Annotated in this window: 104 protein-coding genes, 1 tRNA gene and 1 pseudogene (2 of these 106 only partly in view); 37 read left to right on the top strand and 69 right to left on the bottom strand. The window is 73.0% G+C overall.

The annotated features are described in order from the left end of the window. The 4 genes in view from AB0E19_RS07110 to AB0E19_RS07095 are tightly spaced (at most 5 nt apart) and all read left to right on the top strand, a layout consistent with a single transcriptional unit that may run on beyond the window. Positions 1-774 carry the 3' portion of a branched-chain amino acid ABC transporter permease gene (locus AB0E19_RS07110; protein ID WP_360600560.1) on the top strand. Its footprint begins 156 nt before the window's first position, so the window shows 774 of its 930 coding nt (coding positions 157-930); its start codon lies off the left edge, out of view; it ends in the stop codon at positions 772-774. 5 nt (positions 775-779) lie between these two features. Then, positions 780-2,627 carry a branched-chain amino acid ABC transporter permease gene (locus tag AB0E19_RS07105; RefSeq protein WP_362174563.1) on the top strand — a complete coding sequence of 616 codons (1,848 nt, stop codon included), beginning with the start codon at positions 780-782 and terminating at the stop codon, positions 2,625-2,627. 3 nt (positions 2,628-2,630) lie between these two features. Further along, positions 2,631-3,647, top strand: coding sequence for an ABC transporter ATP-binding protein (locus AB0E19_RS07100; RefSeq protein WP_362174560.1), 1,017 nt, complete (start codon positions 2,631-2,633; stop codon positions 3,645-3,647). Then, entirely contained in the window at positions 3,644-4,360 is a 717-nt protein-coding gene (locus AB0E19_RS07095) for an ABC transporter ATP-binding protein (RefSeq protein WP_043219280.1), read from the top strand. The genes AB0E19_RS07100 and AB0E19_RS07095 overlap by 4 nt, the downstream gene beginning before the upstream one ends. 69 nt (positions 4,361-4,429) lie before the next feature. Here the strand turns inward: AB0E19_RS07095 and AB0E19_RS07090 are convergent, their stop codons facing one another. After that, positions 4,430-5,083, bottom strand: coding sequence for a response regulator (locus tag AB0E19_RS07090; RefSeq protein WP_362174557.1), 654 nt, complete (start codon positions 5,081-5,083; stop codon positions 4,430-4,432). A 115-nt stretch (positions 5,084-5,198) separates the two neighbouring features. Between AB0E19_RS07090 and AB0E19_RS07085 the strand changes: the two genes are divergently transcribed. Next, positions 5,199-5,271: transfer RNA gene (locus AB0E19_RS07085), tRNA-Leu, on the top strand. Between the two features lie 28 nt (positions 5,272-5,299). Here the strand turns inward: AB0E19_RS07085 and AB0E19_RS07080 are convergent. The 4 genes from AB0E19_RS07080 to AB0E19_RS07065 all read right to left on the bottom strand — a co-directional run bounded on the left by AB0E19_RS07080 (position 5,300) and on the right by AB0E19_RS07065 (position 10,100). Further along, on the bottom strand, positions 5,300-6,025 hold the full coding sequence (locus tag AB0E19_RS07080) for an aspartate/glutamate racemase family protein (protein ID WP_362174554.1): 726 nt from the start codon (positions 6,023-6,025) through the stop codon (positions 5,300-5,302). A 26-nt stretch (positions 6,026-6,051) separates the two neighbouring features. Continuing rightward, complete coding sequence (locus tag AB0E19_RS07075) at positions 6,052-7,545, bottom strand: NCS1 family nucleobase:cation symporter-1 (RefSeq protein ID WP_362174552.1); 1,494 nt, start codon at positions 7,543-7,545, stop codon at positions 6,052-6,054. A 296-nt stretch (positions 7,546-7,841) separates the two neighbouring features. Then, entirely contained in the window at positions 7,842-9,269 is a 1,428-nt protein-coding gene (gene pyk / locus AB0E19_RS07070; RefSeq protein WP_362174549.1) for a pyruvate kinase, read from the bottom strand. Positions 9,270-9,416: 147 nt separating this feature from the next. Further along, positions 9,417-10,100, bottom strand: coding sequence for an SIMPL domain-containing protein (locus tag AB0E19_RS07065; RefSeq protein WP_362174546.1), 684 nt, complete (start codon positions 10,098-10,100; stop codon positions 9,417-9,419). Between the two features lie 146 nt (positions 10,101-10,246). On the opposite strand from AB0E19_RS07065, the gene AB0E19_RS07060 reads away from it, so the two are divergent. Continuing rightward, positions 10,247-12,043, top strand: a complete 1,797-nt coding sequence (locus AB0E19_RS07060) for a 5'-nucleotidase C-terminal domain-containing protein (protein WP_362174543.1) — start codon at positions 10,247-10,249, stop codon at positions 12,041-12,043. 16 nt (positions 12,044-12,059) lie between these two features. Here AB0E19_RS07060 and AB0E19_RS07055 read toward each other — a convergent pair whose 3' ends face one another. The 6 genes from AB0E19_RS07055 to AB0E19_RS07030 all read right to left on the bottom strand — a co-directional run bounded on the left by AB0E19_RS07055 (position 12,060) and on the right by AB0E19_RS07030 (position 19,745). Next, complete coding sequence (locus AB0E19_RS07055; RefSeq protein ID WP_362174540.1) at positions 12,060-13,472, bottom strand: SidA/IucD/PvdA family monooxygenase; 1,413 nt, start codon at positions 13,470-13,472, stop codon at positions 12,060-12,062. Continuing rightward, positions 13,469-14,860, bottom strand: a complete 1,392-nt coding sequence (locus AB0E19_RS07050) for an aminotransferase class V-fold PLP-dependent enzyme (RefSeq protein WP_362174537.1) — start codon at positions 14,858-14,860, stop codon at positions 13,469-13,471. Before AB0E19_RS07050 ends, AB0E19_RS07055 begins: the two co-directional genes overlap by 4 nt. A gap of 102 nt (positions 14,861-14,962) precedes the next feature. Continuing rightward, positions 14,963-17,449 (bottom strand): aminopeptidase N, encoded by a 2,487-nt coding sequence (gene pepN / locus AB0E19_RS07045; RefSeq protein WP_362174534.1) that lies wholly within the window; start codon positions 17,447-17,449, stop codon positions 14,963-14,965. A gap of 81 nt (positions 17,450-17,530) precedes the next feature. Then, a complete protein-coding gene (locus AB0E19_RS07040) occupies positions 17,531-18,520 on the bottom strand; it encodes an asparaginase domain-containing protein (RefSeq protein ID WP_362174530.1) in 990 nt (329 codons plus the stop codon). After that, a complete protein-coding gene (locus AB0E19_RS07035; RefSeq protein WP_362174527.1) occupies positions 18,520-18,846 on the bottom strand; it encodes a chorismate mutase in 327 nt (108 codons plus the stop codon). Before AB0E19_RS07035 ends, AB0E19_RS07040 begins: the two co-directional genes overlap by 1 nt. Positions 18,847-18,857: 11 nt before the next feature. After that, positions 18,858-19,745 carry an AraC family transcriptional regulator gene (locus AB0E19_RS07030; protein ID WP_362174524.1) on the bottom strand — a complete coding sequence of 296 codons (888 nt, stop codon included), beginning with the start codon at positions 19,743-19,745 and terminating at the stop codon, positions 18,858-18,860. Positions 19,746-19,839: 94 nt separating this feature from the next. Here AB0E19_RS07030 and AB0E19_RS07025 point away from each other — a divergent pair, with 94 nt between their 5' ends. After that, positions 19,840-21,591, top strand: coding sequence for a glycoside hydrolase family 35 protein (locus AB0E19_RS07025; RefSeq protein WP_362174521.1), 1,752 nt, complete (start codon positions 19,840-19,842; stop codon positions 21,589-21,591). A gap of 63 nt (positions 21,592-21,654) precedes the next feature. Here the strand turns inward: AB0E19_RS07025 and AB0E19_RS07020 are convergent, their stop codons facing one another. Beyond that, the gene (locus AB0E19_RS07020; RefSeq protein WP_362174518.1) at positions 21,655-22,440 is read right to left on the bottom strand and encodes a serine protease; all 786 of its coding nucleotides are present in this window, start codon (positions 22,438-22,440) and stop codon (positions 21,655-21,657) included. A gap of 193 nt (positions 22,441-22,633) precedes the next feature. On the opposite strand from AB0E19_RS07020, the gene AB0E19_RS07015 reads away from it, so the two are divergent. From AB0E19_RS07015 to AB0E19_RS07000, 4 genes and pseudogenes are all read left to right on the top strand, one after another. Next, entirely contained in the window at positions 22,634-23,539 is a 906-nt protein-coding gene (locus AB0E19_RS07015; RefSeq protein ID WP_362174516.1) for a hypothetical protein, read from the top strand. A gap of 269 nt (positions 23,540-23,808) precedes the next feature. Beyond that, positions 23,809-24,312 (top strand): annotated as a pseudogene (locus AB0E19_RS07010) (methyltransferase domain-containing protein); the annotation flags it as partial. A gap of 52 nt (positions 24,313-24,364) precedes the next feature. Next, complete coding sequence (locus tag AB0E19_RS07005; RefSeq protein ID WP_362174513.1) at positions 24,365-25,834, top strand: ankyrin repeat domain-containing protein; 1,470 nt, start codon at positions 24,365-24,367, stop codon at positions 25,832-25,834. Between the two features lie 202 nt (positions 25,835-26,036). Further along, the gene (locus tag AB0E19_RS07000; protein WP_362174510.1) at positions 26,037-26,936 is read left to right on the top strand and encodes a tyrosine-protein phosphatase; all 900 of its coding nucleotides are present in this window, start codon (positions 26,037-26,039) and stop codon (positions 26,934-26,936) included. A gap of 67 nt (positions 26,937-27,003) precedes the next feature. Here the strand turns inward: AB0E19_RS07000 and AB0E19_RS06995 are convergent, their stop codons facing one another. From AB0E19_RS06995 to AB0E19_RS06980, 4 genes are all read right to left on the bottom strand, one after another. Continuing rightward, the gene (locus tag AB0E19_RS06995; RefSeq protein ID WP_362174507.1) at positions 27,004-27,621 is read right to left on the bottom strand and encodes a TetR/AcrR family transcriptional regulator; all 618 of its coding nucleotides are present in this window, start codon (positions 27,619-27,621) and stop codon (positions 27,004-27,006) included. Positions 27,622-27,680: 59 nt separating this feature from the next. Continuing rightward, positions 27,681-28,193, bottom strand: coding sequence for a pyridoxamine 5'-phosphate oxidase family protein (locus AB0E19_RS06990; protein ID WP_362174503.1), 513 nt, complete (start codon positions 28,191-28,193; stop codon positions 27,681-27,683). 64 nt (positions 28,194-28,257) lie between these two features. Further along, a complete protein-coding gene (locus AB0E19_RS06985; RefSeq protein ID WP_362174500.1) occupies positions 28,258-28,635 on the bottom strand; it encodes a VOC family protein in 378 nt (125 codons plus the stop codon). A gap of 54 nt (positions 28,636-28,689) precedes the next feature. Next, complete coding sequence (locus AB0E19_RS06980; RefSeq protein ID WP_362174497.1) at positions 28,690-29,058, bottom strand: MerR family transcriptional regulator; 369 nt, start codon at positions 29,056-29,058, stop codon at positions 28,690-28,692. Between the two features lie 69 nt (positions 29,059-29,127). On the opposite strand from AB0E19_RS06980, the gene AB0E19_RS06975 reads away from it, so the two are divergent. Beyond that, on the top strand, positions 29,128-30,036 hold the full coding sequence (locus AB0E19_RS06975; protein WP_362174494.1) for an aldo/keto reductase: 909 nt from the start codon (positions 29,128-29,130) through the stop codon (positions 30,034-30,036). Here AB0E19_RS06975 and AB0E19_RS06970 read toward each other — a convergent pair. Beyond that, positions 30,031-30,753 (bottom strand): VWA domain-containing protein, encoded by a 723-nt coding sequence (locus AB0E19_RS06970; protein WP_362174908.1) that lies wholly within the window; start codon positions 30,751-30,753, stop codon positions 30,031-30,033. The genes AB0E19_RS06975 and AB0E19_RS06970 overlap by 6 nt on opposite strands. Next, entirely contained in the window at positions 30,750-31,325 is a 576-nt protein-coding gene (locus AB0E19_RS06965; protein WP_362174491.1) for a PadR family transcriptional regulator, read from the bottom strand. The genes AB0E19_RS06970 and AB0E19_RS06965 overlap by 4 nt, the downstream gene beginning before the upstream one ends. 110 nt (positions 31,326-31,435) lie before the next feature. Here AB0E19_RS06965 and AB0E19_RS06960 point away from each other — a divergent pair, with 110 nt between their 5' ends. After that, entirely contained in the window at positions 31,436-32,575 is a 1,140-nt protein-coding gene (locus AB0E19_RS06960; RefSeq protein ID WP_362174488.1) for an LLM class flavin-dependent oxidoreductase, read from the top strand. 72 nt (positions 32,576-32,647) lie between these two features. On the opposite strand, the gene AB0E19_RS06955 is transcribed toward AB0E19_RS06960, so the two are convergent. From AB0E19_RS06955 to AB0E19_RS06945, 3 genes are all read right to left on the bottom strand, one after another. Then, complete coding sequence (locus AB0E19_RS06955) at positions 32,648-34,108, bottom strand: glutamate synthase subunit beta (RefSeq protein WP_362174485.1); 1,461 nt, start codon at positions 34,106-34,108, stop codon at positions 32,648-32,650. Continuing rightward, on the bottom strand, positions 34,101-38,675 hold the full coding sequence (gene gltB / locus AB0E19_RS06950) for a glutamate synthase large subunit (RefSeq protein WP_362174482.1): 4,575 nt from the start codon (positions 38,673-38,675) through the stop codon (positions 34,101-34,103). The genes AB0E19_RS06955 and gltB overlap by 8 nt, the downstream gene beginning before the upstream one ends. 559 nt (positions 38,676-39,234) lie before the next feature. Beyond that, positions 39,235-39,963 carry a VIT1/CCC1 transporter family protein gene (locus AB0E19_RS06945; RefSeq protein WP_362174479.1) on the bottom strand — a complete coding sequence of 243 codons (729 nt, stop codon included), beginning with the start codon at positions 39,961-39,963 and terminating at the stop codon, positions 39,235-39,237. Positions 39,964-40,241: 278 nt separating this feature from the next. Between AB0E19_RS06945 and AB0E19_RS06940 the strand changes: the two genes are divergently transcribed. From AB0E19_RS06940 to AB0E19_RS06910, 7 genes are all read left to right on the top strand, one after another. Then, positions 40,242-41,234, top strand: coding sequence for an ADP-ribosylglycohydrolase family protein (locus tag AB0E19_RS06940; RefSeq protein ID WP_362174476.1), 993 nt, complete (start codon positions 40,242-40,244; stop codon positions 41,232-41,234). A 392-nt stretch (positions 41,235-41,626) separates the two neighbouring features. Next, positions 41,627-42,964 (top strand): ADP-ribosylglycohydrolase family protein, encoded by a 1,338-nt coding sequence (locus AB0E19_RS06935; RefSeq protein ID WP_362174473.1) that lies wholly within the window; start codon positions 41,627-41,629, stop codon positions 42,962-42,964. Further along, the gene (locus tag AB0E19_RS06930) at positions 42,945-44,096 is read left to right on the top strand and encodes an ADP-ribosylglycohydrolase family protein (protein ID WP_362174470.1); all 1,152 of its coding nucleotides are present in this window, start codon (positions 42,945-42,947) and stop codon (positions 44,094-44,096) included. The genes AB0E19_RS06935 and AB0E19_RS06930 overlap by 20 nt, the downstream gene beginning before the upstream one ends. A 260-nt stretch (positions 44,097-44,356) precedes the next feature. After that, positions 44,357-45,706 carry an ADP-ribosylglycohydrolase family protein gene (locus AB0E19_RS06925; RefSeq protein WP_362174467.1) on the top strand — a complete coding sequence of 450 codons (1,350 nt, stop codon included), beginning with the start codon at positions 44,357-44,359 and terminating at the stop codon, positions 45,704-45,706. Further along, a complete protein-coding gene (rbsK, locus tag AB0E19_RS06920; protein ID WP_362174464.1) occupies positions 45,703-46,623 on the top strand; it encodes a ribokinase in 921 nt (306 codons plus the stop codon). Before AB0E19_RS06925 ends, rbsK begins: the two co-directional genes overlap by 4 nt. Beyond that, positions 46,620-47,825, top strand: a complete 1,206-nt coding sequence (locus tag AB0E19_RS06915) for a CoA transferase (RefSeq protein WP_362174460.1) — start codon at positions 46,620-46,622, stop codon at positions 47,823-47,825. The genes rbsK and AB0E19_RS06915 overlap by 4 nt, the downstream gene beginning before the upstream one ends. Then, positions 47,822-48,655 carry a CoA ester lyase gene (locus AB0E19_RS06910; RefSeq protein ID WP_362174457.1) on the top strand — a complete coding sequence of 278 codons (834 nt, stop codon included), beginning with the start codon at positions 47,822-47,824 and terminating at the stop codon, positions 48,653-48,655. Before AB0E19_RS06915 ends, AB0E19_RS06910 begins: the two co-directional genes overlap by 4 nt. 73 nt (positions 48,656-48,728) lie before the next feature. Here AB0E19_RS06910 and lgt read toward each other — a convergent pair whose 3' ends face one another. From lgt to hisI, 11 genes are all read right to left on the bottom strand, one after another. Continuing rightward, positions 48,729-49,715 carry a prolipoprotein diacylglyceryl transferase gene (gene lgt / locus AB0E19_RS06905; RefSeq protein ID WP_362174454.1) on the bottom strand — a complete coding sequence of 329 codons (987 nt, stop codon included), beginning with the start codon at positions 49,713-49,715 and terminating at the stop codon, positions 48,729-48,731. An 87-nt stretch (positions 49,716-49,802) separates the two neighbouring features. Further along, complete coding sequence (locus AB0E19_RS06900) at positions 49,803-50,624, bottom strand: thioredoxin domain-containing protein (RefSeq protein ID WP_362174451.1); 822 nt, start codon at positions 50,622-50,624, stop codon at positions 49,803-49,805. Positions 50,625-50,701: 77 nt separating this feature from the next. Beyond that, complete coding sequence (gene trpA, locus AB0E19_RS06895; protein WP_362174448.1) at positions 50,702-51,538, bottom strand: tryptophan synthase subunit alpha; 837 nt, start codon at positions 51,536-51,538, stop codon at positions 50,702-50,704. Further along, positions 51,535-52,773, bottom strand: coding sequence for a tryptophan synthase subunit beta (trpB, locus tag AB0E19_RS06890; RefSeq protein WP_362174445.1), 1,239 nt, complete (start codon positions 52,771-52,773; stop codon positions 51,535-51,537). Before trpB ends, trpA begins: the two co-directional genes overlap by 4 nt. Positions 52,774-53,111: 338 nt before the next feature. Then, on the bottom strand, positions 53,112-53,348 hold the full coding sequence (locus AB0E19_RS06885; protein WP_362174930.1) for a hypothetical protein: 237 nt from the start codon (positions 53,346-53,348) through the stop codon (positions 53,112-53,114). Positions 53,349-53,355: 7 nt separating this feature from the next. Beyond that, positions 53,356-54,165 (bottom strand): indole-3-glycerol phosphate synthase TrpC, encoded by an 810-nt coding sequence (gene trpC, locus AB0E19_RS06880; RefSeq protein ID WP_362174442.1) that lies wholly within the window; start codon positions 54,163-54,165, stop codon positions 53,356-53,358. Positions 54,166-54,296: 131 nt separating this feature from the next. Continuing rightward, positions 54,297-54,677: a DUF2752 domain-containing protein gene (locus AB0E19_RS06875; protein ID WP_362174905.1), complete on the bottom strand. Its 381-nt coding sequence runs from the start codon at positions 54,675-54,677 to the stop codon at positions 54,297-54,299. A gap of 207 nt (positions 54,678-54,884) precedes the next feature. Beyond that, positions 54,885-55,139: an HGxxPAAW family protein gene (locus tag AB0E19_RS06870; protein ID WP_362174439.1), complete on the bottom strand. Its 255-nt coding sequence runs from the start codon at positions 55,137-55,139 to the stop codon at positions 54,885-54,887. A 106-nt stretch (positions 55,140-55,245) separates the two neighbouring features. Then, positions 55,246-55,896, bottom strand: a complete 651-nt coding sequence (locus AB0E19_RS06865) for a TIGR02234 family membrane protein (RefSeq protein ID WP_362174436.1) — start codon at positions 55,894-55,896, stop codon at positions 55,246-55,248. 6 nt (positions 55,897-55,902) lie between these two features. Beyond that, positions 55,903-57,402 carry an anthranilate synthase component I gene (locus AB0E19_RS06860; protein ID WP_362174433.1) on the bottom strand — a complete coding sequence of 500 codons (1,500 nt, stop codon included), beginning with the start codon at positions 57,400-57,402 and terminating at the stop codon, positions 55,903-55,905. 11 nt (positions 57,403-57,413) lie between these two features. Continuing rightward, positions 57,414-57,785, bottom strand: coding sequence for a phosphoribosyl-AMP cyclohydrolase (gene hisI, locus AB0E19_RS06855; RefSeq protein ID WP_362174430.1), 372 nt, complete (start codon positions 57,783-57,785; stop codon positions 57,414-57,416). An 84-nt stretch (positions 57,786-57,869) separates the two neighbouring features. Between hisI and AB0E19_RS06850 the strand changes: the two genes are divergently transcribed. Beyond that, positions 57,870-58,505, top strand: a complete 636-nt coding sequence (locus AB0E19_RS06850; RefSeq protein WP_362174427.1) for a TIGR03085 family metal-binding protein — start codon at positions 57,870-57,872, stop codon at positions 58,503-58,505. Here the strand turns inward: AB0E19_RS06850 and AB0E19_RS06845 are convergent. The 10 genes from AB0E19_RS06845 to hisD form a co-directional block, all read right to left on the bottom strand. After that, positions 58,502-59,749, bottom strand: coding sequence for an MFS transporter (locus tag AB0E19_RS06845; RefSeq protein ID WP_362174419.1), 1,248 nt, complete (start codon positions 59,747-59,749; stop codon positions 58,502-58,504). The two genes, AB0E19_RS06850 and AB0E19_RS06845, sit on opposite strands and share 4 nt — an antisense overlap. Continuing rightward, positions 59,746-60,333, bottom strand: a complete 588-nt coding sequence (locus AB0E19_RS06840) for a helix-turn-helix domain-containing protein (protein ID WP_031015339.1) — start codon at positions 60,331-60,333, stop codon at positions 59,746-59,748. Before AB0E19_RS06840 ends, AB0E19_RS06845 begins: the two co-directional genes overlap by 4 nt. A 118-nt stretch (positions 60,334-60,451) precedes the next feature. After that, complete coding sequence (hisF, locus tag AB0E19_RS06835; protein ID WP_362174415.1) at positions 60,452-61,207, bottom strand: imidazole glycerol phosphate synthase subunit HisF; 756 nt, start codon at positions 61,205-61,207, stop codon at positions 60,452-60,454. Beyond that, positions 61,204-61,602 carry a RidA family protein gene (locus tag AB0E19_RS06830; RefSeq protein WP_362174412.1) on the bottom strand — a complete coding sequence of 133 codons (399 nt, stop codon included), beginning with the start codon at positions 61,600-61,602 and terminating at the stop codon, positions 61,204-61,206. The genes hisF and AB0E19_RS06830 overlap by 4 nt, the downstream gene beginning before the upstream one ends. Continuing rightward, entirely contained in the window at positions 61,599-62,327 is a 729-nt protein-coding gene (priA, locus tag AB0E19_RS06825) for a bifunctional 1-(5-phosphoribosyl)-5-((5-phosphoribosylamino)methylideneamino)imidazole-4-carboxamide isomerase/phosphoribosylanthranilate isomerase PriA (RefSeq protein ID WP_360600459.1), read from the bottom strand. The genes AB0E19_RS06830 and priA overlap by 4 nt, the downstream gene beginning before the upstream one ends. Beyond that, positions 62,324-62,971 (bottom strand): imidazole glycerol phosphate synthase subunit HisH, encoded by a 648-nt coding sequence (gene hisH, locus AB0E19_RS06820; RefSeq protein WP_362174408.1) that lies wholly within the window; start codon positions 62,969-62,971, stop codon positions 62,324-62,326. Before hisH ends, priA begins: the two co-directional genes overlap by 4 nt. Continuing rightward, on the bottom strand, positions 62,968-63,132 hold the full coding sequence (locus AB0E19_RS06815; RefSeq protein ID WP_362174405.1) for a hypothetical protein: 165 nt from the start codon (positions 63,130-63,132) through the stop codon (positions 62,968-62,970). Before AB0E19_RS06815 ends, hisH begins: the two co-directional genes overlap by 4 nt. 2 nt (positions 63,133-63,134) lie before the next feature. Beyond that, positions 63,135-63,728, bottom strand: coding sequence for an imidazoleglycerol-phosphate dehydratase HisB (hisB, locus tag AB0E19_RS06810; protein ID WP_362174402.1), 594 nt, complete (start codon positions 63,726-63,728; stop codon positions 63,135-63,137). After that, on the bottom strand, positions 63,725-64,828 hold the full coding sequence (locus AB0E19_RS06805; protein ID WP_362174902.1) for a histidinol-phosphate transaminase: 1,104 nt from the start codon (positions 64,826-64,828) through the stop codon (positions 63,725-63,727). Before AB0E19_RS06805 ends, hisB begins: the two co-directional genes overlap by 4 nt. A 14-nt stretch (positions 64,829-64,842) precedes the next feature. Next, on the bottom strand, positions 64,843-66,204 hold the full coding sequence (gene hisD, locus AB0E19_RS06800; protein ID WP_362174400.1) for a histidinol dehydrogenase: 1,362 nt from the start codon (positions 66,202-66,204) through the stop codon (positions 64,843-64,845). A 215-nt stretch (positions 66,205-66,419) separates the two neighbouring features. Here hisD and AB0E19_RS06795 point away from each other — a divergent pair, with 215 nt between their 5' ends. The 4 genes from AB0E19_RS06795 to ybaK all read left to right on the top strand — a co-directional run bounded on the left by AB0E19_RS06795 (position 66,420) and on the right by ybaK (position 70,504). Then, positions 66,420-68,015: an oxidoreductase gene (locus AB0E19_RS06795; RefSeq protein WP_362174397.1), complete on the top strand. Its 1,596-nt coding sequence runs from the start codon at positions 66,420-66,422 to the stop codon at positions 68,013-68,015. Between the two features lie 157 nt (positions 68,016-68,172). After that, positions 68,173-69,231: a hypothetical protein gene (locus AB0E19_RS06790; protein WP_362174394.1), complete on the top strand. Its 1,059-nt coding sequence runs from the start codon at positions 68,173-68,175 to the stop codon at positions 69,229-69,231. Positions 69,232-69,242: 11 nt separating this feature from the next. Then, positions 69,243-69,980, top strand: a complete 738-nt coding sequence (locus AB0E19_RS06785) for an LON peptidase substrate-binding domain-containing protein (RefSeq protein WP_362174391.1) — start codon at positions 69,243-69,245, stop codon at positions 69,978-69,980. A 26-nt stretch (positions 69,981-70,006) separates the two neighbouring features. After that, a complete protein-coding gene (ybaK, locus tag AB0E19_RS06780; RefSeq protein WP_362174388.1) occupies positions 70,007-70,504 on the top strand; it encodes a Cys-tRNA(Pro) deacylase in 498 nt (165 codons plus the stop codon). A 7-nt stretch (positions 70,505-70,511) separates the two neighbouring features. On the opposite strand, the gene AB0E19_RS06775 is transcribed toward ybaK, so the two are convergent. The 4 genes from AB0E19_RS06775 to AB0E19_RS06760 all read right to left on the bottom strand — a co-directional run bounded on the left by AB0E19_RS06775 (position 70,512) and on the right by AB0E19_RS06760 (position 74,367). Beyond that, the gene (locus AB0E19_RS06775) at positions 70,512-71,123 is read right to left on the bottom strand and encodes a DUF2567 domain-containing protein (RefSeq protein WP_362174385.1); all 612 of its coding nucleotides are present in this window, start codon (positions 71,121-71,123) and stop codon (positions 70,512-70,514) included. A gap of 34 nt (positions 71,124-71,157) precedes the next feature. Beyond that, on the bottom strand, positions 71,158-71,946 hold the full coding sequence (locus AB0E19_RS06770) for an ABC transporter permease (RefSeq protein ID WP_362174899.1): 789 nt from the start codon (positions 71,944-71,946) through the stop codon (positions 71,158-71,160). Between the two features lie 103 nt (positions 71,947-72,049). Beyond that, positions 72,050-73,033, bottom strand: a complete 984-nt coding sequence (locus AB0E19_RS06765; protein ID WP_362174382.1) for an ABC transporter ATP-binding protein — start codon at positions 73,031-73,033, stop codon at positions 72,050-72,052. A gap of 11 nt (positions 73,034-73,044) precedes the next feature. Then, positions 73,045-74,367, bottom strand: a complete 1,323-nt coding sequence (locus AB0E19_RS06760; RefSeq protein ID WP_362174379.1) for an NYN domain-containing protein — start codon at positions 74,365-74,367, stop codon at positions 73,045-73,047. 234 nt (positions 74,368-74,601) lie between these two features. Here AB0E19_RS06760 and AB0E19_RS06755 point away from each other — a divergent pair, with 234 nt between their 5' ends. Beyond that, positions 74,602-74,775 (top strand): hypothetical protein, encoded by a 174-nt coding sequence (locus AB0E19_RS06755; protein WP_362174376.1) that lies wholly within the window; start codon positions 74,602-74,604, stop codon positions 74,773-74,775. A gap of 81 nt (positions 74,776-74,856) precedes the next feature. On the opposite strand, the gene dnaE is transcribed toward AB0E19_RS06755, so the two are convergent. Beyond that, positions 74,857-78,396: a DNA polymerase III subunit alpha gene (dnaE, locus tag AB0E19_RS06750; protein ID WP_362174373.1), complete on the bottom strand. Its 3,540-nt coding sequence runs from the start codon at positions 78,394-78,396 to the stop codon at positions 74,857-74,859. A gap of 193 nt (positions 78,397-78,589) precedes the next feature. Between dnaE and AB0E19_RS06745 the strand changes: the two genes are divergently transcribed. From AB0E19_RS06745 to AB0E19_RS06725, 5 genes are all read left to right on the top strand, one after another. Next, positions 78,590-79,915, top strand: coding sequence for a DUF2252 domain-containing protein (locus tag AB0E19_RS06745; protein WP_362174369.1), 1,326 nt, complete (start codon positions 78,590-78,592; stop codon positions 79,913-79,915). 81 nt (positions 79,916-79,996) lie between these two features. Next, positions 79,997-80,680, top strand: coding sequence for a hypothetical protein (locus tag AB0E19_RS06740; RefSeq protein ID WP_362174366.1), 684 nt, complete (start codon positions 79,997-79,999; stop codon positions 80,678-80,680). Positions 80,681-80,739: 59 nt separating this feature from the next. Beyond that, positions 80,740-81,555, top strand: a complete 816-nt coding sequence (locus AB0E19_RS06735) for a DsbA family protein (protein WP_362174363.1) — start codon at positions 80,740-80,742, stop codon at positions 81,553-81,555. A gap of 142 nt (positions 81,556-81,697) precedes the next feature. Then, the gene (locus AB0E19_RS06730) at positions 81,698-83,347 is read left to right on the top strand and encodes an alkaline phosphatase D family protein (RefSeq protein WP_362174360.1); all 1,650 of its coding nucleotides are present in this window, start codon (positions 81,698-81,700) and stop codon (positions 83,345-83,347) included. 285 nt (positions 83,348-83,632) lie between these two features. Next, a complete protein-coding gene (locus tag AB0E19_RS06725; RefSeq protein ID WP_362174357.1) occupies positions 83,633-84,631 on the top strand; it encodes a zinc metalloprotease in 999 nt (332 codons plus the stop codon). A gap of 57 nt (positions 84,632-84,688) precedes the next feature. On the opposite strand, the gene AB0E19_RS06720 is transcribed toward AB0E19_RS06725, so the two are convergent. Further along, positions 84,689-85,270 carry a dienelactone hydrolase family protein gene (locus AB0E19_RS06720; RefSeq protein ID WP_362174354.1) on the bottom strand — a complete coding sequence of 194 codons (582 nt, stop codon included), beginning with the start codon at positions 85,268-85,270 and terminating at the stop codon, positions 84,689-84,691. A 47-nt stretch (positions 85,271-85,317) separates the two neighbouring features. Beyond that, positions 85,318-86,904 carry a Na+/H+ antiporter gene (locus AB0E19_RS06715; protein ID WP_362174350.1) on the bottom strand — a complete coding sequence of 529 codons (1,587 nt, stop codon included), beginning with the start codon at positions 86,902-86,904 and terminating at the stop codon, positions 85,318-85,320. Between the two features lie 75 nt (positions 86,905-86,979). Between AB0E19_RS06715 and AB0E19_RS06710 the strand changes: the two genes are divergently transcribed. Then, complete coding sequence (locus AB0E19_RS06710; RefSeq protein ID WP_362174347.1) at positions 86,980-87,168, top strand: hypothetical protein; 189 nt, start codon at positions 86,980-86,982, stop codon at positions 87,166-87,168. A gap of 101 nt (positions 87,169-87,269) precedes the next feature. Here the strand turns inward: AB0E19_RS06710 and AB0E19_RS06705 are convergent, their stop codons facing one another. The 4 genes from AB0E19_RS06705 to AB0E19_RS06690 all read right to left on the bottom strand — a co-directional run bounded on the left by AB0E19_RS06705 (position 87,270) and on the right by AB0E19_RS06690 (position 89,852). Beyond that, positions 87,270-87,737: a GNAT family N-acetyltransferase gene (locus AB0E19_RS06705; protein WP_362174344.1), complete on the bottom strand. Its 468-nt coding sequence runs from the start codon at positions 87,735-87,737 to the stop codon at positions 87,270-87,272. Then, positions 87,734-88,675 (bottom strand): RluA family pseudouridine synthase, encoded by a 942-nt coding sequence (locus AB0E19_RS06700; RefSeq protein WP_169085724.1) that lies wholly within the window; start codon positions 88,673-88,675, stop codon positions 87,734-87,736. The genes AB0E19_RS06705 and AB0E19_RS06700 overlap by 4 nt, the downstream gene beginning before the upstream one ends. Positions 88,676-88,718: 43 nt before the next feature. Then, the gene (gene lspA / locus AB0E19_RS06695; protein ID WP_362174341.1) at positions 88,719-89,279 is read right to left on the bottom strand and encodes a signal peptidase II; all 561 of its coding nucleotides are present in this window, start codon (positions 89,277-89,279) and stop codon (positions 88,719-88,721) included. 105 nt (positions 89,280-89,384) lie between these two features. After that, positions 89,385-89,852, bottom strand: a complete 468-nt coding sequence (locus AB0E19_RS06690; RefSeq protein WP_362174338.1) for a TraR/DksA C4-type zinc finger protein — start codon at positions 89,850-89,852, stop codon at positions 89,385-89,387. Between AB0E19_RS06690 and AB0E19_RS06685 the strand changes: the two genes are divergently transcribed. Both AB0E19_RS06685 and ileS read left to right on the top strand, forming a co-directional pair. Further along, complete coding sequence (locus tag AB0E19_RS06685; protein ID WP_362174335.1) at positions 89,821-90,231, top strand: hypothetical protein; 411 nt, start codon at positions 89,821-89,823, stop codon at positions 90,229-90,231. The two genes, AB0E19_RS06690 and AB0E19_RS06685, sit on opposite strands and share 32 nt — an antisense overlap. 535 nt (positions 90,232-90,766) lie before the next feature. Next, on the top strand, positions 90,767-93,904 hold the full coding sequence (ileS, locus tag AB0E19_RS06680) for an isoleucine--tRNA ligase (RefSeq protein ID WP_362174332.1): 3,138 nt from the start codon (positions 90,767-90,769) through the stop codon (positions 93,902-93,904). 185 nt (positions 93,905-94,089) lie between these two features. Here ileS and AB0E19_RS06675 read toward each other — a convergent pair whose 3' ends face one another. From AB0E19_RS06675 to rsmH, 16 genes are all read right to left on the bottom strand, one after another. Beyond that, a complete protein-coding gene (locus tag AB0E19_RS06675) occupies positions 94,090-95,160 on the bottom strand; it encodes a DivIVA domain-containing protein (RefSeq protein WP_359522677.1) in 1,071 nt (356 codons plus the stop codon). Between the two features lie 55 nt (positions 95,161-95,215). Next, on the bottom strand, positions 95,216-95,506 hold the full coding sequence (locus AB0E19_RS06670) for a YggT family protein (protein WP_031007132.1): 291 nt from the start codon (positions 95,504-95,506) through the stop codon (positions 95,216-95,218). Between the two features lie 81 nt (positions 95,507-95,587). Further along, on the bottom strand, positions 95,588-96,208 hold the full coding sequence (gene sepF / locus AB0E19_RS06665) for a cell division protein SepF (protein ID WP_030748389.1): 621 nt from the start codon (positions 96,206-96,208) through the stop codon (positions 95,588-95,590). A gap of 122 nt (positions 96,209-96,330) precedes the next feature. Further along, positions 96,331-97,050, bottom strand: coding sequence for a YggS family pyridoxal phosphate-dependent enzyme (locus AB0E19_RS06660; protein WP_362174326.1), 720 nt, complete (start codon positions 97,048-97,050; stop codon positions 96,331-96,333). A 5-nt stretch (positions 97,051-97,055) separates the two neighbouring features. Then, positions 97,056-97,790: a peptidoglycan editing factor PgeF gene (pgeF, locus tag AB0E19_RS06655; RefSeq protein ID WP_362174322.1), complete on the bottom strand. Its 735-nt coding sequence runs from the start codon at positions 97,788-97,790 to the stop codon at positions 97,056-97,058. Continuing rightward, positions 97,787-99,001, bottom strand: coding sequence for a cell division protein FtsZ (gene ftsZ / locus AB0E19_RS06650; protein WP_362174319.1), 1,215 nt, complete (start codon positions 98,999-99,001; stop codon positions 97,787-97,789). Before ftsZ ends, pgeF begins: the two co-directional genes overlap by 4 nt. 278 nt (positions 99,002-99,279) lie before the next feature. After that, entirely contained in the window at positions 99,280-100,083 is an 804-nt protein-coding gene (locus AB0E19_RS06645; protein ID WP_362174316.1) for an FtsQ-type POTRA domain-containing protein, read from the bottom strand. Between the two features lie 24 nt (positions 100,084-100,107). Next, complete coding sequence (gene murG / locus AB0E19_RS06640; RefSeq protein ID WP_362174313.1) at positions 100,108-101,202, bottom strand: undecaprenyldiphospho-muramoylpentapeptide beta-N-acetylglucosaminyltransferase; 1,095 nt, start codon at positions 101,200-101,202, stop codon at positions 100,108-100,110. A gap of 6 nt (positions 101,203-101,208) precedes the next feature. Then, entirely contained in the window at positions 101,209-102,549 is a 1,341-nt protein-coding gene (gene ftsW / locus AB0E19_RS06635; protein ID WP_360600400.1) for a putative lipid II flippase FtsW, read from the bottom strand. 55 nt (positions 102,550-102,604) lie between these two features. Next, on the bottom strand, positions 102,605-104,044 hold the full coding sequence (gene murD / locus AB0E19_RS06630) for a UDP-N-acetylmuramoyl-L-alanine--D-glutamate ligase (protein WP_362174308.1): 1,440 nt from the start codon (positions 104,042-104,044) through the stop codon (positions 102,605-102,607). Next, positions 104,026-105,096, bottom strand: a complete 1,071-nt coding sequence (mraY, locus tag AB0E19_RS06625) for a phospho-N-acetylmuramoyl-pentapeptide-transferase (protein WP_362174305.1) — start codon at positions 105,094-105,096, stop codon at positions 104,026-104,028. Before mraY ends, murD begins: the two co-directional genes overlap by 19 nt. After that, a complete protein-coding gene (gene murF / locus AB0E19_RS06620) occupies positions 105,093-106,517 on the bottom strand; it encodes a UDP-N-acetylmuramoyl-tripeptide--D-alanyl-D-alanine ligase (RefSeq protein ID WP_362174302.1) in 1,425 nt (474 codons plus the stop codon). The genes mraY and murF overlap by 4 nt, the downstream gene beginning before the upstream one ends. 4 nt (positions 106,518-106,521) lie before the next feature. Then, complete coding sequence (locus AB0E19_RS06615) at positions 106,522-108,192, bottom strand: UDP-N-acetylmuramoyl-L-alanyl-D-glutamate--2,6-diaminopimelate ligase (RefSeq protein WP_362174299.1); 1,671 nt, start codon at positions 108,190-108,192, stop codon at positions 106,522-106,524. 18 nt (positions 108,193-108,210) lie between these two features. Continuing rightward, complete coding sequence (locus tag AB0E19_RS06610; RefSeq protein ID WP_362174296.1) at positions 108,211-110,214, bottom strand: penicillin-binding protein 2; 2,004 nt, start codon at positions 110,212-110,214, stop codon at positions 108,211-108,213. A gap of 7 nt (positions 110,215-110,221) precedes the next feature. Beyond that, positions 110,222-110,734 (bottom strand): cell division protein FtsL, encoded by a 513-nt coding sequence (locus AB0E19_RS06605; RefSeq protein WP_362174896.1) that lies wholly within the window; start codon positions 110,732-110,734, stop codon positions 110,222-110,224. Positions 110,735-110,784: 50 nt separating this feature from the next. Further along, the gene (gene rsmH / locus AB0E19_RS06600) at positions 110,785-111,741 is read right to left on the bottom strand and encodes a 16S rRNA (cytosine(1402)-N(4))-methyltransferase RsmH (protein ID WP_362174292.1); all 957 of its coding nucleotides are present in this window, start codon (positions 111,739-111,741) and stop codon (positions 110,785-110,787) included. 319 nt (positions 111,742-112,060) lie between these two features. Here rsmH and AB0E19_RS06595 point away from each other — a divergent pair, with 319 nt between their 5' ends. The 3 genes from AB0E19_RS06595 to AB0E19_RS06585 form a co-directional block, all read left to right on the top strand. Further along, positions 112,061-112,636 (top strand): carbonic anhydrase, encoded by a 576-nt coding sequence (locus AB0E19_RS06595; RefSeq protein ID WP_360600384.1) that lies wholly within the window; start codon positions 112,061-112,063, stop codon positions 112,634-112,636. Positions 112,637-112,782: 146 nt separating this feature from the next. After that, on the top strand, positions 112,783-113,799 hold the full coding sequence (locus AB0E19_RS06590) for a MoxR family ATPase (protein ID WP_362174289.1): 1,017 nt from the start codon (positions 112,783-112,785) through the stop codon (positions 113,797-113,799). After that, positions 113,799-114,033, top strand: the beginning of a protein-coding gene (locus AB0E19_RS06585) for a DUF58 domain-containing protein (RefSeq protein WP_362174286.1). 1,148 nt of this gene lie beyond the right edge of the window; only the first 235 of its 1,383 coding nucleotides appear in the window; the start codon lies at positions 113,799-113,801; its stop codon lies off the right edge, out of view. Before AB0E19_RS06590 ends, AB0E19_RS06585 begins: the two co-directional genes overlap by 1 nt.

Raw genomic sequence — 114,033 nt, 5'->3', positions numbered from 1 at the left:
GTCTGGCTCATCCTGCCCGGCGGCACCAGCATGTGGGTCGCGCTGCCCCTCATGATCATCGGTGCCGTGATCGTCGCGACGACCATAGCCGTCGGAGCGGAACGTTTCGCCTACCGTCCGCTGCGCGGCGGCCCGCGTCTCGCCCCGCTCATCACGGCCATCGGCCTCTCGCTCGCCCTGCAGTACGCGGTCTGGGTCTGGTACCCGGAGGCGAAGTCCGCCCGGACCTTCCCGCAGATCCCCGGCGGCCCGATCGAGCTCGGCCCGGTCACCATCCAGACCGGTGACGTCTTCCTGGTGATCGCGGCCCCGATCTGCATGGCCTTCCTCGCCTTCTTCGTCATGCGCACCCGCACCGGGCGCGGCATGCAGGCCACGGCGCAGGACCCGGACACCGCGAAGCTCATGGGCGTCAACACCGACCGCATCATCGTGATCGCGTTCGCCCTCGGCGCCGTCTTCGCCGCCGTCGGCGCCGTCGCGTACGGCCTCAAGTACGGCGTCGTCGACTACAAGATGGGCTTCCTCCTCGGACTCAAGGCGTTCACCGCCGCCGTCCTCGGCGGCATCGGCAACATCTACGGCGCCATGATCGGCGGCCTCGTCCTCGGCGTCGCCGAGACCATGGCCACCGCCTACGTCGACCAGATCCCCGGTATGGAGCAGCTCGGCGGCCAGTCCTGGGCCAACGTCTGGGCCTTCGTACTCCTCATCGTCGTCCTCCTCGTCAGGCCCCAGGGTCTGCTCGGCGAGCGCGTCGCGGACAGGGCGTGAGCACCATGACCACCATCTCCGAGAACCCCCAGGCACCCGCCGCCGCGGAGACCGTGAAGACCGCCGACCGTGGTCTCATCGGCTTCCTGCCCGAGCGGGTGGCCCGCGCCGTCGTCCTCGGCGGCTCCGTCCTCACCGTCGCGAGCTGCTTCCTCGCCTGGACCTGGGACTCCAGCTTCCCGGGTGACCTCACCGTGTACGGCTACCCGGCCGGCCTCCAGCTCCAGGTCCTGGCGCTCGGTGTCCTGACCACCCTCTTCGCCCTCTCCTCGTACGGGGTCAAGGGCCTCGGCTGGCTGACGCCGGCCGGCGCCGACGGCGCGGTCAAGCTCGGCGCGCTGGCCTCCTTCGGCACCGCCTGGTTCACCGTCATCGCGATCAGCGTCGAGCTCGGCGGGCTGGTCAACCTGGAGCCCGGTGGCTTCGTCCTGGCGGTGGTCACCCTGGTCACCCTGCTGGCCGCCCTGGACCTGCCCTTCAAGCGTCCGGCCGTGCTGCCGGTCGACCCGGAGGACACCGGCTGGGACCAGTTCAAGCACCAGGCCGGCAACGGCTGGGCCTCCTTCCGGGCCTCCTTCTCCGCCCCCCACCCGGTGAAGAAGCTCCCCCCGCTGCCCTCCGCCGTGGAGATCCTGATCATCGCGGGTGTCCTCGCGGTGGCGCTCGGCGTCTTCACCTACGGCATCGGCACCGAGTACGACGAGCTCTTCCTCGGCTTCCTGATCACGGCCGGTCTCGGCTTCTCCGCGGTCGGCGCCTCCGGTCTGCTCAAGCAGGCCACGCAGCTCACCGCGAAGCACCAGAACCTGTCGATCGCGGGCGCGTTCATCGCCGCGGCGCTGTTCCCCTTCACCCAGACCGACGACCAGTACGCGACGCTCGGCGTCTACATCCTGATCTTCGCCACGGTGGCCCTGGGCCTGAACATCGTCGTCGGCCTCGCGGGTCTGCTCGACCTCGGCTACGTCGCCTTCCTCGGCGTCGGCGCCTACGCGGCGGCCCTCGTCTCGGGCGCCCCGACCTCGCCGTTCGGCGTGCACTTCCCCTTCTGGGCGGCGATCCTGGTCGGCGCCGCGGCCTCGGTGGTCTTCGGCGTCCTGATCGGCGCCCCGACACTGCGGCTGCGCGGCGACTACCTCGCCATCGTGACGCTCGGCTTCGGTGAGATCTTCCGCATCACCGTGATGAACACCGACGGCACCTCCGGCCCGGACATCACCAACGGCTCCAACGGCATCGCGTCCATCCCGAACCTGAACCTCTTCGGGTTCGACTTCGGCCAGGCGCACACCATCGCCGGCTTCACCATCGGCCGCTTCGCCAACTACTTCTTCCTGATGCTGCTGATCACGGCGGTCGTCGTGCTGGTCTTCCGGCGCTCCGGCGACTCCCGCATCGGCCGCGCCTGGGTCGCGATCCGCGAGGACGAGACCGCCGCGCTCGCGATGGGCATCAACGGCTTCCGGGTGAAGCTGGTGGCCTTCGCGCTCGGCGCCGGTCTGGCCGGTCTCGCCGGCACGGTGCAGGCCCACGTCACCTACACGGTGACCCCGGAGCAGTACCTCTTCGCCGGTCCCATCCCGCCCAACTCCGCCTTCCTGCTCGCGGCCGTCGTCCTCGGCGGCATGGGCACGATGAGCGGCCCGCTGGTCGGCGCGGCCCTGCTCTTCCTCATCCCGAACAAGCTCCAGTTCATGGGCGAGTACCAGCTCTTCGCCTTCGGCGTCGCGCTCGTCCTGATCATGCGCTTCCGTCCGGAGGGCATCGTCGCCGACAAGCGGCGGCAGCTGGAGTTCCACGAGCACGACGAGCAGCCGGCGCCGGACGCTACGCCCGCCAAGGCAGGTGCCTGAACCATGACGACGACCACCACCAAGGCCGACGCCACCGCGGAGCCGGCCGCCCGAGAGACCGTGCTCGACGCGCGCGGGGTCACCATGCGCTTCGGCGGTCTGACCGCCGTCCGCGACGTGAACCTGACCGTCAACGCCGGCGAGATCGTCGGTCTGATCGGCCCGAACGGCGCCGGCAAGACGACCTTCTTCAACTGCCTGACCGGTCTGTACGTGCCCACCGAGGGCGAGGTCCGCTACAAGGGCCAGGTCCTGCCGCCGAAGTCCTTCAAGGTCACCGCGGCCGGCATCGCCCGTACCTTCCAGAACATCCGTCTCTTCAACAACATGACGGTCCTGGAGAACGTGCTCGTCGGCCGGCACACCCGCACCAAGGAGGGCCTCTGGTCCGCCCTGCTGCGCGGGCCGGGCTTCAAGCGGGCCGAGGCGGCCTCCGAGAAGCGGGCGATGGAGCTCCTGGAGTTCGTCGGGCTCGCGGAGAAGGCGCAGCACCTCTCCAAGAACCTGCCGTACGGCGAGCAGCGCAAGCTGGAGATCGCCCGCGCCCTCGCGAGCGACCCGGGCCTGATCCTGCTCGACGAGCCGACCGCCGGCATGAACCCGCAGGAGACCCGGGCGGCCGAGGAACTCATCTTCGCCATCCGGGACATGGGCATCGCCGTCCTCGTCATCGAGCACGACATGCGCTTCATCTTCAACCTGTGCGACCGGGTCGCCGTGCTCGTGCAGGGCCAGAAGCTGATCGAGGGCGACAGCCAGACCGTCCAGAGCGACGAGCGGGTCATCGCCGCGTACCTCGGCGAGCCGATCGAGGACACCCCGGCGCCGAAGGCCGACGCTCCCGAGGCTCCGGAAGCCCCGGAAGCCCCGGAAGCCGCGGAGGCCCCCGAGGCCGAGGAGACCGAGGAGACCCCTGAGGCCGAGGAGACTCCCGAGGCTTCGGAGGACGAGGACGACACCCCGGCGGACGCGGCGGACGCCGTGAAGGACGCCGCTCCGGGCAAGGAGAACGACGCATGACCGCACTGCTCGAAGTCGAGGACCTGCGCGTCGCCTACGGAAAGATCGAGGCCGTCAAGGGCATCTCCTTCTCCGTGGAGGCGGGCGAGGTCGTCACCCTCATCGGCACCAACGGCGCCGGGAAGACCACCACCCTGCGGACCCTCTCCGGGCTCCTCAAGCCGGTCGGCGGCCAGATCAAGTTCGAGGGCAAGTCCCTCCGCAAGATCCCCGCGCACAAGATCGTCTCGCTGGGTCTGGCCCACTCCCCCGAGGGCCGGCACATCTTCCCGCGCATGACCATCGAGGAGAACCTGCTCCTCGGCGCCTTCCTCCGCAAGGACAGCGCCGGCATCGCCAAGGACGTGCAGCGCGCCTACGACCTCTTCCCGATCCTGGGCGAGCGTCGCAAGCAGGCGGCCGGCACGCTCTCCGGCGGTGAGCAGCAGATGCTCGCCATGGGCCGGGCGCTGATGTCCCAGCCGAAGCTGCTCATGCTCGACGAGCCCTCCATGGGTCTGTCGCCGATCATGATGCAGAAGATCATGGCGACGATCGCCGAGCTGAAGGCCCAGGGCACCACGATCCTGCTCGTCGAGCAGAACGCCCAGGCCGCGCTGGCGCTCGCGGACCACGGTCACGTGATGGAGATCGGCAAGATCGTGCTCTCGGGCACGGGCGGCGACCTCCTGCACGACGAGTCGGTGCGCAAGGCGTACCTCGGCGAGGACTGAGCCGCACGCACACGAGGAGGCCCGCCCCGCATCGCGCGGGGCGGGCCTCCTGCCGTGTGCCGGTGCGGGCTACTGCCCCTTGGCGGCCTTCTTCTCCTCGGCGTCCTCGATGACGGCCTCGGCGACCTGCTGCATGGACATGCGGCGGTCCATGGAGGTCTTCTGGATCCAGCGGAAGGCGGCCGGCTCGGAGAGGCCGTACTGGGTCTGGAGGATCGACTTGGCGCGGTCGACCAGCTTGCGCGTCTCCAGGCGCTGGCTGAGGTCGGCGACCTCCTGCTCCAGGGCGCGCAGCTCGGCGAAGCGGGAGACGGCCATCTCGATGGCGGGGACGACGTCGCTCTTGCTGAAGGGCTTGACCAGGTAGGCCATGGCGCCGGCGTCGCGGGCGCGCTCGACGAGGTCGCGCTGGGAGAAGGCGGTGAGCATGAGGACCGGGGCGATGGACTCGCCGGCGATCTTCTCGGCGGCGGAGATGCCGTCGAGCTTGGGCATCTTCACGTCCAGGATGACCAGGTCGGGGCGGTGCTCGCGGGCGAGCTCGACGGCGGTCTCGCCGTCGCCCGCCTCGCCGACGACCGTGTAGCCCTCCTCCTCCAGCATCTCCTTGAGGTCGAGGCGGATCAGCGCCTCGTCCTCGGCGATGACGACTCGGGTGGTCAGCGGCGGGACGTGGGATCCGTCGGCGTCGTCGGCGGGCTGGGGCGACTCGGGGGCGGTCACGCGGGCTCCTCGTTCCATGGCCTCGTTCCGAGGCGGATACAGCTCCCCATGAGCCTACCCACCTCCTGTAAGGTAGGGGCACGGCGGGTGATCATGACCCTTGCTTTCAAAGGAAGCCCCGGTAGCCCAGCGGTAGAGGCAGTGGTCTCAAACACCATCCAGCGTGGGTTCGAATCCCACCCGGGGCACATTACCTTTGATTCCTAGGAATGAGACTTATCGGCCCCTCGGGGGCCAGTTGAGGATCGCCTTCGGTCGCGGCGGCGCGTAGGTGCGCACCTTCGAGGTGGTCAGACCGAGCCGTACGAGGGACTCGGCGACGGTCACCGCGGCGCTGACGCCGTCCACGACGGGGACGCCGGTGCGCTCCACGACCCGTTCGGCGAGGCCGGCCATGCCACCGCAGCCCAGACAGATCACCTCGGCCCGGTCGTCCTCGACGGCGCGCACGGCCTGTTCGACGATCGCCTCGACGGTGGCCTCCTCGTCCTCCTCCAGGGCGAGGACCGGCAGCCCGCTGGCGCGGACGGAGGCGCAGCGGGCGCCGAGGCCCGCGACGTGCAGCCGCTCCTCGATCAGCGGGACCGTGCGGTCGAGGGTGGTGACGACGGAGTAGGCGCGGCCCAGGTACAGGGCGGTGGTCGCGGCGGCCTCGGTGATGTCGACGACGGGGACGTCGAGGATCTCCTGGAGGCCCTCGCGGCCGTGTTCGCCGTAGCCGGCCTGGATGACGGCGTCGAAGGGCTCCGGGTAGGCGCGGACGGCCTCCATCACGGCGACGGCGGCGAGGTAGCTCTCGTAGTTGCCCTCGACGGACTCGGCGCCGAAGGCGGGGGTGAGGGGGACGATCTCGGTGCCGGGGGAGGCGGCGGCCGCCGCCTGCCTGCCGATGGCGTCGGTGATCGAGGCCGTGGTGTTGACGTTGACGACGAGGATGCGCATCGGGTGACTTTCGGTGGGAGGGTGGTTCATTCGGCGGCGACGGCGATGGCCTCGCCGTCCACGTCGCGCATGGGGGCGGTGCGGTCGGCGACGACCGCGTAGACGGCGGCGCCGAGGAGTGCGCCGACGAACCAGGAGAAGCCGGCGACGGCGTGGAAGTACGGGACCAGGGCGACGGCCACGGCGATCGCGGCGCTGGGGACGAAGGCGGCGACGGCGCGCGGGTTGAAGCCGCGGCTGTAGTGGTACTCGCCGGCCGGGTCCTCGCTGTACAGGTCGGGGACGTTGACCCGGGCCTTCCGCAGCAGCCAGTAGTCGGCCATGATCACGCCGAAGAGCGGGCCGAGGAGGGCGCCGAGTCCGCCGAGGAAGTAGTTGACGACGACCGGGCTGTCGTAGAGGTTCCACGGCAGGATCACCAGGCCGACGACGGCGCTGACCACGCCCGCCCGGCGGAAGTTCAGCCGGCGCGGGAAGAGGTCGATCAGGGCGTAGATCGGCGCCACGAAGTTGGCGAGCAGGTTGACCGCCACGGTGAGGGCGATCAGGGCCAGCGAGGCGACCGCGAGGAGCGCCATGTTCGGGATGGTGCGGACGATGTCGGTGGGGCTGGTGATGATCCGGCCGTCGAGCTTGAACTGGGCGCCGCTGAGGACGACGACGATCACGGCGAAGAAGAGCATGTTCACCGGGATGCCGATGACGTTGCCGCGGACGATCGAGGAGCGGCTGCGGGCGGAGCGGGTGAAGTCGCAGAAGTTCAGGACGAAGGTGCCGTAGATGACCACCCAGAGGGCGGCGGCCTGGAGGATCTGGAGCCACATCTCGCCGCCCGAGAGCGGGGCGTCGACGGAGAAGGAGATCGAGCCGTCGGCCCGGACGAACATCCAGACGGCGAGGGCGCACATGGTGATCAGGGTGGTCGGCGCGGCGAAGGCCATGTAGCGCCGGATCATCTGCATGCCGTAGCTGACGATGACGAGCTGGACGGCCCAGAGGGCGAGGAAGGTGATCCAGCCGAGGGCGGACTGGCCGAGGAAGGAGCCCTCGTCCAGGGAGCGCAGGCCGGGGAACATCGCGATCAGCAGGGCGCCGAGGACGGTGGAGGCCAGATAGGTCTGGATGCCGAACCAGGCGATGGCGACGATGCCGCGGACGGCGGCGGGGATCTTGGCGCCCCGGATGCCGAAGGCGATGCGGCTCATGACCGGGAAGGGGACGCCGGTCTTGTGGCCCATGAAGCCGGAGAGCGTGAGCAGCAGGAAGAGCAGGACCGAGGCGAGGACGAAGGCCGCCAGGATGCCCCAGACGTCGAGGCCGAGGGCGAAGAGGCCGATGGCGAAGGCGTAGTTCCCGAGGCTGTGGACGTCGTTGGCCCAGAGGGTGAAGACGTTGTACGCGCCCCAGCGCCGTCCCTCCTTCTTGGTGGGGGCCAGGTCGTAGGTGTAGAGGACGGAACTGGTGGTTGCGTCGGCGGGCGTCGCGGTCCCGGGCGGCCGGGTGGAGTCCAGGGCGGTCATCAGGGGCCCTCACAGGTGCTCTGGGGTCGCCGCGGGACGGTGGGGTGCGTCGCGGAGGGGGGTGCGGCGCGTGGCAGGGGGGTCCCCGGCGACCGGTGGAGGTTGGGGGCGGTCATTCGGATGTTTCCACCAAGTGGAAGCCGATTTCCGTGCGACAGAACGTAGTTTTCGCCGAGAGGAGCCGTCAAGGGTTCCCGGACCGTAACTTCAAAATGGCATGCCATTTCTCCGGGAACGCCAGAGCCCCGCCACCAGGAGTGGTGGCGGGGCTCTTTTCGGTATACCGTCGCGCTCTCCTACGAGAGCGGGTCTCCGATGTGGTGGACGCGGACGAGGTTGGTGGAGCCGGAGACGCCGGGCGGCGAGCCGGCCGTGATCACCACGACGTCGCCCTTCTTGCACCGGCCGATGCGGAGCAGCTCCTCGTCGACCTGGGCGACCATGGCGTCGGTGGAGTCGACGTGCGGGCCGAGGAAGGTCTCGACGCCCCAGGTGAGGTTGAGCTGCGAGCGGGTCGCCGGGTCCGGGGTGAAGGCGAGCAGCGGGATCGGCGAGCGGTAGCGGGAGAGCCGCCGGACGGTGTCGCCGGACTGGGTGAAGGCGACCAGGAACTTGGCGCCGAGGAAGTCGCCCATCTCGGCGGCGGCCCGGGCCACGGCGCCGCCCTGGGTGCGCGGCTTGTTCCGCTCGGTCAGCGGCGGCAGGCCCTTGGCGAGGACGTCCTCCTCGGCGGCCTCCACGATCCGGCTCATGGTGCGGACCGTCTCGATCGGGTGGCGGCCGACGCTGGTCTCGCCGGAGAGCATCACGGCGTCGGTGCCGTCGATGACGGCGTTGGCGACGTCGGAGGCCTCGGCGCGGGTGGGCCGGGAGTTGTCGATCATCGAGTCGAGCATCTGGGTGGCGACGATGACCGGCTTGGCGTTCCGCTTGGCGAGCTTGACCGCGCGCTTCTGGACGATCGGCACCTGCTCCAGCGGCATCTCGACGCCGAGGTCGCCGCGGGCGACCATGATGCCGTCGAAGGCGGCGACGATCTCCTCGATGTTCTCGACCGCCTGCGGCTTCTCGATCTTGGCGATGACCGGGAGGCGGCGGCCCTCCTCGTCCATGATCCGGTGGACGTCCTCGACGTCCCGGGCGGAGCGGACGAAGGAGAGGGCGATGACGTCGGCGCCGGTGCGCAGCGCCCAGCGGAGGTCCTCGACGTCCTTCTCGGAGAGGGCGGGGACGGAGACGGCGACGCCCGGGAGGTTGAGCCCCTTGTGGTCGGAGACCATGCCGCCCTCGACGACCCGGGTGTTCACCCGGGGGCCGTCGACGGAGGTGACCTCCAGGGTGACCCGGCCGTCGTCGACGAGGATCCGCTCACCGGCGGTGACGTCCCCGGCGAGGCCGGCGTAGGTGGTGCCGCAGCAGTGGCGGTCGCCCTCCGTCGGCTCGACGGAGATGGTGAACGCGTCGCCGCGTTCAAGGAGTACCGGCCCCTCGCGGAAACGGCCGAGCCGGATCTTCGGGCCTTGAAGGTCGGCGAGGACACCGACGCTGCGGCCGGTCTCGTCGGCCGCCTTGCGGACCCGCCGGTATCGCTCCTCGTGCTCGGCGTAGGTGCCGTGGCTGAGGTTGAGGCGGGCCACGTCCATGCCGGCCTCGATCAACGCCTTGATCTGGTCGTATGTTTCGGTGGCGGGCCCAAGGGTACAAACGATTTTCGCTCGGCGCATGAGTCGAGCCTAGGGCCTTACCCATCAGTAGCCGCGGGGTCCCGCATGACTACTCAACAACCTTTCTGTGAAACGTTGTTGACAAGACTTGAATCTGTGCGCCGGAGTGCTCCGATGAGCGATTTTCGCGCCTCCGGGCGCCTCGTCTCAGAGTGCGGGCGGCAGCATCGTGAAGCGCGCGACGACCTCGGCGGTCACCGTCCGGCGCTGCGGTTCGAGGTCGAGCGTGGAGGCCTCGCCGGGCTCCTCCGCCGCGTAGGCGGTGAGCACCGGGGAGAAGCCGCCGCCCAGCTGCGCCCCCGGCTCGGGCAGTCCGGCGTCCGACAGTTCGAGGAGTGAGCCCAGCGAGGTGTCCAGCGCCTCCGCGTAGGCCCGCGCCCGCCGCACCGCCTCCGTCACCGCGAGCCGGCGCGCCTCCGCGTACGCCTCCGAGTCCTGGCGCAGCTCCCACCACGGGCCGTACACCTCGACCTGCTCCCGGTCGGCGAGTTCGGGCACCAGCTCGCCGAGGGCGGTGAAGTCGGTGAGCTCGGCGGTGATCCGCACGTGCCCCTGGTGGATCCGGGTCCGCTCGCCCTTCCCCCGGCGCGGCCGCTCCGGGGCGATCGAGAAGCCGCCCGTCTCCAGCTTGGCCACGGCCGCCCCGCGCGCCTTGATCAGGTCGAGGACCTCGGCGTTGCGCCGGGTGAGGTCCGCGAGGACCGGGGCCCGGTCGATGCCGCGCGCCGAGACGGTCACCGCGATGCGGGCCAGTTCCGGCTCGACCTCGATCCGCCCCTCGCCACGGACCGTCACCTGCGGCGTCTCGGGGGTGGGGTGGGGGTGCGTCACGGCGGGCTCCTCCGGACCGGGGATCGGTGGCATACGAACACTTTCCCACTCCGTAACCCGAAAGGGCTGTTGCCCGCGAAAGGTCTGAGCCAGAATCTACGCGCGTTGTGCACCGAGGCAGCGCCACGGAACAAGGAGAGACACACATGCCGCTGAACCGCCGGACCTTCCTGGAGAGCTCCGCCGCCCTCGGGGCCGGGGCCGCCCTCACCGCCGGGGCCGCCGGGACCGCCGAGGCCCACGGAACCCGCCCCAAGCCGGCCAAGCGGTACTCCTTCACCGTCATGGGCACCACCGACCTGCACGGCAACGTCCTCAACTGGGACTACTTCACGGACAAGGAGTTCGACGACAAGGCCCACAACGACGTCGGCCTCGCCAAGATCTCCACCCTGGTGAACCAGGTCCGCGCCGCCAAGGGCCGCCGCAACACCCTCCTCATCGACGCCGGCGACACCATCCAGGGCACCCAGCTCTCGTACTACTACGCCAAGGTCGACCCGATCACCCGCCAGGGCGGCCCCGTCCACCCGATGGCCCAGGCCATGAACGCCATCGGCTACGACGCCGCCGCGCTCGGCAACCACGAGTTCAACTACGGCATCCCGGTGCTGCGGAAGTTCGAGGAGCAGTGCGACTTCCCGCTGCTCGGCGCCAACGCGCTCGACGCGAAGACGCTGCGCCCGGCCTTCCCCCCGTACAGCATGCACCGGCTGCGCACCCCGCACGGCAAGGACGTCCGCGTCGCGGTCCTCGGCCTGACCAACCCCGGCATCGCCATCTGGGACAAGGCCAACGTCAACGGCAGGATGGTCTTCCCCGGCCTGGAGGAGCAGGCCGCGAAGTGGGTGCCGAAGCTGCGCTCCATGGGCGCCGACGTCGTGATCGTCTCCGCCCACTCCGGCTCCAGCGGCACCTCCTCGTACGGCGACCAGCTCCCCCACGTCGAGAACGCGGCCGGCCTCGTCGCCGAGCAGGTCCCCGGCATCGACGCGATCCTCGTCGGCCACGCCCACACCGAGATCCCCGAGTACCGGATCGCCAACAAGGAGACCGGCAAGGAGGTCGTCCTCTCCGAGCCGCTCAAGTGGGGCCAGCGCCTCACCCTCTTCGACATCGACCTCGTGTGGGAGAAGGGCCGCTGGACGGTGGAGAAGGTCGCCGCCCAGGTCCTCAACTCCAACACCGTGGAGGAGGACCCGGAGATCACCGGGCTGCTCGCCGACGAGCACAAGAAGGTCGTGGCCTACGTCAACACCGTCATCGGCACCTCCACCGCCGTCATGACCACGGCCGACGCGCCGTGGAAGGACGAGCCGATCATCGACCTGATCAACGTCGTCCAGGCCGAGACCGTGAAGGCGGCCCTGGCCGGCGGCGCGTACGCGGCCCTGCCGGTGCTCTCGCAGGCCTCCTGCTTCTCCCGCACCGCCCGCATCCCGGCCGGCGAGATCACCATCAAGGACGCCGCCGGGCTCTACCCCTTCGAGAACACCCTGGAGGCCCGCCTGATGACGGGCGCCCAGCTGAAGGAGTACCTGGAGTACTCGGCGAAGTACTACGTCCAGACCCCGGCGGACGCCCCCGTCGACACCGCGAAGCTCACCAACGCGGACAACACCCCGGACTACAACTACGACGCCGTCTCCGGGCTCGCCTACGACATCGACATCGCCAAGCCGGCCGGGCAGCGGATCACCGGCCTCTCCTTCGAGGGCAAGCCGCTCGACCCGGCCGCGCGGTTCGTCCTCGCCGTCAACAACTACCGCGCCAGCGGCGGCGGCGCCTTCCCGCACGTCGCCAAGGCCGAGCAGCTGTGGGCGAACTCGGACGAGATCCGCAACACGATCATCCAGTGGGTGCAGGCCAAGGGCACGGTCGACCCGGGGCGGTTCGCGTCCGTGGACTGGAAGCTGACCCGGGACGGCGTCCCCGTCTTCTGAGAGCCCGGCCCGGGGCTCAGTGCTCCACGAGAGGCGTCAGCTTCCGTTCCTGCGACGGGATGCTCGGCGCCTCTCGCGCCACCAGGCCGAAGCTGGTGAAGGCGGTCCGGCGCGGCAGCGGGTACGGCTCCTTGCCGGTCACCGCGTTGAGGATCACCGCGCTGCGCCAGGCCGCGAGCCCCAGGTCGGGGGCGCCCACGCCATGGGTGTGGCGCTCCGCGTTCTGCACGTACACCGCGCCGGTGACGGACGGGTCGAGGACCAGCCGGTAGTGCTCGTCGATCCGCGCCCGGCCCGCCGCGTCGTGCCGCAGGTACGGGTCGAGGCCGGCCAGCATCCGGTCGACCGGGCGCTCCCGGTAGCCGGTGGCGAGGACCACGGCGTCGGTGGTGAGCCGGGACCGGGTGCCCTGCTGGACGTGCTCCAGGTGCAGCTCGACCTGGGTGGTGGCGACCCGGCCGGCCGTGCGGACCCGCACCCCGGGGGTGAGGACGGCGTCCGGCCAGCCGCCGTGCAGGGTGCGGCGGTAGAGCTCGTCGTGGACGGCGGCGATCGTCTCCGCGTCGATCCCCTTGTGCAACTGCCACTGGCGGGGCATGAGTTCACCCCTGACCTGCTCGGGCAGGGCGTGGAAGTAGCGGGTGTAGTCGGGGGTGAAGTGCTCCAGGCCCAGCTTCGAGTACTCCATCGGCGCGAAGGCCTCGGTGCGGGAGAGCCAGCTGATCCGCTCGGCACCGGCCGGCCGGCCCCGCAGCAGGTCGAGGAAGACCTCGGCGCCGGACTGGCCCGAGCCGATGACGGTGACGTGCCCGGCGGCGAGCAGCGACTCCCGGTGGGCGAGGTAGTCGGCGGCGTGGATCACCGGGACGCCGGGGGCGTCGGCGAGCGGGCGCAGCGGCTCGGGGACGTAGGGCTCGGTGCCGACGCCCAGGACCACGTTCCGGCTGTAGGCGCGGCCGAGGGCGGCGGCCTCGCCGTCCGGGTCGAGCTGGGTGAAGTCGACCTCGAAGAGGCGCCGTTCGGGGTTCCAGCGCACGGAGTCGACCTGGTGGCCGAAGTGCAGGCCGGGCAGCCGCTCGCTGACCCAGCGGCAGTAGGCGTCGTACTCGGCCCGCTGGATGTGGAACTTCTCCGCGAAGTAGAAGGGGAAGAGGCGCTCCCGGCTCTTCAGGTAGGCGAGGAAGGACCAGGGACTGGCCGGGTCGGCGAGGGTCACCAGGTCGGCGAGGAAGGGCACTTGGAGGGTGGATCCCTCGATGAGGAGGCCCGGGTGCCAGTGGAAGGCCGGGCGCTGCTCGAAGAAGCTCGCGGCGATGCCGCCGGGGACGCCGTCGGCGAGGGCGGCGAGCGAGAGGTTGAACGGGCCGATGCCGACGCCCACCAGGTCGTGCGGGCGGTCGAGGTCCTGCTGGGGGGTGCTGCCGGTCATCGGTCGGTGCTGCCTTCCACGAGTGCCGCGAGGGTGAGGGTGACGAGCCGGTCCAGGTCGTCGGGGGTGGTGTGGGGGTTGAGGAGGGTGGCCTTGAGCCAGAGCCTGCCGTCGGCCTCGGCGCGGCCGAGGACGGCGCGGCCCTGGGCGAGGAGCCGGCGGCGGACCCCGGCGACCGCCGCGTCGTCGGCGCCGGCCGGGCGGAAGAGGACGGTGGTGAGGACGGGCCGGTCGCGGAGTTCGAGCTCCGGGTGCTTCTCCACCAGGTCGGCGAGGTCCCGGGCGCGCTCCACGCACCGGTCGACCAGGGCGCCGAGCCCGGTCCTGCCGAGGGCGCGCAGGGTGACGGCGGCCTTGAGGACGTCGGGGCGGCGGGTGGTGCGCAGGGAGCGGCCGAGGAGGTCGGGGAGGCCGGCCTCGGTGTCGTCGTCGGCGTTGAGGTAGTCGGCGGTGTGGGCGAGGGCGGCGAGGTCGCCGCTCTCGCGGACGGCGAGGAGCCCGGCGGCGACCGGCTGCCAGCCGAGCTTGTGCAGGTCGAGGGTGACGGTGCGGGCCCGGTCCAGGCCGTCCAGGAGGTAGCGGTGGGCGGCGCTGAGGAGGACCGGGCCGCCGTAGGCGGCGTCGACGTGCAGCTCGGCGCCGTGCGCGGCGCAGGCGTCGGCGAGGGCGGGCAGCGGGTCGATCAGTCCCTCGTCGGTGGTGCCGGCGGTGGCGGCGAGGAGGACCGGCCCGTCCTGGGCGGCGAGGACCCCGGCGGTGGCCTCCGGGTCGAGGACCCCGCGCGGGGTGGGGACGGTGACCGGCTCGGGGAGGCCGAGGAGCCAGGCGGCGCGGCGGACGGAGTGGTGGGCGCGTTCGCCGGTGACGGTGGTGAGGCCGGGGCCGTGCCGCTCGCGGGCGAGGAGCAGGGCGAGCTGGTTGGACTCGGTGCCGCCGGTGGTGACGAGCGCGTCGGGCCGGTCGGCCGCCGGGAAGACCTCGGCGGCGAGCGCGGCGGTCACCTCGGCCTCCAGGGCGGAGGCGGCCGGGGCCTGGTCCCAGGAGTCCATCGAGGGGTTGAGCGCGGCGGCGGCCAGGTCGGCGGCGGCGGCGAGGGCCAGCGGCGGGGTGTGCAGATGGGCGGCGCACAGCGGGTGCGCGGGGTCGGCGGCGCCGGCGGCGACCAGGTGCACGAGGGTGCGCAGCGCCTCGTCCGCTCCGGTCCCGGTCTCGGGGAGGACGTCTCCGAGGGCGGCGCGCACGCGTGCCGTGACGGCCGCCGGTCCGCCGGGCGGCAGCGGCCCGCCGCGTTCCTCGGCGCCGGTGCGCAGCGCGTCCAGGGTGATGCCGAGGAGTCGGCTGAGCGGGGTGGGCTGGGCGGCGAGGGGCGGCGGGGGTGCGACACGCATGGACGACAGGGTGCCGGGGCCGGTGCGCCGCTGTCCGGGGAGTCGGGGGTTGTGACCCGAACGAGGGACGGCACCCCGGTGCGGGGTGCCGTCCCGTCGGCATCAGCCCTGGCGGACGCGCAGGGCGCGGGCGAGGTCGTCGAGCTGGTCGACGAGCTTGCGCCGCAGGGCCGGGATCATGGCGTCGTCGGCGAGCCGGCGTTCGCCGAGGGCGAGGGAGTCGGCGTCGATCGCGTACGCGGGGAAGGCGTACCGGCCGGCGGCCTCGGCCATCGCGGGGCCCCGGCGGTCGCCGAGCGCGGCGGCGGCGTCGTAGAAGCGCTCGACGTACTCGCCGACCAGGTCGGTCTGTTCGGGCTGCCAGAAGCCGAGGGCGGTGGCGGTGAAGAGGTAGTTCGACAGGTCGTCGGAGTCGAACATGGCGGCCCAGGCCGCCGCCTTGGCGGCCGGGTCGGGCAGCGAGGCGCGGCAGCGGGCCGCGCCCTCCTGGCCGGTGGCGCTGGGGTCGCGCTCCAGCTCGGCGGCGATGGCGGCCTCGTCGGTGGCGCCGAGGACGGCGAGCCGGGCGAGGATCCGCCAGCGCAGCTCCGGGTCGAGCTCGGGGCCGCCGTGGACGGTGCCCTCGTCGAGCCAGGAGGCGATCTGGTCGGGGGTGGTGGCGCTGTCGATGAGGGCGCGGACGGCGGTGAGGCGCAGTCCGGGGTCCTCGCCGTCCTCGGTGCGGCGGAGCAGGGCGCGGGCGATCTCGCGGAGGGTGGCGAGGGCGGCGGAGCGCTGCTCCCCGGAGACGTACCGGTCGGCGACCTGCTGCCGGGCGAAGGCGAGGACGCCCTGGACGACGCCGAGTTCGGTCTCCTCGGTGAGGTGGGCGAGGGCGGCCTCCAGGTAGTCGGCGGGGGCCAGTTCGCCGTCGCGGACCATGTCGCGGAGGCTGTTCCAGACGACGGCGCGGGTGAGCGGGTCGGGGATACGGGCGAGGCCGCGGAGGGCGGACTCCTCGGAGACCTCGTCGAAGCGGAGCTTGGCGTAGCTGAGGTCGCCGTCGTTGACGACGACGAGGGCGGGGCGGGGGCCGGTGAGGCGGGCGGGCTCCTGCTGCGGGACGTCGAGGGCGACGCGCTCGCGCAGCGCGAGTTCGCCGTCGGGGCGGCGGTCGTACAGGCCGGCCTCGATGCGGTGGGGGCGGCTGCCGGCGCGGTCGACGGTGAGCTCCCAGTGGCTGCCCTCGCCGGTGAGCCGGGGGGTGAGGGTGTCGACGCCGGTGGTGCGCAGCCACTGCTCGGCCCAGGCGTGGACGTCACGGTCGGTGGCGGCGGCGAGGTTGTCGATGAAGTCGGCGAGGGTGGCGTTGCCGAACTTGTGGCGCTTGAAGTGGATGTTGATGCCGGCGAGGAAGTCGGCCTCGCCGAGCCAGGTGACGAGCTGGCGGAGGGCGGAGGCGCCCTTGGCGTAGGAGATGCCGTCGAAGTTGAGGAGGGCGGAGGCGGTGTCGGGGACGGCCTCGGGGTCGGGGGCGACGGGGTGGGTGGAGGGGCGCTGGTCGGCGTCGTACCCCCAGGCCTTGCGGGCGACGCCGAAGTCGATCCAGGTGTCGGCGAAGAGGTCGGAGCAGGCTTCGTTGACGGTCTGGTAGCCCATGTACTCGGCGAAGGACTCGTTCAGCCAGATGTCGTCCCACCAGCGGAGGGTGACGAGGTCGCCGAACCACATGTGGGCCATCTCGTGGGCGATGACCATGGCGCGGGTCATCCGCTCGGTGGCGGTGACGGCGGAGCGGAAGACGAACTCGTCGCGGAAGGTGACGAGGCCGGGGTTCTCCATGGCGCCGGCGTTGAACTCGGGGACGAAGGCCTGGTCGTAGGAGTCGAAGGGGTAGGGCTCGTCGAACTTCTCGTGGAAGCGGTCGTAGCAGGCCTTGGTGACGGCGATGATCTCGTCGGCGTCGGCGTCGAGGTAGGGGGCCAGCGAACGGCGGCAGTGGATGCCGAAGGGCAGTCCGGCGTGCTCGGTGCGGACCGAGTGCCAGGGTCCGGCGGCGACGCAGACGAAGTAGGTGGAGAGCGGCGGGGTGGTGGCCGCGGTCCAGCGGCCGTCGTCCTGCTGCTCGGTGATGCCGTTGGAGAGGACGGTCCAGCCCTCGGGGGCGGTGACGGCGATGTCGAAGACGGCCTTCAGGTCGGGCTGGTCGAAGGCGGCGAAGACGCGCTGGACGTCCTCCATGAAGTGCTGGGTGTAGACGTAGGACTCGCCGTCGGTGGGGTCGAGGAAGCGGTGCATGCCCTCGCCGGTGTGCGAGTAGCGCATGGTGGCGGTGAGGGTCAGTTCGTGCTCGCCCTCGGCGAGGTCGAGCGGGAGCCGGTTCTCGACCAGCGCGGCGGGGTCGAGCGGCTTGCCGTCGAGGGTCGCGGAGTGCAGGGTGTCCGGCTTGACTTCGACGAAGGTGGACCCGGCGGCGCGGGCGGTGAAGCGGATGCGGCTGGTGGACCCGAAGGTCTCGTCGCCGTCGGTGAGGTCGAGGTCCACCGTGTAGTGGTGGACGTCGAGCAGCTGGGCACGGGTCTGCGCTTCGTCGCGCGTCAGTACGGACATGGGCCCTATGCTGCCCGATCGTCCGGTCGGCGGGCAGGGGTGACGACGATCCGTCCCGGTTCGGGTGGGCTTCCGGGTGGGTCAGGCGAGGCCGGTGCCGTCGAGGTGGGCGAAGGCGGCGGTGATCCGGGGCCGGTCGTAGCCGGCGGGGCCGGCGGCGCCGCTGGAGACGAGGGCGGCGAGCAGCAGCCGGGCCTTGGCGGGGTCGAGCGGGCCGGCCGGGATCAGGCCGTGGTGGAGGAGGTCGTGCTCGGAGCCGGGGCCGCGGTAGGTCTCGGTGAGGCCGGTGCCCGCTCCGGTGCGGGAGGCGAGGACGACCGGGATGCGGCGGGCGAGCTCCGCGAGGGGTTCGACGAGCCAGGAGGGGGCGTGGCCGGCTCCGAAGGCGGCGACGACGAGGCCCTGGAAGCGGTCGTCGACGGCGGAGAGGAGTTCGCCGCGGTCGCCGAGGGCGAGGGTGAGCAGGGCGATCCGGACCGCGGGGTCGTAGGAGAGCCGGCAGGGCGCGGTGGGCACGGCGGGGCGGAGCAGGATCCGGGGGGTGCCCTCGACGACGGTGCCGAGGGGGCCGGCGCCGGGCGAGGCGAAGGTGGCGACCGAGGTGGTGTGGGTCTTGCGGGCGTGCCGGGCGGCGTGGATCTCGTCGGCGAGGACGACGAGGACGCCGAGACCCCGGCAGGCCGGGTCGGCGGCGACGGCGAGGGCGGCGGCGAGGTTGGCGGGGCCGTCGGCGCCGGGCAGGTCGGGGCGGCGCATGGCGCCGGTGACGGCGATCGGGGCCCGCTCGGTGGGGCAGAGCAGGTCGAGGAGGAAGGCGGTCTCCTCCAGGGTGTCGGTGCCCTGGACGACGACGACGCCGGAGCCGGCGGCGACCGTCTCGTTCACCTCGGCGGCGAGGGCGGCGAGGTCTTCGGGGGCGAGGGAGGAGGAGGGGAGCCGGCGGAAGTCGCGCAGCTCGACGTCCTCGGGGGCGCCGAGGGCCGCGAGGACCTCGGGGCCGGTCATCCGGGCCGCGTCACCGCCTCGCGCGGAGATGGTCCCTCCGAGGGTGAAGACCGTGACGCGGGCCATCAGCGTGCTCCGTCCGCGATCGTCTCGTGGTGGCGGATGACCTCGGCGATGATGAAGTTGAGGAGTTTCTCCGCGAAGGCCGGGTCCAGTTTGGCGCTCTCGGCGAGTTCCCGCAGCCGGGCGATCTGGCGGGCCTCGCGGGCCGGGTCGGCGGGCGGCAGCTGGTGCTCGGCCTTGAGGACGCCGACCTGCTGGGTGCACTTGAAGCGTTCGGCGAGCATGTGGACGACGGCGGCGTCGATGTTGTCGATCGACTCGCGCAGCCGGGTCAGCTCGGCTCGGACGGCGGGGTCGATGGCGCGGGAGTCGTTCCTGGTGTCGCTCATGGTCAGCGAGCCTAGCCGGAGTGCCCGGTGAGGGTGGGCGGGTGTTCGGGATCCGGTACGCGGTCGCTCCAGCCGCCGTGGACGGCGCGGCCCTGCTGCTCGCGGAAGCGGACGGGGGCGAGTCCGACCCTTCGGGTGAAGAGGCGGGAGAAGTAGGCGGGGTCGTCGTAGCCGACGCGGCGGGCGACGGAGGCGACGGGCAGTTCGGTGGCGGCGAGGAGTTCCTTGGCGCGGCCGAGGCGGACGGTGAGCAGGTAGTCCTTGGGGCTGCAGCCGGCGGCGCGGCGGACGGCGGCGCGCAGCTCGGCGGCGGTCATGCCGTGCCGGGCGGCGTGTTCGGCGACGGAGAGCGGCTGGAAGGCGTCGCGGGCGAGGCCGGTGAGGACGGGGTCGCCGTCGGCGTCGGTGTCGGCGCGGGCGCGGCGCAGGGCGACGAGGAGTTCGTGGACGGCGGCGGCGGTCTCGACCTCCAGGAGGGGGTTGCCGGGGCGGGCGGCGCGGGCGATGCGGCCGATGGCGGCGCGGGCGGGGCCGGCGTCGGCGAGGGGGACGACGGGCCGCTCGGGTTCGATGTAGCCGAGTTCGGTGTAGGTGGCGGCGGCGGGTCCGGTGAAGTCGACGAAGGACTCGTCCCAGCCGGTGGCGGGGTCGGCGCCGTAGTGGTGGGGGACGCCGGGGGTGAGCCAGAGGAGGGCGGGGGCGGCTACGGGGGTGGTGCGGCCGTCGGCGGAGCGGTACCAGCCGCCGCCGGCGGAGACGAGGACGGCGACGTGGTGGTCGAGGGTGCGGGGGCCGACGACGGGGAGGCGGCCGTGCTGGAGTCCGACGCCGAGGCAGACGAGGCCGAGGCGGTGGTGGACGGGGCCGGGCGTGAAGTAGCGCATCCAGGTGTGGTACATCCGCCGGCCCGCCCCTCCGCGCGCTGTCTAACGTCCAAACTGCGACGATCTTTGTCCATGGACCGGCCCGCCGCCAGGGGGCGAGGGTGAGGCCATGAGCACGTTCGCCGTGGGTGACGAGGACTTTCTGCTCGACGGACGGCCGGTGCGGCTGCTGTCGGGGGCGCTGCACTACTTCCGAGTGCACGAGGGGCACTGGGAGCACCGGCTCCGGATGCTGCGGGCGATGGGCCTGGAGTGCGTGGAGACGTACGTGCCGTGGAACCTGCACGAGCCGGAGCCGGGCCGGTGGGCGGATCCGGAGGCGCTGGGCCGCTTCCTGGACGCGGTGGCGGCGGCGGGGATGCGGGCGCTCGTGCGCCCGGGCCCCTACATCTGCGCCGAGTGGGAGAACGGGGGGCTTCCGCACTGGGTGACGGGGCCCCTCGGCCGGCGGGTGCGGACCCGGGACCCGGAGTTCCTGGCGCCGGTGGAGCGGTGGTTCCGGCGGCTGCTGCCGCAGGTGGTGGCGCGGCAGGCGGACCGGGGCGGGCCGGTGCTCATGGTCCAGGTGGAGAACGAGTACGGGAGTTACGGGAGTGACGCCCGCTATCTGGAGTGGCTGGCGGGGCTGCTGCGGGAGTGCGGGGTGACGGTGCCGCTCTTCACCTCGGACGGGCCCGAGGACCACATGCTGACGGGCGGTTCGGTGCCGGGGGTGCTCGCGACGGCGAACTTCGGCTCGGGCGCGGAGGAGGGGTTCGCGGCGCTGCGCCGGCACCGGCCGTCGGGGCCGCTGATGTGCATGGAGTTCTGGTGCGGCTGGTTCGACCACTGGGGCACGGAGCACGCGGCGCGGGACGCGGCGGACGCGGCGGGGGCGCTGCGGGAGGTCCTGGAGTGCGGGGCGTCGGTGAACGTCTACATGGCGCACGGGGGCTCGAACTTCGGCGGCTGGGCGGGCGCGAACCGCTCGGGCGACCTGCACGACGGCCGGCTGCTGCCGACGGTGACCTCGTACGACTACGACGCCCCGGTGGACGAGTGGGGCCGGCCCACGGAGAAGTTCCACCGCTTCCGGGAGGTGCTGGCGCGGTACGCGGCGGGCCCGCTGCCCGAGCCGCCGGAGCCGCCCGCGCGCCTCGCGGCGCCGGTGCGGGCGGTCGTGGCGGAGTGGGCGCCGCTGGACGCGGTCCTGGAGGCGCTGGGCGGCGAGGAGGCCGGGGCGGGGGCGCCCCCGTCCTTCGAGGAGCTGGGCGTGGACCGGGGCGTGGTGCGCTACCGCTTCTCCGTGCCGGGTCCCCGGCAGCCGTATCCGCTCGCGGTGACGGGGCTGCGGGACCGGGCGCAGGTGTGGGTGGACGGCGTCTTCGCCGGGGTGCTCACGGAGGAGGACGCGGTGCTGCCCGAGCCGGTGGCGGGGCCCGCCGTGGTGGACGTGTGGGTGGAGTCCCTGGGCCGGGTGAACTACGGGCCGCGGCTCGCCGAGCCGAAGGGGATCACCGGCGGGCTGCTGCACGAGCGGCAGTACGTGCACGGGGTACGGGCCCGGGGACTGCGCCTGGACGCGTTCACGGCGGAGGCGGTCGGCGGCCGGGTGCCGTTCGCCGGCGTCCCGGGGGCCGCGGGCCGGGGCCTGTACCGGGCCTCGGTGGAGGTGGCGGGCGCGGGGGACGCGGAGCTGCGGCTGCCGGGCGCGGGCCGGGGCTTCGTCTGGGTGAACGGCTTCTGCCTGGGCCGCTACTGGCCGTCGGCGGGCCCGCAGGTGGGCCTGTTCGCGCCGGGCCCCGTGCTGCGGGAGGGGACGAACGAGGTGTGGGTGCTGGAGCTGGAGGGCGACGGGCCCGGGGGCGTGGAGCTGAGCTGAGGGGGGGGACGGGGTGGGGCCCCGGGGCGCTGTGCCGCCCCGGGGCCCCGGTCCTGGGGTGGGTTACAGCGTGGCGGCCGCGGACTTGATCGCGGCGGCGAAGGTCGAGACCTCCGTGTAGACGCCGGGGTAGCCGGCCCGCGCGCAGCCCTCGCCCCAGCTCACGATGCCGACCTGGATCCAGGCGCCGGCGTTGTCCTTGCGGAACATCGGGCCGCCGGAGTCGCCCTGGCAGGTGTCGACCCCGCCCTGGCTGTAACCGGCGCAGATCTCCTCGGACGGGACCAGGTCGCTGCCGTACGAGGCCTGGCAGGAGGCGTCCGAGACGAAGGGGACGTTGGCCTTGAGGAGGTAGCGCTGCTGCGCGCCGCCCTCGCGGGCCGCGCCCCAGCCGGCCACGGTGAAGGTGCCGCTGTTGTACGCGGTGGTCTCGGCGATCTTCAGGGTGGGCAGCGAGGTGATGGGGCTGGCGAGCTTGATGAGCGCCCAGTCCTTGCCCTTGCCGTTGTAGCCGGGGGCCTGGAGGACCTTGGTGGACTTGACCTTGATGGCGCTGCTCGACTGGAGGTCCACGACGCCGGCGGTGGCGGTGATGGAGGTGTTGTTGCCGGAGCCGCTGACGCAGTGGGCGGCGGTGAGGACGATCTGCGGGCTGATCAGGGAACCGCCGCAGCCCATGGAGAGCCGGACCATCCAGGGGAACTCTCCCTGGGCGGCGCGGGTGCCGCCGACGACCGGCGCGGGGGCCGCGGTGGCGGTGGAGGCGGGCTGGAGGCTGAGCGCGGCGAGCGCGACGGCGCCGGCGGCGGCGAGTTTCTGCAGGGTGCGGACGAACCTGTTCTTCTGCACGGTCTGCCTTCTTTCGTGGGGGGTGGTGCATGGGGGGTGCGGCTACGACGGTGGGTCGCGCACGCCCCGCTTACTGACATGCGCCCGTCAAGCCATGTCCGGATTATGGACAGCTTCAACTGCCGCCACAAGGAAGCCTTTTCGGCCAGAAGCCGTGTCCGGACCGTACAGTGGGAGACGGGGGTGAGGGCGCATGACGGACCGTCACGGGGCCGACCGGGTCCGCGAGGACACCCATGGGGTGGAGCACGGCTTCCCCCACCGGGAGGCCGTACGGGCCTCGCTCACCGCCCTCTACCGCCGCCTCGGACCCACCGGCGTCCACCGCTATCCGACCAGCGTGACCGCCGCCGACGTGGCCCTCCACCCCGGCGAGGACCCGCTCCTCGGCGCCACCCGCGTCGCCGGGGTCCTGGTCCGCCACCTGCGCCTTCCGGAGGCCCGGCTGGTGGTGTCGTTCCGGACGATGGAGCACGCCGCCACCGTCGAACTCGCCGCGGGACCCGAGTACTTCGTCGAACTCAACGAACGCTTCCGCGGCCGCCCCCGGGACATCGGCGCCGCCCTCGCCCACGAGACCACCCACGTCCTGCTGCACCGCCTCGGCCTGGGCTTCCCCGACGGGGAACGGAACGAGATCCTCACCGACGTCGTGACCGCCTACCTCGGCGCGGGCTGGCTGCTTCTCGACGCCTTCCGGCAGGACGGCGTCGAGAGCCAGAAGCTCGGCTACCTCACCCCGGAGGAGTTCGGCTGGGTGCTCGCCCGGCGCGCCGAGCTCTTCGGCGAGGACCCCTCGCCGTGGTTCACCGGCGCGGCGGCGTACGAGGCCTGGCGGCGCGGCCGGGCGGAGGCGCGCCGGGAGCGGCGGCTGCCGCCGCTCGCCGCCGCCGGCTGGACGGCCCGCCGCCGCTACGCCCACGACCGCCGCCTCGGCCGCGCCGCCCCCGACGCCCCGTACGCCTTCACCGGCGGCGCCCCCGCGACCGGCGTCACCTTCCCCTGCCCGGTCTGCCACCAGCGCCTGCGCATCCCGACCGGACGGACCGTACGGGCCCGCTGCCGGCTGTGCGAGACGGTCCACGACTGCGCCGGGTGACCTCGCGGCACCTCCGGCCGTTCCGTGGTGGGCAATCGTTCCGCAGGGGCTGGGGGTCCCCCCTGGACGAAGTCCTCGGGGGAGGGTGGGCACAACGGAACGGCACCCTTTGCGGGTGCCTCCGCACCCGCGCCTGAAGCCGCACCGGTATCGCGCCGCACACAGGGTGCGGGTACAGGCACCGGAGCCTGGGCGCGGCTGAGCGCGCCGTCCCGTGTGCCCACCCGTCCCGCCCTGGCGGGACGTATGCCCACACGGGGGGGGCCGCGGCGACCCGGCTGCTGCACCCGCTCGGCGCGGTCGTCGTCCGCGACGAGGACGAGCCGCCGCTGCCCTTCGGCGACGCCGCCTTCGACCTGGTCGTCAGCCGCCACCCGGTGACCGTGTGGTGGGCCGAGATCGCCCGGGTGCTGCGGCCCGGAGGCACCTACTTCTCGCAGCAGGTGGGCCCCGCCAGCGTCTTCGAGCTGGTCGAGTACTTCCTCGGTCCGCAGCCGGAGGAGGTCCGCCGGGCCCGGCACCCCGAGGACGCGCGGCGGGATGCCGAGGCGGCCGGCCTGGACGTGGTGGACCTGCGGGCGGAGGCGCTGCGGACCGAGTTCCGGGACGTCGGGGCGGTGGTCTGGTTCCTGCGGAAGGTGATCTGGATGGTGCCGGGCTTCACCGTGGAGGCGTACCGGGACCGGCTGCGGGAACTGCACGAACGGATCGGCCGCGAGGGGCCGTTCACGGCCACGACGTCCCGCTTCCTCATCGAGGCGCGCAAGCGCTGAGCCGGCCGGAACGGATTTGCGCCCGGACCGGACGGCGGGTCAGGGTCGTGCCATGAGCACGCTGTTCGACGCCATCACGGGCGGGGACGAGGACGCGGTCGTCCGGGCCCTGCGCGCGGGGGCCGACCCCGAGGCCACCGACGACGGGGAGACCGCCCTCTACCGCGCGGCGGTCGCCGACGAACCGGGGATCGTACGGCTGCTGCTCGCCGCCGGGGCCGACCCGGGGCGGGCCGGCGGAGTGGACGGCGGGGACCTTCCGCTGTGCGGGGCGGCCTGCGGGGGGCACGCGGAGACCGTGCGGGCACTGCTCGCGGCGGGGGCCGCGGTCGACCAGGAGGAGGAGTTCGGGTTCACCGCGCTGGCCTGGGCGGTGCGGCTCGGGCACGCGGAGGTCGTACGGGCGCTGCTCGCGGCCGGGGCCGAGCCCGATCGGGTCGGGCCCGACGGCCTGGAGCCGCTGGCCGCCGCCGCCCGGCGGGGCTCCGCCGCCTGCGTACGGGCGCTGCTCGACGGCGGGGCGCGGGGCGCCGAGGGCGCGCTGCGGGAGGCGCGGCGGTGGATCGGGGTGGACGTGGCGGCCGAGCTGCGGCGCGGACTCGTCGCCGGGAACGGCGGCGGGGAGACGTACGAGGCCGTGGTGCGGCGGGTGCGGGAGGACGGCGGGGTGACCGTGGTCGTCGAGCTGCTGCGGGAGGACGGGCGGCCCGGGCGCGGTGACGAGCGGCAGACCGGGCACGCGGCGGTCGCGACCCTCCTGGAGGTGGCGCTGGGCCTGCGCGTGCCGCACGAGGAGCTGGCCGCGCGGGCGCTGCGCTGCGGCGACCCGGACCTCGACGACTGGACGACGGCGGTGGACGCGCTCGCCGGGCGGGCCGACGAGGAGACCTTCGTGGCGGCGGCGGCCTGGTGCGCCGACCGCGATCCGCTGCGGCGGGCGCTCGGCGCGCGGGTCCTGGGCACCCTGCCGGGGTTCGCGGCGAGCGCGGTGCCGGTGCTGCGGAGGGTGACGGCGGAGGCGGGAGAGCCGGCGCGGGAGCCGGTGCTGTCGGTGGTGACCGCGCTCGGGGCGTGCGGGGACCCGGCGGCGGTTCCGGAGCTGCTCGCCGCGGCGGATCACCCGGACCCGGAGGTGCGACGGACGGTGGCGGGCGCGCTCGCCGGGCTCGTGCCGGCCGGGCACCTGGAGGCGTTCGGGGTGCTGCTGGAGCTGAGCCGGGACGGGGACGCGCGGGTGCGGGACTGGGCGGTGCTGGCCCTCGCCGAGCTGCCGGACGACACCCCGCTCGTACGGGAGGCGCTGGCCGAGCGGCTCGCCGACCCCGATCCGGAGACGGCGGCGGAGGCGGCCCGCGGGCTCGCCATCCGGCAGGACCCGCGGGCGGTGGACGCGCTCGCGGCGGTCCTGGCGGACGGCGACCCGGACGGCGCGCCCCGGGAGACGGCGCTGGCCGCCCTGGAGTTCGTGCGCGACGCCCGGGTCAGGACCCGGCTCGAATGGACCGCCCCGCGCCGCCGCTGACGCCCGGGGGCCGGGCGCGCCTCGCGCGCCGTCCGCGCACGGTGCCGCGCCTCCCGGCCGGCGCCACCGGGCGGCGGCGCGCCGCGCCCCGCGGGCTCTCCGGGAGCGAGTAGTCGGCACGACCCTCCCCGTCCGCCCCACCGGGCTGCTACCTTCCCCCTCGATGTCACCTAACTAATGTTTGGTGGAAGGGAAATCAGCCATGCCCCTGTCGAGACGCGCACTGCTGAGCACCGCCGGCACCGCCGGCACCGCCGCCGTCCTGGCCGCGGTCGCCCCTCCGGCCGCCGCCCGCCCCAGGACCGGCAGCCCGATCCGCCTGATCCCGCTCCAGGGCGCGGTGAACGTCCGCGACCTGGGCGGCTACCCCACCTACGACGGCGAACGGGTCCGCCACGGACTCGTCTACCGGGGCGACCACCTCGGGAAGCTCACCGACGCCGACCTGATCACGCTCGCCGGACTCGGGCTCGCCCGCGCCGTCGACTTCCGGATCCCGACGGAGGTCGGCCACGACGGCGCCGACCGGCTCCCCGCCGGGGTGGCCGCGGTCTCCCGGCCCATCACCGACAACGGCCTCTTCGGGCGGCTGATGGCCGCGATCGGCTCGCGCGACCCGGTGCTGCAGGAGCAGATGCTCGGCGGCGGGCGGGCGGCCGCCTTCATGTCGGACGTGTACCGCACCTTCGTCACCGACCCGGCCAACCGGGAGGCCTTCGGACGGACCCTGCGCGAGCTCGCCGCGCCCGGCTCGGGCCCTGCGCTCTACCACTGCACCTCGGGCAAGGACCGCACCGGCTGGACCAGTTGGCTGCTGCTGCTCCTCGTCGGCGTGCCGGAACGGTACGCCACCGAGGACTACCTGGCCTCCAACACCCTCCGCGCCGCCCACGACGCCCGGGTCCGCGAGGGGCTCAGGCAGGCCGGCCTCATGCAGAACCCGGAGCTGATCGTGCCCCTCCAGGAGGTCCGCCAGGAGTACCTGGACGCGGCTCTCGGCGAGGTCCGCGCCGGCTACGGCGGCCTGTACCGCTATGTGACGGCCGGCCTCGGCCTGGACCCGCGCGCCCTCGCGGGCCTGCGGGAGCGGCTGGTCGGCTGACGCGGGGGTGCGGCGCGGCCCGTGCGGGGGCCGCGCCCACCCGCGTACGACGAGGACGAAGGGGGTGTCAGCCGCCCAGCGCGATGCCGTCGAGGACCATCGACAGGTACTGGCGGGCGATCTCCTCGGGGCTGTGCCGGCCGCCCGGCCGGTACCAGGAGGCCGCGACCCAGACGGTGTCCCGGACGAAGCGGTAGGTGAGCCGGATGTCGAGGTCGGCGCGGAACACCCCGTCCGCCACGCCCCGCTCCAGGGTGCCGAGCCACGCCTTCTCGAACCTGCGCTGCGAGTCCGCGAGGTAGTGGAAGCGGGGCAGGTCCGTGAGGTGGCGGGACTCCTTCTGGTAGATGGCGACGGCGGCGCGGTGCCGGTCGATCTCCCGGAAGGACTCGGTGACGAGGGCCTCGATGGTCTCCCGGGGACCGAGACCGGCGGCGAGGACGGCGTCGTACCCCTCCCACAGCTCGTCGAGGAAGGTGGAGAGGATCTCGTCGAGCATCGACTCCTTGGAGTCGAAGTGGTAGTAGAGGCTGCCGGCGAGCATGCCGGCGGCGTCCGCGATCTTGCGGACGGTGGTGGCGTTGTACCCCTGGGCGGCGAACACCTCGGCGGCGGTGTCGAGGAGTTCCCGGCGCCGCTCGGGCGCCGGTGCGTTCACCTGGTTCTTCTTCTTGGTCGCTGACACCCGTCCATTGTGTCTGTCCGCGCCCGGGGGTCCGCGCCCGGAGGTCCGGGCCGGAGGGCTCAGCCGTCCTCGCGCGGCGGGGCGTCGTCGTTGCCGCGCGACAGGGTGCGGAGCGCGCGGCCGGGGCGCCAGGTGGCGAAGTGGATCTCCTCGCCCGCCACCCAGGTCCTGACCACCTCGGCGGGCTCCACCCGGAAGAGGTGGAAGGGCAGCGGCGCCCCGGCCTCGGCGGCGTACCGCGCGAGCGCGTCCGGGTCGGTGATCTCGACGGCCCGCCCGGAGATCCGGACGTCCCCGCCGCCCATGTCCGTGCCGGAGCCGGGGTTGGCGAGCAGCGAGAACCGGGGGTCGCGGCGCAGGTCGAGCGCCTTGCGCGAGTTCGGCATCATGCCGAGCCACAGCTCGCCGCCCCGGAAGTCGGCCTCGATGCCGCTGAGCCGCGGCGAGCCGTCCTTCCTGAGGGTCGCGAGGGCGTGGTGGGTGTACTGCCCGAAGCGCTCGCGCACGGTCGCGGCGAAGGCGGGTTCGGCGGCTTCGAAGTCCGCCCAGGTGAGGGTTCCGGTGTCGCTCATGATCCAAGGAAACACCGGATACCCGACACCCACTGTCCGGATTGCTCCGGGCGTTCGGCAGCGGTCAGGCGCCGGCCCGCTCCGCCTTGCTGCGCTCCACGCAGAACTCGTTGCCCTCCGGGTCGGTCATCGTCGCCCAGCCCGTCCCGTCCGGATTGCGGTGGTCGCCGACCAGCTTCGCCCCGAGCGCGAGCAACCGCTCGACCTCCTCGTCCCGGCTCCGGTCCTGCGGCTGGAGGTCCAGGTGGACCCGGTTCTTCACCGTCTTCCCCTCCGGGACCCGGATGAAGAGCAGGGAGGCACCCGCCGATTCGACCGAGGCCTCGGGGTCCCCGGGGTTGTCGTCGTCGGCGAGCCTGCCGTCGAGCACCTCCGCCCAGAACGTGGCGAGGGTGTGGGCGTCGGCGCAGTCGATGGTCACGTGGCGTACGAGAGAACTCATGGCGTCATGTTCCCCCGGCACCCCGGGCGGCGGCCAGGGAATTCCGACGGCCCGTCACCCGGCGGCGTCCGCCGGGACCTTGCCCTCGGTGGCGGCGACCAGGGCCGCCAGCGAGGAGCGGGCGCCCTGGAGGTCGTGGATCCGGGCGTCGATCGCGTCGAGGCGGGCGATCAGGAGGGGGCCGAGGCAGGGCTCGATCTCCGCCTCGCTGCCGCAGACGCACTCCAGGACCTCGGCGATGACCCGGGTGGGGAGGCCGGCGCCGAGGAGGGCGCGGATGCGGCGGACGACGGCCGGGGCGTCGGGGCCGTAGCGGCGCTGACCGCCCGGGGTGCGGTCAGGGACGAGCAGGCCCTGCTCCTCGTAGTAGCGCAGCAGCCGGACGGCGACGCCGGTCTCCCGCGACAGCTCACCGATTCTCATGTGACCCCCCTCACATCGCACGGCCGGAGCTTGAAGCTCACATCCATGTGAGCTCCTAGCGTCTCCCCCATGACGACGCACACGAACGACGCGAACGCCTCCATCCTCTCCGACTCCTTCCTCCTCGGCGGCGACCTCCCCGTCCGCCGCATCGGCTACGGCACCATGCGGCTCGCCGACGGCCCCGGGGACCCCACCGGCCCCGAGGCCCGGATCTGGACGGCGCCCGCCGACCGGGCGGCGGCGGTCCGGTTGCTGCGGACGGCCGCCGACGCCGGGGTGACGCTCTTCGACACGGCGGACGCGTACGCCCTGGGCGCCGGCGAGGAGCTGCTCGCCGAGGCGCTCGCCCCGTACGGGGACGAGGTCGCCGTCGCCACCAAGGTGGGCGTGGTGCGGCCCTCCCCCACCGAGTGGGTGCCGCTCGGCCACCCCGCCTATCTGCGCCAGCAGGCCGAGCTGAGCCTGCGCCGGCTCCGTACCGAGCGGATCGACCTGCTCTACCTGCACCGGCTGGACGAGAACGTGCCGGTGGCGGAGCAGCTCGGGGCCCTGCGGCGGCTCCAGGAGGAGGGGAAGGTCCGGCACATCGGGCTCTCCGAGGTGACGGTGGCCCAGCTGACGGAGGCCGAGGCGGAGGCGCCGGTCGCGGCGGTGCAGAACCTGTACAACCTGGCGGCCCGCGACCACGAGGCGGTCCTGGAGCACACCGCGGGGCGCGGCATCGCCTTCGTGCCCTTCTTCCCGATCGCGATGGGCGGGCACGCGGGTCCGGGCGGCCCGGTCGCGGAGGTGGCCCGCGAGCTCGGGGCCACCCCCTCGCAGACCGCGCTGGCCTGGCTGCTGCACCGGGCGCCGCACGTCCTGCCGATCCCGGGCACGTCCTCCGAGCGCCATCTGAGGGAGAACCTGGGCGCGTGGGACGTACGGCTCACGGACGGTCAGTTCGCCCGTCTGTCGGCCGCGCCGGCGTCATGACCGGACGATGCCCTGGGCGCGGGCGGCGGTGAGCCAGCGGGGGAACTCGCCGACCAGCCGGTCGTACAGCTCCGTGTCCGGGACCCGGCCGGGCTCCCTCCCGGCGTGGAAGAAGCCGGCGTTGTCGACGCACCGGCGCTCGGGGACGGCGAGTTCGTCGAGCCGGCGCAGGAAGTCGAACTGCTTGCTGCCGGGGTCGCCGAAGCCGACGAACTGCCAGAAGATCGGCAGCCGGGCCGCCTTGCAGACGTACCGTTCGGCGGCGAGCCGGTTGATGGGCCCGCCGTCGGTCTGGAAGACGACCAGCGCGGGCACGGTGGCCCCGCTGTCGAGGTAGTGGTCGATGACGGCGTCCATGGCGAGGTGGTAGCTCGTCTTGCCCATGTGGCCGAGGCCGGCGACGATCCGGTCCACCCGGCCCTGGTGGTCGTCGAGGCGGATCTCGGTCTCGGCGTCGACGTCGGTGGAGAAGAAGACGACCGGCACCCGCCCGTCGTCGTCGAGCTGCGCGGAGAGCCCGAGGACCCGGTCGGCGAGCGCCTGGACGCTGCCGTCCCGGTAGTACGGCCTCATCGAGCCGGAGTAGTCGACCACCAGGTAGACGGCGACCCGCTGCCCGTCGACCCCGTGCCGCCGCAGCGACTCCCCGGCCGCCTTGTACAGGCTGACCAGGGCGGGCGCCTCCTCCTCGACCTTCCGCAGGCTGAGCGCCATCAGCGGTCCCCCTCCCTCTCGTCCAGGTCCGCGAGCAGGCCGTCGGCCAGGTCGCGTTCGGCTGCGTAGTACCGCTCCGCCCACCGGAGGCTGAGCAGCGGATAGGCCCAGGCCTCGTCGGTCGCGGCCCGCTCCGCGTCGGCCTCCGCGCGCCCGCGCATGGTCTCGGCGTGCTCGCGGTGGCCGGTCAGGACCTCGCGGACGCGGGCGGGTTCGAGGAGGTGGCCGAGCCAGAGCCGCAGCAGCGGCCCGTGCTTGAGGACGGGCGGGTCGACCGGGGCGGTTCCGGCCCAGGCGCGGACGGCGGCGAGGCCCTCCGGGGTGATGCGGTAGATCCGCTTGTCGCGGCTGCCGGAGTCGGGGGCGACCAGGCGGGAGGTGGCGTAGCCGGCCTTCTCCAGGCGGCGCAGCTCGCTGTAGATCTGGCTGAAGGACGGGCTCCAGTAGAAGAGCCCGAGCGAGCGGTCGGCCCATTTCTTGAGGTCGTAGCCGGACAACTCCCGTTCGAAGGAGAGCAGTCCGAGGACCGCCCAGCCGGTCGCGGGCAGGGCCGGCACGTGCGCGTCGTCCTCCACGCACGGCAGTGTACGGCCCTTCCCCCTCCTGGGCTCCCCTGCTAGAAGTATGCCTCTTAGGCATAGTGCGGCGTGGGTGCCGCGCCGCCGCCCCGACGGGAGGAGCGCCCGTGGAGTTCTCCATGATCTTCGAAGCACAGCTCGTCGACCCGACCCCCGCCCGCGAGCACCGCGTGCTCCGCGACTGCGTCGAACAGGCCGTCCTCGCCGAGGAGTCCGGCTTCGACCGGATCTGGGCGGTCGAGCACCACTCCCTCACCGGGTACGCGCACATGAGCGCCTCCGAGGTCTTCCTGACCTGGGTGGCGGCCCGCACCGAGCGGATCCGCGTCGGCCACGGCGTGGTCACCCTGCCGTTCGGCTACCAGCATCCCGTGCGGGTCGCCGAGCGGACCGCGATGCTCGACGTGCTCTCCGGCGGCCGGGTCGACATCGGCGCCGGGCGGGGCGCGACCGGCCAGGAGATGCGGATGTTCGGGGTGCGCCCCGAGGACACCCGGCCGCAGACGGAGGAGGCGCTGCGGATCCTGGCGGCGGCCTGGCGGGAGGAGGAGTTCGAGTGGCACGGCAGCCTGGACATCGGCCCCGGAGCGGTCCTGCCGCGGCCGGTGCAGACCCCGCACCCGCCGCTCTTCATGGCCTGCTCGCGGCACGACTCGGTCCGGCGGGCGGCCGAACTCGGCATCGGGGCGCTGGTCCTCGGCTTCGCCGGCGCCGAGGACGTGCGGGCGATGCGGGAGGTGTACGACGCGGCCCGCGCCGCCCGCGACGGCTCCCTCTTCGTCTCCACCGAGGTCAACGACCACTTCTCGGCGCTCTGTCCGACGGTCGTCCTGGACGACGCGGCCCGCGCGCTGCGGCTCGGTACCCGGGGCCAGCGCTTCTTCGCCGAGTCGATCGCCCACTGGTACGCGGGCGGGCCCGCGCCCACCGGGTACGCGGAGGAGGAGGACCACGCCGGGGCGCTCGCCGAGCAGCGGGAGAAGCTGGTGGCCCGGCTGCACGAGGCGGACGTCCCGGCCCGGCCGGTGTACACCGGCACGTACGACACCGACCACGCCTACGGCGACGCGGAGACGGCGATCGCCCATGTGGAACGGCTCCGGGAGATCGGCGTCGACGAGGTGATGTGCCTGATCCAGATGGGCACGGTGCCGCAGGAGGTCTGCCTGGAGACCATCCGGCAGTGGGGCGAGCGGGTCATCCCGCGCTTCCGGTCCGGGGCGGCACACCACGACGCCCGCCCCTGAGTCCTTGGTCGGGGACGGGGCGGGCGCCGTTCGGTTCCGTACGCCGTTGTACGGGACGTTCGGTGGGGCCGGTCAGACCAGCAGGGACCGGTCCGTCGGGCGGATCGGGGCCGGCAGGGAGCTGGCGCCGGTGAGGTGGCGGTCCACGCCGCGGGCGGCCGAGCGGCCCTCCGCGATGGCCCACACGATCAGCGACTGGCCGCGGCCGGCGTCGCCGGCGACGTACACGCCGTCGACGTTGGTGGCGAAGTCCGCGTCGCGGGCGATGTTGCCCCGCTCGTCGAGCTCCACGCCGAACTGGGAGACCAGGCCGTTGGCGACGTCGGTGCCGGTGAAGCCCATGGCGAGGGTGACCAGCTGGGCGGGGATCTTCCGCTCGGTGCCGGGCTTCTGGGCCAGCTTGCCGTCGACGAACTCGACCTCGATGAGGTGGAGGAACTGGACGTTGCCGTCCTCGTCGCCCTCGAAGTGGGTGGTGGAGACGGAGTAGACCCGCTCGCCGCCCTCCTCGTGCGCCGAGGTGACCTTGTACAGCATGGGGAAGGTCGGCCAGGGCTGGCCGGCGTTCCGCTCCTCGCCCGGCTTCGGCATGATCTCCAGCTGGGTGACGGAGGCCGCGCCCTGGCGGTGGGCGGTGCCGACGCAGTCGGCGCCGGTGTCGCCGCCGCCGATGACGACGACGTGCTTGCCCTCGGCGGTGATCGGCGAGGCCACGAAGTCGCCCTCGACGACCTTGTTGGCGAGCGGCAGGTACTCCATCGCCTGGTGGATGCCGGCCAGCTCGCGGCCCGGGACCGGCAGGTCGCGGGCGGTGGTGGCGCCGGCGGCGACCACGACCGCGTCGAACCGCTTGCGCAGGTCGGTGGCGGTGATGTCGCGGCCGACCTCGACACCGGTGCGGAACTTGGTGCCCTCCGCGCGCATCTGCTCGATGCGGCGGTTGATGTGCCGCTTCTCCATCTTGAACTCGGGGATGCCGTAGCGCAGCAGGCCGCCGATGCGGTCGGCGCGCTCGTACACGACCACGGTGTGGCCGGCCCGGGTCAGCTGCTGGGCGGCGGCGAGACCGGCCGGGCCGGAGCCGATGACGGCGACGGTCTTGCCGGAGAGGCGCTCGGGCACCTGCGGCGTGACGTCGTTGGCGTCCCACGCCTTGTCGATGATGGAGACTTCGACGTTCTTGATGGTGACGGCCGGCTGGTTGATGCCGAGCACGCACGCCGACTCGCACGGAGCCGGGCACAGGCGGCCGGTGAACTCCGGGAAGTTGTTGGTGGCGTGGAGGCGCTCGGACGCCGCCGCCCAGTCCTCGCGGTAGGCGTAGTCGTTCCACTCGGGGATCAGGTTCCCGAGCGGGCAGCCGTTGTGGCAGAACGGGATGCCGCAGTCCATGCAGCGGCCGGCCTGCTTGCTGATGATCGGCAGCAGGGAGCCGGGGACGTAGACCTCGTTCCAGTCGCGGACGCGCTCCGCGACGGGGCGGGTCTCGGCGACCTCGCGGCCGGTGGTGAGGAAGCCCTTCGGGTCAGCCATGGGTCGCCGCCTCCATCATCTTCTCGGTGGTCTCCTGCTCGGAGAGACCGGCGAGCTCAGCGGCGTCCTTGGCGGCGAGCACTGCCTTGTACGTGGTCGGGATGATCTTGCTGAAGCGGCTCACCGCCGCGTCCCAGTCGGCCAGGAGCTTCTCGGCCACGGTGGAGCCGGTCTCCTCCTGGTGGCGGCGCACGACGTCGTGCAGCCACGCCTTGTCGGCGTCCGACGGGGCCTCGACGGCGCCGAGGTTGCCGGAGTTGACGTTGGACCGGTCGAGGTCGATGACGTAGGCGACGCCACCGGACATGCCCGCCGCGAAGTTGCGGCCGGTCTCGCCGAGGACGACCGCCGTACCGCCGGTCATGTACTCGCAGCCGTGGTCGCCCACGCCCTCGGAGACGACCAGGGCGCCGGAGTTGCGGACGCAGAAGCGCTCGCCCGTGCGGCCGCGCAGGAAGAGCTCGCCGCCGGTGGCACCGTACGCGATGGTGTTGCCCGCGATGGTGGAGTACTCGGCCAGGTGGTCGGCGCCCCGGTCGGGGCGGACGATCACACGGCCGCCGGAGAGGCCCTTGCCGACGAAGTCGTTGGCGTCGCCCTCCAGGCGGAGGGTGACACCGGACGGCAGGAAGGCGCCGAAGGACTGGCCGGCGGAGCCGGTGAAGGTGAGGTCGATGGTGTCGGCCGGGAGGCCGGCGCCGCCGAACTTCTTCGTCACCTCGTGGCCGAGCATGGTGCCGACCGTGCGGTTGATGTTGCGGATCGCGACCTGGGCGCGGACCGGCTGGGCCTGCTCGGCGGAGGCGGCGTTCAGCGCCTCGGCGGCGAGCTGGATCAGCTCCTTGTCGAGCGCCTTCTCCAGGCCGTGGTCCTGCTCGACCAGGGCGTGGCGGACCGCGCCCTCGGGCAGCTCCGGCACGTAGAAGAGCGGCTCCAGGTCCAGGCCCTGCGCCTTCCAGTGGGTGACGGCGCGGCTGGTGTCGAGCAGCTCGGCGTGGCCGACGGCCTCCTCGATCGTGCGGAAGCCCAGCTCGGCGAGGAGCTCGCGGACCTCCTGCGCGATGAACTCGAAGAAGTTGACGACGTACTCGGCCTTGCCGGAGAAGCGGTCGCGCAGGACCGGGTTCTGGGTGGCGATGCCGACCGGGCAGGTGTCGAGGTGGCAGACGCGCATCATGACGCAGCCGGAGACGACGAGCGGCGCGGTGGCGAAGCCGAACTCCTCGGCGCCGAGCAGCGCGGCGATGACGACGTCGCGGCCGGTCTTCAGCTGGCCGTCGGTCTGCACGACGATCCGGTCGCGCAGGCCGTTGAGCAGCAGCGTCTGCTGGGTCTCGGCGAGGCCGAGCTCCCAGGGGCCGCCCGCGTGCTTCAGCGAGGTCAGCGGGGAGGCGCCGGTGCCGCCGTCGTGGCCGGAGATGAGGACGACGTCCGCGTGGGCCTTGGACACGCCGGCCGCGACCGTGCCGACGCCGACCTCGGAGACCAGCTTCACGTGGATGCGGGCCGCCGGGTTGGCGTTCTTGAGGTCGTGGATCAGCTGGGCCAGATCCTCGATGGAGTAGATGTCGTGGTGCGGCGGAGGCGAGATGAGGCCGACGCCGGGCGTCGAGTGACGCGTCTTGGCGACCCACGGGTAGACCTTGTGGCCGGGCAGCTGGCCGCCCTCGCCGGGCTTGGCGCCCTGGGCCATCTTGATCTGGATGTCGTCGGCGTTGACCAGGTACTCGGAGGTGACGCCGAAGCGGCCGGAGGCGACCTGCTTGATCGAGGAGCGGCGCGCCGGGTCGTACAGGCGCTCCGGGTCCTCGCCGCCCTCACCGGTGTTCGACTTGCCGCCGAGCCGGTTCATGGCGATGGCGAGGGTCTCGTGCGCCTCCTGGGAGATGGAGCCGTACGACATGGCGCCGGTGGAGAAGCGCTTGACGATCTCGGAGACCGGCTCGACCTCGTCGATCGAGATCGGGGCACGGCCCTCGGTGGCGAAGCCGAACAGGCCGCGGAGCGTCATCAGGCGCTCGGACTGCTCGTTCACCCGGTCCGTGTACTTCTTGAAGATGTCGTACCGCTTGTTCCGCGTGGCGTGCTGGAGGCGGAAGACGGTCTCCGGGTCGAACAGGTGCGGCTCGCCCTCGCGGCGCCACTGGTACTCGCCGCCGATCTCCAGCGCGCGGTGCGCGGAGGCGATGCCGGTGGCCGGGTACGCCTTGGCGTGGCGGGCGGCGACCTCCTGGGCGACGACGTCCAGGCCAGCGCCGCCGATCTTGGTGGCGGTGCCGTTGAAGTACCGGCCGACGAACTCCTCGTCGAGGCCGACGGCCTCGAAGACCTGGGCGCCCCGGTAGGAGGCGACCGTGGAGATGCCCATCTTCGACATGACCTTGAGGACGCCCTTGCCGAGGGCGTAGATCAGGTTGCGGATGGCCTTCTCGGGCTCGATGTCCGACAGGAAGGTGCCGGCGCGGAGCAGGTCCTCGACGGACTCCATGGCGAGGTACGGGTTGACCGCCGCGGCGCCGTAGCCGATGAGCAGGGCGACGTGGTGGACCTCGCGGACGTCACCGGCCTCGACGAGCAGGCCCACCATGGTGCGCTGCTTGGTGCGGATGAGGTGGTGGTGGACGGCGGCGGTGAGCAGCAGCGAGGGGATCGGCGCGTGCTCGGCGTCGGAGTGCCGGTCGGAGAGGACGATCAGGCGGGCGCCGCCCTCGATCGCCGCGTCGGCCTCGGCGCAGATGGCGTCGATGCGGGCGGCGAGGGCCTCGCCGCCGCCGGAGACCCGGTAGAGGCCGGAGAGCGTGGCGGCCTTCATGCCCGGCATGTCGCCGTCGTGGTTGATGTGGATGAGCTTGGCCAGCTCGTCGTTGTCGATCACCGGGAAGGGCAGGGTGACCGAGCGGCAGGAGGCCGCGGTCGGGTCGAGCAGGTTGCCCTGGGGACCGAGGGAGGAGCGGAGGCTCGTCACGAGCTCTTCACGGATGGCGTCCAGCGGCGGGTTGGTGACCTGCGCGAACAGCTGGGTGAAGTAGTCGAAGAGCAGCCGGGGGCGCTCGGAGAGGGCCGCGATCGGCGAGTCGGTGCCCATGGAGCCGATCGGCTCCAGGCCGGAGCGGGCCATCGGGGCGAGGAGGACGCGGAGCTCTTCCTCGGTGTAGCCGAAGGTCTGCTGGCGGCGGGTGACCGAGGCGTGGGTGTGCACGATGTGCTCGCGCTCGGGGAGGTCGGAGAGCTCGATCTCCCCGGTCTCCAGCCACTCGGCGTAGGGCTGCTCGGCGGCGAGGCCGGCCTTGATCTCGTCGTCCTCGATGATGCGGTGCTCGGCGGTGTCGACGAGGAACATCCGGCCGGGCTGGAGGCGGCCCTTGCGGACGACCTTGGCGGGGTCGATGTCGAGGACGCCGACCTCGGAGGAGAGGACGACGAGGCCCTCGTCGGTGACCCAGTAGCGGCCGGGGCGCAGACCGTTGCGGTCGAGGACCGCGCCGACCTGGACGCCGTCGGTGAAGGTGACGCAGGCCGGGCCGTCCCAGGGCTCCATCATCGTGGAGTGGTACTGGTAGAAGGCGTGCCGGGCCGGGTCCATGGAGTCGTGGTTCTCCCACGCCTCGGGGACCATCATCAGGACCGAGTGGGGCAGCGAGCGGCCGCCGAGGTGGAGCAGCTCCAGGACCTCGTCGAAGGAGGCGGTGTCGGAGGCGTCCGGCGTGCAGATCGGGAAGATCCGGTCCAGGCCCTTGCCGGCCTTGCTCTCGCCGAAGACGTCGCCGGCGAGCTGGGCCTCGCGGGCCGTCATCCAGTTGCGGTTGCCCTTGACCGTGTTGATCTCGCCGTTGTGGGCGACGAAGCGGTACGGGTGGGCGAGCGGCCAGCTCGGGAAGGTGTTGGTGGAGAACCGGGAGTGGACGAGGGCGATGGCGGAGGCCAGGCGCCGGTCCGACAGGTCCGGGAAGAAGGGCTCCAGCTGGCCGGTGGTCAGCATGCCCTTGTAGACGAGGGTGCGGGCGGAGAGCGACGGGAAGTACGCCCCGGCCTCGCGCTCGGCGCGCTTGCGCAGCACGAAGGCCTTGCGGTCCAGGGCGATGCCGGTGGACGAGCCGTCGGTGACGAAGAGCTGGCGGAAGGCCGGCATGGTGGCGCGGGCGGTGGCGCCGAGCAGGGCGGGGGCGACGGGGACCTCGCGCCAGCCGAGGACGGTGAGGCCCTCGTCGGCGGCGATGGCCTCGACGGCGGCGGCGGTCTCGTCGGCGCCGTCGACCGGGAGGAAGGCGGTGCCCACCGCGTACGCGCCGGCCGCGGGCAGCTCGAAGCCGGTGACCTCGCGGAAGAAGGCGTCCGGGATCTGGAGCAGGATGCCGGCGCCGTCGCCGGAGTCCGGCTCGGAGCCGGTGGCGCCCCGGTGTTCGAGATTGCGCAGTACGGTCAGCGCCTGCTCGACCAGCGCGTGGCTGGCCACACCGGTGAGGGTGGCCACGAACCCGACGCCGCAGGCGTCGTGCTCGTTACGGGGGTCGTACATGCCCTGGGGGGCGGGGCGACCGTCCATGGGCGACCAGGCGTCGGAACGCATCGGCTCTCCCGTCGTCGTCGTGGCATATGCAGATGCCGAGGGACGACGTTGGCCCTCCGCGAAATTTCGTGCAGGTTACATGATGGCGTGCTTCTCGCCTAGCGGATAGCTCGTTCCAGCATGCGGACACCTCCGACACGGAGCGGTGGTGCGCGTTCACCTGTTTCCTCTGGATGCGGCGGCAGTGACTGCACCGTGACTGCTCCGCGGGGGACGGAACCGTACCGGTCCGTCTCGGAAGGGCCTCATTGCCCAACGACGCTTCTGCCTCATTCCCGGTGGTCACGGGTTCGAAACCGCCGGGTAACCGGCTACATATGTGGCGTCGTGCATAGTGTCTCACCGCCGCGCGGATTCCGAACAGGGATATGCGTCACAGCGAGAATGCGGCTTAGGTCCGGAAAAGTCATCCCGAAAAGCCCGAAAGGCCCCTTGCGGGGGCCCCTCGGGCAGGGGTGGTGCTACGGATTCCGCGGGCCGGACGGTACGGAATCCGCGGACCGGAGGGCGGCGCCTCCGGTCCGGCCAGGCGAGCCCGGCACGATCCGGAAGGGTCGGCCTAGACGACCGCGCCGAAGGCCATGCCGAGGCCGTACGTGACGGCCGCCGCGGCACCGCCGAGGAGCAGCTGGCGCAGACCGCTGAACCACCAGCCGCGGGCGGTGACGCGGGCGACCAGCGCGCCGCAGCCGAAGAGCCCGAGGAGCGCCAGGAGGACGGCCGGCCAGAGCGCGGTCGCGCCGAGCAGGTACGGCAGCAGGGGCAGCAGCGCTCCGAGCGCGAAGGAGGCGAAGGAGGAGACGGCGGCGACGGCGGGCGACGGCAGGTCGTCGGGGTCGATGCCGAGCTCCTCGCGGGCGTGGATCTCCAGCGCCTGCTCGGGGTCCCTCGACAGCTGCATGGCGACCTCGCGGGCGAGCGCGGGCTCGACGCCCCGGGAGACGTAGAGGGCGGCGAGCTCCTCCATCTCGTCGATCGGGTGCTTGCGCAACTGCCGGCGCTCCACGTCCAGTTCGGCCTGGACGAGTTCGCGCTGCGAGGCGACGGAGGTGTACTCGCCGGCCGCCATGGAGAAGGCGCCCGCCGCGAGGCCGGCGAGGCCGGTGACGACGATGGTCTGCGAGGAGACGGCACCGCCGGCGACGCCGGTCATCAGGGCGAGGTTCGAGACCAGCCCGTCCATCGCGCCGAAGACCGCGGGCCGCAGCCAACCGCCGTTCACGTCGCGGTGGGTGTGGTTGTCGCGGTGCGCCTCGTGCAGTGGCGCCTGGGCCTCGATGATGGACATGCTTCTCCCCTCGTCACGGCGGGCCGGGTCGCACCCGCCGCCCCCAACGCACTCGAAAATACGCCCGAAGTAAGGGGCTCGCCAGCAAGGCAGGCCGTACTTAGTAAGGCCCGCCTCAGTGTGGGAAGCCTTGCCTGACACCCCCTCAACCCCCTTCCCCCCACCGACAGACGGGTGACAGAAGCCGTCCACCGGCGAGTCGCCGGCCCGCCGTGGCACAGATCCAGGCGAAGGGGTACCGCCGAAGCGGTGCCCGCACCGAGGGAAGGGGCGCACGGATGGTGACCACGGCATGCGACACCCGGGAACGGGCGAGGGGGGCGATGCTCGGCCTCGCCGTCGGCGACGCGCTCGGCGCCCCCGCCGAGAACATGAAGCCCTCCGAGATCCGCCGACGCTGGGGCCGGATCGAGGGCTTCCTGACGGACCGTCCGGCCGGCACCGACGACACCGAGTACGCGATCTTCTCGGCACTGCTGCTGGCCCGGCACGGCTCGGCGCTCACCGTCGCCCACGTCGAGCGCGCCTGGCACCGCTGGATCGCCGACCTCGACGAGGGCCCCTTCCGCGGCGCCGGCTTCTCGGAACGCGGCACCCTGGAGAACCTCCGGCGCGGCCTGGCCGCCCCCATCTCCGCCCAGCACCGCCACGCGTGGTCGGACGGCCTGGCCATGCGGGCCGCGCCCTTCGGCGTCTTCGCCGCGGGCCGCCCCGCGGAGGCCGCCCGCCTGGTCGCCATCGACGGCAGTGTCAGCCACGAGGGCGAGGGCATCTACGGAGGCCAGGCGGTCGCGGCGGGCGTCGCGGCGGCGATGTCCGGCGCGACGGTCACCTCCGTCATCGCGGCGGCCCTCTCGGTGATCCCCATGGACTCCTGGACGGCCCGCTCGCTGCGCCGCGCGGTGGTCGCGGCCCAGCGGGTCCAGCCGGACCCGCTCACCCGCGAACGCCAGGTCCGCTCCGCGGTGGTCATCGGCGGCTACCCCTGGACCGACCTGGCCCCGGAGGCCGTCGGCCTCGCCTTCGGCGCCTTCGCGGCGGCCCGCGGCGACTTCCGCACGGCGGTCCTGACGGCCGTGAACATGGGCCGCGACGCCGACACCACGGCCGCCGTGGCCGGCGCCCTGGCCGGCGCGGCGGGCGGCCTGACGGCCATCCCGCGGGAATGGGCGACCGCCATCACCCCGGTCACCGGCAGCTGCCTCCCCACGATGCGCGGCCACCACGTCCTGGAAGTAGCCGACCTCCTCACCCCGGAGCCCACCCCATGAGCGCCCCCACCACCGCGTCCTCCCCCCTCGCCGCCCCCGGGGCCGAGCCCCGCCCCGCAGCTCCTGCCACGCCCGCCGGCCCCGCCGACACCACGGCGCCCGGCGGCCCCGGCGGACCCGCCGGGACCGGCATCCCCGGCGCTCCGGTCGCCGCGCCCACCGCCCCCGGCGGACCTTCCCCTTCCGGAGCACCCGAGGCGCCTACGGTGCCCACGGCTCCCGGGGCCGGCCCTGGCGCCCCCACGACCCCCGCCTCTCGCGCCGAACCCGCCGGCCCTGCCGCCCCGGCCGCCCCGGCCGCCCCGGCCGCGGGCAGGCGTTCCGCGGGGCGGGGAGGGTCCCCCCTGCCCGAGCACAGCCGAGAGCCCGGGGGAGGGTGGGTACAGCCCCCGGTGCCGGGCACCCACACGCGGGACCTCGCCCCGCGGGGCCTCCTGGTGCGGGGCGCCCCGCGGACGACCGACGCCCCGTCGGGCCCCCGCCCGACGCCGGGCGCCGGCACCCCCCGTACCGCCGCCCCCCACGCCACCGGCACCTGGCCCGCACCGCACGCGGAGGAGGCTCCGGGGCCGGCCGGCCGGGCCAGGGCGAGCCGCGACCGGGTCGAGGGGCTGCTGCTCGGGCTCGCCTCGGGCGACGCCGCCGGCTGGCCCGCCGCCCGGCACCGCGCCGCCCGCATGCCCGAGTGGACCCGCCGCCTCACCCGCGAACTCGACACCTTCGCGGAGCAGAACGCGACGACCACCCTCCCCGTCCCCATCGCCCTGAACCAGCCCCCCGAGCCCCTCCGCCTCGGCCCCTCCGACGACGCCGAGTGGGCGGCCTTCACCGCGGAGGCGGTCCTGGCCGCCGCCGGCCCGCTCTTCGCCGCCCTCCCCCCGGAGCGCCGCCTGCGCGCCGCCGTCGACGTCGCCTGGAACCACCTCGCGGGCCAGGTCGCGGCCGCCGCCGACCGCGCGCCGGAGATCGAGTCCGCCGTCCTCCCCCTCCGCGCCCGCATCTCCGTCCGCGCCGGCCTCGGCAATCTGGCCACCGGGCTGCGCCCGCCCGCCACCGGCCACGACAACCCGCACTACTTCGACGACGCCGCCTGCGTCCGCGCCGCCGTCCTCGCGACCGTCCACCCCGGCGACCCGCGCGCCGCCGCCGAACTCGCCGAGTTCGACGCCCGGTACACCCAGGACGGCGACGGCGTCCACGGCGCCCGCGCCACCGCCGCGGCGGTCGCCGCGGCCCTCGGCGGCGCCGGCCCCGACACCGCCGTCGAGGCCGCGCTCGCCGAACTCCCGCCCGTCACCGAGATCGGCCGCAACGCCCGCCACGCCGTGAAACTGGCCCGCACCGCCGACACCGCCTTCGAGCTGGTCCCCCTTCTGGAGCACCAGATCGTCGACCACGTCTACAGCTACGGCATCGCCGCCGCCGAGACCGTCCCGGTCGCCCTCGCGCTGACCGTCGCCGCGCGCGGCGCGATGACCGCCGCGGTCCCGGCCGCCGCCTGTCTGTCCCGGGTCGCCGACTCCGCCCCCGCCCTGGCCGGTGCGCTCACCGGCGCCCTCGGCGGCGGCCGTTCGGTCCCGGCGAGCTGGCGGGACGCCTGCCGGACGCTCTCCGGCTGCGCGCTCCCCCGCCTCGCCGGTACGGACCTGGTGGAACTCGCCGGGCTCCTGGGAGCCACGGAACCGGCGCCCCCAGGTGGACAATTCCGACATGACACCCACACTGGATGACCGGATCACCGGAAGTCTCCTCGGTGCCGCCGTCGGCGACGCCCTCGGCGGCCCCGTGGAGGGGTACACCCCCGAGCAGATCGCCGAACGCCACGGCGGCCGCGTCACCGGCATCGTCGGCCCCTGGAACGGCGACGCCTGGCGCACCGCCCGCCCCATCGCCCCGTACCACAAGGGCGACGGGCACGTCACCGACGACACCCTGATGACCCACGCCCTGGTCCGGGTGTACGAACGGGTCCGCGACCACCTCGACGCCTACGCGGTCGCGGACCACCTCGTCCCCGAACTCATGGGCACACCCGTGTGGATCCCCGAGCTGGAGGCGGACGCGCTGCCGCTCCAGCGGATCTTCCTCGCCGAGAAGTGGCTGGTCGCCCGCCTCCACTACGGACACCACGACCCCCGCGAGGCCGGCACCGGAAACATCGTCAACTGCGGTGCCGCGATGTACATGGCCCCGGTCGGCCTGGTCAACGCCGCCGACCCGCACGGCGCGTACGCCGAGGCGATCGACGTCGCCGGGGCCCACCAGTCGTCGTACGGCCGCGAGGCGGCGGGCGTCCTCGCGGCGGCGGTCGCGGCGGCCTGCGTCCCCGGGGCCACCCCGCGCACGGTCGTCGACACCGCCCTGGACCTCGCCAAGGACGGTACCCGCGCCGCGATCGAGGCGGTCGCCGAAGTAGCCGACCGCCACCGGGACTTCGAGTCCGCGCTCGTGCCGCTCCGCCGGGCGGTGACCCCGTACGACTCCGTCGGCCCCGACTACCGCAGCCCCGGCCTCGACGCCCGCCGCCCCTCCCGCCTGCACTCCATCGAGGAGCTGCCGATCGCGCTCGGCATGCTCCTGGTCGGCGAGGGCGACTACCGCCGTACGGTCCTCGGCGCCGTCAACTACGGCCGCGACTGCGACTCCATCGCCACCATGGCGGGGGCGATCGCCGGCGCCCTGCACGGCGAGGCGGCCGTCCCCGCGGAGTGGGCGAAGCGGGTGTCGGAGGCCAGCCGCCTCGACCTCCACGCCCCGGCCCGCTCCCTCGCCACCGTCGCCGCCGAGGTCTTCGCCCGCGACACCGCCCGCCGCCGCGCCCACGAGTCCGCCCGCGCCACCCTGACGGGCACGACCCGATGACGGACACCGCCCCCACCACCGCGGACCGGCCCCCGGCCCACCCCGCCACGCGCACTCCCCCACCCCCTTCCCGCACACCGGCGCACACCCCCGGCCCGGACCACCCCCCGGGCCCCGGAGCCACCACCCTCCCTCCCGCGCCCCCCACGACCGGCACCGGCCCGGCGGCCGCCCCGGGTGCCCGCACGACACCCGCCACCGGAGTCCGTCACGCCTCCTCCGTCCGGCCGGCACCCGCTCCCGCCCTCCGTCTCACCTGGGTGCAGCCCGAGGACCTCGTCGGGCACGAGCTGCGGCAGGCCGACGAGGACGGGCGGGACGCACGGGAGTTCGCGGCCCGCTGGTACGCCGCCGGCGGGCACCCCGCGCCGCCCGCCTCCGGCGCCTCCCCCGACGCGCGGCCGGACCTGCGGCCGCTCGCCGAGGAGCTGCTCGACGCCCTCGCCGGCCTCCCCTCCCCCCTCGCCGCCGACGAGCCCACCGCCCTCGACGCGATCGTCGCCGCCTGCCCCGACTGGCCCGCCCCCGGGCCGGACGGGGCGCCCCACGACCCCGCCCTCCGCGACCGGCTGCACGCCGCCTGGCTCGGCAGGGCCGTCGGGTGCCTGCTCGGGAAGCCGGTCGAGAAGCTGCCGCTGGACGCGATCCGGGCGCTCGCCCGGGCCGCGGGCAACTGGCCGCTCGACGACTGGTTCACCGCGCGCGGTGTGGCGCCCGAGCTGCTGGCCGCTCACCCCTGGAACCGCCGTTCCGCCACCACCTCGCTCGCCGAGAACATCGACGGCATGCCCGAGGACGACGACCTCGACTACCCCCTCCTCGCCCTGCTCCTCCTCCGCCGCCACGGCCGCGGCTTCACCACCGCCGACGTCGCCCGCCTGTGGCTGGACGAACTCCCCGCCGGCCGGACCTTCACCGCCGAGCGGATCGCCTACCGCAACCTCCTCGACGGCGTCGAACCGCCGCTGACCGCCGTCCGCCGCAACCCCTTCCGGGAGTGGATCGGCGCCCTGATCCGGGCCGACGTCCACGGCTGGACCCGCCCCGGCGACCCGGCCGGGGCCGCCGCACAGGCCCACCGGGACGCCGTCCTCAGCCACACCGGCGTCGGCGTCCACGGCGCGATGTTCGTCGCCGCGACCCTGGCCGCCGCAGCGGACGGCGGCCACGACGTCCACCACGCGCTGGCCGCCGGCCTCTCCGTCGTCCCGCCCCGCTCCCGGCTCGCCGAGGCCGTCCGCCACGGCATCGCCACCGCCCGCGCCGTCCCGGCGTTCGACACCGTCGTCGACCGGCTGCACGCCCGCTACGGCGGGTACCACTGGGTCCATGCCGTGCCGAACACCGCGCTGCTCGCCGCCGCCCTCACCCACGCCGACGGCGACTTCACGCGCTCCGTCTGCGCGGCGGTCTCCGGCGGCTGGGACACCGACTCCAACGGCGCCACCGCCGGCTCCGTCGCCGGTCTCCTCGCCGGACACCCGGACCGGCTCCCCGACCGCTGGACCTCCCCCCTGAAGAACCGGCTCTCGACGTCGGTGCCGTCCTTCGACGGCACCGGCTTCGACACCCTCGCCGACCTGACGCACCTGGAGGCAGTACGCCCATGACCAGCATCGTGGTGCTCGGGAGCACCAACATGGACCTCGTCGCGTACGTGGCGAAGGCCCCGGCCCGCGGAGAGACCGTCACCGGCCGCTCGTTCCGCACGATCCCCGGCGGCAAGGGCGCCAACCAGGCGGTCGCCGCCGCCCGCGCGGGCGGCGAGGTCGCCATGATCGGCGCGGTCGGCGCCGACGACTTCGGCCACCGGCTCCGCGACGTCCTGGAGCACTGCTCCGTCGACACCGACCTGCTCCGCACCGTCGAGGGCCCCTCGGGCACCGCGCACATCGTCGTCGACGACGAGGGCGGCAACGCGATCGTCGTGGTCCCCGGCGCCAACGGCACCGTCACCTCCCTCAGCCAGGGCGACGAAGCCCTGATCGCCACCGCCGACCTGCTCCTCCTCCAGCTCGAACTCCCCCTCTCGGTGGTCGTCGACGGCGCCGCGCACGCCCGCCGCAGCGGCGTGAAGACCGTCCTCACCCCGGCCCCCGTCCAACCGCTGCCGCCCGAACTGTTCGACGTCACCGACCTGTTGGTGCCCAACGAACACGAGGCCACGGCGCTCACCGGCCGCGCCGACCCGCACGCCGCCGCGCTCGCCCTCCTCGAAGTCGTCCCCGAGGTCGTCGTCACCCTCGGTTCGGCCGGCTGCCTGTACGCGGCGCGCGGCGCGGAACTGCTCGCCGTGCCCGCCCCCCGGGTGCGGGCCGTGGACACCACCGCGGCCGGCGACACCTTCGTCGGCGCCCTCGCGGTCGCCCTCGGCGAGGGCCGTCCCGTGCCCGAGGCGCTGACCTGGGCCGGCACCGCCGCCGCGCTGTCCGTCCGGCGCGAGGGCGCCTCGACCTCGATGCCGTACCGCACCGAGATCGACACGGCCCTCGGCTCCCCCGCGTCCCTGGAGGCCGATCCCGCATGACCACCGCCCCCTCCCCCGCCGCGCCCCTCGAAGGGCTCCGCGTCCTCGATCTGGCGACGCTCTTCGCCGGGCCGCTGGCCGCCATGATGCTCGGCGACTTCGGCGCCGACGTCGTCAAGGTCGAGCACCCCCGCAAGCCCGACCCGTCCCGGGGCCACGGCCCCGCCAAGGACGGGGTGGGCCTGTGGTGGAAGGTCCTGGGCCGCAACAAGCGCAACGTCACCCTCGACCTGTCCACCCCCGGCGGCCGGGACGCCCTCCTCCGGCTGGCCGCCGACGCCGACGTGATCGTGGAGAACTTCCGCCCCGGCACCCTGGAGCGCTGGGGCCTGGGCTGGGACGAGCTGTCCACGGTCAACCCCCGCCTCGTGCTCGCGCGGGTCACCGGCTTCGGCCAGTTCGGGCCGTACGCCCACCGCCCCGGCTTCGGCACCCTCGCCGAGGCCATGAGCGGCTTCGCCGCGATCACCGGCGAGCCGGACGGCCCGCCGACCCTGCCCCCCTTCGGCCTCGCCGACTCGATCGCCGCCCTCGCCACCGCGTACGCGGTGATGACCGCGCTCACCGCGAGGACCACGACCGGCCAGGGCCAGGTCGTCGACATGGCCATCATCGAACCGATGCTCTCCGTCATCGGCCCCCACCCCCTCTGGTACGACCAGCTCGGCTACGTCCAGCCGCGCACCGGCAACCGCTCCCGCAACAACGCCCCCCGCAACACCTACCGGACCTCCGACGGCTCCTGGGTGGCCGTCTCCACCTCCGCGCAGTCCATCGCCGAGCGCGTGATGCGCCTGGTGGACCGCGCCGAGCTGATCGACGAGCCGTGGTTCGCCGACGGCACGGGCCGCGCCGCCCACGCCGACGTCCTCGACGAGGCCGTCGGCTCCTGGATCGCCCGCCACACCCGCGACGAGGCCATGGCCGCCTTCGAGAAGGCGGAGGCCGCGATCGCCCCGGTCTACGACGTCCGGGACGTCCTGGCCGACCCCCAGTACCAGGCGCTCGGCACGGTCACCGAGGTCCCCGACCCGGAGCTCGGCCCGATCCGCATGCAGAACGTGCTCTTCCGGCTCTCCGGGACGCCCGGCGGGATCCGCTGGGCCGGCCGCCCGCACGGCGCCGACACCGACGAGGTCCTGACCGCGGCCGGCTACGCCCCGGCCGAGATCAGCGCCCTGCGTGCCCAGGGGGCGGTATGAGCGCCCCGGGCGCCGTGAACGGCCGCCACCGCGGCCGTCTCCCCCTCACCTGGCTGTACGCCCCCGGCGACCGCCCGGAGGTGGTCGGCAAGGCGCTCGGCTCGGGCGCCGACGTGGTCATCGTGGACCTGGAGGACGCGGTCGCCCCGGACCGCAGGGCGTACGCCCTCGACGCCACCGCCGATCTGCTCTCCGACGCCCACCCGGTCCCGGTGCACGTCCGCATCCACACCCCGCGCGACATCCCCGTCCTGGCCTCCCTCCCCGGCCTCGGCGGTCTCCGTGTACCCAAGGTGACACACCCCTCCGACATCCACCGGATCAGCGAGCTCGCCCCCGGCCTCCCGCTCTACCCGCTCCTGGAGAACGCGCTGGCCGTGGAGCAGGCGTACGCCATCGCCACCGCCCACCCGGCGGTGCGCGGCCTCTCCCTCGGGGAGGCCGACCTCCGCGCCGACCTGGGGGTACGCGAGGACAGCGGGCTCGACTGGCCGCGCAGCCGGATCGTGGTCGCGGCCCGGGCGGCGCGGCTGCCGCCGCCCGTGCAGTCCGTCCACGCGGACATCGGCGACCTCGACGCCCTCGCCGCCGGCTGCGCCCGGGGCCGGGCGCTCGGTTTCCTCGGCCGGGCCGCCATCCATCCCCGGCAGCTCCCGGTGATCGAGCGTGCCTATCTGCCGACCCCGCAGGAGGTCGACGCCGCCCGCGCGGTGGTGGCGGCGGCCGAGACGGACCGGGGCGCGCTGGCCCTGGCGGACGGCCGGTTCGTGGACGCGGCGGTGGTGGCGGGCGCCCACCGGGTCCTGGCCCTCGCGGACCGCCTCTGCTGACCCCCGCCGGGACGCGCGCGAGGGCCGCCGGGACCTCTTCGGTCCCGGCGGCCCTCGCGTTCCGTGCTTCGGGTCAGCCCTTCTTGGCGGCCGATCCGGCGCCGTTCTCGACGTCACCGCCGGAATCGGCGTCGCCGGACTCCTCCGCGTCCCCGGCGGGCTCGCCGGCGTCCTCGGCGTCGTCCGCCTGCTCGGCCTGCTCCGTCTCCTCCGCCTGCTCGGTCTTCTCCATGTCCACCGGCTTGCGGGAGCGGGGCTCGACGATCTCCTCGCGGCCCGGGCGCATCCGCGCCGAGAGGACCATGTAGAGGACGGCGAGCAGGAAGACGATGATCGCGGTCCACACGTTGAGGCGCAGGCCCAGGATGTGGTGGGCCTCGTCGACGCGCAGGTACTCGGTCCAGACGCGACCGGCGCAGTAGGCGGCCACGTACAGGGCGAAGGCGCGGCCGTGGCCGAGCTTGAAGCGGCGGTCGGCCCAGATGACGAGGAGCGCGACGCCGATGCACCAGAGCGACTCGTAGAGGAAGGTCGGGTGGTACAGCCCGGCCTCGCGGTTGGCACTCTCGGTGATCTTCAGCGCCCACGGCAGGTCGGTGGGCTTGCCGTACAGCTCCTGGTTGAACCAGTTGCCCCAGCGGCCGATGGCCTGGGCGAGGGCGATGCCGGGCGCGATGGCGTCCGCGTACGCCGGGAGCGGGATGCCCCGGCGGCGGCAGCCGATCCAGGCGCCGACGGCGCCGAAGGCGATGGCGCCCCAGATGCCGAGGCCGCCCTCCCAGATCTTGAAGGCGTCGACCCAGTTCTCACCCTCGCTGAAGTACAGCTGGTAGTCGGTGATCACGTGGTAGAGACGTCCGCCGACGAGGCCGAACGGCACCGCCCAGACGGCGATGTCGGCGACGGTGCCGGCGGTGCCGCCCCGGGCGATCCAGCGCTTGTTGCCGAGCCAGACGGCGACGAAGACACCGAGGATGATGCAGAAGGCATAGCCGCGCAGCGGGACCGGTCCGAGGTGGATGACACCGGTCGACGGGCTGGGAATGTAGGCAAGGTCCATGGCAGGTCCGACGCTACCCTGCCGGGCGGGCGGACCGGCAGCCCGCCCGGCAACGTCTGGGTAACTAACCCCGTCGCTACCCCGCCGCTACCCGGCCGAGGGGGAGGCCGTGCCCGGCTTCTTGCCCTTGTTGGCCTCGGCGACCCACTTCTTCAGGTTCTCCGGCGAGATCTGCTCGCCGCCCTTGGTCGGGAAGATCGATTCTCCGTTGAGCAGGACGGACGGGGTGCCGCGGAAGCCGCCGTTCTGGAAGGCCTCGTTGGACTTCTCCACCCAGCTGTCGTGCGTGCCGTCCTGGACGCAGGAGCGGAACGACGGCGTGTCGAGGCCGGGGACCTTGGCGGCCAGCTCGATCAGCTTGTCGTTGTTGCCGAAGGCGTCGTCGGTCTCCTGCGGCTGGTTGGTGTAGAGCGTGTCGTGGTAGGGGGTGAACTTTCCGGCGTCCTGGGCGCAGGCCGCCGCGTTCGCCGCGCGCAGCGAGCCGCTGCCGCCCATGTTGCCGTCGATGAGGGTGGCGAGGTGGTACTCGGCCTTGAGCGCCCCGGCGGCCTCCAGCTCGTGGATGGAGTCCCGCATCACGTTCTCGAACTGGGCGCAGGCCGGACAGCGGAAGTCCTCCCAGATCTGGAGGGTGGACGGGGCGTCCGTCTTCCCGGTGGGGATGGCCGGCTTGTCGCCCTCGATGGAGCCGGCGGGGGCGACGACGGGCCCGGCCTTGTCGGACCCCGAGTCCTTGTCGCCGCTCGCGGCGATCACGCCGACGACGGCGGCGAGGCCGAGGACGCCGACCACTCCCGCCGTCACGATCAGGACCCGCCGCTGCTTCTCGCGGGCCTTCTCGCGCTCGCGCTGCTGCTGGAGGCGCTCCCGCGCGCTCTTGTTACTACCGTCACGGTTCTTCTCGCTCACGCCCACAGCAACGAACCGGGGAGGCGCGTCCGCGCCTCCCCGGTCCCATATCCACCCGAATGGACTACATCGGGTGATCAGCTGCGGCGTACGCCGTCCGCCAGTTCGGCCGCCAGTTCCTTTACGGCGGCGAGTCCGGCGGCCTCGTCGCCGTCGGCGTCCAGGATCCGCTGGACGAAGGCCGAGCCGACGATGACGCCGTCGGCGAAGGCGGCGACCTCGCGGGCCTGGACGGCGTTGGAGACGCCGAGGCCGACGCAGACCGGGATCTTCGAGGTGACCCGGGTGCGGCGGACCAGGTCGGCGGCCTGCTCGCCGACCGACTCGCGGGTGCCGGTGACGCCCATGAGGGAGGCGGCGTAGACGAAGCCGGAGCCGACCGCCGTGATGGTGGCGAGCCGCTCGTCCTTGCTGCTGGGGGCGACGACGAAGACGGTGGCCAGACCGTGCGCGTCGGCGTGCTCCCGCCACAGCGCGGACTCCTGGACCGGCAGGTCGGGCAGGATGCAGCCGGCGCCGCCGGCCTCGGCGAGCTCCCGGACGAAGCGCTCGACGCCGTACCGGTCGATCGGGTTCCAGTAGGTCATGACGAGGACCGGCTTGCCGGTGGCCTCGTGGGCCTCCTTCACCGTCCGCATGACGTCGGCGATCTTCACGCCGCCGCGCAGCGCGATGTCGTCGGCGGTCTGGATGACGGGGCCGTCCAGGACCGGGTCGCTGTGCGGGAGCCCGACCTCGACGATGTCGGCGCCGCCCTCGAAGGCGGCCTTGATCGCCTTGATGCCGCCGTCCACGGTCGGGAAGCCGGCCGGGAGGTAGGCGATGAGCGCGGCCCGGTCCTCGGCCTTGGCGCGGTCGAGGGTGTCGGCGAGCAGTTGGCCCTTACCGAAATCAGATACAGCCCCGGTGGTCACTTCGACCCCTCCCCGTCGTACAGGCCGAAGTAGCGGGCGGCCGTGTCCATGTCCTTGTCGCCGCGGCCGGAGAGGTTCACGACGAGGAGCGCGTCCTTGCCGAGCTCCTTGCCGACCTCCAGGGCGCCGGCGAGCGCGTGCGCCGACTCGATGGCCGGGATGATGCCCTCGGTACGGGAGAGCAGCCGCAGCGCCTGCATGGCGGCGTCGTCGGTGACGGCCCGGTACTCGCCGCGGCCGGTGTCCTTGAGGTACGAGTGCTCGGGGCCGATGCCGGGGTAGTCGAGGCCCGCCGAGATCGAGTACGGCTCGGTGATCTGGCCCTCGTCGTCCTGGAGGACGTACGACCGGGAGCCGTGCAGGATGCCGGGCTCGCCGGCGGTGAGGGTGGCCGCGTGCTCGCCGGTCTCGACGCCGTGGCCGGCCGGCTCGCAGCCGATGAGCCGGACGCCGGTGTCGGGCAGGAAGGCGTGGAAGAGGCCGATGGCGTTGGAGCCGCCGCCGACGCAGGCGATCGCCGCGTCGGGGAGGCGGCCGGCCCGCTCCAGGAGCTGGCGGCGGGCCTCGACGCCGATGACCCGGTGGAAGTCGCGGACCATCGCCGGGAAGGGGTGCGGTCCGGCGACGGTGCCGAAGAGGTAGTGCGTGCGGTCGACGTTGGCGACCCAGTCGCGGAACGCCTCGTTGATGGCGTCCTTGAGGGTGCGGCTGCCGGACTTCACGGCGACGACCTCGGCGCCGAGCATCCGCATCCGGGCCACGTTGAGGGCCTGGCGCTGGGTGTCGACCTCGCCCATGTAGATGGTGCAGTCGAGGCCGAAGAGGGCGCAGGCGGTGGCGGTGGCGACGCCGTGCTGGCCGGCGCCGGTCTCGGCGATGACCCGGGTCTTGCCCATCCGCTTGGTCAGCAGGGCCTGGCCGAGCACGTTGTTGATCTTGTGCGAGCCGGTGTGGTTGAGGTCCTCGCGCTTGAGGAAGATCCGGGCGCCGCCGGCGTGCTCGGCGAACCGGGGGACCTCGGTGAGGGCGCTGGGGCGGCCCGTGTAGTTGGCCATGAGGTCGCCGAGCTCGCGGGCGAACTCGGGGTCGTTCTTGGCCTTCTCGTACTCGACGGCGACCTCGTCGACGGCGGCGACGAGGGCCTCGGGGATGAACTTGCCGCCGAAGGCGCCGAAGTAGCCCTCGGGCGACGGGACCTGGCCCTCCGGGTCCGGGATGAAGAACTCGCTGGTCATGCTGATGCTGCTCCTCGCGGGGCGATGCGGTCGTGAAAGGACGTGACTCGCTCGTACGCGCGCGTGGCGGTGCCGCCGCCGTCCCGTTGTGGGCAGTCGTTCCTCCCCCAGAGGGGGTACCCCCAGGCGGGAACGGGTGGGCACAACGGGACGGCACCTTTGGCGGGTGCCTCCGCTTCCGGGCCTGGACCCGCACCCGTACGGCGTCGTACCACGGGTGCGGGTTCAGGCCCGGGATGCCTTGGCCCGGCAGGGGGCGCCGTCCCTGTGCCCACCCGTCCCGCCCTGCGGGACGCCTGCCCACAGGGCCGGCGGGCGCGGACCACGGGGGGTTCGCGTCAGGAGGTCGCGCGCGACAGGCGGGCGCGCCATCGCATGCCGGGGACCGTGCCCGGCTCGGAGCCGATGCAGTGGCGGACCCGGCGGCCGTGGACCCGGCGGGCGGGCGCCCGGCAGCCGCGGGGCCGGCAGCCGCGGGCCAGCCGGGCGTGGGCCGCCACGGCGACCGCGCGCACGCCGACGGGCCCGCGGGCTGCGGAGCCCGGGGCGGTCGGCACGGCGCGGCGCGGGGTCACGGTCGGGTCAGCTCCGCCCGTGCCGCAGGGCGGGGTGCGCGCCGGCGGCGACCAGGTCGGCGACGGCGGACTTCGGGTCGCGCCCGGTGACCAGCGACTCGCCGACCAGCACCGCGTCGGCGCCGGCGTTGGCGTACGCGATCAGGTCGTGCGGGCCGCGGACGCCGGACTCGGCGACCTTGACGATGTGGTCCGGGATCTCCGGGGCGACGCGCTCGAACGTGGAGCGGTCGACCTGGAGGGTCTTGAGGTTGCGGGCGTTGACGCCGATGATCCGCGCGCCGGCGTCGACCGCGCGCTCCACCTCCTCCTCGTCGTGGACCTCGACGAGCGGCGTGAGCCCGATGGACTCGGCGCGCTCGATGAGGGAGACGAGGGCCTCCTGCTCCAGGGCGGCGACGATGAGGAGCGCGAGATCCGCTCCGTACGCCCGGGCCTCCCAGAGCTGGTAGGCGGTGACGATGAAGTCCTTGCGCAGGACCGGGATGTCCACCCGGGCGCGCACGGCCTCCAGGTCGGCGAGCGAGCCGCCGAAGCGGCGCTGCTCGGTGAGGACGGAGATGACGGCGGCGCCGCCCGCCTCGTAGTCGGCGGCGAGCCCCGCCGGGTCGGCGATGGCCGCGAGTGCTCCCTTGGACGGGCTGGAGCGCTTGACCTCGCAGATCACGGTGACGCCGTCGCCGCGCAGCGCGGCGACCCCGTCCTTGGCCTGCGGGGCCTTGGCGGCCCGCTCCTTGAGCTCGTCGAGGGAGACCCGCGCCTGCCGCTCTGCGAGGTCGGCGCGCACGCCTTCGATGATCTCGTCGAGCACACTCACGCGAGAGGCCCCCTTCCGGGACGGTGACGGTTCCACGGAACCAGAATGAACACGGTTCAGCCATGTCGATGGTATCCGCAGCGGGGCCTCCGATCCGCATCGAGCGGCGCGGCGTCCCACAAGCTGGGACTTCAGGGGACCAGCGCGGAGCCGAACGGAAGGTTCCGGACCACCGTGAAAAGGGCGGTCAGGGCCCCGATCGCCCACCACAGGGCGGGCGTGAGGGCGATCCGGGTGGGCCTGCCGCGGACGGCGTGAACCAGCCAGACCGCCATGAGAACCGCGCAGACGGCGTAGCCGGCGACGGCGAGGGCGTTGGCACCGAGCGCGGTCGCGAGGTCGCCGTGGGCGACGGCATGGGCGCCGCGCAGGCCTCCGCAGCCGGGGCAGTACAGGCCGGTGAAGCGCAGCAGCGGGCAGACCGGGTAGTGGCCGGGTTCGTTGGGGTCGACGAGGCCGACGTAGGTGAAGGCGGCGCCGACGCCGGCGAGGGTGGCGAGCGGGGCGAGCAGCCGCCGGCCGAGCGGCCTGCGCCGGAACTCCTCGGCCTCGTGGGGCCGGGGGGCGGTCTGGGGGGTGGGCTCGGCGGTCACGCCGTGATTGTCGCCCGGGCGGCCCGGGGACGCACGACGGCGCGGCCCGGCCGTGCCGGACTGCGCCGTTCGTGTGGTTCCGGGCCCGCGCGTGTCACGCGCCGGGCCCGGGGACCGGGCCGTGGATCAGGCGCGGGCCTTGATCGCGGCGGTCGCGGACTCGCGGGCCGAGGCGACGGCCTGGGATTCCTTGGGCATGCCGAGGCCGGCGATCTTCATCGCGCCGCCGACGACACCGCCGAGGAGGATGACGCCGATGCCGGCCCAGAAGCCGGGGATGTTCGCCGCCACCATGAAGACTCCGGCGATGCAGAAGCCGATGAAGGAGATGATGACACCGGTCCAGGCGGCCGGGGTGTGTCCGTGGGCGCTGCCCGCCATGAGTTGCTCCTCGTAGATGTTGCTCGGTGGTGACGGCTGTCGGGTGATGACGGCGTCATTCTTCCGCACATGACCCCGCGGAGGTGACTCGGGGGGTCCCGGACGATCACGCGTCGTGCGTCGGGTCCTCGCCGCGGTCGAGCGCCTTCCACAGGTCCTCGGGGCGGTCGGGGTCGCCGGCGGCGGGACGGCGGGACGGCCGGGGGGCGCCGGAGCGCTCGTAGCGGCCGCCCATCGCGGGCCAGCTCTTGCCGTAGCGGAGGGCGAAGAGGCCGGCGACGAGGATGAGGAGGGCGCCGACGGCGGCGACGTACGGCCAGGCCGTGTGGGTGAGGCCGGCGACGGCCGCGGCGGTGTCGCCGCTGATCCGGGCGGCCTCGGCGTCGAGGGCCGCGCTGTCGGAGGCGCCGAGGAAGGCGGCGAGGGCGGCGCCGGCGCCGCTGAGCGCGAGCAGCCCGGCGACGAGGGTGCGGCCGGTGCGGCGGACGGCGAAGACGGCGACGAGGGCGGCGAGCCCGACGATCGCGAGGGCGGTCGGAACGCCGGTGACGGTGCCGCCGTCGGCCTCGACGGGGACGGTGCCCCCGGCGACCGACGCGGTGCCCTCGGCCCAGATCTGGCCGGCGGAGAGCAGCACGACGGTGGCCCCGAGGGCACCGAGGAGCAGGGCGAGGGCGAGGCTCCGCCGGCCGCCGGAGGTGACGGCCGCGCGGGCGGCTCGGGGCTGGGGTACGGATGCGGCACTCACGTACCCCACTATCCCCTACGGCCTCGGCGAACCGTTCATCCGGTTGGCGGTGTGCACGGCGCGGAGCACGGCGGCGGCCTTGTTGCGGCACTCGGCGTCCTCGGCGGCCGGGTCGGAGTCGGCGACGACACCGGCTCCGGCCTGCACGTACGCCGTGCCGTCGCGGAGCAGCGCGGTGCGGATGGCGATGGCGGTGTCGGAGTCTCCGGCGAAGTCGAGATACCCGACACATCCGCCGTACAGGCCGCGGCGGGAGGGCTCCAGCTCCTCGATGATCTGCATCGCGCGGGGCTTGGGCGCTCCGGAGAGGGTGCCGGCGGGGAAGCAGGCGGTGAGGACGTCGAAGGCGGTCTTCCCCTCGGCGACGCGGCCGGTGACGGTGGAGACGATGTGCATGACGTGGGAGTACCGCTCGATCGACATGAAGTCGACGACCTCGACGGTGCCGGGGGCGCAGACCCGGCCGAGGTCGTTGCGGCCGAGGTCGACGAGCATGAGGTGCTCGGCGCGCTCCTTGGGGTCGGCGAGCAGCTCCTCGGCGAGGTCGTGGTCCTCCTGCGGGGTGGCGCCGCGGTGCCGGGTGCCGGCGATGGGGTGGAGCATCGCCTGCCCGTCCTCGACCTTGACGAGGGCCTCGGGGCTGGAGCCGACGACGTCGAAGCCGTTCTCGAAGCGGAAGAGGTACATGTACGGGGACGGGTTGGTGGCCCGCAGGACCCGGTAGACGTCGAGCGCGGAGGCCGTGCAGGGGGTCTCGAAGCGCTGCGAGGGGACGACCTGGAAGGCCTCGCCGGCCCGGATCCGCTCCTTGATGTCCTCGACGGCGTCCTGGTAGGCCGGGCCGCCCCAGAGCGCCGAGTACTCGGGGAGTTCGGAGGGCGGGAGGGCGGCGGGGGTGGTGGCGACGGGGCGGGCCAGGTCGGCCTCCATCGCGTCGAGGCGGGCGACGGCGTGGGCGTACGCCTCGTCGACGCCGGTCTCCAGGTCGTTGTGGTTGATCGCGTTGGCGATCAGGAGGACCGAGCCGTCCCAGTGGTCGAGGACGGCGAGGTCGCTGGTGAGCAGCATGGTGAGCTCGGGGAGGCGCAGGTCGTCGCGGGTGGAGTCGCCGATGCGCTCCAGGCGGCGGACGATGTCGTAGCCGAGGTAGCCGACCATGCCGCCGGTGAACGGCGGGAGGTCGCCCGCGAGGTCGCGGGGGGTGTGGAGGGTCTCGACGGTGGCGCGCAGGGCGGCGAGCGGGTCACCGTCCGTGGGGACGCCGACGGGCGGGGTGCCGAGCCAGTGGGCCTCGCCGTCCTTCACCGTCAGGGTGGCGTCGCTGCGGACGCCGATGAAGGAGTAGCGGGACCAGCTGCGGCCGTTCTCCGCGGATTCGAGGAGGAAGGTGCCGGGGCGTTCGCCGGCGAGCTTGCGGTAGAGCCCGACCGGGGTGTCGCCGTCCGCGAGGAGCCTGCGGCTGACGGGGATGACGCGGCGGTCGGCCGCCAGCTTGCGGAAGGTCTCGAGATCCATGGCGCCAGACCCTACTCGGATACGGGAAGGAGCACGTCGGCGTCGAAGCAGGTCCGGGCGCCGGTGTGGCAGGCGGCTCCGACCTGGTCGACCTTGACGAGGAGGGTGTCGGCGTCGCAGTCGAGGGCGACGGACTTCACGTGCTGGACGTGCCCGGAGGTGTCGCCCTTGACCCAGTACTCGTTCCGGCTGCGGGACCAGTAGGTGCAGCGGCCGGTGGTGAGGGTGCGGTGGAGGGCCTCGTCGTCCATCCAGCCGAGCATGAGCACCTCGCCGGTGTCGTACTGCTGGGCGATGGCGGGGACCAGGCCGTCGGCGCTGCGCTTGAGGCGGGCGGCGATGGCCGGGTCGAGGCCGCTGGGGGTCCGGGGCGTGCTGCTCATGCCGCCATTGTGCCGTGGCGCGGGGGCGTGTCCGGCCGGGCGTCCACTGGGCGGACGGCGCGGCGGGATCGTACGCTGGCGGGCATGTCGACCCATGCCAAACGTGAACGGCTTCTGCTCGCTGATCTGTTGGAGGCGGCCGGTCCCGACGCCCCGACGCTGTGCGAGGGCTGGCGGACCCGGGACCTCGCGGCGCACGTGGTGGTGCGGGAGCGACGCCCCGACGCGGCGGCGGGGACGCTCGTGCCGGCGCTGAAGGACCGCCTGGAGCGGGTGCAGGAGGAGTTCGCCGGAAAGCCGTACGAGGAGCTGCTCCAGCTCGTCCGTACCGGTCCGCCGCGCTTCTCCCCCTTCACGATCAAGCAGGTGGACGAGGGCGCGAACGTGGTCGAGTTCTACGTCCACGCGGAGGACGTCCGGCGGGCCCAGCCCGGCTGGTCGGCGCGGGAGCTGGACCCGGTCTTCTCGGACGCCCTCTGGTCCCGCCTGGAGAAGGGCGCCCGCCTCCTCGGCCGCAAGGCCCCGGTGGGCCTGGTGCTGCGCCGCCCGAACGGCCAGACGGTCGTCGCGCACAAGGGGACCCCGGTGGTGACGGTCTCCGGGGAGCCGGGCGAGCTGACGATGTACCTGTACGGGCGTACGGAGGTCGCGAAGGTCGGCCTGGAGGGCGAGCCGGACGCGATCGAGCTGCTGAGCACGACGAAGCAGCTGGGGATCTAGGGCTTCGGGAGCCCGGGCTTGGGGAGTTCGGCGCGGCGGACGGCGCGGACCGCGAGGCCGTAGACCCCGGAGAGGGCGCAGACGGCGGCGCTGACGACGAAGACCGGGCCGGGTCCCCAGGCGCCGATGGCGGCGCCGGTGACCGGGAAGCTCAGCGGGGCGATGCCGAGGCTGCCGAGACTGGCGACGGCGCTCACCCGGCCGAGGTACGCGGGGTCGCACTCGGTCTGGATCAGGGCGTTGCACAGGGCTCCGGAGAGGCCGGCGAGCAGGCCGACGGAGAGGGCCACGGCGACGGCGAGGGCGAGCTGGGGGGTGTGGGCGAGCGCGCCGATCGACACGGCGCCGACCACCATGGTCCAGCCCATGACGAGGCCGGTCCGGGGGACGTGGCCCTTGACGGTCAGCAGCAGGGAGGCGGCGCCCGCGCCGACGCCGAAGCCGGCGAGGACCCAGCCGATGCCGGTGGCGCCCCAACCGCGCTGCTCGGCGAGGACGGCGAGGCCGACGTTGAGGGGGCCCACGAAGCCGAGGTCGCCGAGGAGGACGACGATCATCAGCGGGCCGAGCACCCGGTGGCCGCGGAGGTAGCGCAGGCCGTCGGTGAGACCGCTCAGGGCGGAGTCGTCGCGGGTCTCCTCCCGGGGCAGCGGGCGGAGCCGGAGCGCGGCGAGCAGGGGCAGGGAGAAGGCGAAGAGGGCGCCCGCGACGGCGAAGGCGCTCGCGGTGCCGCCGACGGCGACGGCGAGCCCGCCGAGCGGGGCGCCGACGATGGCGCCCGTCCGGTAGGCGAGGCCGCGCATGCCCTGGACGCGGGCGAGCTGGTCGCGGTCGGCGATCCGGGGCGGCAGGGCGCCGACGGCCGGCAGGAAGAGGGCGTCGACGGTGCCGAAGACGAGGGCGACGGCGGCGAGCGCTCCCAGGCCGGGCGAGGCGAGGAAGAGGGTGGCCGCGAGACCGAGGGTGACCAGGCAGCGGACGGTGTCGGAGGCGATGACGACCCGGCGCGGGCCGAGCCGGTCGGCGATCACTCCGCCGAAGAGCATGAGGAGCGCGCGGGGCACGGCCGCGACGGCCATGACGAGCCCGGCCTGGGCGGGGGTGCCGCCGCTGACGGCGGCCCAGGAGAGGGCCAGGTAGAAGACGCTGTCGCCGAGGGTGGAGGCGGTGTAGGCGCCGAGCCAGCGCAGGACCTGGGGGCTGCGGTGGGCGGGGCGGGCGGCGGCCTCGGTGAGCGCGGTCACGGGCGGTAGGGGAAGCCGTGGAGGTGGACGGCGACGTTCTCGCGGCCCTCGGTGTCGCCGGCGGCCTCGGCGGCGCGGGCGGCCTGGTCGTACTTCCGGAGGACGGCCTCCAGCTCCGCGCCGAGGGCGGTGAGTTCGGCGGCGGTGAGCCGGGGCAGCCATTCGGAGCTGATCGAGGCGGAGCGCCAGGCGTCGGACCAGGTGAGGCGCTCGTCGAGGAAGCGGGTGTGCATCTCGGCCCGCTGCTCGCTGACGGTACGGCCGAAGGCGGCGCTGGCCGCGGCGAGTTCGGGGGCGTCCTTGACGTCCTCCTCGTGGATGCCGAAGCCGTAGGAGCTGGGCTGCCACCAGCGTTCGCGCCCGTCGGCGGACTGCGCCTCGGCCTCCTCGATGAGCCCGCCGTCGGCGAGCTTGCGCAGGTGGTAGCTGACCAGGGAGACGGCCTCGTCGACCTGGTCGGCGAGCTGCGAGGCGGTCGCGGTGCGGGCGACGAAGAGGGCCCGGTAGAGGCGCATGCGCAGGGGGTGCGAGATGGCCTTGAGGGTGCCGAGCTCGGTGATCCGGCGGGTCTCTGAGGAGGTCATGTCCACGACCGTAGATGCGAAAGAAAATTTGCGCAAGATGGATTGCGCAAATTTCCTTTCGCATCCGGCGGACGAAAAGGGCCCCCGAAGGGGCCCTTCCCACCAGCGGAACGACGTCTCAGCGGACCTCGTTGCCCGCCTCCCGCAGCGCTCCCTTGACCTCGCCGATCCGCAGGTCGCCGAAGTGGAAGACGGAGGCGGCGAGCACCGCGTCCGCACCGGCGGCGACGGCCGGGGCGAAGTCGCCGAGCTTGCCGGCGCCGCCGGACGCGATCACCGGCACGGTCACGTGCTTGCGCACGGCCGTGATCATCTCGGTGTCGTAGCCGTCCTTGGTGCCGTCCGCGTCCATCGAGTTGAGCAGGATCTCCCCCGCGCCGAGCTCGGCGGCGCGGTGGGCCCACTCGACGGCGTCGATGCCGGTGCCCTTGCGGCCGCCGTGCGTCGTCACCTCGAAGGAGCCGGAGGCGGTACGCCGGGCGTCGACCGACAGGACGAGGACCTGGCGGCCGAAGCGCTCGGCGATCTCCTGGATCAGCTCGGGGCGGGCGATCGCGGCGGTGTTGACGCCGACCTTGTCCGCGCCGGCCCGCAGCAGCTTGTCGACGTCCTCCGCCGAGCGGACGCCGCCGCCGACGGTGAGCGGGATGAAGACCTGCTCGGCGGTGCGGCGCACCACGTCGTAGGTGGTCTCGCGGTTGCCGGAGGAGGCGGTGATGTCGAGGAAGGTCAGCTCGTCGGCGCCCTCGGCGTCGTACAGCTTGGCCATCTCGACGGGGTCGCCGGCGTCCCGCAGGTTCTGGAAGTTGACGCCCTTGACGACCCGGCCGTTGTCCACGTCCAGGCAGGGGATCACGCGTACGGCGAGGCTCATGCCGCATCACTCCTGTACGCCTCGACCTCTACCTCGACCACCAGGCGGGGGTCGACGAAGCCGGAGACGATGATCATCGAGGCGGCCGGGCGGACCGCGTCGAACAGCTCCTTGTGGGCGCGGCCCACCTCGTCCACGTCCCGCGCGTGGGTGATGTACATGCGGGTGCGGACGACGTCCCCGGCGCCGAGGCCGAGCTGCTTCAGGGCGTCGAAGGCGACGTTGAAGGAGTTGACGGTCTGCTCGTACGGGCCGCCGTCGGCGATGGCCCCGTCGATCACCGACGTGCAGCCGGAGACGAGTACGGTCCCGTTGGGCAGCTCGACGGCGCGGGAGTAGCCGAAGACCTCCTCCCAGGGGGCGCCGGTGACGATCTTGCGCACGGAGTCGGTCATGCGGACGCCACCGCCTGAAGGGCCTCCTCCAGGGTGAACGCCTTGGCGTAGAGCGCCTTGCCGACGATCGCGCCCTCGACGCCCAGGTGCGTGAGGCCCGCGAGGGCCCGCAGGTCGTCCAGGGAGGAGACGCCGCCGGAGGCGACGACGGGCTTGTCCGTGGCCGCGCAGACGTTCTTCAGGAGCTCGACGTTGGGGCCGGTGAGGGTGCCGTCGCGGCCGATGTCGGTGACGACGTACCGGGCGCAGCCCTCGGAGTCGAGGCGGGCGAGGGTCTCGTAGAGGTCGCCGCCCTCGCTGGTCCAGCCGCGGCCCTTGAGGGTGGTGCCGCGGACGTCGAGGCCGACGGCGATCTTGTCGCCGTGCTCGGCGATGACCTTGGCGACCCACTCGGGGGTCTCCAGGGCGGCGGTGCCGAGGTTGACGCGGGTGCAGCCGGTGGCGAGGGCGGCGGCGAGCGAGGCGTCGTCGCGGATGCCGCCGGAGAGCTCGACCTTGATGTCCATGGCCTCGGTGATCTGGCGGACGAGGTCGCGGTTGTCGCCGGTGCCGAAGGCGGCGTCCAGGTCGACGAGGTGGAGCCACTCGGCGCCGGAGCGCTGCCAGGAGAGCGCGGCCTCCAGCGGGGAGCCGTAGGAGGTCTCGCTGCCGGACTCGCCGTGGACGAGCCGGACGGCCTGGCCGTCACGGACGTCGACGGCGGGGAGGAGTTCGAGAGTGCTCACAGGGTTCCGATCCAGTTGGTGAGGAGCTGGGCTCCGGCGTCGCCGGACTTCTCGGGGTGGAACTGGGTGGCCCACAGGGCCCCGTTCTCCACGGCGGCGACGAAGGGCTCGCCGTGGGTGGCCCAGGTGACCTTGGGGGCGCGGATGTTCTTGTTGCCGACCTCCAGCGTCCACTCGCGCACCGCGTAGGAGTGCACGAAGTAGAAGCGGGCGTCGGCGTCGAGGCCGGCGAAGAGCTCGGTGTCCTCGGGCGCGTCGACAGTGTTCCAGCCCATGTGGGGCACGACGGGGGCGTTCAGCGGCTCGACCGTGCCGGGCCACTCGTCGAGGCCCTCGGTCTCGACGCCGTGCTCGATGCCGCGCTCGAAGAGGATCTGCATGCCGACGCAGATGCCCATGACGGGGCGGCCGCCGGCGAGGCGGCGGCCGACGATCCAGTCGCCGCGGGCCTCCTTGAGCCCCTTCATGCAGGCCGAGAAGGCGCCGACGCCGGGGACGAGGAGCCCGTCGGCGTTCATCGCCGTCTCGTAGTCGCGGGTGATCTCGACGTCGGCGCCGACCCGGGCGAGCGCGCGCTCGGCGGAGCGGACGTTGCCGAAGCCGTAGTCGAAGACGACGACCTTCTTCGGAGTCGCAGTGCTCATGACCACACGTCCAGTCGCAGCACACCGGCGGCGAGGCACATCGTGGCGCCGATGGAGAGCAGCACGATGAGGCCCTTGGGCATCTCCTGCTTGACGAAGGAGTAGATGCCGCCGAGCAGGAAGAGCCCGACGACGATCAGGATGGTGGAGAGGCCGGTCACGGTTAGAGCGCGCCCTTCGTGGAGGGGAGGATTCCGGCGGCGCGCGGGTCGCGCTCGGAGGCGTAGCGCAGGGCCCGGGCGAGCGCCTTGAACTGGCACTCCACGATGTGGTGGGCGTTGCGGCCGTAGGGCACGTGCACGTGCAGCGCGATCTGCGCCTGGGCCACGAAGGACTCCAGGATGTGGCGCGTCATGGTGGTGTCGTACGAGCCGATCATCGGCGCCAGGTTCTCCGGCTCGGTGTGCACCAGGTAGGGGCGGCCGGAGAGGTCGACGGTGACCTGGGCGAGGGACTCGTCCAGCGGGACCGTGCAGTTGCCGAAGCGGTAGATGCCGACCTTGTCGCCGAGCGCCTGCTTGAAGGCGGCGCCCAGGGCGAGGGCGGTGTCCTCGATGGTGTGGTGGGAGTCGATGTGGAGGTCGCCGTCGGTCTTGACCGTGAGGTCGAAGAGGCCGTGGCGGCCGAGCTGGTCGAGCATGTGGTCGTAGAAGCCGACCCCGGTCGACACGTCGACCTTCCCGGTGCCGTCGAGGTCTATCTCGACGACGACGGACGTCTCCTTGGTGGTGCGCTCCACGCGGCCTACGCGGCTCATGCGTTCTGCTCCTTCTTCAGCTCACGAACCGCGTCGAGGAACGCGTCGTTCTCTTCGGGGGTGCCTGCGGTGACCCGCAGCCAGCCGGGTACGCCGTTGTCCCGGACCAGGACGCCCCGGTCGAGGATCTTCCGCCACGCCTCCTGCGTGTCGGGGAAACGCCCGAACTGGACGAAGTTGGCGTCGGACTCGGTGACCTCGTAGCCGGCCGCGCGCAGCTCGGCGACGAGCCGGTCCCGCTCGGCCTTGAGCTGCTCGACGTACCCGAGGAGGGTGTCGGTGTGCTCCAGGGCGGCGAGCGCGGTGGCCTGGGTGACGGCGGAGAGGTGGTACGGCAGCCGGACCAGCTGCACGGCGTCGACGACGGCCGGGTGGGCCGCGAGGTAGCCGAGGCGGAGTCCGGCGGCGCCGAAGGCCTTGGACATGGTCCGGGAGACCACCAGGTGCGGCCGGCCCTCCAGGAGCGGCAGCAGCGAGGCGCGGTGGCTGAACTCCACGTACGCCTCGTCCACCACGACGAGCGAGGGCTTCGCGGCCTGCGCGGCCTCGTACAGCCGCTCCACGACCGCGGCCTCGACGGCGGTGCCGGTGGGGTTGTTGGGCGAGGTGACGAAGACGACGTCGGGCCGGTGCTCGGCGATCGCCGCCTCGGCGGCCTCCACGTCGATGGTGAAGTCCTCGCGCCGCGGTCCGGAGATCCAGCCGGTGCCGGTGCCGCGGGCGATCAGGGCGTGCATCGAGTACGAGGGCTCGAAGCCGATCGCGGTGCGGCCCGGGCCGCCGAAGGTCTGGAGGAGCTGCTGGAGCACCTCGTTGGAGCCGTTGGCGGCCCAGACGTTCTCCACGGCGACCGGGTGGCCCCCGGTGCGGCTGAGGTAGCGGGCCAGCTCGGTGCGGAGCTCCACCGCGTCCCGGTCGGGGTAGCGGTTGAGGTTCCGGGCGGCCTCGGCGACCCGCTCCGCGATCCGGGCCACCAGGGGCTCGGGCAGCGGGTAGGGGTTCTCGTTGGTGTTCAGCTGGACGGGCACGTCGAGCTGGGGGGCGCCGTAGGGCGACTTGCCCTTCAGCTCCTCGCGGATCGGCAGGTCGTCGATCCCGATCTTCTCGTACGCGTTCACTTGTTCTCGGGCACCTTCCAGCCGAACCTCGCCTTGATCGCCGCGCCGTGGGCCGGGAGGTCCTCGGCCTCGGCGAGGGTGACCACGTGGTGGGCCACGTCGGCGAGCGCGTCGCGCGTGTAGTCCACGATGTGCACCCCGCGCAGGAAGGACTGCACGGAGAGGCCCGAGGAGTGGCAGGCGCAGCCGCCGGTGGGCAGGACGTGGTTGGAGCCGGCGCAGTAGTCGCCGAGGGAGACCGGCGACCAGGGGCCGACGAAGATCGCGCCCGCGTTGCGGACCCGGTCGGCGAGGGCGGCGGCGTCGGCGGTCTGGATCTCCAGGTGCTCGGCGCCGTAGGCGTCGACGACCTTGAGGCCGTCCTCCAGGTCGGTGACGAGGACGATCGCGGACTGCCTGCCGGCCAGCGCCGGGACGATCCGGTCGTCGACGTGCTTGGAGGCGGCGACCTGGGTCTTCAGCTCCGCCTCGACGGCCTCGGCGAGCGCCTCGGAGTCGGTGACGAGGACGGAGGCGGCCATCGGGTCGTGCTCGGCCTGGCTGATCAGGTCGGCGGCGACGTGCGCCGGGTCGGCGGTGGCGTCCGCGAGGACCGCGATCTCCGTGGGGCCGGCCTCGGCGTCGATGCCGATGCGGCCCTTGAGGAGGCGCTTGGCGGCGGCGACGTAGATGTTGCCGGGGCCGGTGACCAGGTTGACGGGCTCGCAGCCGGGCTCGTCGGCGGTGGACGCGGTGCCGTACGCGAACATGGCCACGGCCTGGGCGCCGCCGGCCGCGTAGACCTCGTCGACGCCGAGGAGGGCGCAGGCGGCGAGGATCGTCGGGTGCGGCAGGCCGCCGCCCCACTCACTGTTGAAAGGGGCCTTCTGCGGCGGGGAGGCCACGGCCAGGCCCGCGACGCCGGCCTCCTGGGCCGGGACGACGTTCATCACGACGGAGGACGGGTAGACGGCCCGGCCGCCCGGCACGTACAGGCCGACGCGGTCGACGGGGATCCACTTCTCGGTGACCGTGCCGCCGGGCACGACCTGGGTGGTGTGGGTGGTGCGGCGCTGGTCGCGGTGGACCAGGCGGGCGCGCCGGATCGACTCCTCCAGGGCCGCGCGGACGGCCGGGTCGAGCTCGTCGAGGGCCCGGGCGAGCGCCTCGGCGGGCACCCGGAGGCCGGGGACCCGCACGCCGTCGAATTTCTCCCCGTACTCGATCACCGCCGCCGCGCCATGATGCCGTACGTCCTCGCAGATGGGCCGCACCGTCTCCAGGGCGGCTTCCACGTCGAACTCGGCACGGGGCAGCAGGTCGCGCAGGGCGGAACCCTCGGGGAGGGCCTCGCCGCGCAGATCGATTCGAGAGATCACGGGTCAATTCTCTCAGACGCCCCACGGCGCCGGACTCCCGTATCACTGGCTGATACACGGCTTGCCGCACGTCGATACGCGCCACTGTGGCGTCTCCTCGCCACTCCTGACCGTTAGCGTTCAGCCCGTCACAGTGCGGGAAGAACGACTGTACGAATCCACTGCTCCCGGTGAGCGGAGTGGTGGGAGCGCATCGGGGAAGCGAGGGGGCGGCAGTGACCGAGCCGCACGAGGACGGGATGCCGGAGGGTCTCACGGGTCCGGAGCGGGCCGTGTGGCAGGCGTTCCGGATCGGCAGGACCTGTGATCTGACGGAGGGGGTGCCGGAGCGGGACGACCCGTTCGGGGAGGCGGTGTGGGGGCCGGAGCGGAGCGTGCGCGCCGACGTGGTGGCGGCGCTGCTGCTCGGCGGTCCCGCCGCCCGGCAGGGCCGGGTGGCCGCGCTGAAGCTGCGCGGGGTGCGGATCACCGGCGTGCTCGATCTGGCGGGCGGTTCCATAGGCCCGTACGTGGAGCTGCACGGCTGCCGCTTCGACGACGAGGTGCTGCTGCCCGAGGCCCGGTTCGGCACGCTGCGGCTCGTCGGCTGCGCGCTCCTCCGCCTGGAGGCGGCCCGGCTGCACACGGAGGGCGACCTCCATCTGCCGCGCTGCCGGGTGCGGCGCGGCATCCGGCTGACGGACGCGCAGATCGGCACGGACCTGCTGCTCAACCAGATCCAGGTGTGGCCGGACGGCCGCGGCCGGGCGATCACGGCGGACGGCCTGTCGGTGGCGCAGGACCTCCAGGCCGAGCTGGTCGAGACGCACGGCGAGTTCAGCCTGCGCGGGGCGAAGGTCGGGGTCTCGCTCAGCCTGCGGGGCAGCGTGCTGCGCGGGGACCGGGGCAGACGCGCGCTGAACGCCCCGCAGCTGACGGTGGAGCGGACCCTGTATCTGAACGCCGCCTGGGTGTACGAGGGCGACGGCCCGTCCACGGCGACCCCGCCGTACGGCGTGGCGCCGCTCCAGGACGCCCGGCGCAAGCCCGCCGAGTTCCACGGCGGGGTACGGCTGGACGACGGGCGGTTCGGGGACGCGGTGGACCTCAACCACGCCCGCTTCCTGCTGAGCGGGGCCCGCCGGGAGGAGCTGTCGCTGCGCCGGATCGTCACCCCGGAGCTGCGGTTCAACGGCGAGCGGCCGGAGGAGGGCCGGGTGGTGCTGAACGGCGCGAAGGTGGTGACGCTGATCGACCTGTCGACCAGCTGGCCGGGCCCGGGCGGCCTCGCGATGAGCGGCTTCGTCTACGAGAACCTCGTGCCGTACGGCCACTTCCCCCTGGCCCGGCGGATCGCCTGGGTGGCGGCGGCGACCCCCGAGTACGCCCCGGAGCCGTACGAGCGCCTCGCGGCCGTGCTGCGGGCCAGCGGGGAGGACGCCGACGCCCGGGAGGTGCTGCTCGCCAAGCAGCGGCGCAGACGGGAGACGCTGCCGGTCGCCGGGAAGCTCTGGGGGTACGTCCAGGACTGGACGGTGGCGTACGGCTACCGGCCGGGCCGGGCCGCGCTGTGGATGGCGGTGCTGTGGGCGGCGGGCACGCTGGCCTTCTCCCGGTACGACCCGGTGCCGATCAAGCAGGGCGAGGGCCCGGCGTGGAACGGCACCCTGTACGCCCTGGACCTGCTGCTCCCGGTGATCACCCTCGGCCAGGACGGCTACTGGAAGCTGGAGGGCGGCTGGCAGTGGACGGCCGCCGCGCTCATCCTGCTCGGCTGGATCCTGGCCACCACGGTGGCGGCGGGCGCGACCCGGCTGCTCAGCAGGGGGTGAGCCCCGGGCGGGCGGTGTGGCGGGCGGCGTGAGGGGTGGCGTGGCGGGCGGCCCCGCGGCCCGCGTGACGGCCAGGGGGAGACCGGGTGTGATCCGGGTGAAGGCGGGGGCGGACGGCGGGCCCCCCGCCCCGCCCGGTGGGAAGATACGAGCCGACATGTCCTTTCTCCGCGCCCTGGTCGGCACCGCCCGCTCGGCCCGGCACGCCCCGCGTCTCGCCGCCGGGCTGACGCCGGACGACGACGTGTTGCTGGACGCCCCCGACGGGCGGCTCTCCCCCGCCCTGGTCGCCGCCGCGCTCGGCGACCCGGAGCCCGCGGCGAAGCTGCTCGCGACCACCCGGGACGCCGCGGAGTGGGAGGACCGGGACCGCTACGTGGCCCGGCTCGCCGCCTTCGCGTACCACCGGGGCGAGTGGCTGGACCGGTGGCGGGAGGCCGCGCCGCGGGACTCCGACGCGCTCCTCGTGGCCGCGCAGCTCGCGGTGCGCCGGGCCTGGGAGTCGCCGGCCCGGGCCGAGCGGCTGCGCGAGCTCGACCCCCTGCTGCGGCCGCTCACCGAGGAGGCCGGGCGCGATCCGGTGCCGTGGCGGCTCGCCCTCGACCACGCGCGCGGGGCGCACGCCGGGCACGCGGTCTTCGAGCGGCTGTGGGAGCAGGCGCTGCTCCGCTCCGCGCACCACTACGGCTGCCATGTCGCCGCCCTGAAGTACCTGTCGGCTCAGTGGTACGGCTCGCAGCGGGCTGCCTTCGACTTCGCGGAGCAGGCCGCCGACGACGCGGCGCCCGGATCGCTGGTGCGGGCGCTGCCCGTGCGCGCCGCCCACGAGGCGCTGCGGCCGCTGCCGGGCCCGGGCCGGGAGCGGCCGACGGGACCGGAGGGCGCCGGGGCGGCGGACGGCGCGCGGATCGACCGGGCCGCGGACCGGGGCCTGGCGCTGTCGGCGGCGTTCGCGCCGGGCGACCCGTGGCCCGCGGAGGTGCGGAACCTGCTGGCGTACGTGCTGGTGGAGCGGGAGCGGTGGGAGGAGGCGCTGGCGGAGTTCGGGCGCACGGGGCCGTACGCCACCTCCTTCCCGTGGGCGGTCGGCGGGCACGATCCGCTGCGGCGGTTCCTCGCCACCAGGGACCGGACGCGGGCGGAGCTGGCGCGCCGGACCCCGCTGTGGGGGCGGGCTCGCGCAATCCCCGGACGGAGCGGTCCGCGCGGCCATTAGGCTTGGCCGCTGTGACCTCCGCTCGCCTGCCCCTCTTCCCGCTCAACGCGGTGCTGTTCCCGGGCCTCGTGCTGCCTCTCAACGTCTTCGAGGAGCGATATCGCGCCATGATGCGCGCGCTCCTGGACATCGACGCCTCCGAGCCGCGCCGGTTCGCCGTGGTCGCGATCCGGGACGGGTCCGAGGTCGCGCCGACCGCGCCCGGGATGCCGGACCCGACGTCGCTGCCCGAGAAGGGCCCGGCGGCCGGTTTCGGCCCCGACCCGATCACGAGCTTCCACCCGGTGGGGTGCGTCGCGGACGCGGCGAGCATCCGGCAGCGCGGGGACGGCTCGTACGAGGTGATGGTCACCGGCACCACCCGGGTCCGGCTGCGCTCGGTGGACGCGAGCGGCCCCTTCCTGACGGCCGAGACCGAGGAACTGCCGGAGGACGCGGGCGAGGAGGCGGAGGCGCTGGCCGAGGGCGTGCTGCGGGCCTTCCGTTCGTACCAGAAGCGGCTGGCGGGGGCGCGGGAGCGGTCCCTGACGACCAGCGAGCTGCCCGACGACCCCTCGGTGGTGTCGTATCTGGTCGCGGCCGCGGCCATGGTGGACGTACCGACGAAGCAGCGGCTCCTGGAAGCGCCGGACACCACGGTCCGGCTGCGCGAGGAGCTGGCGCTGCTGCGGGCGGAGACGGCGGTGCTGCGGCACCTCCCGTCGCTGCCGGCGGTGGAGCTGACGCAGGCGCCGACCCACCCGAACTGACGGACCGAGGGAACCGAGGAAGCCCCGTGGCGAAGAAGAAGCAGAAGAACGCCGGAGGCACCCCGGCGACGGTGGCGCTGGCCGCGGCCGGGACGGCGTACACCCTGCACGCCTACGAGCACGACCCGGCGACCCCCTCGTACGGCGAGGAGGCGGCGGAGGCGCTCGGCGTCACGCCCGACCGGGTCTTCAAGACGCTGGTGGCGGACGTCGACGGGGAGCTGACGGTGGCGGTGGTGCCGGTCGCCGGCCAGCTGGACCTGAAGGCGCTCGCGACGGCGGTCGGCGGCAAGCGGGCGGCGATGGCCGACCCGGCGGCGGCCGAGCGGACGACCGGCTACGTCCGGGGCGGGATCTCCCCGCTGGGGCAGCGCAAGCGGCTGCGTACGGTGCTCGACGCCTCGGCGTCGGGGCACGCGACGATCTGCGTCTCGGCCGGCCGGCGGGGTCTGGAGGTCGAGCTCTCCCCCGCCGACCTGGCCGCGCTCACCTCCGCGGTGCTCGCCCCGATCGGCCGCGGCTGACGCCGGGTCAGTGCTTGTACGTGTCCCAGGGGCCCTGCTCCGGGTCGCGGGGGCCGAAGATCCCGGTCAGGAGCAGGTGGACGACCGTCGCGGCGAGCGGCCAGGCCAGCATCGCCGCGGCGCCCATCCGGAGCTTCAGCGGGGCGTCGAAGACGACGTTCGGGCCGACGGCCTTGGCGTGCGCGATCACGTCGGCGGTCGGCCCCAGCTTCGTCCCCAGCCACCAGGCGAGCAGCGAGCCGAGGACGCCGCCGACCGCCAGGCCGAGGACGAGCGGCACCCCGCCCTTGCGGCGGGCCAGGAAGACGGCGAGTCCGGCGACCGCGCCGAAGGCGAGCGCGAGGAGGACGAAGGTGCCGTCGGCGCCGATCGCGGCCTCCCCCTCGGAGTTCCGCAGATAGACGCCCTCGCCGTCGGAGATCAGCTGGACGGTGGGGGCCAGCCACACCCAGAGCGCGCCGAGCACCGCGCCGGCGACCGCGGAGGCGACCGTCACGACCAGTCCCTGGACGACCTCGGCCGCGGTGACGGGGTCACCGGCGGGCCCCTGGTGCGGCGGGGGCGGCGGCCACCCGGAATCGTGCGGCGGCGGCTGGGAGGGCGTCAGGGGTGCGGTCACCCCGCCATGGTGCCAGGTGTCCCCGCGGCCCGCCTCAGCGGACCGCGGCCCTGCGGTACGCCCAGGTCGCGAGGGCCAGCGACAACACCCCGACGACGCCGCAGACGGCGAGGTCGAGGGCGACGGCCGCCCAGTCGGGGCGCGGGTCGAAGGCGCGGGCCAGGGCCTCGACGCCGTACGTGGACGGCAGCAGGTCCCGCGCCCAGGCGATCGGCTCCGGCATCCGCTCGGCCGGCAGCACCCCGAGGAGGAGGGCGGCGGACATGCCGAGCTGACCGAGGAGGGTGGCCAGTTCCTGGCGGGGGGCGAGCAGGCCGAGGGCGGCGCCGAGCCCGGAGAGGGCGGCGCCGGAGAGCGGCACGACGGCGACGAGCAGCCACAGGTGGCCGAGCGGCAGGCCGAAGAGGACGGCGCCGGTGACGGCGGTGACGAGCGTGCCGGGGACGGTGAAGGAGGCGTACGCGCCGGCGGCGCCGAGGACCACGGCGGCGGGCGGCACGGGCAGGGTGGCGTAGTGGTCGAGGCCGCCGTCGGCGCGGAGCCGGCCGAAGTACTGGGCGAGCAGGTTGAGGGCGACGAAGGCGACGACGAGGACGGTGGAGCCGGCCACGACGGCGCGGGCCTCGGAGCCTCCGTCGACGACCCCCCGCATCATGATCATGATGCCGATGGACTGGAAGGTGGCGACGAAGAGCAGCGGGATGCGGGCCACCCGGGCGCGGCTGAGCTGCGCCCGGTAGACGGCGGCGAGGGAGGGCAGCAGCCGGGCGGACGGGGCGAGGGGCGCGGCCTCCTCGGCGCCCTGGACCCGGGCGGCCTTCACGCCGGCCGGCAGGGCCTCGGCGGGCAGGGTGCTCAACGCGGACAGCTCCTGGGGGTGACGTGCGGCAGGTGGGGGGTCACGCCGGGGGCGGCAGGGGTGGTGCTCATGCCTTCACCAGGCCTTCGCGGGCGGCGCCGCCGAGGGCGAGGTAGACGTCCTCCAGGCTGGGCGTGGCGAGGGTGAAGTCGTCGAGGGCCGCGAAGGCGGCGCCGCCGGTGACGGTGGCGACGGCGGCGCGGGCGGCGTCGGGGGCGAGGCGGAGGACCCAGCGGCGGCCGGACTCCTGGGCGAGCTCGCGCAGGGCGGCGACCTCGGGGAGGCCGAGCGGGGCGGACTCGCGCCACAGGAGCTCGACGCGGACCTCGTCGGCGACGCGTTCCTTCAGTCCCGCGGGGGTGTCGCAGGCGATCACCCGGCCGCGGTCGAGGACGGCGACCCGGTCGAGGACGGTCTCGGCCTCGATGACGTTGTGGGTGACGAGGAGGACGGTGGTGCCGTCCTCGGCGCGGCGGCGGTCGACGGCGGCCCAGACGGCGCGGCGGGCGACCGGGTCCATGCCGGTGGTGGGCTCGTCGAGGACGAGGACGGGCCGCGGGCCGACCAGGGCGGTGGCGAAGCAGGCGAGCCGGCGCTGGCCGCCGGAGAGCTTCTTCAGCGGCCGGTCGGCGAGTTCGCCGAGGCCCAGCTCGTCGAGGACGGCGTCCCGTGCGGCGCGGGCGTCGGCGGCGCTCAGGCCGCGGAGCCGGCCGGTGGTCTCGGCGGCGAGGGAGACGGTCAGCTCGTCGAGGGCGGTGGACTCCTGGCCGAGGTGGGCGAGGAGGCGGGCGGCGCGCTCGGGGTGGCGGACGAGGTCGTGGCCGAGGAGCGTGACGGAGCCGGAGTCGGGGCGCATCAGCCCGGTCAGCTGCCGGACCAGGGTGGACTTGCCCGCCCCGTTGGGCCCGAGCAGCCCGAAGATCTCGCCGCCGCGCACGTCCAGGCTGATCCCGTCGGTGGCGCGCACCTCGGGAGTCGCGGGCGCGCCGCGCCTGCCGCGCGTGGCGGGGTACGTCTTGACCAGATCCCGCACCACGCACACCGTACTCACGGGGGGAGAGCCTACGGGGTCGCCGGTCCCGGGGCGGGCGCGGGGGCGGTTTCGGCGGCGGCGTGGACGTCGATCTCGCGCCAGAAGCCGGCCCGGATGGCGTAGCGGTCGTGCTCGTCGATCTGGTCGTCCTTGTGCGCGAGGAGGCCGAACCGGGCGGCATAGCGGAGGAGTTCGCCGTCGATGCGGTGCGGGATGCGGGGGTAGAGGACGGAGAGCCGCTGGACGTGGGACTGCTCGGGCAGCCGCTCCAGCCACCGGCGGGCGAACACCTGTCCGACTTCGAAGGGGTCGCCGCCGACGGTGGTGATGTCCTCCTCGCGGTCGGCCCAGCGCTGCTCGGCGCTGGTGAGGTGGGCCAGGGTGGGCAGCGAGGCGGTCTCGGGGGGCTCGCCGAGGGCGGTCGGGGGCCGCTCGACCCAGCCCCGGTCGGAGGACCAGCGCAGGGCGCTCGCCGGCTGGGGCGCGGCGGCGTGCGGGGCCGCGACGGGGCGCAGCCCGGCGAGGTCCTTGGGGGTGGGGACGGACTTCCCGGCGGCGGGCGGCGGGACGGTGGCGGGCCGGTGGCCGTGGCCGTGGTCGTGCCCGCGCTCGTGCTCGTGACCGTCGGCGGCGGGTGCCCCGTCGGGGGCCGGGCCGCCGTTCCTGACGGCTGCGGCGGCCGCCGCCTCGGCGGCGCGTTCGGCGGAGGCGAGGGCGGCCTCGGGGAGCGGCGCGGAGAGGATGGCGGCGATCTCGGGGCGGGGCACCGGCGGCGGGGCGCAGAGGCCGGCGAGGTCCTTCGCGCGGACGGCCCGGGTGATCCAGCTCCGGTCGAGGACGCGGCGCTCGTCGGCCTCGGCGACCAGGTCCTCGGACTGGTTGTAGTCGCCGTCGGCGGCCTGGACGGCCCAGAGGTGGACGGCGACGCCGTGCTCCTTGGCGGACATGAGGCCGGGCAGCAGGTCGCCGTCGCCGGTGACGAGGACGATGTCGGTGCAGGCGCGGTTGCGGGCCAGCTCGGTGAGCTCGGTGTGCATGGCCGCGTCGACGCCCTTCTGCGCCCAGCGGCCGTCGCTGCGGGTCAGGGCGCCGAGCCGGACGGTGACCCGGGGCATCACGCGCAGCCTGCGGTGCTCGGGCTGGGGCACCCGGTCGGGGGCGCCGTCGAACCAGTAGATCCGCAGCAGCGGGAGGCCGGTCTCGTTCTCGGCGCGCTCCCTGAGCTGCTGGATGAGGCCCGCGTGGTCGACGGTGATGCGGGAGCGGGCCGGTTCTCCGGCGAGCAGGCTGGCGGCGGCCCCCAGCAGATAGCCGGCGTCCACCAGGACGACGCATCGGTCCACGTGCTCCACCTTCTTTCGGATCTCGGCCCTGTCGGGATCTCAGGTGTTCCGGGTTCCTTCGAGTCTGCCCGACGGCCCGGGGGTTGACGGCCGGAACTGGATCATCGGCGTGGCGGAGCGGGAACCCGCTCCCGCGAGGAGCGTCCTCACGCACCGTAATGATCCAACATGCGGCGGTTTCTCCCGTATGTGAGTCTGACAGCGGCCCTGGCCCCTAGATCCCTTCGAGGAGGCATCATCCCCATGGCCAAGAACCGCAACCAGAACCGTCAGAAGCAGCATCAGTCGCCGGCCGAGCGCGGTGCCCAGCAGGCACAGCAGTCGTCGATGGAGTCCCAGGCCGAGAGCCGCGCCTCCCAGGTCACCCCCGGTGACATGGCGCGGAAGGGCCGTCAGAAGCGCTTCGGGCACAACTGACGCCCGGCCCGCGCCGGGAGAATCGGCAAAGGGGCGCGCCCGTGACGACGGGCGCGCCCCTTGCGCGTGTGCGGGACCGGGTCAGCCGGCCAGGCAGGACGGGCCGAGCAGCACCTTCAGGTCGCCGAAGAGGGCGGGGTCGGCCGTCACCCGGTGCCGGTCGAGGCGGAGCACGGTGGTGGAGCGGGGGCCCTGGAGCTTGATCCGCACCTCGGTGTTGCCCTTGTGGTGGCGGAGGATCTCGTCCAGTCGGCTCACCATCGGAGGGGTGACCTTGAGGGCCGGGATGGTGAGGATCACGGGGGCGTTGGTCCCGGCGTTGGAGAGGTCGGGGACCATCAGCTCCATGGCGACGAGGCGGGGGACGTCCTCCCGCTTGTCGAGCCGGCCCTTGACGAAGACGACGGCGTCCTCGACCAGCTGGGTGGAGACCAGCTGGTAGGTGGCGGGGAAGAACATGCACTCGATGGAGCCGGCGAGGTCCTCGACGGTGGCGATCGCCCAGGCGTTGCCCTGCTTGGTCATCTTCCGCTGGAGGCCGGAGATGATGCCGCCGATGGTGACGACCGCGCCGTCGGCGTGCTCGCCGCCGGTGAGCTGGGAGATGCCGGCGTCGGTCTTGTCGGAGAGGACGTGCTCCAGGCCGAAGAGCGGGTGGTCGGAGACGTACAGACCGAGCATCTCGCGCTCCTGCGCGAGCAGGTAGGTCTTGTCCCACTCGTCGTCGGTGAAGGTGACGTCGAGCCCGAAGCCGGGCTCGCTGCTCTCCTCCTCGCCCATGCCGCCGAAGAGGTCGAACTGTCCCTCGGCCTCCTTGCGCTTGACCGCGACCACGTTGTCGATCATGGGCTCGTGCTGGGCGACGAGGCCCTTGCGGGTGTGGCCCATGGTGTCGAAGGCGCCGGCCTTGATCAGCGACTCGATGGTGCGCTTGTTGCAGACCACGGCCTCGACCTTGTCGAGGAAGTCGGGGAAGGAGGAGTACTTCCCCTTGGCCTTGCGGCTCTTGATGATCGACTCGACGACGTTGGCGCCGACGTTCCGCACGGCGGTGAGGCCGAAGAGGATGACGTCGTCGCCCTGGGCGGCGAAGTTCGACTCCGACTCGTTCACGTTCGGCGGGAGGACCTTGATGCCCATGCGGCGGCACTCGTTGAGGTAGACCGCGGACTTGTCCTTGTCGTCCTTGACCGAGGTCAGCAGGCCCGCCATGTACTCGGCGGGGTAGTTCGCCTTGAGGTAGGCGGTCCAGTAGGAGACCAGGCCGTACGCGGCGGAGTGCGCCTTGTTGAAGGCGTAGCCGGCGAAGGGGACCAGGACGTCCCAGAGGGCCTGGATGGCCTCGTCGCTGTAGCCGTTCTTCTGGGCGCCGGCCTGGAAGATGGTGAAGTTCTTCGCCAGCTCGTCGGGCTTCTTCTTGCCCATGACGCGGCGGAGGATGTCGGCCTCGCCGAGCGAGTAGCCGGCGATGATCTGGGCGGCCTTCTGGACCTGCTCCTGGTAGACGATGAGGCCGTAGGTGACCGCGAGCACCTCTTCGAGCGGCTTCTCCAGCTCGGGGTGGATCGGGGTGATCTCCTGCTGGCCGTTCTTGCGCAGGGCGTAGTTCGTGTGCGAGTTCATGCCCATCGGGCCCGGGCGGTAGAGCGCGGACACGGCGGAGATGTCTTCGAAGTTGTCGGGCTTCATCAGCCGCAGCAGGGACCGCATGGGGCCGCCGTCGAACTGGAAGACGCCGAGGGTGTCACCGCGCTGGAGCAGCTCGAAGGTCTTGGGGTCGTCGAGCGGCAGGGCCAGGAGGTCGAGGTCGATCCCCTTGTTGGCCTTCACCATCTTGACGGCGTCGTCCATGATCGTGAGGTTGCGCAGGCCGAGGAAGTCCATCTTCAGCAGGCCGAGCGACTCGCACTGCGGGTAGTCCCACTGCGTGATGGTGACGCCGTCGGTGTGCCGCACCCAGATGGGGGCGTGGTCGACGATCGGCTCGCTGGACATGATCACGCCGGCGGCGTGCACGCCCATCTGGCGGACCAGGCCCTCGACGCCCTTGGCGGTGTCGATGACCTTCTTCACGTCGGGCTCGTTCTCGTACATCGCCCGGATCTCGCCCGCCTCGCTGTAGCGCGGGTGGGTCGGGTTGGTGATGCCGTCGAGGTCGATACCCTTGCCGAGGACGTCGGCGGGCATGGCCTTGGTGAGGCGGTCGCCCATGGCGTAGGGGTAGCCGAGGACGCGGGCGGAGTCCTTGATCGCGTTCTTGGCCTTGATCTTGCCGTAGGTGCCGATCATGGCGACCTTGTCGGCGCCGTACTTCTCGGTCACGTACCGGATCACCTCGACGCGCCGGCGCTCGTCGAAGTCGATGTCGACATCGGGCATCGAGATGCGCTCGGGGTTGAGGAAGCGCTCGAAGATCAGGCCGTGCGGGATCGGGTCGAGGTCGGTGATGCCCATGGCGTACGCGACGATCGAGCCGGCCGCGGAGCCTCGGCCGGGGCCCACGGCGATGCCCTGGCTCTTCGCCCACATGATGAAGTCGGCGACGACGAGGAAGTAGCCCGGGAAGCCCATCGAGATGATGGTGTCCATCTCGTACTCGACCTGCTTCATGCGGTCCTCGGGGATGCCCCCGGGGAAGCGCCGCTCCATGCCCCTCATGGTCTCGGCGCGGAACCAGGTGACCTCGGTGTAGCCCTCCGGGATGTCGAACTTCGGCATGAGGTTCTTGGCCTCGAACATGCCGGTGGTGTCGATCTGCTCGGCCACCAGGAGGGTGTTGGCGCACCCCTCCTGCCAGGCGTCCGAGGAGTCGACGGCGTACATCTCGTCCGTGGACTTCAGGTAGTAGCCCGTGCCGTCGAACTTGAAGCGGTCCGGGTCGGAGAGGTTCTTGCCGGTCTGGATGCACAGCAGGGCGTCGTGGGCGGTCGCCTCGTGCGCGTAGGTGTAGTGCGAGTCGTTGGTGACCAGCGGCGGGATGCCGAGCTTCTTGCCGATCTCCAGGAGGCCGTCGCGGACCCGGCGCTCGATCTCGATGCCGTGGTCCATCAGCTCCAGGAAGTAGCGGTCCTTGCCGAAGATGTCCTGGTACTCGGAGGCCGACTTCAGGGCCTCGTCGAACTGGCCGAGGCGCAGCCGGGTCTGGAGCTCGCCGGAGGGGCAGCCGGTGGAGGCGATCAGCCCCTCGGACCACTGGGAGATGGTCTCCTTGTCCATCCGGGGCCACTTCTGGAGCCAGCCCTCGGCGTAGGCGTCGGAGGAGAGCTTGAAGAGGTTGTGCAGTCCGGTGGAGTTCGCCGCCCAGATCGTCTTGTGGGTGTAACCGCCGGAGCCGGAGACGTCGTCCCGCTTCTGGTGCGGCTGGCCCCACTGGATCTTCCGCTTGTTGCGCCGGGACTCGGGGGCGACGTACGCCTCGATGCCGATGATCGGCGTCACGCCGGCCTTCTTGGCGGTGTGGAAGAAGTCGTACGCGCCGTGGAGGTTGCCGTGGTCGGACATGGCGATGTGGGTCATGCCCATCTCGTTGCACGCGTTGAACATGTCCTTCAGCCGCGCGGCACCGTCCAGCAGGGAGTACTGGGTGTGGACGTGGAGGTGCGTGAAGGGCGGCTTGGTCACGGGGGAGGCCTCCGGGCGTGCTGTGATCATCTGGGGGGCGACCCCCAGATCCCCGGCTCTGGGGGGACAGCGTCGAAGTCTACGTCGGACGAGTGACAGGAGACGGGCACGCACGGCTAGGGTCGCGCGTTGTGAGTCAGTGAACACCTGTCCCATTTGTCGGGACTCCGTCATGCACCAGGAGGCACCCTCGATGCCGGTCCACCAGCCCGCCGCCGCCGAGCGCGGTGAGCAGATCCTCGCCGTCTTCGACACCGCCTTCGGAGAGCTGCTCGCCGCCGACCCGGCGGCCTTCCGGGTCAAGTTCCGGAAGATGGCCGGATCCGCCTTCGCCTTCTACCGGGGCACCGCCTGCCTCTTCTACAAGGACCTGGAGGGGGAGGCCGACGGCGGCCCGTTCCTGGACGAGCGGACCGGCCGGGTGTGGATCCACGGCGACCTCCACGCGGAGAACTTCGGCACCTACATGGACGCCAACGGGCGGCTGATCTTCAACGTCAACGACTTCGACGAGGCGTACGTCGGCCCCTTCACCTGGGACCTCAAGCGGCTCGCCGCCTCGCTCGCCCTGATCGGCTACACCAAGGCGCTCAGCGACGGGCAGATCACCCGCCTGGTCCGGATCTACGCGGCGGCCTACCGGGAGCGGATCCACGCCCTGGCCTCCGGCGCCGGCGGCGACGGCGGCACGCCCTTCACCCTGGAGACCGCCGACGGGGCGCTGCTCGGCGCGCTGCGCGAGGCGCGGGCGATGACCCGCTTCGGGCTGCTCGACTCGATGACCGAGATACGGGAGTACGAGCGCCGCTTCGCCACCGGCGGCGGGTCGATCGAGCTGGACGCGGCGACCCGCTACAAGGTGCTCGCGGCCTTCGACGGCTATCTGGGGACCCTGCCGGAGTCGAGCCTGGTCCGCCCGGACTCGTACCGGGTGAAGGACGTGGTCGGGCGGCGCGGGATCGGCATCGGCTCGGCCGGCCTCCCCTCGTACAACGTCCTCCTGGAGGGGCACAGCGACGCCCTGGAGAACGACGTGGTGATCTACCTCAAGCAGGCGCAGACCCCGGCGGTCTCGCGGCACGTCACGGATCCGGCGGTGCGGGGCTACTTCCGGCACGAGGGGCACCGCACGGTGATCTCCCAGCGGGCGCTCCAGGCGCACGCGGACCCGTGGCTGGGGTGGACGGAGCTGGACGGCGCCGGCCAGCTGGTCGCCGAGGTGTCGCCGTACGCGGTCGACCTGGACTGGTCGGACATCGACGACCCCGAGGACATCGCGGCGACCGTGGCCGACCTGGGCCGGGCGACCGCGACGATGCACGCGGCGGCGGACGAGTCCAGCGGCCACTCGCTGGTGCCGTTCTCCACGGAGCGGGCCATCGACGGCGCGATCGCGGCCGACGAGGAGGGCTTCGTCGAGCTCCTGGTGGACTTCGCCCACGCGTACGGCGCACGCGCGCGTGCCGACCACCAGATCTTCGTGGACCTCTTCCGCAACGGCCGGATACCGGGCCTGTAAGAAGTCACACAGCGCTTCGAGCGGGCGCACAGCTCTTTCTTAGGGACCCCTTATGACCCGCCATGGCACACTCGTTCAACAATGGACATGGCAGGGACGCGGCTGAGGGCGCTGCGGGCGGCGGTCTTCACGGCACTGGTCGTGACGCTGTCCGTGGCTTCCCATGTGCTGCTCTCCGGGGTGCCGCTGCCGCTGGGCACGGTCGCCCCGGTCGCCGCCGGCGTCTTCGCCGTGGCGTACGCGCTGGCCGGCCGGGAGCGCGGCTTCGTCCCGATCGCGGGGCTGCTCGTCCCGCTGGAGCTGGCCGCGGACACCCTCTTCACCTCCGGCCAGGCCGTCTGTTACGGCCCCGCCGGCGGGCCGGTCGCCGGCGCGCTGCGGTCCTTCGGGGTGGAGGTGCTGTGCGGCGGGGCCGTCGGCACCCCGCTGCCCGGGGTCGTGGCGCCCGAGGGCGGCGCCGCCGCGGTGCTCGCCTCCCCCGACCCGGCGCTGCCGTGGCTGCTGCTCGGCGCCCATGTGCTGGTCGGCCTCTCGGCGGCAGGCTGGCTGCGCGGCGGGGAGCGGGCGCTCGGGCGCCTGCTCGGCGCGGCGGCGGCCTCGGCCTTCCGGCCGCTGGAGCTGCTCGCGGCCCTGGTGGGCGCGGACCGTCCGGCGGCGCCGGGCCCGGCGCGCCCCGAGCCCCGGCCGCGCCCGTCCCGTACGCGTCTCCTGGTGCACTCCGTGGGGCGGCGGGGACCGCCGCGGGCGGCGCTCGCTCTCGTCTGAGCGGCACGCTCCCCGACCATCCCCCCCCTCTTTCTTCACCTCTCCGGAGATCCACGATCATGAGTGCACGCAACAACCAGGCCAACAAGGCTGCCGCCCGCGAGCGTCTGCGCGCCGAGCGCGAGGCCCAGGCCAAGAAGGACCGGGCCCGCCGGCAGCTGGTCGTCGGCGTCTCGGCGGTGGCCGTGCTCGCCGCCGCCGGCGGCATCGGCTACGCCGTCGTCCAGGCCAACAAGCCCTCCGCGTGGGAGGCCGCCGCCGACGCGAAGTCGGTCACGGCCCCGAAGAACACCGAGGGCGAGAACGGCACGACCGTCGTCGTCGGCAAGGCCTCCGCGAAGAAGACCCTGGAGCTGTACGAGGACTCGCGCTGCCCGGTCTGCGCGACCTTCGAGCAGTCGGTCGGCTCCACCGTCGAGAAGGACGTCGAGGCCGGCAAGTACAAGGTCAAGTACGTCGGCGCCACCTTCATCGACAACATGGACCAGGGCGAGGGCTCGAAGAACGCCCTGTCGGCGCTCGGCGCGGCGCTCGACGTGAGCCCGGAGGCCTTCCTCGACTACAAGGCGGCGCTCTACTCCGCGAAGTGGCACCCGGAGGAGAGCGAGGACAAGTTCGCGAAGGACTCCTACCTCCTGGAGGTCGCGGACACGGTCCCGGCCCTGAAGGCCAACGCCGCCTTCGAGAAGAACGTCGAGGAGGGCACCTTCGACGCCTGGGCGATGAAGATGTCGAAGACCTTCGACGACAGCGGGGTGACCGGCACCCCGACGCTGAAGATGGACGGCAAGACCCTCACGGCGGCGGGCTCCCAGAACCCGCCGCTGACCGTCGAGGAGTTCAACGCCGCCCTCACTCCGGTCCTCGGCGGCTGAGGCCTCTCCTTCGCCTCCCGGCCCGCGCGGGCCGGGAGGCGAAGGGCCTGGCGGAAAATCGTCGTGATCGGCGGGCGAAACTCCGGAAAACTTTCCGCTTCCGCCTGTCAACCTTTCGTACCCGTCAGTAATCTGACTGGCCGTGACCAGTCACTCCATATCTCCTGCCCCCACGCGGCGCACGGTCGTCAAGGCCGCCGCCGTCACCGCCGTCACCGCGCCCGTGCTCCTCGGCGCGGCCTCGCCGGCCCTCGCGGACGCCACGGCGCCCGCCTTCCTGCACGGCGTCGCCTCGGGCGACCCGCTGCCCGACGGCGTCCTGCTGTGGACGCGCGTCACCCCCTCCCCCGACGCCGTGCCCGGCTCCGGACTCGGCGCGGACGTCCGCGTCGACTGGGAGGTGGCCGAGGACCGCTCCTTCGCCCGGGTCGTCGCCTCCGGCGCGGCCACCGCGTCCGCCGGCGCCGACCACACCGTCAAGGCGGACGTCCGCGGACTGCGCCCGGCCACCGCCTACTTCTTCCGCTTCACCGCCGGCGGCACCGTCTCGGCCACGGGCCGGACCCGCACCGCCCCGGCCGCCGACTCCGCCGCCCCGGGCGTCCGCTTCGGCGTGGTGTCCTGCGCCAACTACGAGGCCGGCCACTTCTCCGCGTACCGCCACCTCGCCGCCCGGGGCGACCTGGACGCGATCCTGCACCTCGGCGACTACATCTACGAGTACGCGAGCGGGGTCTACCCGGAGGCGAAGGACACCGTCCGGACCCACGAGCCGCGCCACGAGATCGTCTCGCTGGCCGATTACCGCACCCGGCACGGCCGGTACAAGACGGACCCGGACCTCCAGGCGCTGCACGCCGCCCACCCGGTGGTGGCGATCTGGGACGACCACGAGTTCGCCAACGACGCCTGGACCGGCGGGGCCGAGAACCACACCCCCGGCGCCGAGGGCGACTGGGCCGCCCGGGTCGCCGCCGCCAAGCGGGCCTACTTCGAGTGGATGCCGGTCCGCACCTCCACGGAGGGCACGGTCTTCCGCCGCCTCCGCTTCGGCAAGCTGGCCGATCTGCACCTGCTCGACCTGCGTTCCTTCCGCTCCGCCCAGGCGAAGACGGGCTCCGGCTCGGTCGACGACCCGGAGCGCACGATCACCGGCCGCGCGCAGCTCGACTGGCTGAAGTCCGGTCTGGCCGGTTCGGACGCCGCCTGGCAGCTGGTCGGCACCTCGGTGATGATCTCGCCGGTCGCCTTCGGCTCGCTGCCCGCGTACCTCCTGGAGCCGCTCGCCGAGCTGATGGGGCTGCCGGTCGAGGGGATCGCGGTCAACGTCGACCAGTGGGACGGCTACACCGACGACCGCAAGGAGCTGCTCGCGCACCTGAGTTCGCGGGCGATCCGGAACACGGTCTTCCTCACCGGCGACATCCACATGGCGTGGGCGAACGACGTTCCGGCCAAGGCGGCCACGTACCCGGTCTCGGCCTCCGTGGCGACCGAGTTCGTGGTCACCTCGGTGACCTCGGACAACCTGGACGACCTGCTGAACGTGGCCCCGGGCACCCTCTCGGTGGTGGCGGCGGGCGCGGTGAAGGCGGCCAACCGTCACGTGAAGTGGGTGGACATGGACCACCACGGGTACGGCGTCCTGGACGTGACCGCGGCCCGCTCGCAGATGGACTACTACACGGTCTCCGACAAGCGCGATCCGGGCGCGACGGCCTCCTGGGCGCGCTCCTACCGGACGCTCAGCGGAACGCAGCGCGTCGAGCGGGTGTACCAGCCGGTCATCTGACCGACGATTTTCAGCCATGATCTTCTTTGTTAACGGCAGATCACATGGCTACGGCGGGTGGTGGATCCAGACACGCGAATCCGGACACACCACCCGCCACCGGCACAGCTTTCATTACGTCGACGTCTCAAACTCCGGAAGTCACCCAAAAATTTCTTCCCGATGCCCCTAATTGTCCTCCGATTGATTGGGCCTGATCACCGCTCAACGGTGTCTGACATGAACGCGTAATCTCCCCGCCGTGGCGAGGAAGTACCTCCCACAACCCCCCGCGAGGAGTCACCTGTGCGTGCTCTTGTCCGTATATCGCCGCGTACCTCACGTCGTGTACTCGGTACCGCCGTCCTGGCCGGAACCCTGGCCCTGGCGCCGTTCTCCGGCCCCGTCATCGCCCAGGCGTCCCCGACCCTGGCCGGCGCCTCCGCCGAGGAGTGCGCCGACGACACGGCCGCCCTGTCCGGCGCACGCAAGGAGAAGGGCGCCGACACCCACGCCCACGAGCCGAACGAGGTCTCCGCCTCCCAGGCCAAGGCCATGGACGCCGACCTGAGCAAGAAGCTCTCGGCCCTGAAGTCGAGCGGCCGGCTCTCCGCCTCGGCGGCCGCCGCCGGCGGGACCATCCCGGTCTACTTCCACGTCGTCCACAGCGGCACGACCGGCAAGCTGAGCTCCACGGACATCAACAACCAGATGAACGTGCTCAACTCGGCCTTCGGCGGCCAGGGCACCGGCAACGTGAACACCGGCTTCCAGTTCTCCCTCGCCGGCACCACCTACACGGACAACGCCTCCTGGTACAACCTGGCCTCCGGCTCCACCGCCGAGAAGTCCATGAAGCAGTCCCTCCGCCAGGGCGGCGCGAACGCGCTGAACATCTACACCGCCAACCTCAGCGGCGGCCTGCTCGGCTGGGCGACCTTCCCGTCCTCGTACCAGTCCAACCCGTCCATGGACGGCGTGGTCCTGCTCGACGCCTCCCTGCCGGGCGGCTCGGCGGCCAACTACAACCAGGGCGACACCGCCACCCACGAGGTCGGCCACTGGATGGGCCTCTACCACACCTTCCAGGGCGGCTGCAACGGCAACGGCGACTACGTCACCGACACCCCGGCCGAGAAGTCCCCGGCGTACGAGTGCCCGACCGGCCGTGACTCCTGCGCCTCCAAGACCGGTGTGGACCCGATCCACAACTTCATGGACTACACGTACGACGCGTGCATGTACCAGTTCACCACCGGCCAGGTGACCCGCATGAACGACCACTGGACCGCGTACCGCGCCTGACGGCCCGTCCGCACACAGTGAACGGCCCCCGGGGGAATCCCCCGGGGGCCGTCCCCGTCACTCCTCCCCGGCGAGCCCGTCGAGGAAGTCGAGCGCGATCGCCCAGGTCCGCTCCGCCGCGTCGGGATCCCAGTCCGGCAGCTCCGGGTCCGTGTACACGTGCCCGGCCCCCCGGTAGCGGTAGACCTCCACGTCCGCGCCGGCCCTGCGCATCTGGAGGTACCAGGAGGACAGCCAGTCGTCCGTCTCGAACGGGTCCGGCTCCGCCACGTGCAGCTGGACGGGCAGCTCGTCCACGGAGGCGTTCGGCGCCAGGTCCGAGGTGCCGTGGAGCAGCAGCAGTCCGCGCGCCTTCTCGTCGCCGAGCGCCAGGGTCTGCGCGACCGAGGCACCGAAGGAGAAGCCCGCGTAGACGAGACCGCGCTCCGAGTAGGGCGCGGCGGCCATGACCGCGCGCTTCAGCAGCTCGTCCGAGCCGATCTCGTCCTTCTTCGCCATGGCCACCTCCACCGAGTCGGAGGTCCAGCCGTCGAAGAGGTCCGGCACCCACACCTGGTGGCCGGCGGCCCGCAGCCGGTCGGCGGCGGCCTCCACGGCCGGGCGCTTCCCGTAGACCGAGTGGAAAAGCATGATGTCCATCCCGCCATCCTGCCACCCGCCCCCGCCAACCCGGTGGAACCCCCAGGTCAGCGCAGTGACCGGACGTCCAGGTGGCGCAGCACCCGGTCGACGACCTCCGGGTCGGCCCCCGGCTCGCTGCGCGCCGAGAGCACCGCGTGCCGCGCGGCGGACATCATCTCCCGCTGGATCGCCTGGAGCCGCCTCACCCGCTCGGCCCGCTCGGTGAAGGCGGCCCGCCGCTCCTCGTCCACCATGTCCGGGCTGATCCGCGCGCCGATGTCGAAGGCCCCGCGCTGAAGCCGTTCGGCGACCTCCTCGGGCAGCTCCTCGACCTCCTCGATCTCCTTCAGGCGCCGCTTGGCGGCCTTGGCGGCCCGCAGCGCCAGCTCCCGCTCGAAGGCCCGCTCGGCGTCGGCGTCGGCCTTCACCCCGAGCCTGCGGACCAGCCACGGCAGGGTGAGCCCCTGCACCACCAGGGTGGCGAGGATCACGCAGAAGGCGAGGAAGATCAGCTCGTCCCGGCCGGGGAAGGGCGCGCCGTCGTCCGTGGTGCGCGGGATGGCGAGCGCCAGCGCGACCGAGGCCACCCCGCGCATCCCCGACCACCACATGACGACGGTCTCCCGCCAGCTCGTCGGGATCTCCTCGTCGACGTTCCGCCGGTCGTGCAGCTTCTGTGCCAGCCAGCCGGCCGGCAGCAGCCACAGCAGCCGGACGCCGACGACGACGCCGACGACCGCAGCGCCCCAGCCGAGCATCTCGCCCACGTGCCCCTCGGCGACGCCGAGGACGTGGATCAGCTCCAGGCCGATGAGGCCGAAGGCGATGCCGGTGACCAGGGTGTCGACGATCTCCCAGAAGGTCTGCCCGGCGAGCCGCCCCATCACGTCGTCGGCGTCGACCGCGTACTCGGCGAGGAAGAGCGCGGTGACGAGGACCGCGAGGACGCCGGAGCCGTGCAGCTCCTCGGCGAGGACGTAGGAGACGAAGGGGACGAGGAGGGTGAGCCCGGTCTGCAGGGTGGCGTCGCCGAGGAAGCCCATGAGCTTGTTGGTGGCCCAGCCGAGGACGAGGCCGACCACGATCGCCACCACCGCCGAGAGGACGAACTGGCCCAGCGCCTCGGGCCAGGAGAACTCGCCGCTCACCACCGCGGCGATGGCCACGTGGTACAGCACGATCGCGGTCACGTCGTTGAAGAGCCCCTCGCCCTCCAGGATCGACACGAGCCGCCGGGGCAGCCCGAGCGAGCCGGCCACGGCGGTCGCCGCGATCGGGTCGGGCGGGGCGACGAGGGCGCCGAGCGCCAGGGCGGCGGCGAGCGGGATGCCGGGCACGAGCGCGTCCGCGACCGCGCCGACGGCGGCCGTGGTCACGAAGACCAGGGCCACCGCGAGCAGGAAGATCGGCCGCCGGTTCGCCGCGAACTGCCGCCAGGAGGTCCGCTGCACGGAGGCGTAGAGCAGCGGCGGCAGCACCAGCGGAAGGATGAACTCGGGCGGGATCTCGACGTTCGGCACGAAGGGCAGGAAGGCCAGCACGATCCCGAGGAGCGTCATCAGGACGGGTGCGGGCAGCCCCAGCCGGTCACCGAGCGGGACGGTGAGCACCGCCCCGAGCAGCAGCAAGAACAGCAGGGCGAGCTGGTCCACGGTGTCCCCTTGAGCCGGTTCAAGATCGAAGGCATATCATAAAAGGGACATTCCAGCCACCGTGAGGAGGGTGCCATGCTGAAGCAGACCATCGGGCGCCGTGCGGCGGCCCTGGTGCTCGCCGTGGCGGGCGTGCTCGGCGCAGGCTCGGCCGCGCTGGCATCACCCAGCCCGCCCACCAACGGCGGAAACGGCGGAGGCCAGAGCGGTCAGTGCACCGGTCCCGCCAGCGAGCGGCCGCACGGCTGCCACACCTGGAAGTAGCGGCGCCGAATCGCCGCACCCGGGCGCGAGGCAAGCCGCCGCCCGGACAGCCCGAGGGCCCGCATCCCATCGGATCGGGCCCTTTTCGCGCGCCTGGGGCCTCAGAGCACCCGACGCATCGCCCGGTGCGGGATCCCCGCGTCCGGGAACTCCTCGCCGTACGCCACGTAGCCCAGCCGCTCGTAGAAGCCGAGGGCGTGGGTCTGCGCGTGCAGGTCGACGGCGGCGAGACCGCGCCCGCGGGCCGCGTCCTCGATGGCCCGGACCAGCGCCGCGCCGACGCCGAGACCGCGCGCCGCCTCGGCGACCGCGAGCCGGCCGAGCGAGCCGACGGAGGCGTCCGCACCGGTCTTGCCGGTCGCGTCGGCGCCGTGCAGCAGCCGCCCGGTGCCCAGCGGCACGCCGTCCGCGCGGACCGCGAGGACGTGCACGGCGGTGGCGTCGTACGGGTCGTACTCGATCTCCGCCGGGACGCCCTGCTCCTCGACGAAGACCTCACGGCGCACCGCGAAGCAGGCCTCGCGGTCCTCGTCGGCGACGGCCTCGCGGACCGTGTAGGCCCCGCTCACCGGCTCTCCGCCTCGATCCGGTCGAGGGCGGTCCGGAGGTCGGCCGGGTAGGTGGAGGAGAACTCGACCCACTGCCCGTCGCCGGGGTGCTCGAAGCCCAGCCGGACCGCGTGCAGCCACTGGCGGGTGAGGCCGAGGCGCTTGGCCATGGTCGGGTCGGCGCCGTAGGTGAGGTCGCCGACGCAGGGGTGGCGGTGGGCCGACATGTGCACCCGGATCTGGTGGGTGCGGCCGGTCTCCAGCTTGATGTCGAGCAGCGAGGCCGCCCGGTACGCCTCGATGAGGTCGTAGTGGGTGACGGACGGCTTGCCGTCGGCGGTCACGGCCCACTTGTAGTCGTGGTTCGGGTGCCGGCCGATCGGCGCGTCGATGGTGCCGCTCAGCGGGTCCGGGTGGCCCTGCACCAGCGCGTGGTAGCGCTTGTCGACCACGCGCTCCTTGAACTGGCGCTTGAGCGAGGTGTACGCGTACTCCGACTTGGCGACCACCATCAGGCCGGAGGTGCCGACGTCGAGGCGGTGCACGATGCCCTGGCGCTCGGCGGCGCCGGAGGTGGAGATCCGGTAGCCGGCGGCGGCGAGGCCGCCGATGACGGTGGTGCCGGTCCAGCCGGGGCTCGGATGGGCCGCGACCCCGACCGGCTTCATGATCACGACGATGTCGTCGTCGTCGTGGACGATCTCCATGCCCTCGACGGGCTCGGCGACGATCTGCACCGGCGCCGGGGCGCCGGGCATCTCGACCTCCAGCCACGCGCCGCCGCTGACCCGCTCGGACTTGCCGACGACGGAGCCGTCGACCTGGACCTTCCCCGCCGCGGCGAGCTCGGCCGCCTTCGTACGGGAGAACCCGAACATTCGGGCGATGGCGGCGTCGACGCGCTCGCCCTCCAGGCCATCGGGAACGGGCAGGGTGCGGATCTCGGGACTCGTGCTCACCCGTCGAGTATGCCTTGTGCCGGGAGTGCTCGGTCCTGCGTGCTCAGTCCTTGTGGACGGTGCCGTCCGGGTCCAGGCCCCGGAAGGACAGGATGACGATCAGGATGCCGCCGCAGACGATCGCCGAGTCGGCGAGGTTGAAGACGGCGAAATGGGCCGGGGCGATGAAGTCCACGACCGCGCCCTCGAAGACGCCCGGCGAGCGGAACAGCCGGTCCGTGAGGTTGCCCAGCGCGCCGCCGAGCAGCAGGCCCAGCGCGATCGCCCACGGCAGGCTGTAGAGCTTGCGGGCCAGCCGGACGATCACCACGATCACGGCCGCCGCGATGCAGGTGAAGACGATCGTGAACGCCTCGCCCATGCCGAAGGCCGCGCCCGGGTTCCGGATCGCCTCGAAGCGGAGCAGGTCGCCGATCACCTTGATCGGCTCGCGGCCCTCCAGCTTCTCCACCACGACGATCTTGCTGCCGAGGTCGATCAGATAGGCGAGCACGGCCACGACGAAGAGCGCGACGATCCGTCGCCTCCCCTGGGGCCGCTCCTCGGCCTCCGCCGCATCCGGTGCTGAATCCGGCGTACCGATGACGCTCTCCGTCTCTGCCACGTGAGTGAGTCCCTCGTACCTCGTTGCCTGACCGTGCCCCGAGAGTACGGCACAGACGTACGAGACCGGCAGTCCGAGCCGCCGGTCCCGCACCGGAGAGCGGCCCTAGCCGCGCCGCTCCTGCTTCTGCTTGTCCTCCACGCAGAGGGTGGCGCGGGGGAAGGCCTGCATCCTGGCCTTGCCGATGGGCTTGCCGCAGACCTCGCAGAGGCCGTACGTGCCCGCGTCGAGCCGCTCCAGGGCGTGCTCGCTCTGCTCCAGCATCTCCCGCGCGTTCGCCGCCAGGGCGAGCTCGTGCTCGCGGGTGATGTTCTTGGTGCCGGTGTCCGCCTCGTCGTGGCCCGCGCCCTCGCCGGAGTCCCGCATCAGCCCGGTCAGCTCCTCCTGCGAGTGGACGAGCTCGCTGCGCAGCCGCAGCACCTCGGCCTGGAGCTCGCTGCGGGCCTCGGCGACCTCGTCCGGCGTCCACGGGTCCTCGCCGGGCCGCACCGCGAGCTCACCGGTCCGTGCCGGGGGCACGGCCGCCTCGTCCTCGGCGGTCGTGACGCCACCCGCGGTCTTCTTCGCTGCCACCGTCCTGGCTCCTGTCTGCTTCTTCGCGGCGGCCTTCCGGCCGACGGCCTTCTTCACGGTCTTCTTCCCCACCGACCCCGCCTCCGCCCCGGCGGCCTTCCTCGCCGACGGCTTCCCGGCGGCCGGCTTCTTCGTGGCCGGCGCGGCGGGCGCAGAGGTCTCCGGCGCCTCGTCCGCGGACGCGCTCCTCGCGGACGCGCGCTTCGCCGCCTTGCGTGCCGGGGCCGCCGCCTTCCGCTTCCCGGCCGGGCCGGCCGGGCCGTCCGGGGACGCGGGGTCGCCCGGGGAACCGGCGGCCCCGGGGTCCCCGGCGGCGGCCGGGGACTGCTTCGCGGCGGTCTTCTTCGCCACCATGTCGCGGCCCCTTCACATTTTGTGATCTTGCTCGCGCATCGTGCTGGGACGATAAATCGGCCCAAGGCGCGCGGCAACGGGGCACGCCGCCCATTCCGCCCACCCCGTGCCCCCCGGCACGGACCCGTGGGAAGTGGTGCCCAACTCCCCGCCGGGTTATCCGCCCCGCCGCTCCCCGGCACGGCCCCCGGGAACCCGCCGCGCCCCGTGTGCCCATTCGGGTCACCGGCAATCCGGTCGGCCCGGCGCCCCCGCGCCCCGTACACTGGCCTCAGCGAGAGGCGTCGATGGGGACCAGTAGCGTCGTACGCGAGCCATGAGCGACCCGGGGACGGTGAGAGCCCGGGGGCGAGCCCGATGCGAAGCATCACCCCGGAGCTGCCGGAAGAAAGCCGCGTGGACACGCACCACGAAGCGCGGTGACTAGACCCGGTGTCGCGACCCCAATGAGGGGGCTTCGGACGGCCACGCCCGGGGCCAAGGAGGGTGGTACCGCGGGAGCACGGCTCTCGTCCCTCCGACGGAAGCAGGAAATGTCCGTCCGGAGGAGAGTCCGCCGCATGACCACGCCGCAGTACCGCCAGGTGCCCGCCCAGGTCGACCTGTCCGCGCTCGAGCACGCCGTGCTCGACTTCTGGCAGGAGAACAAGGTCTTCGCGAAGACCCTGGAGCAGTCCGAGGGCCGCCCCGAGTGGGTGTTCTACGAGGGCCCGCCGACCGCCAACGGCATGCCGGGCGCCCACCACATCGAGGCCCGCGTCTTCAAGGACGTCTTCCCGCGCTTCCGCACCATGCGCGGCTACCACGTGGCCCGCAAGGCCGGCTGGGACTGCCACGGCCTCCCGGTCGAGCTCGCCGTCGAGAAGGAGCTCGGCTTCTCCGGCAAGAAGGACATCGAGGAGTACGGCATCGCGGAGTTCAACGCGAAGTGCCGCGAGTCGGTGACCCGCCACACCGACGCCTTCGCCGAGCTGACGACCCGGATGGGCTACTGGGTCGACCTCGACGACGCCTACCGCACCATGGACCCCTCGTACATCGAGTCGGTCTGGTGGTCGCTCAAGCAGATCTTCGACAAGGACCTGCTCGTCCAGGACCACCGCGTCGCCCCCTGGTGCCCCCGCTGCGGCACCGGCCTCTCCGACCACGAGCTGGCCCAGGGCTACGAGACGGTCGTCGACCCCTCGGTCTACGTCCGCTTCCCGCTGACCTCCGGCCCGCTCGCCGGCCGGGCCGCGCTCCTCGTCTGGACGACGACCCCCTGGACGCTGGTCTCCAACACGGCCGTCGCCGCCCACCCCGAGGTCACCTACGTGGTCGCCACGGACGGCGACGAGAAGATCGTCGTGGCCGAGCCGCTGCTCGACAAGGCCCTCGGCGAGGGCTGGGTCACCACCGGCGAGTCCTTCACCGGCGCCGAGATGGAGCGCTGGACCTACCAGCGCCCCTTCGAGCTGGTCCCCTTCGACGCCCCGGCCCACTACGTGGTCAACGCCGAGTACGTGACGACCGAGGACGGCACCGGCCTCGTCCACCAGTCCCCCGCCTTCGGTGAGGACGACCTCAAGGTCTGCAAGGCGTACGGCCTCCCGGTGGTCAACCCGGTCCGCCCCGACGGCACCTTCGAGGAGGACGTGCCCCTGGTCGGCGGCGTCTTCTTCAAGAAGGCCGACGAGGCGCTGACCGCCGACCTCGACGCCCGCGGCCTGCTCTACCGGCACATCCCGTACGAGCACAGCTACCCGCACTGCTGGCGCTGCCACACGGCCCTCCTGTACTACGCGCAGCCGTCCTGGTACATCCGGACGACCGCCGTCAAGGACCGGCTCCTGGAGGAGAACGAGAAGACCAACTGGTTCCCGGACTCCGTCAAGCACGGCCGCTTCGGCGACTGGCTCACCAACAACGTCGACTGGGCCCTCTCCCGCAACCGCTACTGGGGCACCCCGCTGCCGATCTGGCGCTGCGAGGACGACCACCTGACGTGCGTCGGCTCCCGCGCCGAGCTCACCGAGCTGACCGGCACCGACCAGTCGGGCCTCGACCCGCACCGCCCGTACATCGACGCGGTCACCTTCCCGTGCCCCAGCTGCGCGAAGACCGCCACGCGCGTGCCCGAGGTCATCGACGCCTGGTACGACTCCGGCTCCATGCCGTTCGCCCAGTACGGCTACCCGTACAAGAACAAGGAACTGTTCGAGTCCCGCTACCCGGCGCAGTTCATCTCCGAGGCCATCGACCAGACCCGCGGCTGGTTCTACACCCTGATGGCCGTCGGCACGCTCGTCTTCGACAAGTCCTCGTACGAGAACGTGGTCTGTCTCGGCCACATCCTCGCCGAGGACGGCCGCAAGATGTCCAAGCACCTCGGCAACATCCTCCAGCCGATCCCGCTCATGGACCAGCACGGCGCCGACGCCGTGCGCTGGTTCATGGCCGCCGGCGGCTCCCCCTGGGCGGCCCGCCGGGTCGGCCACGGCACCATCCAGGAGGTCGTCCGCAAGACGCTCCTCACCTACTGGAACACCGTCGCCTTCCAGGCCCTGTACGCCCGTACGTCCGGCTGGGCGCCGTCCGCGGCCGACCCGGCGCCGGCCGACCGCACGGTCCTCGACCGCTGGCTGCTCTCCGAGCTGAACACGCTGGTCGCCGAGACGACCGAGGCGATGGAGGCGTACGACACCCAGCGCACCGGCAAGCTGATCTCGGCCTTCGTCGACGACCTGTCCAACTGGTACGTGCGCCGCTCCCGCCGCCGCTTCTGGCAGGGCGACAAGGCGGCCCTGCGGACCCTGCACGACGTCGTCGAGACCGTCACCCGCCTGATGGCCCCGCTCACCCCCTTCATCACGGAGCGGGTCTGGCAGGACCTCGTCGTCCCGGTGACGCCGGACGCCCCCGAGTCGGTCCACCTCGCGACCTGGCCGGAGGCCGACGCGGCGCTCATCGACGGCACGCTCTCCGAGCAGATGCTGCTCGTCCGCCGTCTGGTCGAGCTGGGCCGCGCCACCCGCGCCGAGTCCGGCGTGAAGACCCGTCAGCCGCTCTCCCGCGCGCTCGTCGCGGCGAACGGCTTCGCGGCGCTCTCCCCCGAGCTCCAGGCCCAGATCACGGAGGAGCTGAACGTCTCCTCCCTCGCCTCGCTCTCCGAGGTCGGCGGCTCGCTGGTCGACACCACGGCCAAGGCGAACTTCCGCGCCCTCGGCAAGCGCTTCGGCAAGGGCGTCCAGGACGTGGCGAAGGCGGTGGCCGCGGCCGACGCGGCGGCGCTGGCGCTGGCGCTGCGCGATGGCGAGGCCCCGCTCGAAGTGAACGGCGAGACGATCACCGTCACGCCGGAGGAGATCATCATCACGGAGACCCCGCGCGAGGGCTGGTCGGTCGCCTCCGACTCCGGCGCGACGGTCGCCCTGGACCTGGAGATCACCCCCGAGCTGCGCCGTGCCGGCCTGGCCCGTGACGCGATCCGCCTCATCCAGGAGGCCCGCAAGAACAGCGGTCTCGACGTCGCGGACCGGATCGCGCTCCGCTGGACGACGACGTCTCCCGAGACGGCGGAGGCCCTGACGGCCCACGCCGCCCTCATCTCGGACGAGGTCCTGGCCACGGACTTCGCGCAGGGCGAGCCCGACGCGTCCTACGGCCCCGCCTTCGAGGACGAGCCCCTCGCCCTCACCTTCCACCTGCACAAGGCGTAACCGCCGCCGCGAAGGGCCCCGCACCACCCGGTGCGGGGCCCTTCGCCGTTCGGTCGTGGGCCTCCGTCCCGCCCTTGCGGGGCGCGGCCCGCGGGAACGGCGAAGGGCCAGGTGCCTGGAGTGATCCAGGTCCTGGCCCTTCGGCTGCCGACGGCTACGTGCTCACGGCACGTTCAGGCGCCGCTTCAGTTGTCGTCCTCGTCGATCAGGAAGCCCCGCATCGGCGCCGGCGCCTGCTGCATCGGCTGGGGCGCCTGCGGGCGGACCGGAGCCATCGGCTGGGTCATCGCCGGGGACATCTGCTGCTGGCCGCCGTAGGACGGGCCACCGCCCATGGACGGACCGCCGCCCATCGGGCCGTTGCCGCCGTAGGACGGCGCACCCGCACCGGCCGAGGCCATGGACGGGGCCGGCGGCAGCGAGGCCGTGGCCGGGGTCCGCGGCGGAGCCAGCGAGTCGTCCGCCTGGGTCTCCAGCTGACGCAGCTGGGACTCCAGGTAGGACTTCAGACGGGTCCGGTACTCGCGCTCGAAGCCCCGCAGGTCCTCGACCTTGCGCTCGAGGGTGGCGCGGGCGGACTCCAGGGAGCCCATCGCGACGCGGTGCTTCTCCTGCGCGTCCCGCTCCAGGGCGTCCGCCTTGGCACGGGCGTCGCGCTCCAGGCCCTCGGCACGCGAGCGCGCCTCGCCGACGATCTTGTTGGCCTCGGAGCGGGCCTCGGCGATCGCCTGGTCGGCGGTCTGCTGGGCCAGCGAGAGGACACGCGCGGCGCTGTCGCCACCGGGCTGCTGCGGAGGCTGCGGCTGCATCTGCTGCTGCTGCGGGTGACCCATGGGGCCGCCCTGCATCGGGCCGGGACCCATCGGGCCGCCCTGCATCGGGCCCGGACCCATGGGTCCGCCCTGCATGGGGCCGGCGGGAAGCTGAGGAGCACCGGAAGGCAGCTGCGGCGGGCCCATCTGCGGCGGCTGCTGCTGGACCGGCGGACCGGATATGGCGGCGGGCACCGGGGCGCCGGGTCCGACGGGACGGTCCTGCGGCTCCGGCGGCTTGCGCATGGCCTGCTGCTGGTTCTGCGCGGCGGCACGCGTGGCCGCGGCCAGCTTGGCGCGCAGGTCCTCGTTCTCGCGGAGCAGGCGGGTCAGCTCGGCCTCGACCTCGTCGAGAAAGGCATCGACCTCGTCCTCGTCATAGCCTTCTCGCAGGCGGACGGTCGTGAACTGCTTGTTCCGCACGTCCTCAGGAGTCAGCGGCATCTCTTCTTCACCTCTACGTAGTCGTCGGCAGTCGGCAGGACCGTATCGTCCACACTCACCTCGCGAGGGAGTTCACGACGGAGATGAGGATGTAGACGATGATCATCAGAACGAAGAAGGACAGGTCGAGTGCCACGCCCCCGAGACGAAGCGGCGGAATGAGCCGCCGCAGAAGCTTGAGCGGTGGATCGGTGACAGTGTAGGTGGCCTCCAGAACGACCACCATCGCCTTACCGGGTTGCCATGAACGGGCGAACTGGAAGACGTAGTCCATGACCAGCCGGAAGATCAGGAAGACGAGGAAGCACATCAGCGCGATGTAGACCACCTGTAGTGCGACGCCCATCCCGCTGTTCCCTCTCCCCTGGCCCTCGTGTGCTCAGCTTGCTCCGACCGCCCTTGCGGCCGGTCCGTCCGGTCTCGTTCCTCAGCTCTGGTTGAAGAATCCGCCCTCTGCGATCCGGGCCTTGTCCTCCGCCGTGACATCGACGTTAGCAGGCGACAACAGGAACACCTTCTGCGTCACGCGCTCAATGCTGCCATGGAGCCCGAAGACGAGTCCGGCGGCAAAGTCGACAAGTCGCTTCGCGTCCGTGTCGTCCATCTCCGTGAGGTTCATGATCACCGGGGTGCCCTCGCGGAAGTGTTCCCCGATGGTACGGGCCTCGTTGTAGGTCCGGGGGTGGAGCGTGGTGATGCGGTACGGCTCCCGCTCGGACACGACCTTGGGCATGATCACCGGTGCGTTCTTCTCCAGGCTCGGGCGTTCGGGTGTGATGGATGCCACGGGGGCAATTCGGGCCGGACGTCCACTTTCGGCGAGTACCGGGGCAGAGTGGGCGACCGGTTCCCGGGGGGCCGGAGGGGCCACGACGCGCACGGGTTCCTCACGCTCGATCTGGCGCGGGGGGGTGTGGCGCCGCTCCCTCTCGGGCTCCGGCTCCAGCTCGGGTTCGAAGTCGTCGTCGGGGTCGAAGCCCCGGCCGTCGTACCCATCGTCCTCCACGAGACCGAGGTAGACCGCCATCTTGCGCATCGCGCCGGCCATGCTCCGATTCCTCCGCTCTGTGGTGGATCGGCCTCGTCACCAAGTGCCCGCGATCCACGCGGCCACTCCGCCGTTCGCGGAATGACCATATTTTCTGCTGTGGTCCGACCTGCTTCGCGACGTTACCCGAGCTTCGGGCGGACTCCGAGTACCGCCGTACCGACGCGTACGTGTGTCGCCCCGGCGGCGATGGCGTCCTCGAGGTCCGCGCTCATTCCCGCTGACACCATGTTCGCAGCAGGACGGGTCGCGCGCAGGGCAGTCGACAAATCCATCAGCCGGTCGAAGGCGGCCCGTTGCCGCCCGGCGTACTCCCCGACGAGCGGGGCCACCGTCATGAGTCCGGCGAGCCTCAGCCCGGGGGCCTCGTCGAGGGCGGCGGCCAACTCCTCGATCCCGTCGGGCGCGACGCCGCCGCGGTCGCCCCGGCCGCCGGCCTCGGCGTCGAGGGCGACCTGGATCAGGCAGCCGAGCTCCCGCCCGGCCTTCCCGGCCGCCCCGGAGAGCGAGGAGACGAGCCTGAGCCGGTCGACGGACTGCACCACATCGGCATAACCCACCACGGATCTGACCTTGTTGGTCTGCAACTGACCGACGAAGTGCCAGGTGAGATCGAGGTCGGCGCAGGCGGCGGCCTTGGGCGCGGCGTCCTGGTCGCGGTTCTCCGCCACGTGACGCACCCCGAGTCCGTGCAGGATCCGCACATCGCTCGCGGGGTAGGTCTTGGTGACGACGATCAGGGTGACCTCCTCGCGGGGCCGCCCGGCGGCGGCGCAGGCCGCGGCGATCCGCTCCTCCACCCGTGCCAGGTTCTCCGCGAGTTCGGACTTACGGTCCGTCATTCCTCTTACCTGCCCAACCAGACATATCCCGCGAGTCGCCCGGTGGTGCGGTCGCGGCGGTACGAGTAGTGGTCGCCGGACTCCAGGGTGCAGACCCCGGTGTCCTCGACGTCGGTCACGCCGAGCCGGGCGAGCTGGGCCCGGACTCCGGCGGCGACGTCGACGGCCGGGGTGCCCCAGGAGGTCTCCGCGTACGCCTCGGGTTCGACGGCCGCGACCTCGGCGCGCATCGCCTCGGGGACCTCGTAACAGCGTCCGCAGACGGCGGGGCCGGTGCGGGCGGTGATCCGGCCCGGCTCGGCGCCGAGCTCCGTCATCGCCGCGACGGCGGCGGGGACGACTCCGGCGATCATTCCGGGCCGCCCGGCGTGGGCGGCGGCGACGACGCCGGCGACCGGGTCGGCGAGGAGGACGGGGACGCAGTCCGCGGTGAGGACGGCGAGGCCGAGTCCGCGGCGGGCGGTGACGATCGCGTCGACGGCGGGAACGGCCTCGCCGTGCTCCCAGGGGCCGTCGACCACGGCGACGCCGGCGCCGTGGACCTGGTTCATCCAGACGACGAGGTCCGGGTCGAGGCCGAGGCCGGCGGCGGCGCGGGCCCGGTTGGTCCGTACGGCCTCCGGGTCGTCGCCGACGGCGCCGCCGAGGTTGAGCTCCTCGTACGGAACGGCGCTCACCCCGCCCCACCTGTCGGTGAAGGCGAAGTGCGCGCCGTTCGTCGTGTGGCGGTGCCCTATCACTTCAGGAAGTCCGGCACGTCCAGCTCCTCGGCGGGGCTGTCCGCGTACGGACGGGCCGGCGGGACCACCGGCGGGGCGGGCGGCAGCGGGGCCTCGTTGACGACCGGGACCGGCTCGACCGGAGCGGCCACGGGCTCCTCGCGCGGGGTCACCGTGCCGAGGCCGCCGAGCGGGCGGGGGGTCTCGGCGACGCGGGGGGCCGGGGCCGGCTCCTCGCGCTTGGCGGAGACCGAGCCGATGATGTTGTCCCGGCGGGCCGGCGGCTGGCCGCCGTCGAAGCCGGCCGCGATGACGGTGACCCGGACCTCGTCGCCGAGGGCGTCGTCGATGACGGCGCCGAAGATGATGTTGGCCTCCGGGTGGGCGGCCTCGCTGACCAGCTGGGCGGCCTCGTTGATCTCGAAGAGACCGAGGTCGCTGCCGCCGGAGATGGAGAGCAGGACACCGCGGGCGCCGTCGATGGACGCCTCCAGGAGCGGCGAGGAGATCGCCATCTCGGCGGCGGCCACCGCGCGGTCGTCGCCGCGGGCGGAGCCGATGCCCATGAGGGCGGAGCCGGCCTCGGACATGACCGACTTGACGTCGGCGAAGTCGAGGTTGATCAGACCCGGGGTGGTGATGAGGTCGGTGATGCCCTGGACACCGCTGAGCAGGACCTGGTCGGCCGACTTGAAGGCGTCGAGAACCGACACCTGGCGGTCCGAGATGGACAGCAGCCGGTCGTTCGGGATGACGATGAGGGTGTCGACCTCTTCGCGGAGCTCGGCGATGCCGTCCTCCGCCTGGTTGGCGCGGCGCCGGCCCTCGAAGGTGAAGGGGCGGGTGACCACGCCGATGGTGAGCGCGCCGAGCGAGCGCGCGATGTTGGCGACGACGGGCGCGCCGCCGGTGCCGGTGCCGCCGCCCTCGCCGGCGGTGACGAAGACCATGTCGGCCCCCTTGAGGACCTCCTCGATCTCCTCGCGGTGGTCCTCGGCGGCCTTGCGGCCGACTGCGGGGTTCGCCCCGGCCCCGAGGCCGCGGGTCAGTTCACGGCCGACGTCGAGCTTGACGTCGGCGTCGCTCATCAACAGTGCCTGTGCGTCGGTGTTGATGGCGATGAACTCGACGCCCTTGAGACCGACCTCGATCATTCGGTTGATGGCATTGACACCACCGCCGCCGACACCGATGACCTTGATGACTGCGAGGTAGTTCTGCGGTGCTGCCACGTCGAAGGCCTCTCGCCTCGAGTTACGTGTCGTCATTGCGCGGTGGTTTGCGCGCCGCGACGACGGATGCCGATGGGGTGGTCCGTGCGCCGACCCCAACCCTAACGTTGAAGTTTAGGGTTACCAGTGTCCCTGCCCGCTGGACTCTTCCGAACAGGACACTAAGTCGACAAGGTGCGCGTGTTCAACGAACACGCCGAACCTCCCGTTTTTCTTTTCACCCTATGTGATCACCCGTAGCGCTGGCCAACCAGGGTGCTGGCCAGCGCGGATGCGCGTCAACTCCCCGACGAGGCGGGTGCACTGGGGGCACTTACGTCGAAGTGCCCCGCTTTGGGAGTCGCCTTCATGAGAGCGGTCAGCACCCGGGCCTTGGCGGGCCCGTGTTCGGCGCTGCCCCAGAAGACGGTGCGGTCACGGGTGAGTTCCAGAGTGACGGAGTCGTACGAGGACAGGCGTACGACACGAGTGTCCTTCGCGATCGCGTCCGGGAGTTCACTCCGTACGCGCACCGCCTCGGCGAGGAGCCGGTCCGCGTCGAACCGCCGCAGGCTGGGCGAAGCCGCCGCGTCGAGGACCAGCCGGGGGACGCCTCGGGGCGGGGTGGTGACGGTCGCGAACGGAACGGCGTCGCCGTCCACTTCGGTGAAGGATCCGCTTTTTTCCAGAAGGAGTACGGGTTTCCGTTCGGTCACTTCGATCCCGATTCCGTGCGGCCAGGACCGGATCACGTCGACCGAGGCGATGCGCGGGAGTTCCTCCCGGAGCCGGGCCGCGATGGCGTCGGTGTCGACGGTGACCAGGGGGGCGCCGACCGGGACGGCGGCGACGGCCTCGACCTGGGCCGGGGTGAGCACCGCCGTGCCCGAAGTCTTCACACCTTCCACACGGAACCAGGTGGAGCCGTAGAGCGCCCAGACCGTGCCGCCGGCGAGCAGGAGCAGGCCGACGGCGATCAGGGCGAGCTTCAGTCCGGTCGGGCGGAAGCGGCCGCCCGTGCCTTCCGGCCGGGGCTGCCGGTCCGACGATCCTCCGGGCTTCTGGGTGCCGCTCTTCTCCGCGGTCGTCGGTCCGGCTGCCACGCGCGCCTCTCCCCTGGTCCTCCGCTACGCCTGTCGGCGGGCGGCGATCGCCTCGTACACCATGCCGACGAGCAGGTCGTCGGCGTCCCGGCGGCCGAACTCGGAGGCGGCGCGGGACATCTCGTACAGTCGGTGCGGATCGGCCAGTACGGGCAGGACGTTGGCCTGCACCCACTGCGGCGACAGCTCCGCGTCGTCGACGAGGAGTCCACCGCCGGCCTTGACCACCGGCTGCGCGTTGAGCCGCTGTTCGCCGTTGCCGATGGGCAGCGGGACGTAGGCGGCGGGCAGTCCGACGGCGGAGAGCTCGGCGACGGTCATGGCACCGGCGCGGCAGAGCATCATGTCGGCGGCGGCGTAGGCGAGATCCATCCGGTCCACGTACGGTACCGGCACGTACGGCGGCATTCCGGGCATGTTGTCGACACGCGGCACCTCGTTCTTCGGGCCGACCGCGTGCAGGATCTGGATGCCGGAGCGCTGGAGCACCGGGGCGATCTGCTGGATGACCTCGTTGAGCCGGCGCGCGCCCTGGGAGCCGCCGGAGACGAGCAGCGTCGGCAGGTTGGGGTCGAGGCCGAAGGCGGCGCGCGCCTCGGGCCGGACCCGGGCCCGGTCGAGGGTGGCGATGGTGTGCCGCAGCGGGATCCCGATGTAACGGGCGTTGCGGAGCTTGGAGTCCGGGGTGGCGACGCCGACCCCGGCGGCGTACCGGGAGCCGATCTTGTTGGCGAGGCCGGGCCGGGCGTTGGCCTCGTGGACGACGATCGGCACGCCGAGGCGCTTGGCGGCGAGGTAGCCGGGCAGCGCCACGTAACCGCCGAAGCCGACCACGCAGTCCGCCTTGGTCCGCTCCAGGATCTGCTCGGCGGCCTTGATGGTGCCGCGCAGGCGCCCCGGGACGGTGATCAGTTCGGGGGTGGGCTTGCGGGGCAGCGGTACGGCGGGGATGAGCGCCAGCTCGTAGCCCCGCTCGGGCACGAGCCGGGTCTCCAGGCCCTTCTCCGTGCCCAGCGCCGTGATGCCCACGCTCGGGTCCTGCCTGCGCAGGGCGTCCGCGAGGGCGAGCGCCGGCTCGATGTGACCGGCGGTCCCCCCGCCGGCGAGTACGACATGCACCGAAATTCACCGCTCTCCGGACGGGCGCTTCTTGACGCGCCGTCGCATCGACTTCCATCTCACCCCGGCCCGCTTGCCCCAGCCGGGGCGGCGCATGGCCAGGGCCGCTTTCGCGGCGGGTTCCTGTCGCGCGAAGGCGATCAGGAGCCCGACGGCGAACATGGTCGGCAGCAGGGCCGACCCCCCGTACGAGAACAGCGGGAGCGGGACGCCGGCGATCGGCAGCAGACCGAGCACCGCACCGATGTTGACCACGGCCTGGGCCGTGATCCAGGTGGTCACGCCTCCCGCGGCGAATCGAACGAAGGGGTCCTCCGTGCGTCCGGCCACGCGGATACCCGCATAGCCTAGGGCCGCGAACAGGGCGACGACCGACAGCGTCCCCGCGAGGCCCAGTTCCTCACCGGTGACCGCGAAGATGAAGTCGGTGTGCGCTTCGGGCAGTTGGCCCCATTTTTCCACACTCGCACCGAGCCCGGAACCGAACCATCCGCCCGACGCCAGAGCATAGATACCGTGCGCGGCCTGGAGGCACGGGGCCCCCTCGCCACCCGGATCGGTGGCGCCGATGCACTGGAAGCGGTCCATCCGGTGGGGGCTGGTCCTGATGAGCAGCGCGCCGAGCGCACCGGCCACCACGAGCACCCCGACGAAGAGGCGGGTGGGGGCGCCGGCCGTCCACAGCAGGCCGAAGAGGATCGCGGTGAGGATGATCGCGGTGCCCATGTCGCCGCCGAGCATGATCAGCCCGAGCAGCATGAAGGCGCCGGGGACCAGCGGCACGAGGATGTGCTTCCACTGGGTGAGGAGCTTCATGTCCTGTTTGCGGGCGAGCAGGTCGGCGCCCCACAGGATCAGGCCCAGCTTGCCGAACTCGCTGGGCTGGAGCATGAACGGGCCGCCCAGCGAGATCCAGTTCTGGTTGCCGCCGACGGAATGCCCTATCCCGGGGATCTGCACGAGCACCATGAGGAAGATCGCGCCGACCAGGATCGGGTAGGCCAGGGCCCGGTGCAGCTTCACCGGCATCCGCGAGGCGACGAGCAGCAGTCCGGTGCCGAGCAGGGCCGCGAAGAACTGCTTGCGGAAGAAGTAGGACGGCACCAGCTCGTAGCGGAGCGCCGTGATCATCGAGGCCGAATAGACCATCACCAGGCCGAGCGTGGTGATGAGCAGCCCCGCGCCGATGATCACGTAGTACGCCGTGAGCGGCCGGTCCCAGGCCCGCTGCGCCCGCGTGTAGAGCCCGCGTACGCCTCCGCCGCGCGCCCCCCGCGGGGTCGCTGGGGCCCGCCCTCCGCCCGGTCGGGCGGAGGGCCTGCGTGTCCCGGCGATCTTGCTCGGCATGGTTCGCTGCCCCCTCCGGTCAGGCCCGGTAGGCCGGACCCTCGCAGTGGTCGGGTCAGGCGTCCCCGGTGGCGGCGAGGGCGCGGACCGCGTCCGCGAACGCCTCGCCCCGCTTGTTGTAGTTGGTGAACATGTCCATCGAGGCGCAGGCCGGGGCCAGGAGGACGGTGTCCCCCGGGCGGGCGAGCCGGGCCGCCTCGCGGACCGCCTCGGACATCGCCCCAGTGTCGGTCCGGTCGAGGTCCACCACCGGGACCTCCGGGGCGTGTCGCGCCAGGGCTTCGCGGATCAGCGCGCGGTCCGCGCCGATCAGCACGGCCCCGCGCAGCCGCTTCGCCGAGCGCTGCACGAGCTCGTCGAAGGTGGCGCCCTTGGCGAGGCCTCCGGCGATCCAGACGATCGGGTCGTAGGCGGCCAACGAGGCTTCGGCGGCGTGGGTGTTGGTGGCCTTGGAGTCGTCGACGTACGTCACGCCCTCGATCTCCTCGACCAGTTCGATCCGGTGCGGGTCGGGCCGGAAGGCCCGCAGCCCGTCCCGTACGGCCTTGGCGTCGACGCCGAAGGCGCGGGCGAGGGCGGCCGCGGCGAGCGCGTTGGCGATGTTGTGCGGGGCCGGCGGCTGCACGTCGGCGACCTCGGCCAGCTCCTGGGCGTTCTTCTGCCGGTTCTCGACGAAGGCCCGGTCGACGAGGATGCCCTCGACGACGCCGAGCTGGGAGGGGCCGGGGGTGCCGAGGGTGAAGCCGATCGCCCGGCAGCCCTCCTCGACGTCGGCCTCGCGCACCAGGTCCTCGGTGGCCGGGTCGGCCACGTTGTACACGCAGGCGACCTGGTTGCCCTCGTAGATACGGCCCTTGTCGGCGGCGTACGCCTCCATCGAGCCGTGCCAGTCGAGGTGGTCGGGCGCCAGGTTGAGCACGGCGGCCGAGTGGGCGCGCACGGAGGGCGCCCAGTGCAGCTGGTAGCTGGAGAGCTCGACGGCGAGCACGTCGTACTCCTCGTCGCCGAGGACGGCGTCGAGGAGCGAGACGCCGATGTTGCCGACGGCGGCGGTCCGCAGCCCGGCCGCCTCCAGGATGGAGGCGAGCATCCGGGTCGTGGTGGTCTTGCCGTTGGTGCCGGTGATCGCCAGCCACGGGGCCGAGTCCGGGCCCCGCAGTCGCCAGGCCAGCTCGACGTCGCCCCAGATCTCCACGCCCGCCTCGGCGGCGGCCGCGAAGAGCGGCTTGTCCGGCTGCCAGCCGGGGGTGGTGACGACCAGCTCGGAGCCGGCCGGCAGGGTCGCCCCGTCGCCGAGGCGGACGGTGATCCCCTCCGCCTCCAGCGCGGCGGCCTGTGTCCGGGAGCGCTCGTCGTCGCCGTCGTTGACGACGGTCACCACGGCGCCCCGGGCGGCCAGGGCCCGGGCGGCCGGGATGCCGGACACCCCGAGACCCGCGACCGTGACGTGCTTGCCCTGCCAGTCCAGCTCTTCGCTCACTTGTCGGCTGCCCATCCCGCGTAGAAGAGGCCCAGGCCCACGATGACGCACATGCCCTGGATGATCCAGAACCGGACGACGACCAGGACCTCGGACCACCCCTTGAGTTCGAAGTGGTGCTGGAGGGGGGCCATCCGGAAGACGCGCTTGCCGGTCATCTTGAACGAGCCGACCTGGATGACCACGGAGAGGGTGATCAGCACGAACAGGCCGCCGAGCAGCGCGAGCAGCAGCTCCGTGCGGGAGCAGATGGCGAGACCGGCCAGCGCGCCGCCGAGCGCGAGGGAGCCGGTGTCGCCCATGAAGATCTTGGCGGGCGAGGTGTTCCACCACAGGAAGCCGAAACAGGCGCCCATGAGCGCGGAGGCCACGACCGCGAGGTCCAGCGGGTCGCGGACCTCGAAGCAGGCGTTCGGGTTCGTCAGGGTCAGCGCGTTGGCGCAGGACTCCTGGAACTGCCAGAGCCCGATGAAGGTGTAGGCGCCGAAGACCATCACGGAGGCGCCGGTGGCGAGGCCGTCCAGACCGTCCGTCAGGTTCACGCCGTTGGACATGGCCAGGATCATGAAGAGCGCCCAGACCACGAAGAGCACCGGGCCGATGGACCAGCCGAAGTCCGTGATGAAGGAGAGCTTCTCGGAGGCCGGGGTGAGCCCGCGCATGTCCGCGAACTGGAGCGAGAGCACGGCGAAGGCGATGCCGACGATCAGCTGGCCGGCCATCTTCGCCTTGGCCCGCAGGCCCAGCGAACGCTGCTTGACGATCTTGATGTAGTCGTCGAGGAAGCCGACCAGGCCCATGCCGGCCATCAGGAACAGCACCAGGACGCCGGAGTACGTCGGGTCCTCGCCGGTGATGACCTTGGCCAGGGCGTACGCGATGAGCGTGGCCAGGATGAAGGAGATGCCGCCCATGGTGGGCGTGCCCTTCTTCCCGGCGTGGCCGCGGGGGCCGTCGTCGCGGATGAACTGCCCGTATCCCTTGCGGGCCAGCAGCTTGATGAGCAGCGGGGTGCCGATCAGGGTCAGGAAGAGGCCGATGGCCCCCGCGAAGAGGATCTGCCTCATCGGCCGGATACCTCGCCCTCAGTGTCGAGCAGCGCGAGCGCGACCTGCTCGAGACCGACCGACCGGGAGGCCTTCACCAGGACCACGTCCCCCGGGCGCAGTTCCCTGCGCAACAGGTCGACAGCCGCCTGCGCGTCGGACACGTGCACCGACTCCTCACCCCACGAACCCTCGTTATAGGCGCCCAGTTGCAGCCAGGACGCTTCCCTGTCCCCGACCGCGACGAGCTTGCTGACGTTGAGCCGGACGGCGAGCCGTCCGACCGCGTCGTGCTCGGCGAGCGACGCGTCACCGAGCTCGGCCATCCTGCCGAGCACCGCCCACGTGCGGGCCCCACGGGCCTGTCCGGCCCTGCCCATGGCCGCGAGCGCGCGCAGGGCGGCTCGCATGGACTCGGGGTTCGCGTTGTAGGCGTCGTTGACGATCGTCACGCCGTCCGGACGCTCGGTGACCTCCATGCGCCAGCGCGAAAGGGAGCCGGCTTCGGAGAGCGCGGTGGCGATCTCCTCGGCAGGCATGCCCAGCTCGTGCGCGACGGCGGCCGCTGCGAGCGCGTTCGACACGTGGTGCTCACCGTACAGGCGCAAGGTCACGTCACTGCACCCGGTGGGTGTGTGGAGCGTGAAAGAAGGCTGTCCGGTCTCTGTGAGACGGACGTTCTCGGCACGTACGGCCGCTTCGTCCGCTTCGCCGAAGAGGATCACGCGGGCCTTGGTGCGGCTCGCCATCGCGCGGACGAGGGGGTCGTCGGCGTTGAGGACCGCCACTCCGCCGTCCTCGGCGGACGGCAGGGACTCGACGAGTTCGCCCTTGGCCACGGCGATCTGCTCGCGTCCGCCGAACTCTCCGATGTGGGCGGTGCCCACGTTGAGGACGAGCCCGATCCGGGGCGGGGTGAGCCCGGTCAGGTAGCGGATGTGGCCGATGCCGCGGGCACCCATCTCCAGGACGAGGTGCCGGGTCTCCCCGGTGGCCTTCAGCGCGGTGAGCGGCAGGCCGATCTCGTTGTTGAGGGAGCCGGGCGTCCAGACGGTGGGCGCGTGGCGGTCGAGGACCTGGGCGATCAGGTCCTTGGTGGAGGTCTTCCCGGCGGAGCCGGTGAGGGCGACGACATCGGTGCCGAGCCGCTCGACGACCGCGCGGGCGAGGGCGCCGAGGGCGCCCTGCACGTCGTCCACGACGATCGCGGGGACGCCGACGGGGCGGACGGCGAGCACCGCCGCCGCGCCCGCCGCGACGGCGCGCTCCGCGTAGTCGTGGCCGTCGACGCGCTCGCCGGCGAAGGCGGCGAAGAGGCTGCCGGGCTTCACCTCACGGGAGTCGATGACGACGGGCCCGGTGATCCGGGCGCCCGGATCCGGTATGTCGTGCGCCTGCCCGCCGACGATTTCGGCGATCTCGGCGAGGGAGAGGGCGATCACTGCTTCATCCCTGACTGTTCTGGTGACGGTGTTCGTTCGCCGCTTCGATCGCGGCGCGGAGGACCTGGCGGTCGTCGAAGGGACGGACCTGCCCGGCGATCTCCTGGCCCTGTTCGTGGCCCTTGCCCGCGACCAGGACGGTGTCGCCCGGCCGGGCGCGGGCGACGGCGGCGGCGATGGCGGCGGCCCGGTCGGGTTCGACCAGGACGGCGCCGCGCTCGGCGGCGGGCACCTCTGCGGCGCCCGCGAGCATCGCGGTGAGGATCGCGAGCGGGTCCTCGGAGCGGGGGTTGTCGGAGGTCAGTACGGCGGTGTCGGCGAGCCGGGCGGCGGCGGCGCCCATCGGGCCGCGCTTGGTGGTGTCCCGGTCGCCGCCGCAGCCGATGACCACGTGCAGCCGGCCCTCGGTGACCTCGCGGAGCGAGCGCAGCACCGATTCGACGGCGTCGGTCTTGTGCGCGTAGTCGACGACGGCGAGGTACGGCTGGCCGGCGTCGACGCGCTCCAGGCGGCCGGGGACGCCGGGGACGGCGGCGACGCCATCGGCGGCGGTCCGCGGGTCGAGCCCGGCGGTCGCGAGGGTCGCGATGGCGGCGAGGGTGTTGGCGACGTTGAAGGGGCCGGGCAGCGGGGCGGTGGCGGGGATCCGCTCGCCCTCGGGGCCGACGGCCGTGAAGGTGGAGTCGGCGGCGCCCAGGACGACGTCCTCGGCGCGCCAGTCGGCGTCGGCGCTGCCCTCGGCGGAGAAGGTGACGACCGGGACGGTCGCCTCCTTGGCGAGCCGGCGGCCGTACTCGTCGTCGGCGTTCACGACGCCGACCCGGCTGCGCTCCGGGGTGAAGAGGGTCGCCTTCGCCCGGAAGTAGTCCTCCATGTCGGAGTGGAACTCCATGTGCTCCGGGCTGAGGTTGTTGAAGACGGCGACGTCGAAGACGCAGCCGTCGACCCGGCCGAGCACGAGGGCGTGGCTGGAGACCTCCATGGCGACGGCCTCGACGCCCCGCTCGCGCATGACGGCGAAGAGGGCCTGGAGGTCGGTGGCCTCGGGGGTGGTGCGCTCCGACTTGATGCGCTCGTCGCCGATCCGCATCTCGACGGTGCCGACGAGTCCGGTGTGCTTCCCGGCGCCGCGCAGCCCGCCCTCGACGAGGTAGGCGGTGGTGGTCTTGCCGGAGGTGCCGGTGATGCCGATCCGGAGGAGGCCCTCGCCGGGGCGGCCGTAGATCTCGGCGGCGAGTTCGCCCATCCGGCCGCGCGGGTCCCCGACGACGAGGACGGGCAGGCCGGTGGCGGCGGCGCGGTCGGCTCCGGTCGGGTCGGTGAGGACCGCGGCGGCGCCGAGGCCGGCGGCCTGGGCGACGAAGTCGGCGCCGTGCGCGCGGGCACCGGGCAGGGCCGCGTACACGTCCCCGGGGCGCACCGCCCGGGAGTCGTGGGTGATGCCCGAGACCGGGACGTCCTGTGCGGCGTCGGGGAGCTCGGTGCCCAGCCGTGCCGCGAGCTCGCCCAGGGGTGTCGGGCGGGCCCGCTCCGGGCGGGGCGGGGCGGTTCGGGACTGATCAGCGTGTGGCACGGCGGTGAGCGTACCGGGCGCACCCTGCGGGGGACCAAACGAGCCGCGGGCGTCGCCGGAGTTCGATTTCCGGTTCCCGGAATGGGGGGTGATCGTCGTCACTGGTGGTGCTCCCGGGGGTCACGGGGTGGGTTCGAAGGTGACCGGCAGACGCGGGGGCGCGCTGCCGGTGGGGGCCACGTGGAGGGTCTTGAGCGCGAACTCCATGACCTTCTTGTAGATGGGGCCGCAGATCTGGCCGCCGAAGTAGCTGCCCTTGGTGGGGTTCTGGATGGCGCAGTAGACGGTGACCCGGGGCTGGTCCGCGGGGGCGAAGCCGGCGAAGGAGGCGGTGTAGCCCTTGTAGCGGCCGAGTTCGGGGTCGACGCGGTTGGCGGTGCCGGTCTTTCCGGCGACGCGGTAGCCGGGGATGGCGGCCTTGGTGCCGGTGCCCTCGCGGTCGTCGACGACGGATTCCAGCATCTGGGCGAGGGTCTTGGCGGTCTGCTCGCTGACCACGCGGTTCTCGGCGGGCTTCCCGGCGGGGGTGAAGCGCCCGTCGGGGCCCTTGGTGCCGCGGACCAGGGTGGGTTCGATCCGTACGCCTCCGTTGGCGATCGTCGAGTAGACGGAGGCGGCCTGGAGGGCGTTGACGGAGAGGCCCTGGCCGAAGGGGATCGTGTACTGCTGCGAGGTGGACCAGTCCTCGGGCTTGGCGAGGATGCCGGGGGTCTCGCCGGGGAAGCCGAGGCCGGTGGGGCTGCCGATGCCGAAGCGGCGGAGGTAGCCGTCGAGGATCCGGTTGGACTCGGCCTGGTCCTTGCCGAGCTGGCCGGTGGCGAGGATGGTGCCGATGTTGCTGGACTTGGCGAGGACGCCGTTGAGCGTCAGGTACCAGGTCGGGTGGTCGATGTCGTCCTTGAAGAGCCGGTCGCCGCGGTGGAGCCGGTTGGGGACGGTGACGTGGGTGTCGGCGGCGGCCTTGCCCTCCTCCAGGACGGCGGCCATGGACATGACCTTGCTGGTGGAGCCGGGCTCGTAGGCGTCCTGGAGGGCCGCGTTGCCCATGGCGGCGGCATTGGCGGCGGAGAGGTCGTTGGGGTCGAAGCCGGGGGCGTTGGCCATGGCGAGGACCTCGCCGGTGCGGGTGTCCTGGACGATGACGTAACCGCGGTCGGCCTTCGACTTGCGGACCTGCTCGCCGATGGCCTGCTGGGCGGCCCACTGGATGTCCCGGTCGATGGTCAGTTCGACGTCGGAGCCGGGGACGGCGGGGGTGCCCTGGGAGCCGGCGGTGGGGACCTGCCGGCCGCCGGAGGCGGTGAAGCGGATCTTCCCGTCCTTGCCCGCGAGTTCGGGGTCGAGCAGGGACTCGACGCCGCCGGCGCCGCGGCCCTCCGCGTTGACGAAGCCCAGTATCCCGGCGCCGAGGTCCCCGTTGGGGTAGACCCGCTTGGTGCTGGGCTCGCTGAGGACGCCGCCGAGCAGGTTGACACCGGTGCCGCCGGGGGCCTGGGCCTTCTGCGCGTAGACCTTCCTGAGGTCCTTGATCTGGTTCCAGACCTGCGGGGTCTGCTTGCGGGCGAGCAGGGTGTAGCGGGACTTGGGGGTGCGGAGCTTCTTGGCCAGCTCGGCCGGTTCCTTGCCGAGGATCGGGGCGAGGAGCGCGGCGGCCTGCTCGGGCGCGTCGCGGACCTTGGACTCCTCGGGGGTGAAGAGCTTCGGGTCGGCGGTGATGTCGTAGGCGTCGACGCTGCTGGCGAGGGCGATGCCGTTGCGGTCGGTGATCTCGCCGCGCTCGGCGGAGAGCGTGTACTCCTGGTAGCGGTACTTGTCGGCCTTGGCCGCGTACGCGCTGGCGTCGACGGCCTGGACCTGGAGCAGCCGCACCACGAAGACCAGCATGACGAGGGTGAGGCCCAGGGAGATCAGGCGCAGCCGGGGCCGGGGGCTGCCGAGCTTGATGGTGCGGGGCTTGCGGGCCGGCGGGCGGGGCGGTGCCGGGCGGCGCCCGGCGGGGCGGGCGGCGGGCCGGGGGGTGCGGGCGCCGCTCCGGACGCCGGATCCCGCGGAGGCGGGCCGGGGGCGCGCCGCCGGGCGGGCGGGGCCGGGGACGCGGCGGCGCGGGGGCTCCTGGGAGGGCACTGCTCGGTCACCTGCCGGAGGTCGTGGGAGTGGGCGCGGTGGTCTTCGGCGCCGGGGCCGTGGAGCGGGGGGCGGTGCTCGTGCCGGGGGCGGGGGTCCGCGCCGTACCGGACGGGGCCGGGTCGCCGGTGCGGTCCGGGGCGCCGGCCGGCGTGCGGGCGGGCTTCGACGAGGGCTTCGACGAGGGCTTGGGGGACGGCTTCGGGGAGGCGGCGACGGTGGGCTCGCCGAGGACCTTGCCGTCGGGGCCGAGGAAGGCGGGGCTGCCGCCGGGAACCATGCCGAGCTCGCGGGCGCGGCGCTCCAGGGCGTCGGGGGCGGCGTCGGCGTCGACGTCGCGCTGGAGCGCCTGCTCCTCGTCGGTGAGCTCGGTGGTGCGGTCCTTGAGCTCGCGCAGCTGGAAGGAGCCCTGGTTGAGGGCGGAGTTGAGCAGCAGCAGGGTGATGAGGCCGCCGCCGAGGAGGAGGACGACGAGCAGGACGAAGGGGGTGCGGGCGGCCGTGCTGGGCCCGGACGGCATCAGCCGTCCGAGGCGCGCGGCCCGTCCTTTGAGCGGCCCCCTGGCCGCGCTCACAGCACGTCCTCCCGGATGCGCTCGACGCCCCGGAGGCGGGCGGGGGCGGCCCGGCGGTTCTCGGCCACCTCCTCCTCGGTGGGGAGTTCGGCGCCGCGGGTGAGGAGCTTGAGGCGGGGCTGGTACTGCTCGGGGACGACCGGGAGGCCGGGCGGGGCGGTGGTGGCCGCGCCCGCCGCGAAGACCTGCTTGACCAGCCGGTCCTCCAGGGAGTGGTACGAGAGGACGGCGACCCGGCCGCCGACGGCGAGGGCCTTCACGGCGGCGGGGACGGCCCGCTCCAGGACGCTGAGCTCGCCGTTGACCTCGATGCGCAGGGCCTGGAAGGTGCGCTTGGCGGGGTTGCCTCCGGTGCGCTTGGCGGCCTGCGGGAGGGCGTCGCGGATGAGCTCGACGAGCCGGGCGCTGTTGTCGAAGGGTTCCTTCTCGCGCTCGCGGACGATGGCGGAGACGATCCGCTTGGCCTGCTTCTCCTCGCCGTAGGCGCGCAGGATGCGGACGAGTTCGCCGGCCGGGTAGGTGTTGAGGACCTCGGCGGCGCTCATGCCGGTCGTCTGGTCCATGCGCATGTCGAGCGGGGCGTCCTGCGCGTAGGCGAAGCCGCGGTCGGCCTCGTCCAGCTGCATGGAGGAGACGCCGAGGTCGAAGAGGACGCCGTCGACCTTGTCGATGCCGAGCCGGTCGAGGACCTCGGGCAGTTCGTCGTAGACCGCGTGGACGAGGGTGGCGCGGTCCCCGTAGGGGGCGAGCCGCTCGCCGGAGAGGCGCAGGGCCTCCTTGTCGCGGTCGAGGGCGACGAGGCGGGCCTCGGGGAAGGCGCGCAGCAGGGCCTCGCTGTGTCCGCCGAGGCCCAGGGTGCAGTCGACGACGACCGCTCCCGGGCTCTGGAGGGCAGGGGCCAACATGTCCAGGCACCGCTGGAGCATCACCGGGACGTGTCGGTCGTTGCTCAACGCACCCTCTCAGAACGGGCACGGCGAGCGGGAAGGGAGGCCGAGCCGTGGGTGCCGCCGCGCACACGGGGGAGAAACCGCTTCAAATCGCTCGATTGTCTCCAGGAACTCCGCGCCACTCTAGTCCACGGAGGGGGCCGGTCAATCAACCGGCTGGCGCGCCGCGCGGCGCCGGACGCGGTGGCGGACATTCCGGACGGTTCACTCGATCGGCGGCACGCGACGGTCGCTGTGGGTTAGCTCACACGCGAGTTCATTGGCGCTCTTTGTCCTCTTCTCACAGCGGGCCCGCGAGGACGGTGCCCACTACGGTCGAGCCATGACGACCTCCGCACACCCCTCCCCCGGCGCCGGCGACTCGGTCACCGAGCGGCTCGTCGAGGCGAACGCGCGGTACGCCGCCGACTTCACCGACCCGGGCATGGACGCGCGGCCGGTGCTCCGCGTCGCCGTCGTGGCCTGCATGGACGCCCGGCTCGACCTGCACGCCGCACTCGGTCTCGAACTCGGCGACTGCCACACCATCCGCAACGCGGGCGGGGTCGTCACCGACGACGTGATCCGCTCCCTCACGATCAGCCAGCGGGCGCTCGGCACCCGCGCGGTGATGCTGGTGCACCACACCGGCTGCGGCCTGGAGTCGCTCACCGAGGACTTCCGGCACGAGCTGGAGGACGAGGTGGGCCAGCGGCCGGCCTGGGCGGTCGAGGCCTTCCGGGACGTGGACCAGGACGTGCGGCAGTCGATGCAGCGGGTCAGGACCTCGCCGTTCCTGCCGCACACGGACGACGTCCGGGGCTTCGTCTTCGACGTGACGACGGGCTTGCTGCGCGAGATCCATCCTGTGGAGAATGGTTCCGGCACCGGCCCGAGCACATCTTCCGCCGCCGCGTAAGACGACAAACCCCGGCATTCCGCCCACGGTTGTCCACAGGCGAGTGACACGGCCCGGCCATCCCCACAAGAATGCCCGGGTGACACCCCCCGTCCATCCCGGCGGGGGCAGGTGTCCGTGTTCCTGCAAGGCCGAGGAGGGCCGGGGTGACGACCTATGACGACCGAGCGAGCCTCACAGACTTGACCACCACCGCGGAGCGGGTCCGCGGGTCGGTGGAGAGCGTGATCGAGGGCAAGCCCGAGGTCGTACGTCTCGCGCTGACGGTGCTGCTCGCCGAGGGGCACCTCCTCATCGAGGACGTGCCCGGCGTCGGCAAGACCATGCTCGCCAAGACGCTCGCGCGGTCCATCGACTGCTCGGTGCGCCGCATCCAGTTCACGCCCGACCTGCTGCCGTCGGACGTGACCGGCGTGTCGATCTTCGACCAGCAGCGCCGGGAGTTCGAGTTCAAGCCGGGCGCGATCTTCGCCCAGATCGTCATCGGCGACGAGATCAACCGCGCCTCGCCCAAGACGCAGTCCGCGCTCCTGGAGTCCATGGAGGAGCGCCAGGTCACCATCGACGGGCACACCTACGAACTGCCCAGCCCGTTCATGGTCGTGGCCACCCAGAACCCGGTCGAGATGGAGGGCACCTACCCGCTGCCCGAGGCCCAGCGCGACCGCTTCATGGCCCGGGTCTCCATCGGGTACCCGAGCGCCGAGGCCGAGTTCCAGATGCTCGACGTGCACGGCGCGGTCAACCCGCTGGACGACCTCCAGCCGGTCGCCCACGCCCACGAGATCCTCAAGCTGATCGAGGCGGTCCGCACGGTGCACGTCGCCGACGCCGTGCAGCGGTACGCCGTCGACGTCGTCGCCGCCACCCGCAACCACCCCGACCTGCGGCTCGGCGCCTCCCCGCGCGCCACGCTCCACCTGCTGCGGGCGGCCAGGGCCTCCGCCGCCCTCGCCGGCCGCGAGTACGTGCTGCCCGACGACCTCCAGGCGCTCGCCGTGCCGGTCCTCGCGCACCGGCTGCTGCCCACGGCGCAGGCCCAGCTCAACCGCCGCAACGCCGAGCAGGTCGTCCTCGACATCCTCCAGCGGACCCCCGTCCCGTCCGCGGCCCCGCCCGCCGGCCCGCTCTACGGCCGGCAGCCCGGGGGCCGGCAGCTGTGATGGCGACTCCCGCCGCACCCCAGGGGCAGCGGGCCGACGACCGCTCGGGCCCCCGGGCCGAGGACGGCCGGGGCGGCCTGCGGGCCGCCCTCGGCGGGCTCACCACCCGCGGCCGGTCCTTCCTGGCCGCCGGGGCGGCCGCCGCCGTCTGCGCCTACGTGCTCGGCCAGGCCGACCTGCTCCGGGTCGGCCTGCTGCTCGCCAGCCTGCCGCTGATCTGCGCCTTCGTGCTGC

The organism is Streptomyces sp. NPDC047974 (genome assembly GCF_040653375.1).
Classification (GTDB): domain Bacteria; phylum Actinomycetota; class Actinomycetes; order Streptomycetales; family Streptomycetaceae; genus Streptomyces.
The sequence above is the reverse complement of the archived record's forward strand: the minus strand, read 5'-3'. Positions and strand labels throughout refer to the sequence as shown.

Bases quoted from the DNA above. Each gene is read 5' to 3' on its own strand.
- lgt (WP_362174454.1), bottom strand. From the start codon at position 49,715: ATGGACCTTGCCTACATTCCCAGCCCGTCGACCGGTGTCATCCACCTC.
- AB0E19_RS06595 (WP_360600384.1), top strand. From the start codon at position 112,061: ATGACGACCTCCGCACACCCCTCCCCCGGCGCCGGCGACTCGGTCACC.
- hisF (WP_362174415.1), bottom strand. From the start codon at position 61,207: ATGAGCCTCGCCGTACGCGTGATCCCCTGCCTGGACGTGGACAACGGC.
- ftsW (WP_360600400.1), bottom strand. From the start codon at position 102,549: ATGCCGAGCAAGATCGCCGGGACACGCAGGCCCTCCGCCCGACCGGGC.
- AB0E19_RS06755 (WP_362174376.1), top strand. From the start codon at position 74,602: ATGGCCAAGAACCGCAACCAGAACCGTCAGAAGCAGCATCAGTCGCCG.
- AB0E19_RS06980 (WP_362174497.1), bottom strand. From the start codon at position 29,058: ATGAGAATCGGTGAGCTGTCGCGGGAGACCGGCGTCGCCGTCCGGCTG.
- murD (WP_362174308.1), bottom strand. From the start codon at position 104,044: ATGGGCAGCCGACAAGTGAGCGAAGAGCTGGACTGGCAGGGCAAGCAC.
- AB0E19_RS07015 (WP_362174516.1), top strand. From the start codon at position 22,634: ATGACGGACCGTCACGGGGCCGACCGGGTCCGCGAGGACACCCATGGG.
- AB0E19_RS06670 (WP_031007132.1), bottom strand. From the start codon at position 95,506: ATGGGCGTCGCACTACAGGTGGTCTACATCGCGCTGATGTGCTTCCTC.
- AB0E19_RS07105 (WP_362174563.1), top strand. From the start codon at position 780: ATGACCACCATCTCCGAGAACCCCCAGGCACCCGCCGCCGCGGAGACC.
- AB0E19_RS06975 (WP_362174494.1), top strand. From the start codon at position 29,128: ATGACGACGCACACGAACGACGCGAACGCCTCCATCCTCTCCGACTCC.
- AB0E19_RS06745 (WP_362174369.1), top strand. From the start codon at position 78,590: ATGCCGGTCCACCAGCCCGCCGCCGCCGAGCGCGGTGAGCAGATCCTC.
- hisI (WP_362174430.1), bottom strand. From the start codon at position 57,785: ATGAGCAGCACGCCCCGGACCCCCAGCGGCCTCGACCCGGCCATCGCC.
- ileS (WP_362174332.1), top strand. From the start codon at position 90,767: ATGACCACGCCGCAGTACCGCCAGGTGCCCGCCCAGGTCGACCTGTCC.
- AB0E19_RS06930 (WP_362174470.1), top strand. From the start codon at position 42,945: ATGACACCCACACTGGATGACCGGATCACCGGAAGTCTCCTCGGTGCC.
- AB0E19_RS07000 (WP_362174510.1), top strand. From the start codon at position 26,037: ATGCCCCTGTCGAGACGCGCACTGCTGAGCACCGCCGGCACCGCCGGC.
- AB0E19_RS06915 (WP_362174460.1), top strand. From the start codon at position 46,620: ATGACCACCGCCCCCTCCCCCGCCGCGCCCCTCGAAGGGCTCCGCGTC.
- hisB (WP_362174402.1), bottom strand. From the start codon at position 63,728: ATGAGCCGCGTAGGCCGCGTGGAGCGCACCACCAAGGAGACGTCCGTC.
- AB0E19_RS06940 (WP_362174476.1), top strand. From the start codon at position 40,242: ATGGTGACCACGGCATGCGACACCCGGGAACGGGCGAGGGGGGCGATG.
- AB0E19_RS06740 (WP_362174366.1), top strand. From the start codon at position 79,997: ATGGACATGGCAGGGACGCGGCTGAGGGCGCTGCGGGCGGCGGTCTTC.
- AB0E19_RS06790 (WP_362174394.1), top strand. From the start codon at position 68,173: ATGTCCTTTCTCCGCGCCCTGGTCGGCACCGCCCGCTCGGCCCGGCAC.
- AB0E19_RS07025 (WP_362174521.1), top strand. From the start codon at position 19,840: ATGAGCACGTTCGCCGTGGGTGACGAGGACTTTCTGCTCGACGGACGG.
- AB0E19_RS06840 (WP_031015339.1), bottom strand. From the start codon at position 60,333: ATGACCTCCTCAGAGACCCGCCGGATCACCGAGCTCGGCACCCTCAAG.
- AB0E19_RS07060 (WP_362174543.1), top strand. From the start codon at position 10,247: ATGCCGCTGAACCGCCGGACCTTCCTGGAGAGCTCCGCCGCCCTCGGG.
- AB0E19_RS06870 (WP_362174439.1), bottom strand. From the start codon at position 55,139: ATGGCGGGCAGCGCCCACGGACACACCCCGGCCGCCTGGACCGGTGTC.
- AB0E19_RS06990 (WP_362174503.1), bottom strand. From the start codon at position 28,193: ATGAGCGACACCGGAACCCTCACCTGGGCGGACTTCGAAGCCGCCGAA.
- mraY (WP_362174305.1), bottom strand. From the start codon at position 105,096: ATGAGGCAGATCCTCTTCGCGGGGGCCATCGGCCTCTTCCTGACCCTG.
- hisH (WP_362174408.1), bottom strand. From the start codon at position 62,971: ATGAGCACTGCGACTCCGAAGAAGGTCGTCGTCTTCGACTACGGCTTC.
- AB0E19_RS06710 (WP_362174347.1), top strand. From the start codon at position 86,980: ATGCTGAAGCAGACCATCGGGCGCCGTGCGGCGGCCCTGGTGCTCGCC.
- sepF (WP_030748389.1), bottom strand. From the start codon at position 96,208: ATGGCCGGCGCGATGCGCAAGATGGCGGTCTACCTCGGTCTCGTGGAG.
- AB0E19_RS06945 (WP_362174479.1), bottom strand. From the start codon at position 39,963: ATGTCCATCATCGAGGCCCAGGCGCCACTGCACGAGGCGCACCGCGAC.
- pepN (WP_362174534.1), bottom strand. From the start codon at position 17,449: ATGTCCGTACTGACGCGCGACGAAGCGCAGACCCGTGCCCAGCTGCTC.
- AB0E19_RS06675 (WP_359522677.1), bottom strand. From the start codon at position 95,160: ATGCCGCTGACTCCTGAGGACGTGCGGAACAAGCAGTTCACGACCGTC.
- AB0E19_RS07030 (WP_362174524.1), bottom strand. From the start codon at position 19,745: ATGTACCACACCTGGATGCGCTACTTCACGCCCGGCCCCGTCCACCAC.
- AB0E19_RS07075 (WP_362174552.1), bottom strand. From the start codon at position 7,545: ATGACCGCCCTGGACTCCACCCGGCCGCCCGGGACCGCGACGCCCGCC.
- AB0E19_RS07005 (WP_362174513.1), top strand. From the start codon at position 24,365: ATGAGCACGCTGTTCGACGCCATCACGGGCGGGGACGAGGACGCGGTC.
- AB0E19_RS07055 (WP_362174540.1), bottom strand. From the start codon at position 13,472: ATGACCGGCAGCACCCCCCAGCAGGACCTCGACCGCCCGCACGACCTG.
- AB0E19_RS07050 (WP_362174537.1), bottom strand. From the start codon at position 14,860: ATGCGTGTCGCACCCCCGCCGCCCCTCGCCGCCCAGCCCACCCCGCTC.
- AB0E19_RS07040 (WP_362174530.1), bottom strand. From the start codon at position 18,520: ATGGCCCGCGTCACGGTCTTCACCCTCGGAGGGACCATCTCCGCGCGA.
- AB0E19_RS06985 (WP_362174500.1), bottom strand. From the start codon at position 28,635: ATGAGTTCTCTCGTACGCCACGTGACCATCGACTGCGCCGACGCCCAC.
- gltB (WP_362174482.1), bottom strand. From the start codon at position 38,675: ATGCGTTCCGACGCCTGGTCGCCCATGGACGGTCGCCCCGCCCCCCAG.
- AB0E19_RS07035 (WP_362174527.1), bottom strand. From the start codon at position 18,846: ATGAGCGACACCAGGAACGACTCCCGCGCCATCGACCCCGCCGTCCGA.
- AB0E19_RS06830 (WP_362174412.1), bottom strand. From the start codon at position 61,602: ATGACCGACTCCGTGCGCAAGATCGTCACCGGCGCCCCCTGGGAGGAG.
- AB0E19_RS06660 (WP_362174326.1), bottom strand. From the start codon at position 97,050: ATGACGGACCGTAAGTCCGAACTCGCGGAGAACCTGGCACGGGTGGAG.
- AB0E19_RS06735 (WP_362174363.1), top strand. From the start codon at position 80,740: ATGAGTGCACGCAACAACCAGGCCAACAAGGCTGCCGCCCGCGAGCGT.
- AB0E19_RS07095 (WP_043219280.1), top strand. From the start codon at position 3,644: ATGACCGCACTGCTCGAAGTCGAGGACCTGCGCGTCGCCTACGGAAAG.
- rbsK (WP_362174464.1), top strand. From the start codon at position 45,703: ATGACCAGCATCGTGGTGCTCGGGAGCACCAACATGGACCTCGTCGCG.
- pyk (WP_362174549.1), bottom strand. From the start codon at position 9,269: ATGCGCCGAGCGAAAATCGTTTGTACCCTTGGGCCCGCCACCGAAACA.
- AB0E19_RS06955 (WP_362174485.1), bottom strand. From the start codon at position 34,108: ATGGCTGACCCGAAGGGCTTCCTCACCACCGGCCGCGAGGTCGCCGAG.
- AB0E19_RS07080 (WP_362174554.1), bottom strand. From the start codon at position 6,025: ATGCGCATCCTCGTCGTCAACGTCAACACCACGGCCTCGATCACCGAC.
- AB0E19_RS06850 (WP_362174427.1), top strand. From the start codon at position 57,870: ATGTCGACCCATGCCAAACGTGAACGGCTTCTGCTCGCTGATCTGTTG.
- trpB (WP_362174445.1), bottom strand. From the start codon at position 52,773: ATGACCAGCGAGTTCTTCATCCCGGACCCGGAGGGCCAGGTCCCGTCG.
- AB0E19_RS06720 (WP_362174354.1), bottom strand. From the start codon at position 85,270: ATGGACATCATGCTTTTCCACTCGGTCTACGGGAAGCGCCCGGCCGTG.
- AB0E19_RS06860 (WP_362174433.1), bottom strand. From the start codon at position 57,402: ATGGATCTCGAGACCTTCCGCAAGCTGGCGGCCGACCGCCGCGTCATC.
- AB0E19_RS07100 (WP_362174560.1), top strand. From the start codon at position 2,631: ATGACGACGACCACCACCAAGGCCGACGCCACCGCGGAGCCGGCCGCC.
- AB0E19_RS06910 (WP_362174457.1), top strand. From the start codon at position 47,822: ATGAGCGCCCCGGGCGCCGTGAACGGCCGCCACCGCGGCCGTCTCCCC.
- AB0E19_RS06605 (WP_362174896.1), bottom strand. From the start codon at position 110,734: ATGCCGTCCGGGCCCAGCACGGCCGCCCGCACCCCCTTCGTCCTGCTC.